This is a genomic window from Klebsiella sp. BIGb0132 (assembly GCF_024810075.1).
In the GTDB taxonomy this organism is placed as follows: Bacteria; Pseudomonadota; Gammaproteobacteria; order Enterobacterales; family Enterobacteriaceae; genus Klebsiella; species Klebsiella terrigena.
In genome coordinates, this window is record NZ_JANUDW010000013.1 from 1 (window position 1) to 102,671 (window position 102,671).

A 102,671-nucleotide genomic window follows, 5' to 3' on the forward strand; every position below is an offset into this window, starting at 1 on the left:
GGGGTTTTTTTGTTGTCTGCGGTTTAAGGAAAAGCGGCCGGACGCCGCCCGGATCGGGCGATTCGTGCCGCTATCTCTGCTTATTCAGGCGCGAAACGGCCCGCAGGACGCCCGCCATAAACTGCCAGGCATCAAATAAACAAAGAAAACTCATGCGAAGCATGGGGTTTTTTGTTGTCTGCGGTTTAAGGAAAACGGCCGGACGCCGCCCGGATCGGGCGCTGCGCGCCGCGATCCCTGACCCTTTAGCCGTTAAGCTGCCTCTCGTCACCCGCGTTGTTCTTCTAACCAGCGGACAATAAATGCCGCGATCTGCGCAAGATCATTTAAATCCAGCTGGGGCAAAGAAGTCGTCACCGGCGAATCGCTGGCCACCGCAATAACGTACTTATCAATAACAAGATCCTCAACACAATGGCCGCCGTTTTGCCGATAAAGCACGATCTTAGGCACAGGTTCATGCTTAAAACCCTCTACCAGCACAACGTCCAGCTTTGAGGCATCCATCCGGCTAACCAGCCACGGCAGGTCTACTTCTTCTTGATCCGGAGTTTCAGTCATCAGCGCCCAGCGCTGCGTACTGGCGACAATCGTCTGCGCGGCGCCTGCTTTGCGCAGCTCATAGCTGTCTTTCCCTGGCTTATCGACATCCATATCGTGATGGGTATGCTTTATCAAACCTGGGCGCAACCCCTCGGCGCACAATGCCGGGATCAGCTGCTTTAATAACGTTGTTTTACCGGTTCCGCTCCAGGCAGAAATTGCTAAAACAGGGATCATAACGGCTCCTGCATATCGTGAATATGCTGTAAGTCAGCAAGCGTATTCACATTAATAAACGCAGACTTTACGTCGCTAAAATCGACGCTATGTCCGCCTGCCTGGCGCATAAAGACCATCACCCGCCGTTCGCCGGCCGCCAGATAGGCCTCCAGCTGGGGTATTAGCCGACGATGTATCAGGGCGATAGCGGGGTGATCCCGCTCCCCATCGTGCGCCCAGACCACCGGTGAGGCCTGCTTCTGCTGCATCAAACGCGCAACCAGAAACGGCGGAATAAACGGCGTGTCACAGGGGCAAAATACAAACCAGGGGCACTCTATCTGCTGCATCACCGACAGCATACCGGCCAGCGGTCCGGGAAAATCGCTAAGGCTATCGGTATAGATTGGGTAACCCGTGGCTTGCCAACTTTGCAGATTACGGTTGGCGCTGATCGCCAGATTGGTCACCTGCGGTTGCAGCGCATCCGTAACATAGCGCCATAGCGGCTGCCCGTTTAGCAGCTGCAGTCCTTTATCCACTCCGCCCATCCGCGTGGCTTTTCCGCCGGCCAGCACGACGCCGGTTATTGCCTCGCCTTGCATAGAAATATCGCCTCTTTCATTGTGGGATTGACCCTGTTAACTTGTCCCTATCAAGAGTAAGGAGCATGAGCATGAAATGTAAACGCCTGAATGAAGTTATTGAACTCCTCCAGCCAGCCTGGCAAAAAGAGCCGGAACTGAATCTGATTCAATTCTTGCAGAAACTGGCGAAAGAGGCCGGTTATAAGGGGGAACTCGCCGATCTTTCTGACGATATTCTTATTTACCATCTGAAGATGCGTGACTCGACAAAAGAAGCCGTTATTCCGGGGATTAAGAAAGACTACGAAGAAGATTTCAAAACGGCGCTACTGCGCGCTCGCGGCGTGATTAAAGAGTAAAAGGTTGTAAGTGCGACCACAGAATGAGTTATGAGATGATATCCTGAACTATTCGTACGATTATCGGATGTCAGGATGCACGATAAGGCTTTCAATTTTCAGACGCTTCACCCGGATACCATCATCGATGGCCTGTTTGATCTGGGGATGCGGGTAGACTCAGGTCTCACCCCGCTTAATAGCTATGAAAACCGCGTTTACCAGTTTCAGGACGAAGATCGCCGCCGCTATGTGGTGAAGTTCTATCGTCCTGAGCGTTGGTCTGCCGAACAGATCCTCGAAGAACACCAGTTTACCTTCCAGCTAGAGCAGGATGAGGTGCCCGTCGCCGCGCCGCTGCTCTTCAACGATCGCTCGCTTCATCAACACCAGGGCTTCTTCTTTGCCGTTTTCCCAAGCCTGGGCGGGCGTCAGTTTGAAGCGGATAACCTTGATCAGATGGAATGGGTAGGGCGTTTTCTTGGTCGCCTGCATCAAACCGGGCGCAAGCAGCTCTTTGTTGCCCGACCAGAGATCGGCATTAAGGAATATTTACTCGAACCGCGCGCGGTATTTGAGCACTCAACGCTGATACCGGCCGGCCTGAAGAAGCGTTTTCTCGCTGCGGCGGATAAGCTGATCGAGGCGGTCACGGCGAAGTGGGACGGCGGCGCTAAGATCCTGCGCCTGCACGGTGACTGCCATGCCGGAAATATCCTCTGGCGCGATGGCCCGCTTTTTGTCGATCTGGATGATGCCCGCAACGGCCCCGCTATTCAGGATCTCTGGATGCTGCTGAACGGTGATAAAGCCGAACAGCGCATGCAGCTGGAGACGATCGTTGAAGCTTATGAAGAGTTCAGCCCGTTTAACACCGACGAAATTGCCCTCATCGAACCGTTACGCGCGATGCGCTTAGTCTACTACCTTGCGTGGTTGCTCCGACGCTGGGACGATCCTGCCTTCCCTATCAACTTCCCATGGCTTACCGGGGAAGACTACTGGCGCGGGCAGACCAAAACTTTTCTTGAGCAGGTGAAGGTTCTACAGGAACCCCCTCTTCAGTTAACGCCAATGTATTAATCTGATATTTCCAGGAGAGAGTTAAAAATGAAAAAAATTTGGCTGGCGCTGGCTGGTATGATTCTGGCTTTTAGTGCATCCGCTGCCCAGATAACCGACGGCAAGCAGTACATTACCCTCGAGAAGCCGGTTGCCGGCGAGCCGCAGGTGCTCGAATTCTTCTCGTTCTACTGCCCGCACTGCTATCAGTTTGAAGAAGTGCTGCACGTTTCTGACAACGTGAAGAAAAAGCTGCCGGAAGGCGTCAAAATGACGAAGTACCACGTTGAGTTCCTTGGCCCGCTGGGCAAAGATTTAACTCAGGCGTGGGCGGTGGCCATGGCGCTGGGCGTTGAAGATCGGATCACCGTGCCGATGTTTGAGGCGGTGCAGAAAACACAAACCGTGCAGACCGTTGCCGATATTCGTAAAGTCTTCGTTGATGCCGGCGTGAAGGGTGAAGATTACGATGCGGCCTGGAACAGCTTCGTGGTGAAATCTCTGGTTGCCCAGCAGGAAAAAGCCGCGGCTGACCTGCAGCTGCAGGGCGTACCGGCGATGTATGTTAATGGTAAGTATCAGCTGAACCCGCAGGGGATGGATACCAGCAATATGGACGCATTTGTCGCCCAGTATGCTGATACCGTTAAGCAGCTGGTTGAGAAGAAATAAAAAAATAACGCCGGTCACTGACCGGCGTTGTTGTTTTCGGGCTCAATAAAGTTACTTTTCCTGCCGTTGCAGCATTTCCGTCAGCCGGGCGTCTTTTTCTTGCCATAACTCGTTCAGCCAGCGCTGAAAGCGACGTTTAAAGTTCTTATCATTCACGTAATCACCGTACAGCTCTTCAGCGACGGGCATCAGATTAACGCGGACCACAATTCGCGTGAGGCGGCCGCTAAGCATGTCGTAAAAGGGGCGCCGGTTATTCTGCGGATAGCATAATGTCACGTCCAGCAGCTTATCGAACTGACTGCCCAGTACGTTCAGAGCCATCGCAACGCCTGCCGCCTTTGGTGGCAATAAGTTGCTATAAGGCGAACGAGTCTGGTGCTGTTTCTCCTCGGTGAAACGTGACCCTTCTACAAAGTTAACGATGGTCGTTGGATAAGCGCGGAATTTCTCGCAGGAACGACGGGTCGTTGCCACATCTTTGCCGCGGCGCTCCGGATGGCGAATGAGATAGCCTCGCGAGTAGCGGCGCATAAAGGGCATATCCAGCGCCCAGCAGGCAAGACCGATAAAAGGCACCCAGGCTAACTGCTGCTTGAGGAAGTATTTGTTCATCGGTATATGCTTGCGGAACAGTACGCAGAGCACCACGATATCTGCCCAGCTGTGATGGTTGCTAATAAGCAGATACCAGTTCTTTTTATTCAGCCCTTCAAGACCCTGCACGTCCCACTTCAGCTCCGGGTTGAGGTACAGCAGCAGCGCCAGCCCTTCGCACCAGCAGTACATCATGAAATTACAAAAATGAGAGATAGCGCGCCATACCGCAGGGATCGGCACCAGCAGTTTAATCACTCCGGCGATAATAATCGGTACGGAACAAATAATGGTGACCAGGATGGTAAGAGCGATACTAAGAGGAAGCGTTATCGCTGCGAGTAATCTCGACATAGTTATTTTATTCAGAAAGTTAGGCTGAGAAAGAGCGCGATTAAACAGCGCAAGAGCCTGATTTTATCAGAAAACGCAGCAAATGACGGGTCTAACGAGAATAGAAAAACAGGCGGATCTTATATCCACATGGAGCATTGAGTCATCGTGACGGCTTTAAATCAATAATCTATATATAACCACATGATAAATAAAAACTAATTATAATGACGCGCGCTTTTTTTCATACACGATGGTTACCGGCCTAAAACTATGCACAAACTTATCCACAGATAGCCGTACCGCAGGATCGACCGGATCGATGAATCTTTTCGGCGAAATGTGGGAAAAATTCAGGTTTTCATGCCTGTCTGTGGCATCCTTTATCCATAATCTGATAAACAGGCACGGAAATTATGGTTCAGATCCCTGAAAACCCTCTCATCCTCGTTGACGGCTCCTCTTACCTTTACCGGGCGTATCACGCATTCCCGCCGCTGACCAACAGCGCTGGCGAGCCGACCGGCGCAATGTATGGCGTGCTGAATATGCTGCGAAGCCTGATCCTGCAGTACCAGCCCACCCATGCCGTGGTGGTGTTTGATGCCAAAGGAAAAACTTTCCGTGACGAACTGTTTGAGCACTACAAATCCCACCGGCCGCCGATGCCCGACGATCTGCGCGCGCAGATTGAGCCGCTGCACACGATGGTGAAAGCCATGGGCCTGCCGCTGATGGCGGTACCGGGCGTGGAGGCTGACGATGTGATTGGCACCCTGGCGCGTGAGGCCGAAAAAGCGGGTCGCCCGGTATTGATCAGTACCGGCGATAAGGACATGGCCCAGCTGGTCACTCCGGGTATCACCCTAATTAACACCATGACCAATACGATCCTCGGCCCGGATGAAGTGGTGACGAAGTACGGCGTTCCGCCAGAGCTGATCATCGATTTCCTCGCCCTGATGGGCGACTCCTCGGATAACATTCCAGGCGTTCCGGGAGTCGGAGAGAAAACCGCTCAGGCCCTGCTACAGGGATTGGGTGGCCTTGATACGCTGTATGCCGAAGCGGAAAAAATCGCTGGCCTGAGCTTCCGTGGCGCCAAAACAATGGCGGCGAAGCTCGAGCAGAATAAAGAGGTGGCGTACCTCTCCTATCAGCTGGCGACCATTAAAACAGACGTGGAGCTGGATCTGAGCTGCGAAGAGCTGCTGGTTCTGGAACCGGCGGCGGACGATCTGCTGACGCTGTTCAAAAAGTATGAATTCAAGCGCTGGATTACCGACGTGGAGTCCGGCAAATGGATGCAGGCAAAAGGGAGCAAGCCTGCGGCAAAACCGGCGCAAGCGGCGGTGGCTGAAGAAGAGGTTGTTGAAGCTGCGGCAACGCTGTCTGCCGAAAACTACGTCACCATTCTTGATGAAGAGACGCTAACGGCGTGGATTGAGAAGCTCAAAAAAGCGCCGCTGTTTGCTTTCGATACGGAAACGGACAGCCTGGATAACATCTCGGCCAACATGGTCGGCCTGTCGTTCGCTATCGAACCCGGCGTTGCGGCCTATGTGCCTGTTGCGCATGATTATCTCGATGCGCCGGATCAGATCCCGCGCGATCGCGTGCTTGAGCTGCTCAAGCCGCTGCTGGAAGATAATAGCCTCCTCAAAGTTGGGCAAAACCTGAAGTACGACCGCGGGATTTTGGCGAACTATGGCATTGAGCTCCGCGGCATTGCCTTTGATACGATGCTGGAGTCCTACATCCTTGATAGCGTGGCGGGGCGTCATGACATGGACAGCCTCTCCGATCGCTGGCTTCAGCATAAAACCATCACCTTTGAAGAGATTGCCGGCAAAGGAAAGAATCAGCTTACGTTTAACCAGATTGCGTTGGAAGAAGCGGGCCGCTATGCGGCTGAAGATGCCGACGTTACTCTGCAGCTGCACCTGAAGATGTGGCCGAAGCTGCAGCAGCACGAAGGGCCGCTGCACGTGTTTAAAAACATCGAGATGCCGCTGGTACCGGTGCTATCGCGCGTTGAGCGCAACGGGGTTAAAATTGATCCGGCGGTGCTGCATGCCCATTCTCAGGAGATCGCTAAGCGCCTGGTTGAGCTGGAGCAGAAGGCCTATGAGATCGCCGGAGAAGAGTTCAATCTCTCCTCACCGAAGCAGCTGCAAACGATTCTGTTTGAAAAGCAGGGCATTAAACCGCTGAAGAAAACCCCGGGCGGCGCGCCATCGACTTCGGAAGAGGTGCTGGAAGAGCTGGCGCTGGACTATCCGCTGCCGAAGGTGATTCTTGAGTACCGTGGGCTAGCCAAGCTGAAGTCGACGTATACCGATAAGCTGCCGCTGATGATTAACCCCAAAACCGGCCGGGTCCATACCTCATACCATCAGGCCGTTACCGCGACCGGGCGACTCTCTTCAACGGACCCTAACCTGCAAAATATACCGGTGCGTAACGAGGAAGGGCGACGCATTCGTCAGGCGTTTATCGCGCCGCAGGATTATCTCATCGTCTCTGCCGACTACTCGCAGATTGAACTGCGCATCATGGCCCATTTATCTCGTGATAATGGCCTGCTGACCGCTTTTGCTGAAGGGAAAGATATCCACCGGGCGACGGCGGCGGAGGTCTTTAGCCTGCCGCTGGAAAGCGTCAGCAGCGAGCAGCGTCGTAGCGCTAAAGCGATCAACTTTGGTTTGATCTACGGCATGAGCGCATTCGGCCTCGCGCGCCAGCTCAATATCCCGCGCAGAGAAGCGCAAAAGTATATGGATCTCTACTTCGAGCGCTATCCGGGCGTGTTGGATTATATGGAGCGCACCCGCGCGCAGGCGAAAGAGCAGGGATATGTTGAAACCCTGGACGGTCGTCGGCTCTATCTCCCGGACATCAAATCCAGCAACGGCGCACGTCGTGCGGGCGCTGAGCGAGCGGCAATCAACGCGCCAATGCAGGGGACTGCGGCAGATATCATTAAGCGGGCAATGATTGCCGTTGATGAGTGGCTGCTGACCGAGAAGCCGCGGGTGCGGATGATTATGCAGGTGCACGATGAACTGGTCTTTGAAGTGCATAAAGATGACCTCGATAGCGTGGCGAAAAAGGTCCATGAATTAATGGAAAACAGCACCACGCTGGCGGTTCCGCTGCTGGTGGAAGTGGGTAGCGGAGAAAACTGGGATCAAGCGCACTAAGTATTTCGTGGAGAGAGCGTTTTTCTGTAAGTAAGCAACATAACTTATAGCGTTTTGTGACGATCATTCGAATTTGCTATGTAAAGAGTGAAAAAAAACTACAAAAAGTGCTTTCTCCCTAACTGAAAGAAGAGTAGAGTTAATGACGTAGGGTACAGAGGTAAGATGTTCTATCTTTCAGACCTTTTACTTCACGTAATCGGATTTGGCTGAATATTTTAGCCGCCCCGGTCATTTATGACCGGGGCGTTTTTTATTGCGCGAAAGAAAAGTTTTTAGCGACCGGAATGGTGACAGCTGGCCTGATTTTGTCGCCCGAATAAGGCGCTAAGCGCCGTTATCCGGGGAGTCTGGCGGAGATTACTCCCCGTCTTCGATCTCTTCCTGAGGAGGGATTTCGTTAAACCAGCTATCGAGCTTCTGCCGCAGCTTATCGACGCCTGATTTCTTCAGCGAAGAGAACGCCTCAACCTGCACATCGCCGTTAAAGGCGAGTACCGCCTCACGCACCATATTGAGCTGCGCTTTACGGGCCCCGCTGGCCAGCTTATCGGACTTAGTCAGCAGCACCAGCACCTGGATATCGCTTTCTACGGCCCATTCGATCATCTGCTGGTCGAGGTCTTTCAGCGGATGGCGAATATCCATCAAAATAACCAGTCCTTTCAGACACAGGCGTTTTTCAAGGTATTCACCCAGCGCCCGCTGCCATTTGATCTTCATCTCCTCGGGGACCTGAGCGTAGCCGTAGCCCGGTAAATCGACCAGGCGTTTACCGTCGGCAACTTCGAACAGGTTAATCAGCTGGGTACGTCCCGGCGTTTTTGAGGTTCGCGCCAGGCTTTTCTGATTCGTCAGCGTATTCAGGGCGCTGGATTTCCCGGCATTTGAGCGGCCGGCAAACGCCACTTCGATTCCTGTATCGGAAGGAAGATGGCGGATATCCGGTGCGCTGGTGACAAAATGCGTCTGTTGATAGTTCCAGTTGGTCAAGACTGTCGTCTCCGTTAAATAAGGCTATGGCGGGGATTATACCTGAACAACAGAAAAAGGCTGTTTTTACCGCACCCCGCAAATTAAGGCGGCTGTAGGTGAAAACCCTACGCTTTGTGAGACATTGACCATTCGTGGTATGGGAAATCCATGAACAAGCGTGGTGAGTTAATGGATAAAGTCATTATTTATCAATATATTATGCCTTGAAGAAAATTCTGAAAATTGCCTTTTTGCTCGCTACCTGGTTGTAGGATTCCTTTAACCCGGTAAAGTAGTGGTCAAGGCGAGGATGCCAACAGGAACAGGGCTCAGGATGAGCGGTCAGGGAGCGCCAGGAGGCGAAGACCAGGGATTGTCAGGATGACCAGCGTCTGGAGACGTTTTCAAAGGGAAAGGGATGTAACAAGGAACGTTATTAGCTAAGGGAAAGACAGGGTTTGTCGTTAGCTAACATGGAAAGTGGAAACCCTTTAAGGGTTGTTCGTGAGGAAAAAGGCGACAGAGTAATCTGTCGCCTTTTTTCTTTGCTTGCTTTCTGCTAGATTCCGCCTCAATTCTATACTGAAGAAAACGATCTGAAGATTACACACCATGAAAAAACCGACATCTGTATCCCGTGGTAAAACACAGCGTAAGACGCGTGAAGAAATGAATCAGGAATCCCGCGATCGCAAGCGTCAGAAGAAGCATCGCGGTCATACGGCAGGAAGTCGTGCCACCGGCGGCGAAGCCTCTTCGGCTGGCAAAAAAACAGGTCAGCAGCAAGATCCGCGTATTGGTAGCAAGAAACCGATTCCGCTGGGCGTGACCGAGAGCACCCCGGCTACTAAGCAGCACAAACCGAAGAGCGAGAAACCTATGCTTTCACCGCAGGCTGAGCTGGATTTGCTGGAAAACGATGAGCGCCTGGACGCGCTGCTGGAACGTCTGGAAGAGGGTGGTTCCCTGAATGCTGAAGAGCAGACCTGGGTTGATGCCAAGCTCGATCGCATTGATGAGCTTATGCAGCAGCTCGGCCTCTCCTACGACGATGACGAAGATGAGGAAGAAGAAGAGCGCAAGGAAGATATGATGCGCCTGCTGAAGGGTGGAAACTAACGTTTGCACTCAGTCGGATTCCCGGTCCTGCTTATAACCCTTCTGGTTATGTGTTATCTGCTGTGGTTATTCGCTAAACTACGACGGTTGTCGCGGCGTCAGAAATGGCTGCGCAACCGGCTCATTACCCGAAGTGCGGTTGGGCCGGGGCGGCGTACCCGCCGGCGGCACCATCGGAAGGAGTGAGCATGTCTGTGCAGTTAATCGACTGGGATCTGGCCCTGATCCAAAAATATAACTATTCCGGGCCGCGTTATACCTCGTACCCCACCGCGCTGGAGTTTTCTCCCGAATTTGGCGCCGCTGAGTTCGACGAGGCGGTGGCCCGCTATCCGCAGCGCCCGCTATCGCTGTACGTGCATATCCCGTTTTGCCATAAGCTCTGCTATTTCTGCGGCTGCAATAAAATTGTGACCCGCCAGCAGCATAAGGCCGACCAGTACCTGGACGTGCTCGAGCAGGAGATTATTCATCGGGCCCCGCTGTTTAGCGAACGCCAGGTCCACCAGCTGCACTGGGGCGGCGGAACGCCAACCTATCTGAATAAAGAACAAATCAGCCGGCTGATGAATTTGCTGCGCACCCACTTCAGTTTTATTGCCGATGCCGAGATTTCAATTGAAGTCGATCCGCGGGAAATTGAGCTGGACGTGCTTGACCACCTGCGCGCTGAGGGCTTCAATCGCCTGAGTATGGGCGTGCAGGACTTCAATAAAGAGGTGCAGCGTCTGGTTAACCGCGAGCAGGATGAAGACTTTATCTTTGCTCTGCTTAACCATGCGCGTGATATTGGGTTTACCTCTACCAATATCGATCTGATTTATGGCCTGCCAAAGCAAACGCCGGAAAGTTTTGCCTTTACGCTGCAGAAGGTGGCCGAACTCAACCCCGATCGCCTGAGCGTATTTAACTATGCGCATCTGCCCACGCTCTTTGCCGCGCAGCGTAAAATCAAAGATGCGGACCTGCCTACGGCGGAACAGAAGCTGGATATCCTGCAGGAGACGATTGGCTCACTCACCGATGCCGGCTACCAGTTTATCGGCATGGATCATTTTGCGCGCCCGGATGACGAGCTGGCGATTGCTCAGCGTGAAGGCGTGCTGCATCGCAACTTCCAGGGCTACACCACCCAGGGCGACACCGACCTGCTGGGGATGGGCGTTTCTGCGATCAGCATGATTGGCGACTGCTACGCGCAGAACCAGAAAGAACTGAAGCACTACTATCAGCAGGTTGATGAAACCGGGAACGCCCTGTGGCGCGGTATTGCGCTGACCCGCGATGACTGCATACGCCGGGACGTCATCAAATCGCTGATCTGTAATTTCCGTCTCGATTTTGCTGCCGTCACCGCCCAGTGGGATATCGATTGTCAGCACTATTTTGCCGAAGATTTGCAGCTGCTCGCACCGCTGGCGAAAGATGGGCTGGTGGACGTCGATGAAAAGGGGATTCAGGTCACGCCGAAAGGCCGCCTGCTGATCCGCAACGTCTGCATGTGTTTTGATACCTATCTGCGCCAGAAAGCGCGCATGCAGCAGTTCTCACGGGTTATTTAAGCAAAACCCCGGCGACGCAGGGTTACCGGGGCGATGAAGCGGCTGGCCGAGCGGCCAGCGCGAACAGCGTTATTCCATTCCCAACTCTTTCAGCTTGCGGGTAAGCGTGTTTCGTCCCCATCCCAGCAGGCGTGCAGCCTCCTGCTTGTGTCCCTGCGTATGGCGCAGGGCGGTGGTCAGCAGCGTCCGCTCCATTTCCGGCTGAGCCTCAGAGAGCAGGTTTTGATGACCGGATCGCAGGGCGCGATCGGCCCACTGTCCCAGCAGCGTCGCCCAGCTATCCGGCTGCATATGCGTGGGGCTGTCCGGTACCGAGGTTTCAAACAGCTCGCTGGGAAGATCCTGGGTCAGCACCTCCTGACCGGCGGCCATCACCGTCAGCCAGCGGCAGGTATTTTCGAGCTGACGCACGTTGCCGGGCCAGGCCAGGCGGGTGAGCGCCGTTTCCGTTTCCGGGTGCAGCAGCTTAGCTTCAACGCCCAGCTCGCGCGCCGCAACCTGCAGGAAGTGACGAGCCAGACGCGGGATATCCTCCCGACGCTCGCGCAGCGGCGGCAGATGGACGCGAATCACGTTCAGACGGTGGAACAGGTCCTCACGGAATTTACCCTCCTGGACGCGCTGCTCGAGGTTTTGGTGGGTCGCGGCAATGATCCTGACGTCCACCTTCACCGGCGCATAGCCGCCAACGCGATAGAACTGACCGTCGGCCAGCACGCGCAGCAGGCGCGTCTGCACGTCCAGCGGCATATCGCCAATTTCATCGAGAAACAGCGTGCCGCCATCGGCCTGCTCAAAGCGGCCCTGGCGCACGGTATTGGCGCCGGTAAACGCCCCTTTCTCGTGACCGAACAGCTCGGACTCGATCAGGTCTTTTGGGATTGCGGCCATATTCAGCGCGATAAACGGCGCCTTCGCCCGCGGGCTGTGGCGGTGTAGAGCGTGAGCGACCAGCTCTTTACCGGTACCGGATTCACCGTTGATCAGCACGCTAATAGAAGAGCGCGACAGGCGGCCGATAATGCGAAAAACATCCTGCATCGCCGGCGCTTCACCGATGATATCGGCCGTTGGGCTGTTTATCGGCGCATTTCGCGGCTGCTGCTGCTCCTGATAGTGGCTGATAGCGCGGTCAACCAGCGCCACGGCTTCATCAATATCAAAAGGTTTCGGCAGATAATCAAAGGCACCCTGCTGATAGGCGCTTACTGCCGCATCCAGATCCGAATGCGCGGTCATTATGATGACCGGAAGCATCGGATGGCGTTGCTTAATTTGTTTCAGCAGCGCGAGCCCATCCATCCCCGGCATCCGAATATCAGACAGCAGTACATCCGGGGTTTTGGTGGTGAGTGCATCAAGCACCTCGTTGCCGCTTTCAAACGTTGTACAACTCAAGCCTGCCCCGGTGAGCGCGCGTTCAAGCACCCAACGGATGGAGCTATCGTCATCAACGATCCAGGCTATCCCTCGTTGCATAAACACCTCTACTTCCGAATAGGCAGGAATACCGAGAATTCGGTATGCCCTGGCCAACTGGTAAATTCAATTTTGCCGGAGTGTCGATCGATAAGACTGCGGGCAATGGAAAGCCCCAGACCGGTACCGCCTTCGCGACCGCTGACCATAGGATAAAAAAGCGTATCCTGTAAATGGGACGGAATTCCCGGGCCGTTGTCTTCCACATCAATGCGTGCGGCGAGACGGTAGCGTACGCCATGCAGCGTCAGCTGGAAGGCGGTACGGGTGCGCAGAATAATTTCTCCGCCTTCTGGCCCCAGCGCCTGCAGCGCATTGCGTACGATATTCAGCAGGACCTGTTCAATTTGGTCCGGATCGTGCGCCAGCTCCGGCAGGCTAGGGTCGTAATCACGGATAAGCTTGACGTTGTCCGGCAGCTCCATCGACACCAGCTTCACCACCCGCTCAGCGACTTTATGGATGCTTTCGGTGACGTGCATTCCGGGGTGCTGCGGTCCCAGCAGGCGATCGACCAGGTTTCTCAAGCGGTCGGCCTGCTCAATAATGACGTTGGTGTATTCCATCAGCGCCGGATCGGGTAACGCCTTGCTCAGCAGCTGCGCCGCACCCCGCAGGCCGCCCAACGGATTTTTAATCTCGTGGGCCAGACCGCGGACTAAATCACGCGCCGCGATTTGCTGCGCGTGCTGCAGCTGCTCCTGGCTCAGACGCCGCTGGTTATCCATGGGGGCCATTTCCAGCAGGATTTGCCCTTCAGGCAGGCGCTGTGCGGTTAATGACAGGATATGCGAGCGGCCATCGATCACCAGGGTGACTTCGTTGTCGGTAAAGCCTTGGCCCGCCTGCAGGCTCTCCTGCATCAGACCGATATTCAGCGAAAAGTAGCTCAACAGCTCGGGGAGTGGCGTGCCGTACAGCTTGCGTGAACTTTGGGCCAGCAGCTGCTGCGCCGCCGGGTTCGCGTAGTGCACCGCCAGGTCGTCATCGACCAATAAGATGCTGTTGATTAAAGAGTTAAGGATCTGCCCAGCATCGGGCTGAGTGCCTGTTGCCATCTGACAGTCTCCTGAAAAGAGTGCACTATTTTAGTGCAGTATAGCTTTTTATAAGTAAAAAGCGCATAAGATCAGCATGTTGGTGGAGAAAAAAGCCCATCCTGAGATGGGCTGAAAGTTTCCACGGCAACAAAATATCCCTGGTATCCCACGCCACAACACGGAATACCGAGGATTTACAGCAAAATTAGACGCTGTAGTACAGCTCGAACTCAACCGGGTGCGGAGTCATGCGTACGCGGTCGTTTTCTTCAATACGCAGGGCGATGTAGGCATCGATAGCGTCGTTGGTGAATACGCCACCCGCGGTCAGGAACTCACGGTCAGCGTCCAGCGCGTTCAGTGCTTCTTCCAGAGAGCCAGCAACCTGTGGGATCTCTTTCGCTTCTTCCGGCGGCAGGTCATACAGGTTTTTGTCCATGGCTTCGCCCGGATGGATTTTGTTCTTGATACCGTCAAGACCAGCCATCAGCAGCGCAGCGAAGCACAGGTACGGGTTGGCAGCCGGGTCCGGGAAGCGCACTTCGATACGACGCGCTTTCGGAGAGGTGACCACCGGAATACGGATAGAGGCAGAACGGTTACGGGCAGAGTAAGCCAGCATAACCGGTGCTTCGTAACCCGGGACCAGACGCTTGTAGGAGTTGGTGGTCGGGTTAGCCAGGGCGTTAATCGCTTTAGCGTGTTTGATTACGCCGCCGATGTAGAACAGCGCTTGCTCTGACAGGCCAGCATATTTGTCACCAGAGAACAGGTTTACGCCGTTCTTGGACAGGGACATGTGGCAGTGCATGCCGGAACCGTTATCGCCAAACATTGGTTTTGGCATAAAGGTCGCGGTTTTACCAAAGCGGTGAGCAACGTTGTGCACAACGTATTTGTAGATCTGAATTTCGTCCGCTTTTTTGGTCATGGTGTTGAAGCGGGTAGCGATTTCGTTCTGACCAGCAGTGGCGACTTCGTGGTGGTGAGCTTCAACAACCAGGCCCATCTCTTCCATGATCATACACATGGTAGAGCGGATGTCCTGAGAGGAGTCAACCGGTGGAACCGGGAAGTAGCCGCCTTTCACGCCAGGACGGTGACCTTTGTTGCCACCTTCGTATTTGGTGGAGGAGTTCCATGCGCCTTCGATATCGTCGATAGCCACGTGGGAACCGGAGATAGAAGCACCAAAGCGGATGTCGTCAAACAGGAAGAACTCTGGCTCTGGCCCGAAGAGTACGGTATCTGCCAGGCCGGTAGAACGCAGGTACTCTTCAGCGCGTTTAGCGATGGAGCGCGGGTCACGGTCGTAGCCCTGCAGGGTGCCTGGTTCCAGGATATCGCAGCGAATGATCAGCGTCGGTTCTTCGAAGAACGGGTCGATCAGCGCGGTGGTCGCATCCGGCATCAGAACCATGTCAGATTCGTTAATACCTTTCCAGCCACCAATCGAGGAGCCATCAAACATTTTGCCTTCTTCGAAGAATTCGGCATTAACCTGATGAGAAGGAATTGTGACGTGCTGTTCTTTACCTTTGGTATCGGTGAAGCGCAAATCGACAAACTTCACTTCGTGCTCGTTCAGCATCGTCAAAACGTGTTCAGCGGACATACTTAAACTCTCCCGGATTGGTCATTGTCGTCGTGGTAACGAAAACTTTTTTACTACTTAAAGTGGCGTTGTTGCCTTAAAATAGATAAAGCGAAATCTGTGCCAACTTTTAAATGCTATGCAAAACGCTGTATCATGCGCACCATAGTGCAAAAGAACTGCACCATGATAGGAATAATGCACCAAAGTAGTGCTTCAGTGTGAGCATTGAGCACCATTTTGGTGCAGTTTTTGTTACGGTGCCCTTTTATCGCTCCGTGAAAGCGATCACAAAGAAACTCTGCAATACTTGTTTGCGGAGGATGTTTGTGATCCTGTTCAGTCCTTCGCTTATTACGTGTACAATAACGCGCTATTTCTAATGCCTGAGGCAAAGTTTGTGATCGAAAATCTGCGTAACATCGCCATCATCGCGCACGTTGACCATGGTAAAACTACCCTGGTCGACAAGCTGCTCCAGCAATCCGGTACGTTCGATGCACGTGCCGAAACACAAGAGCGTGTGATGGACTCCAACGATTTGGAGAAAGAGCGTGGGATTACCATCCTCGCGAAAAACACCGCAATCAAATGGAATGATTACCGTATCAACATCGTTGATACCCCAGGGCACGCCGACTTCGGAGGTGAAGTTGAGCGTGTTATGTCCATGGTTGATTCTGTGCTGCTGGTGGTTGATGCCTTTGACGGTCCGATGCCGCAAACGCGCTTCGTCACCAAGAAAGCCTTTGCCCACGGCCTGAAGCCGATCGTGGTCATCAACAAAGTTGACCGTCCGGGCGCACGCCCTGACTGGGTTGTCGATCAGGTCTTCGATCTGTTCGTTAACCTCGACGCAACTGATGAGCAGCTGGACTTCCCTATCGTTTACGCATCTGCGCTGAACGGTATCGCGGGTCTGGACCACGAAGATATGGCTGAAGACATGACTCCGCTGTATCAGACCATCATCGATCGCGTACCGGCTCCGGACGTTGATAGTGATGGCCCGCTGCAGATGCAGATCTCCCAGCTTGATTACAACAACTACGTTGGCGTAATCGGCATTGGTCGCATCAAGCGCGGTAAAGTGAAGCCGAACCAGCAGGTCACTCTGATTGATAGCGAAGGCAAAACCCGTAACGGTAAAGTCGGTAAAGTCCTGGGCCACCTCGGTCTGGAACGTATCGAGACTGACGTCGCGGAAGCTGGCGATATCATCGCAATCACCGGTCTGGGCGAGCTGAACATCTCCGACACCATCTGCGATCCGCAGAACGTCGAAGCGCTGCCGCCGCTGTCCGTTGATGAACCGACCGTTTCTATGTTCTTCTGCGTTAACACCTCTCCGTTCTGTGGTAAAGAAGGTAAGTACGTTACTTCTCGCCAGATCCTCGATCGCCTGAACAAAGAGCTGGTACACAACGTAGCGCTGCGCGTTGAAGAGACTCCGGATGCGGACGCATTCCGCGTTTCTGGCCGTGGCGAACTGCACCTGTCCGTTCTTATCGAGAACATGCGTCGTGAAGGTTTCGAAATGGCGGTTTCCCGTCCGAAAGTTATCTTCCGCGAAATCGATGGCCGCAAACAAGAGCCGTTCGAAAACGTCACGCTGGACGTTGAAGAGCAGCATCAGGGTTCCGTGATGCAGGCTCTGGGTGAGCGTAAAGGCGACCTGAAAAACATGAATCCAGATGGCAAGGGCCGCGTACGTCTCGACTACGTGATCCCAAGCCGTGGCCTGATTGGCTTCCGTTCTGAGTTCATGACCATGACCTCCGGTACCGGTCTGCTGTACTCCACCTTCAGCCACTACGATGATATTCGTGCGGGCGATGTTGGCCAGCGTCAGAACGGCGTACTGATCTCCAACGGTCAGGGTAAAGCAGTTGCGTTCGCACTGTTCAGCCTGCAGGACCGCGGCAAGCTGTTCCTGGGCCACGGTGCTGAAGTTTACGAAGGCCAGATCATCGGTATTCACAGTCGTTCTAACGACCTGACTGTAAACTGCCTGACCGGTAAGAAACTGACCAACATGCGTGCGTCAGGTACTGACGAAGCAACGGTTCTGGTTCCGCCGATCAAGATGTCTCTGGAGCAAGCTCTCGAGTTCATCGATGACGACGAACTGGTAGAAGTTACCCCTGCTTCCGTACGTATTCGTAAACGTCACCTGACCGAGAACGATCGTAAACGCGCTATGCGCGGTGCGAAAGAAGACTAATTCTCGCCGTCCGTTGATATCTAAACCCCGCCTTAATGGCGGGGTTTCTTTTTTGTCTCCAAAGCCCCCACCTCATAGTCAAACCTCGCCTTTCCCGCTACAGTTAATTTTCCACGGTGCAAAAGGAGAGGGCCATGCTCTATATCTTTGATTTAGGTAATGTGATTGTCGACATCGACTTCAACCGGGTACTCGGGACGTGGAGTGATTTAAGCCGCATTCCGCTGGCGACGCTGAAGCAGCACTTCACCATGGGTGAGGCGTTTCGCCAGCACGAGCGCGGTGAAATCAGCGATGAAGCCTTCGCTGAAGCGATGTGCCATGAGATGAATATGGCGCTGAGCTATGAGCAGTTTTCCCACGGCTGGCAGGCCGTGTTTGTGGCGCTGCGTCCGGAGGTCATCGCGATTATGCACAAGCTACGCGAACAGGGACACCGCGTCGTCGTGCTGTCGAATACCAACCGCCTGCACACCACTTTCTGGCCAGATGAATATCCGCAGGTGCGCGCCGCGGCCGACCGTATCTATCTTTCGCAGGAGATGGGGATGCGTAAGCCCGAGGAGCGGATCTACCAAAGCGTTCTGCAGCAGGAGGGATTTTCCGCTGCCGATACGGTCTTCTTTGACGATAATGCCGAGAATATTGCCGGCGCGAACCGGCTGGGAATAACCAGCATTTTGGTGACCGGAAAGGAGACTATCCCCGACTACTTTGCGCAATGATTATGTTAAAAACCGTTCATCAAAAAGCAAAGCATCGCTGCCGTCCGCTGCTGGCCTGGCTAAAGCTGCTGTGGCACCGGATTGATGAAGACAATATGACGACGCTGGCAGGGAATCTTGCCTACGTGTCGTTACTCGCGCTGGTGCCGCTGATTGCCGTGGTGTTCGCGCTTTTCTCCGCCTTTCCCATGTTTTCTGAAGTGAGCGGGCAGATACGCCACTTCATCTTTGCCAACTTTATCCCGGCGACGGGGGACGTCATTCAGCGCTATATCGAGCAGTTTGTCGCGAACTCCAGCCGAATGACGGCGGTAGGCGCCTGCGGGCTGATCGTGACGTCGCTGCTGCTGATGTATTCGATAGATAGCGCGCTGAATACCATCTGGCGCAGCCCGCGCGCCAGGCCAAAAATTTACTCTTTTGCGGTCTACTGGATGATCCTGACCCTCGGACCCTTACTGGCGGGGGCTAGCCTGGCGATCAGCTCATACCTGCTGTCGCTGCGCTGGGCCAGCGAGCTCAATAGCGTCATTGATGACGTGCTGCGCATCTTCCCGCTGATTCTATCGTGGGCGGCGTTTTGGCTGCTTTACAGCATTGTCCCGACGACGCAGGTGCGAAACCGCGACGCGCTGATTGGTTCGCTGGTGGCCGCGCTGCTGTTTGAGGCCGGTAAAAAAGCGTTTGCCCTGTATATCACCGCCTTTCCGTCGTACCAGCTGATTTATGGCGTTATAGCCGTGGTGCCCCTTTTGTTTGTTTGGGTGTACTGGACGTGGTGTATCGTCTTGCTTGGGGCTGAAATTACTGTCACTCTCGGGGAATACCGCAAACTAAAAAAAGAAGAAACAGAACAACCATGATTGCATTAATTCAACGCGTATCCCGTGCAAGCGTTACCGTGGAGGGCGAGGTGACGGGCGAAATCGGCCCGGGGCTTCTGGTGCTGCTAGGGGTCGAGAAAGATGACGATGAGCAGAAGGCGAACCGTCTCTGTGAACGCGTGCTCGGCTACCGCATCTTTAGCGATGCGGAAGGCAAAATGAATCTTAACGTCCAGCAGGCTGGCGGTAGCGTGCTGGTAGTTTCCCAGTTTACGCTGGCTGCGGATACCGAGCGCGGCATGCGCCCGGGCTTCTCAAAAGGCGCCGCGCCTGATGCCGCTGAGGCGCTGTACGACTATTTCGTCGCGCGCTGCCGCCAGCAGGAAATGCACACACAGACCGGGAGATTCGCTGCGGATATGCAGGTCTCGCTGGTCAATGATGGCCCTGTCACCTTCTGGTTACAGGTATGAGTCAGCTTCCGGGCCGGCTGCGGGTAACAAAAGAGAGTACAGCTATGTATCACCTTCGTGTACCGCAAACAGAAGAAGAGTTAGAGAGCTACTATCAGTTCCGCTGGGAGATGCTGCGTAAGCCGCTGCATCAGCCAAAAGGGTCGGAACGCGATGCCTGGGATGCCATGGCGCATCACCAGATGGTGGTCGATGAGGACGGCAATTTGGTCGCCGTAGGGCGGCTGTACGTGAACGCCGAAAATGAAGCCTCTATTCGCTTTATGGCGGTGCACCCTTCCGTACAGGATAAAGGGCTCGGGACCTTAATGGCGATGACCCTGGAGTCGGTGGCGCGTCAGGAAGGGGTGAAGCGCGTAACCTGCAGCGCCCGCGAGGACGCGGTGGATTTCTTCGCCAAGCTGGGGTTCGTTAACCAGGGTGAGATAACTACGCCAAGCACCACGCCTATCCGCCATTTCCTGATGATCAAGCCGATTGCCTCGCTGGACGACATTCTTCACCGCGGCGACTGGTGCGGACAGCTGCAGCAGGCCTGGTATCAGCACATTCCGCTCAGTGAAAAAATGGGCGTGCGTATTCAGCAGTACACCGGGAAAAAATTCATCACCACCATGCCGGAAGCCGGCAACCAGAATCCGCACCACACGCTGTTTGCCGGGAGCCTCTTTTCCCAGGCAACTCTCACCGGCTGGGGGCTTATTTGGCTGATGCTGCGCGAGCGGCACCTCGGCGGAACGATTATCCTCGCCGACGCGCATATCCGCTACAGCCAGCCGATCAGCGGTCGCCCGAGCGCGGTGGCGGACCTCGGCTCCTTAAGCGGCGATCTTGACCGCCTCGCTCGCGGCCGAAAGGCGCGGGTACAGCTGCAGGTTGAGCTGTTTGGCGATGAGAACCTGGGTGCCGTTTTTGAAGGCATTTATATCGTTCTGCCCGCGAAGCCGTTTGGCTCGTACGAAGAGGGCGGCAACGAAGAAGAGTAGCCCGCCTCTCCTGCCTTATGCGGCGCCTGGTGAACCGCTTCGCCAGGCGATATCCCGCATAGCGTCCCGCGCCGCCGGGCTTATCCCCGCAAGCTGAAAGAAGCCGTGAATAACCCCGAGATAGCGCTGAGCGCTGCACTCGACGTTCTGCTCGAGCAGCCGGCGATATAGCGCCTCACCTTCATCACGCAGCGGGTCGTACTCTGCGGTAATAATATGCACCGGCGGCAGGCCGCAGAAGTCTTCTCGCCACAGCGGGCTCGCCTCCGGGTGGGAAGCGTCGGTCGACGAGAGATAGATCTCGTAGCCGCTCAGCAGCGTATCCCGGGTGATGATGTAATCTTCGCCGTTGCTGACGTAGCTTGCCGAGCGGGCGGTGGCGTCCAGCATCGGGTAAATCAGGATAAGCCCGGCGGGCTGCCACTCTGCCGCGGCTTTCAGGCGCAGGGCGGTAACCAGGGCCAGATGGCCGCCGGCGCTGTCTCCGGCAAGCGTTATGCGTGAGGTATCGACCCCCAGCCGCCCGGCATGGCGGTGGATAATTTCGGCGCCGCGCTGCGCATCGTCATGTGCGGCAGGGAAGGTATGTTCGGGCGCCAGCCGGTACTGCACGGCGATGATCCGGCAGCGGCTCTCATACGCCAGCTGTCGAAGCTGCCGATCGTGGGTAGCAAAGCCGCCGCTGATAAAACAGCCGCCGTGATAGTAAATAACGGTGGGCAGCGCGCCCTCGGCATCAAGCGGCGATACCACGCGAAAGGTCATGCCTTCTAAGGCGATATCCTCGACCTGCACGCGGGTTTCAGGCGCGCCGGCCAGCACCACGCTTGCCACGTAGCCCGCTCTCCGGTCATCAATATTCTGCTCCCGCGAAGAGGGGCGGCCCGCCGCGATAAACTCATCCACCAGGTGGTTAATGCCTTTTTCCAGCGTCATCTCTCACTCCTTTTTTCTGTATGGATATACAGCTTTATAGCCTGGTTTATGGCGGATGAACACGGGATTATTCGGGACAGGTGCGGGGGAGGTAGTGTACAAAAGGGCGCGGATAACGTCGGTGAGGCTTCGGCCTGTGCGGCCTGATGGCTGGCCGGGCAACCTGCGTTACCCGGCCATCAACTACCTTTTATTCGCCTTCACCCGGGAACATAAACGGGTTGATCGAGCTGCGGGCAAAACCTTCCTGCTCCATATGGGCGTCCAGCACCAGCGAAGCCAGATCGTCAGCGACGGCTTCGACGTTGGGATCTTTTTCCTGATACATAATCTTCAGGTAGGTCCCACAGTCGCCGCAGCTTTCAGCCTTGATCGCCGCCTGCTCGTTGTCCAGCGACCAGTAGTTCAAATCGCGGCTCTGTTCGCAGTTGCTGCACTTCACGCGCACGACGTGCCATTCGGTTTCGCACAGATTGCAGTGCAGGTAGCGCAGCCCCTGAGTGGTACCGATTTGCACCATGCTGGAGACCGGCATCGAGCCGCAAACCGGGCAGTGCTGACGCTGTTCGCCGTACTCGGCGTGGGCTTTACCGGGGATCAGGCTCGCCATCTGCGCCCAGTAGAGCGACAGCGCGGCCCAGATAAACGGGGCCTTATCGCTGCTGACCAAAGCAAAGTCGGACGCGAAAAGCGCGTTCGCCATCAGCTCAAGCTCCTGTTCGGACGCTTTTTCCAGGTTTTCGATGACCGCCAGCGCCGGGCCGCTCATTTCCGGCTTCAGCTCGGCGATAAGCGAATGCAGCAGCTTGTGCCAGTGCTTATCGCGCGGCAGGACGTGAATATCCAGCGGCGGTTTGCCCTGGGCATTCGCCTCTTTGAGGCGGGCCGTCAAATCCATCTGCAGCGGATGGTCATACAGTACCACTTCCTGGGCGTGGGCGATCAGCGCGGCAAAGCGCAGATAGTCGCCCAGCGGGTTGCTCTCCGCCAGCTTGCGCAGGCGCTCGGCGCGGCGGTTATAAAGATTTTTTAGCCTGGGGAACAGTAGCGGCGGAATATATTCCGCCGTGCGTTTCTCGCTCGAACCCAGCTCATCTTGCGGGATTATGCGAATACTCATTCAGTCTTTTTTTCCTGTTTCTGGCGGACTTCGCGATACCAGCGTGGGTGATGTTTCTTCGCCCATGATTTGGTAACCCAACCTTCCACCATCGCGGTAATGGTGCCTTTCACCCACAGGGCGGCGTAGATATGCACCATGATAACCACAATTAACGCCACTGCGGCAAATGAATGCAGCATTAGCGCAAATCGGATCACCGGGATTGAGAACGCAGGCGCAAAATACGGACGCCAGATGATCACGCCGCTTATCAGCAGCAGAACCAGGAAAATAATCGCCGCCCAGAATACGCATTTCTGGCCGAAGTTATAGCGCCCGGTGTCACCTACCTCCTCGTTGACGACGATCTTACGAATATTCTTCGCCCAAAAGATATCATCCCGATTGATTAGGTTGTGATGCCAGTAGCGGAAAAACATGATGATGAACGAGGCAAACATGATAACCCCGACAAACGGGTGCAGAATTCGCGCCAGCTGCGGGGTGCCCATAATCTGCATCAGCCAGTTGAAGGAGGGGAAAAAGAACCCCAGCCCGCTGATGGCCGCCAGCATAAAGCAGAAGGCAGTCACCCAGTGGTTGATTCGCTCCGGCGCCGTGTAGCGCACGATGGTGTCACGTCTTTTCATTTGCGCACCTCGTCATTCTCTTCATGCAGGTTGTCTTCTTCCTCTTCCGCACGGTTCGGACCGACGCCGACGTAGTGGAAGATGCTGGCTGCGAAGGTCGCGGCAAAGCCCACCGCCGCGAGCGGTTTCCAGATGCCTTTCCAGAACTTCACGGTGGCGCTGATTTCCGGGTTTTCCGGCAGGCCGTGGTACAGATTCGGCTTGTCTGCATGATGCAGGACGTACATCACGTGCGTACCGCCGACGCCGGCCGGATCGTACAGGCCCGCGTTGTCATAACCGCGGGTTTTCAGCTCGGCAACGCGCTCGCCTGCCAGCACTTTCATATCCTCTTTGGAGCCAAAGTGAATAGCGCCGGTCGGGCAGGTTTTCACACAGGCCGGCTCCTGGCCGACGTTGACGCGATCGACGCACAGCGTGCACTTGTAGACGCGGTTGTCTTCCGGGTTGAGGCGCGGCACGTCGAACGGACAGCCGGCAATGCAGTAGCCGCAGCCGATGCACTGCTCGGACTGGAAATCAACGATACCGTTAGCATACTGAATGATAGCGCCTTCTGCCGGACACGCCTTCAGGCAGCCCGGATCGGCGCAGTGCATGCAGCCATCCTTACGGATCAGCCACTCCAGCTTGTCGTTTTGCTCCACTTCCGAGAAGCGCATCACCGTCCAGGATTTGGCGGTCAGATCCGCCGGGTTGTCGTACACCCCGACGTTGTGACCGACCTCATCACGGATATCGTTCCACTCTGAACAGGCCACCTGACAGGCTTTACAGCCGATGCAGGTGGTGACGTCGATAAGCTTCGCCACCTCCTGCTGGTGGTCCCGCGCCTGAGGCGCGGGGGTGAAACCGTTAGTCGCGGAACGACGAATAATGTCTTGCGATTGATAAGCCATAAGTCGTCTCCCTTACACCTTTTCCACGTTCACGAGGAAGGCTTTGAACTCCGGCGTCTGCGTATTCGCATCGCCGACGAACGGCGTTAGCGTGTTGGCGATAAAGCCCTTCTTCGCCACGCCTTCATAGCCCCAGTGGATCGGAATACCGATAGTATCGATATCCTTACCGTCCACCTTCAGCGTGCGAATTCGCTTGGTCACCACCGCCTTGGCCTTGATATAGCCGCGGTTGGAGGAGACTCTGACGGTATCGCCGTGGACAATACCGAGCTTATTCGCCAGCTTCTCGCCGATTTCAACAAACTGTTCCGGCTGCGCGATGGCGTTGAGCAACGCGTGCTTGGTCCAGTAGTGGAAGTGCTCGGTGAGACGATAGGTGGTGCCAACGTACGGGAACTTATCCGCTTTACCCATCTGCTCCAGGTCACCCTTAAAGACGCGGGCGGCCGGGTTGGAGACCACGTTGGGGTGCAGCGGGTTAGTGCCCAGTGGCGTTTCGAACGGTTCGTAGTGCTCAGGGAACGGTCCTTCCGCCATTTTGTCGATAGCAAACAGGCGGCCCATCCCTTCAGGCTGCATGATAAACGGCCCGACGTCGCTGCCCGGCGCGGCGGCGCTGTAGTCAGGAATATCCATGCCGCCCCATTTTGCGCCATCCCATTTGAGGATCTGGCGCTTCGGATCCCACGGTTTGCCCTGCGGGTCTGCGGAAGCACGGTTATACAGGATGCGGCGGTTAAGCGGCCACGCCCATGCCCAGCCCAGGGTATTGCCGAGGCCCGACGGGTCGGCGTTATCGCGTCTCGCCATCTGGTTGCCGTCCGGCGTCCAGCTGCCGGCGAAGATCCAGCAGCCGCTGGAGGTGGTACCGTCATCGCGCAGCTGCGCAAAGGAGCTGAGCTGCTGGCCTTTCTTGACGATAACCGCGCCGGTGGCCGGGTCGGTTATATCCGCCAGCGCCTTGCCGTTGCTCTCCATCGCCACCTCTTCCGAAGCCGGTTCATGCGGGGTGGAGTAGTCCCAGCTCATATTCAGCACCGGTTCCGGAACCGGACCCCCGTTTTCGGCGTACATCTTACGCAGGCGTAAGAAGATGCCGGCGAGGATCTCACCGTCGGTTGCCGCAATCCCCGGGGCGTCCGCGCCTTTCCAGTGCCACTGCAGCCAGCGTCCGGAGTTGACGATAGAGCCATTCTCTTCGGCGAAGCAGGTCGACGGCAGGCGGAAGACTTCGGTCTGGATTTTCGCCGGATCGACGTCGTTCGACTCGCCGTGGTTTTGCCAGAAGGTGGACGTTTCGGTGTTGAGCGGGTCGATAGTGACCAGGAACTTCAGCTTCGACAGCGAGGCGACGACCTTGTTTTTATTCGGGAACGAGGCCACAGGGTTAAAGCCCTGGCAAATATAGCCGTTCACTTTGCCCTGGTTCATCATCTCGAAGTACTGCAGAACGTCGTACCCTTTATCCCACTTCGGCAGCCAGTCAAAGCCCCAGCTGTTCTCCGCCGTTGCCTTATCGCCGTAGAAGGCCTTCATCATTGAGACGAAGAATTTCGGGTAGTTGCCCCAGTAGTTCACCTGATCCTTCAGCAGCGGTTTCGGCGTGCTGGCGGCCAGGTAAGTCTGGATATCGGCCTGTTTTTCGCTCGGCAGGTTCATGTAACCCGGCAGGCTGGTGGAGAGCAGCCCCAGGTCGGTCAGCCCCTGAATATTGGAGTGGCCGCGCAGCGCGTTCACGCCGCCGCCCGCCATCCCCATATTGCCGAGCAGCAGCTGGATCATCGCCATGGTGCGGATGTTCTGCGCGCCGATAGAGTGCTGCGTCCAGCCAAGGGCATAGAGGAACGACGCGGTTTTATCATGGGCGCTGGTTTCGGCGATGTATTCGCAAACTTTCAGGAAGTCGGCTTTTGGCGTCCCGCAGATATTTTCCACAACCTCCGGCGTATAGCGGGAGACGTGCTGTTTCAGCAGGTTCCAGACGCAGCGCGGATGCTGAAGGGAGGTATCGCGTTTGGCAAAGCCGTTTTCGTCCAGCTCGTAGTTCCAGCTGGTCTTATCGTAGCTGCGTTTTTCGGCGTCGTAGCCGCTAAACAGGCCGTCATCGAAGCTGTAATCCTCACGCACGATCAGGCTGGCGTTGGTATAGGCTTCGGTGTACTCGCGGTTGATTTTTTCGTTATTCAACAGGTACAGGATGACGCCTGACAGGAAGGTAATGTCAGTACCAGAGCGAATCGGGGTATAGAAGTCGGCTACCGACGCGGTGCGCGTAAAGCGCGGGTCGATAACAATGAGCTTCGCGCCATTGTGAATTTTGGCTTCCATCGCCCAGCGGAACCCTACCGGGTGCGCTTCAGCGGCGTTACCGCCCATGACCACAACGAGGTTGGCATTTTTAATGTCAACCCAGTGGTTCGTCATCGCACCGCGACCAAATGTTGGAGCAAGACTTGCTACCGTTGGTCCGTGTCAGACGCGCGCCTGGTTGTCGACCGCGAGCATACCGAGCGCGCGGGTGAATTTCTGCGTTAAATAGCCGGTTTCGTTGCTGGAGGCGGATGCGCACAGCATCCCGGTGGTCAGCCAGCGGTTAACGGTGGTGCCGGCGTCGTTTTTGGCGACAAAGTTGGCATCACGGTCTTCTTTCATCAGCTTCGCGATACGATCGAACGCATCGTCCCAGCTGATTTGCTGCCATTTATCGGAGCCAGGTGCGCGATATTCCGGGAATTTCAGTCGGCTTTCGGAGTGGATAAAGTCCACCAGGCCGGCCCCTTTCGGGCAGAGTGCACCACGGTTGACCGGATGATCCGGGTCACCTTCGATATGAAAGATGGATGCTTTGGCGTTTTTCGCACCGTCACCGAGGCTATACATTAACAGCCCACAGCCAACGGAACAGTACGTACAGGTGTTGCGGGTTTCACGGGTACGCAGCAGCTTATATTGCCGGGTCTCCGCGAGCGCAATAGCCGGGGCGAAGCCCAGCGTTGCTGCCGTTGTACCTGCCATACCGCCAGCGCAGATCTTAAAGAACTGCCTTCTGCTGACCTGCATGGTTCACTCCTTGTATCGACATTGTCACATGTAGTTATTTACTTTGCGGTAAGGGCCGCAAAGGTTCAGAATTAGGGGCAATCACCCTCTTTCTTGAGGGGGTATGTAAAGAATACCACATTGTGTGTATGCCTGTTCCAATACGGTTAAGACAAAGTGAATAAGAACCCTCTCGAACAAATCAAAAATGTGACTACTGTCACGGGTTACCGCCAGGTCGCGCTGTGGAAGCGCGATAATTTGCAACATCCTCAGCCGGACGAGTTAGCTGAAGAGGTGCCGGTCGCCCTGGTCTATAACGGCATCTCCCACGTCGTGATGATGGCCTCTCCGGGCGATCTGCAGCGGTTCGCCGTCGGTTTTTCGTTGTCCGAAGGGATTATCGAAAATCGCGCCGAGATCTACGGCATGGACGTGGTGCAGGAATGCAACGGCCTGGCCGTCAGAATTGAGCTCTCCAGCCGCCGGTTTATGGGGCTGAAAGAGCGCCGCCGCGCGCTGGCGGGACGCACCGGCTGTGGAGTATGCGGCGTGGAGCAGCTAAACGATATCGGCAGGCCGGTGCGCCCGCTGCCGTTTACGCAAACCTTCAACCTCGCGAACCTCGATCGCGCGCTGGAGCACCTTAACGACGTGCAGCCCATCGGCCGCATCACCGGGTGCACCCACGCGGCCGCCTGGGTTCGTCCGTCGGGCCAGCTGGCGGGCGGGCATGAAGACGTTGGCCGTCACGTCGCTCTCGACAAGCTGCTCGGGCGGCGCGTGGAGGAGGGAAACGACTGGCAGAACGGCGCGGCGCTGGTCTCCAGCCGGGCCAGCTACGAGATGGTGCAGAAGGCGGCCATGTGCGGCGTGGAAATCCTGTTTGCGGTCTCCGCCGCGACCGCGCTGGCGGTTGAGGTCGCGGAACGCTGCAACCTGACGCTGGTCGGTTTTTGCAAGCCGGGCAGAGCGACGATTTATACGCATCCCGAGCGTCTGGCAGCGGAGTGACGCCACCAGGCAGCCAAAATACTTCCTGAAAACGCCAGCTCCATCATCACGGCAACGGGCGAGCCGACCACCACATTGTTCAGTAGCCAACAAAGGCTGCCGCACAATGTGTAACCGCGTAATTTCTCGCTCTGTTTCTGAAACGACGCCAACGTCATCAGCAGGCTCCCGGCGAGCGGCAGGATATTCTCCAGACTTTGCCACAGACCGGCGCTACAAAGCAGCGACCCGAGCATAAACCCCCACATAGCCCGGCGGCTAAGCGTCACGATGGCCACCGCGTAGCGACATGCTGCGATGAGCATTAATCCCGCCGCGCCGGGTTGTTCCAGAAGATAAAAATGAAGCGCCAGCAGGGCGGTTGATCCTGCGAGCAGGGACAGCGTCGCGGCCCGGCGCTGAAAATGAAAGGCGGAAATATCGAGCAAAAAGCTCATACCGGCCAGGAGCTGAGAGAACATAAAGGCGTTCATCGCGTCTGCCATCTGCTGAGGAGTAGCGGGACATTAAGCGATGCAAACGCGTCATGCGTTAACCTTTGTTAAGACGCTGGCGAATGCGGGACAGGCTAACAGGAGTAATGCCGATGTAGCTGGCGAGATCGCGCTGAGTGAGCTGCGCCTCCCAGTCCGGAAAGTGGGTTTGCACGTACTGATAGCGCTGCTCTGGCGTATTGAGCAACAGCATTTGCTCTTTTTTCTCTTTGTAGATCAGCTGGCGGGTGAGCAGCTGTATCTTAATTTCCTGATTTTCGGGGGCATCAAGCGCGGCCAGGGGGATTTCGCTGGTTTCACCCGCGGAGATCGTTTGCAGGCCGTAATCTGCCGGCGTCCTGGTGAGCCAGTTCAGATAAAGGAAGCAATATTCGCCCGCAAAATAAAACTCTTTAACGCGCTCAGCGCCGCCGGGAGAGTGATAAACAGCGCGCACCACGCCGTGATGTAAAAAGTAAATATGGGTTTGAGGTTCGCCCTGACGAAGTAACCAGCTGCCGGCAGACCGCACTGTTTTCCGGCCGCCTGACGGTAATTTTCGATCGGCGTCAAACGTCATTTTTTTCCTCAAATAATTTGAATAAGAATAGCAAATCCTTCCGCTTTTCGTTACGGGATGTGAGGTCTATTATTTATCTCATCAAGGCGAAGCGCCTTACCCAAACAACTTACTGAAGGATTTATCTCATGAAAAACGTCAAAACTTTTGTCGCAGTTATCGCTCTGGCCGCTTCATTTGGTTCTTTCGCTGCTGAAAGCGTGACCGCCACCGCCGCAACCATGGACGGTGCTGAAGCGAAAATTGCCGCTCAGGCCCAGGCTGCTGGCGCATCATCTTATAAAATTACCGAAGCCTTTACCGGTAACCGCGTGCATATGACGGCGGAACTGAATAAATAAGCTTAAGAGCTACTGTTGAAAGAGCGCCTCAGGGCGCTTTTTTAGTTTATGCCCGCCAGCCGCAGCAGGGCGGTAACCACCGCCGCGGCGATAATCACCACGATCAGCGGCATCTTGCGCCAGGCGAGGAATACCGCGAAGCCCACCCCCAGCACCCGCGCCATACCGGCAAAATGTTCGCTTTCATAAAATGTGGTCGCCAGGGCGACGGAAAATAGCAGTACCGTCGCGGCGTCCGAGAGCAGCGCCTGAGAACGCTCGGAAAGCGCCAGGCGGCTACCGATCTTCGCGCCGCCGAGGCGCATCAGGTAGGTTCCTGCCGACAGGATAGCGATCCCGATGATAAACAGCGTGATGTTGCCCATTATTTTTTCCTCGCCAGCAGGCCGAACAGGGAGAACAGCGCCGGCAGGCCCGCAGGGGCAAAGGGGACTGCTGCGAGGGATAGCGCCGCACCGCTGCAGGCGCGGGCTAAGGTGGTGCGGTTTTTAAACGCGGGAATAACCAGCGCCAGCAGAATGGCGGGAAAGACGGCGTCGAGGCCGATGGTTTCCGGGGCCGGCAGGATCTTGCCGACCAGGGCTCCAAGCAGCGCGCCCAGCGGCCAGATGATAGCCACGCCGAGTCCGCACAGCCAGTAGGCGGCTTTACGCTGCTCCGGCGTTTTCTGCGACAGCCCGAAGACCACGCTTTCGTCATTCATAATATGGCAGCCCAGCAGGCTGGCGCCGCGCCTGCCGACCAGATCGCGAACCGTCACGCCGAACGGCACGTGGCGGGCGTTGACCAGTAATCCCGCGGCGGCGGCGGTCAGCGGGTTACCGCCGCTGGCGACGATGCCGATAAACATAAACTCCGAGGCGCCCGCCAGCACGCAAATCGACAGCACGAACGGCACCCACACCGGGAAGCCATAGGCTATCGCCAGCGAGCCGTAGGAGAGGCCGACGACGCCCACGGCCAGGCAGACTAAGACTATCGCTTTTATCGTGTCCCCTTTGAGACAGGAGAAGTGCTGCTTCATACTATTTAGCCATATCGAACGAATTTCCATTATAATGAACGCAACCCTTTCGACTTTCAAGTCGAACGAATCGTTCTATATAAAAAACGCGGAGCCGTGTATGACACAGCCAATTAGTCTGATTGCCCGGAGTCTGGTACGCGAGCGCTCGCGCACCGGGCTCTCGCTGGCGGAAGTCGCGCGCCGGGCCGGTATTGCCAAATCGACGCTATCGCAGCTGGAGTCAGGCAACGGCAACCCCAGCCTCGAGACGCTGTGGGCGCTTTGCGTCGCGCTCGATATTCCGTTTGCCCGGCTGCTGGAGCCGCAGGCGCAAAAAACGCAGGTGCTGCGTCGCGGGGAAGGGACGAAGGTGGTGGCTGAGCAGGCCCACTATCAGGCTATTCTGCTGGCGGCCTGCCCGCCCGGCGCCCGCCGCGATATCTATTTACTGCTGACCCAGCCGGGGGCTGATCGTATTTCTCACCCGCACCCGCCGGGATCGATAGAGCATATTATTGTCACCCAGGGCCGCGCGCGCGTGGGCCTGACCGAAGCGCCGGAAGAGCTGGGCGCCGGGGACTACATCTGTTACCCCGCCGATCGGGAACATCTCTTCCAGGCGCTGGAGCCGGATACCCAGGCGATTCTGGTGGCTGAGCAAAGCTAGCGTGTTATTGCGGGGATGACCGCGCCGCTCCCGCTGGACGTCCCGCCCGTATTGCGGGACACTAGCCGTTTCCTCCACCGCCGACTGGGATACGTATGTCGCTGAAAGCTATTGCTAAAGAACTTGGAATCTCGGTAACGACCGTCAGCCGCGCGCTGAACGGTTATGACGACGTGTCGCAGGAGACGCGCGCCCGCGTGGAGGCGGAAGCGCAGCGCCGTGGCTACCGGCCCAATACCTTCGCGCGACGCCTTAAAATGGGCAAAATTGACGCCGTGGGTCTGGTTTTTCCCATCAGCCCGGCCCCGCTGAATAACAACGTATTTCTCGACATGGTCGGCGAAATTAGCCACGAGCTGTCGCGCTATGAGATTGATTTACTGCTGATTGCCGACGATGAGCAGGCGGACAAGCACGGCTATATGCGAATGGTCCAGAGCCGGCGGGTCGATGCGCTGATTGTCGCTCATACCCTGGATGACGACCCCCGCCTGACGCAGCTGCTCTCCTCCGGCTTCCCTTTCCTCGCCCTTGGTCGCAGCCGGCTGCCGCAGCCCTATGCCTGGTTTGATTTTGATAATCAGGCCGGAACCTGGCGTGCGACCCGCCATTTGATTAGCCAGGGGCATCGGCGCATCGCGCTGCTGAGCGAAAATAACAATCAGGCGTTTATCACCCAGCGCCGCAACGGCTATCTGCAGGCGCTGCGCGAGGCCGGATTAGCGGATACCTGGCTGCGCAGCGTGCCGCCAACCCGCCGCGGCGGCTATCAGGCGACGATGGAGCTGCTGCGTTTGCCGGAACCACCCACGGCGATCGTGACCGACTGTAATACCCACGGCGACGGCGCGGCGATGGCGCTATCCCAGCTGGGGCGCCTGACCGGCGATAACCGCGTGTCGCTGGTGGTTTACGACGGTCTGCCGCAGGACAGCATCATTGAAACTCCGGTGGCGGCGGTGATCCAATCCACTCGCCAGGGCGTTGGCCGCCAGATCGCCGGCATGGTCCGTCGGCTGATTGCCGGCGACGATCTTTCCTCCCTGCAGGTGCTCTGGCAGCCCGAATTTTTCCCCGGCGACACCGCCTGATTCCCCTCCCGCTACGCTAATTTCTGCACTCGATCACGAATCCGAAACGTTTTGGTTGTTACCCGAAACGTTTCGGATCAACAGTAAGGCATTCCTTGCTGTGGAGATGTCTGATGTCTGATTCGATTGTACGCCTGCAAAGCGCAGGGGCCGATGTGGTAATCAAAACCCATCCGTTTGCCGAAATTATCTACTGGGGGCCGCATTTAAGCCATTTTTCGCCGCAGGATGCGGTCAGCCTGACGCGCCCGGTGGCTAACGGTCGCCTGGACGTCGATTCCCCCGTAACGCTGATGGCCGAGCTGGGCCACGGGCTGTTTGGCGCGCCTGGGATTGAAGGGCATCGCCAGGGGCTGGACGGCTCGCCGGTGTTCGCCACCGCCGAGGTCGTGCAGGACGGGCAAAGCCTAACCATTATCAGCGAGGACCCGCACGCCGGGCTGCGCCTGCGTAGCGAAATTGTGCTCGATAGCAGCGGCGTGCTCAGCGTTCGCCACGGTCTGACCAACCTGCGCGCGCAGCCCTGGCAGGTGGACCGGCTTGCGGTCACGCTGCCGGTTGCCGAACGCGCCCGCGAAGTGATGGCTTTTCACGGCCGCTGGATCCGCGAGTTTCAGCCGCATCGGCTGGTCCTCGATCACGACAGCTTCGTGCTGGAAAACCGCCGCGGGCGCACCTCCCACGAGCATTTCCCGGCGCTGATTACCGGCAGCACCGCCTTTAGCGAGATGCAGGGCGAAGTGTGGGGAGTGCACCTTGGCTGGAGCGGCAACCACCGCCTGCGCGCTGAGGTAAAAACCGATGGCCGCCGCTATCTGCAGGCGGAAGCGCTCTATTTACCGGGGGAGATGGCGCTGGCCGAAGGCGAAACCCTGTGGACGCCGTCGCTGTACGCCAGCTATTCGGCGCAGGGTCTGAACGGCATGAGCCAGCAGTTTCATCGCTACCTGCGCGAGCAGATCGTGCGCTTCCCGGATAACAAACCGCGCCCGGTGCATCTCAATACCTGGGAGGGGATCTATTTCAATCATGACCCGCAGTACATCATGCGCATGGCGGACGAGGCGGCGGAACTTGGCGTCGAGCGCTTCATCATTGACGACGGCTGGTTCAAAGGGCGCAACGACGACTGGGCGGCGCTCGGCGACTGGTATCTGGATGAGAAAAAGTACCCCAACGGGCTGACGCCGGTTATCGACCACGTGAAGTCGCTGGGCATGGAGTTCGGCATCTGGGTTGAGCCGGAAATGATCAACCCGGATTCGGACCTTTTCCGCGCCCACCCTGACTGGGTGCTGGCCCTGCCGGGCTATACGCCGCTGACCGGCCGCCATCAGTACGTCCTGAACCTCAATATTCCGCAGGCCTTTGACTATCTGCTGGAGCGGATGAGCTGGCTGCTGGGCGAGCACGCCGTGGATTATGTGAAGTGGGATATGAACCGCGAGCTGGTGCAGCCGGGCCATAACGGTAAAGCCGCCGCCGATGCGCAGACCCGCGAGTTTTATCGTCTGCTGGACGCGCTGGTTGCCCGCTTCCCGCATATTGAATTTGAATCCTGCTCCTCCGGCGGCGGACGCATCGATTATGAGGTGCTGAAGCGCAGCCATCGCTTCTGGGCTTCCGATAACAACGATGCCCTGGAGCGCAACACTATCCAGCGCGGCATGAGCTATTTCTTCCCGCCGGAGGTGATGGGCGCGCATATCGGCAACCGCCACTGCCACGCTACCTTCCGCCAGCACAGCATCGCCTTTCGCGGCCTGACCGCGCTGTTTGGTCATATGGGGCTGGAGCTGGATCCGGTGAGCGCCGACGAGCAGGAGCGCGCGGGCTACCGCAAGTATGCCGCCCTGCATAAGCAGTGGCGCGACGTCATTCATCACGGTGTGCAGTGGCGTATGGATATGCCGGACGCCACCACGCTGGCACACGGCGTGGTCAGCGAAGATAAGAGCCAGGCGATTTTCCTCGTCAGCCAGCTGGCGATGCCGGATTACACCCTGATGGCGCCGCTGCGCGTTGCGGGGCTGGAGGCGGGCGCCCGCTATCAGGTTACGCTGCTCGATCACCCGGATATTCAGATTACGGGAGAGGGCGGTCATACCATGCGCAAGCTGCCGGAATGGATGGTGACCCCGCAAACGGTGAGCGGCGAGTGGCTACAGCAGGCGGGGCTGGCGCTGCCAATCCTCGATCCGGAAAGCGCCATTTTGATTGGCCTGCAACGCGTGTAATGGTGACGGGCCGCCAGGCGGCCCTGACTGAGGAATATAAAATGAACCCGACTGCCTGTACCCACAAAAACAACCCTAACTTCTGGATTTTCGGCCTGTTCTTTTTTCTCTACTTTTTCATTATGGCCACCTGCTTTCCGTTCCTGCCGATCTGGCTGTCGGACGTTATTGGCCTGAATAAAACCGAGACCGGCATCGTTTTCTCCAGCCTTTCCCTGTTTGCGATCTGTTTCCAGCCCGTCCTGGGGGTGATTTCCGATAAGCTGGGGCTGAAAAAACACCTGATGTGGATCGTGACGATTTTGCTGGTGCTGATTGCGCCGTTCTTCCTCTATGTTTTTGCGCCGCTGCTGAAAACCAATATCTGGCTGGGGGCATTAAGCGGGGGCGCCTATATTGGTTTTGTGTTCTCCGCCGGCGCCGGCGCGATGGAAGCCTATATCGAACGCATCAGCCGCAACAGCGGGTTTGAGTACGGTAAAGCGCGTACCTTTGGCTGCCTTGGCTGGGCGCTGTGCGCGACGACCGCGGGGATGCTGTTTAGCGTCAATCCCGAGTGGGTATTCTGGATGGGATCGGCCGCCGCGCTGCTGCTGGTGGTGCTGGTGGCTATCGCGAAACCGCAGGCCAGCCAGGCCGCTCAGGTCATGGATTCTTTGGGCGCGAATCGCCCATCGGTGGATTTAAAAAGCGCCCTGCGGATGTTCCGCCAGCGCAAAATGTGGATGTTTATTCTGTATGTGGTCGGCGTGGCGTGCGTATACGACGTCTTCGATCAGCAGTTTGCCACCTTCTTTAAATCCTTCTTCGCTACGCCGGAATCGGGTACCCGCGCCTTTGGTTTTGCGACCACCGCCGGGGAGATTTGCAACGCTATCATTATGTTCAGCTCGCCGTGGATTATTAACCGCATCGGTGCGAAGAACACCCTGCTGATTGCCGGGATGGTGATGGCGGCGCGGATGATCGGCTCATCCTTCGCCACCACCGCGGCGGAGGTGGTGGCGCTGAAGATGCTCCACGCCCTGGAAGTGCCGTTCCTGCTGGTGGGGGCGTTTAAATATATTACCGGCGTATTTGACGTCCGGCTGTCGGCGACGATTTATCTGGTGGGCTTCCAGTTTTCCAAACAGGTAGCGGCGATTTTCCTCTCCGCATTTGCCGGCAATATGTATGACCGGATCGGTTTCCAGGAGACCTATATGATCCTCGGCGGTATTGCGCTCTCCGTCACCTTAATATCGGCCTTTACGCTTTCAGGGAAGTCCGCGCCCGGCAGCGTCAGTAATAAAGCAATGACCATTTGATCAATTAACAGAATAAATTCTCACAGGGATGTGCTGAATAAACGGGAGAACATATTGACTATGGATATTAAAAAAAGAATGAACAGCGGTGAATTATATACTGATGGCGGCTACGGGTTGCCGGAGGAGCGGCTAATGGCAAAGGTGCGGGCCTATGAATATAACCACTCGCACCCATTCGGTCAGGAGCTAAGAGAGGATATTATCCAGCGCATGTTTGCGAGCGTGGGTAAACAGTGCTGGATTGAGCCGCCGATTAATCTTGCTTACGGAACTCACACCACTATTGGCGATAACTTCTACGCAAACTTCAACCTGACGCTGGTGGATGACGCGGAGATTATTATCGGCAATAACGTGATGTTCGCACCGAACGTGACGATCTCTACCGCCGGTCATCCGGTGCATCCGGATCTGCGCCACACGCAGCAGCAGTTCTCTCTGCCGGTGATTATTGAGGATGGCGTCTGGCTGGGTTCCGGCGTGATTATTAATCCCGGCGTTACCATTGGCAAAAACTCGGTGATTGGCGCCGGCAGCGTGGTTAATCGCTCGATTCCACCGAACGTTGTTGCCGCCGGGGTGCCCTGCCGGGTATTAAGAGATATTACCGATGAGGATAAAAATAAACATCAGTTATATACCGGCCAATAAACATAGGTCACATATTAATTAGCACTCGTTTGCATATAAAAATAATGAAGATAGAAAGGTGGGTTATTCACTCACCTTACCTCCCCGTTACCTCCGGAAAATAAAAATGAATAAAAAGACGATAGCCTTAGCGATGAGTTTATGTTTGATGGCAAGTTCGGCAGTTGCTAAAAATAATTCTCTGACGCTTGAACAGCGTATGGAACAGCTGGAAGCGCGGCTGGCCGCGGCGGAAAGCCGGGCTACGGTGGCGGAAGGCCAGGTGCGGGAATTACAGGAGAAACAGCGCACCGCTATTGCGCTGGCACAACCGCCCGTTGCGGTAAAACGCGTCGCGGCGGTCGAGGAGAGCAAAAAGAATATTACCGCGCCGGAGCTTAAGCTCTCCGGCTATGGCGATCTGAAGATCTACGGTGACGTTGAGTTCAACATGGACGCGGAGAGCAAGCACGGCCTGCTGGCGATGACCAACGCCGATGTTGGCAGCGACCCGACCTACGATAACTGGGACTTAAACGGCCGTATTCTGCTGGGCTTTGACGGTATCCGCACCATGAGCAACGGCTATTTTGCCGGCTTCTCGATTCAACCGCTGGCCGATATGACCGGCTCAATGAACCTTGACGATGCCGCCTTCTTCTTCGGTCAGGAGAAGGACTGGAAGATAAAAGTTGGGCGCTTTGAAGCCTATGACATGTTCCCGCTGAACCAGGATACCTTCGTCGAGCATTCGGGTAATACCGCCAACGATCTCTACAGCGACGGCCACGGCTATATCTACATGATGAAAGAGGGACGCGGGCGATCCGACGCGGGCGGTAACTTCCTGCTCAGCAAGCAGCTGGATAACTGGTACTTCGAGCTGAATACGCTGCTGGAGGACGGCACCTCCCTGTATGACGGCGGTGACTACCACGGCCGCGACATGGAGCAGAAAAAGAACGTCGCCTACCTGCGCCCGGTTGTCTCGTGGGCGAAAGATGAACTCTCCGTCGCCGCGGCGATGGAGTCGAACGTGGTGAAAAACGCCTACGGCTATAGCAACGCGCGGGGAGAGTTTGTCGATCAGTCCGATCGTACCGGCTACGGCCTGACCATGACGTGGAATGGCCTGAAAACCAATCCGGCCGATGGGGTGGTGGTGAACGTGAACACCGCGTATATGGATGCCAACAATGAAAAAGACTTCACCGCCGGGGTTAACGCGCTATGGCAGCGCTTTGAGCTGGGCTATATCTACGCCCATAACAAAATCAACGACTATGACGGGGTGATCTGCGATAACGACTGCTGGATTAAGGATGAGGGGACCTACAATATTCATACCTTCCACGCCTCGTATCAAATTCCGAACGTGATGAATATGCAGAACTTTAATATCTATCTCGGGGCCTACTACTCCATTCTTGATAGCGATGTGCAGGCCAATAAGAGCGATGACGACGACCGCTACGGCGCGCGCGTGCGCTTTAAATACTTCTTCTGAAGACCGTAAAAGCGGCCCCGCTAAACCTGTTCCGGCGGGGCCGCCGGGGATTTAATCCAGATAGAATACCGGCTTCAGCTCGGCGCTAAGCGGGCTGTTATCGGCATTTGCCGGCATGACGTCGCGCATATGCCGCCACCAGCGCTGGCAGACCTCGGTTTCGGCGACCGCGTTCCAGCGGGCTTCAGATTCAATCTCCACCGTGGCGAACAGCAGGCTGCGCGCTTTATCGAGATAGATTGCGTAGCGGTGCGCGCCGTGCGCCTTCAGAACCGCCTCCAGCTCCGGCCAAATTGGCGAATGTCGACGCTCATACTCTTCGTGCGCGTCGGGATTCACCTGCATCACAAACGCCTTGCGGATCATAACGCCTCCAGATAGAGCTCGCGCACCTGGTCGCGGCTGGCGGTTCGCGGGTTGCACGGTGCGCACGGGTCGGCGAGGGCTTTGTCCAGCCAGCCTTCGATGTCGGCTTTGGTCACCCCAAGCTGGCTGAAGCCCTGCGGAATGCCGACGCGTTTGCTCAGGGCGCGAATCGCCTCGATTGCCGCCATGCTGGCAGCCTCATCGCTCATGCCGCGGGTCTCGACGCCCATCGCCTGCGCCACGCGGGCAAAGCGGGCAACGGCGTTCGGGCGGTTAAAGTTTTCGATGATCGGCAGCAGGATGGCGTTGCATACGCCGTGGGGCAGATTGTGGGTTGCGCCAGGCTGATGCGCCAGCGCATGGACCAGGCCGAGACCGGCGCTGTTGAACGCCATGCCCGCCAGATACTGACCAAACGCCATCTGCTCGCGCGCCTCAAGGTTGTGCCCGTCGTCGACGGCTTTCGGCAGCCACAGATTAATCAGCCGAATGGCCTCCAGGGCGTTGGCATCGGTGAGCGGGTGGGCGCCGACCGAGACGAAGGCTTCGATAGCGTGGGTCAGGGCGTCCATTCCGGTGGCCGCGGTGATCGAGGCCGGGATGTCCAGCATCACGCTGGCGTCATCGACGGCGATGTCCGGAATAATATTCGGATCGATGATCACCTCTTTTACCTGGCGCGCGGAATCGATGATGACCGCATTGCTGGTCATCTCCGCCGCCGTTCCGGCGGTGGTATTTATCGCCACCAGCGGGACGCCGGCGTTTTTCACCTTACCGACGCCGGAATAGGCGGTGGAAGGGGCCGGGTTGGCGGTGAGGATTTTAACCGCTTTCGCGGTATCGATGGGGCTGCCGCCGCCAAAGGCGATAATGTAATCGCACTGCGCATCGTGGAAGACGGTAATGCCTTTATGCACCAGCGCTTCGGTGGGGTTCGGGAACACCTCATCAAACAGGTGCCAGCACATCTGGTGCGCGTCGAGCGCGGCAAACAGGCTGTCCAGCAGGCCCAGCTTCACCAGCTGACCGTCGGTGACGATCAGCGCTTTTCCCCACTGTTTAGCGGCGACCAGATTGACCATATCGCCAATGGCGCCCGCGCCGTGCAGGCTGATTTTCGGCAATGCCAACATAAAGCTCATGATAACTCTCCTGTTAATGAAATCCCGTTCCCCCCACCGTCAGGCGAAGGGCTAATGTCTTCGCTGCAGCACCCGCCGGGCGATAATCGGCAGCGAAATCACCGCTATCAGCATGGCGCCGATGATTATCGACATCACGATGCCCGGTACGTTGAGCAGGCTCAGGCCAAAGGTCACCAGCCCCATCAGGAAGGCGGCAATAATCACCCCCACCATGCTGCCGGAGCCGCCGAGGATATTGACGCCGCCGAGCACCGCCATCGTCACGACCGCCAGCTCCCAGCCCACCGCCAGCGAGGGACGAGTGCTGCCGAGCCGTGACGTCAGCAGCACCGCGGCCAACCCCGCCATCAGCCCAACCAGGGCAAACAGGATCAGGTTATGGCGCTTAACGTTGATCCCGGAAAACCAGGCGCCGGTCGGATTATTGCCAATCGCGTAGGTGCGGCGGCCAAAGTTGGTTTTATGCAGCAGGAAGGTAAAAGCGGCCGCCAGCAGCAGGAACAGCGCAAACTCAAACGAGAGCGCCCCCCAGACGTAGCCCTGGCCGAACCAGGCGAAGCTGTCCGGATAGTGGTTTAGCGCCTTATCGCCCAGCAGGATGTAGGTCAGGCCGCGGTACAGGCTCATGGTGCCGATGGTGATAACGATCGACGACAGGTTCAGGCGCGTCACCAGGATGCCGTTAAACAGGCCGCACAGCAGGCCCACTCCCAGCCCGACGGCCACCAGCAGCGGCGTATCCATCCCCGCCGCCGCGCAAAAGCCCATCGCCGTGGAGCTCAGCGCCATGGTGGAGGCGACCGAGAGGTCAATCTCTCTGGCGATAATCAGCATCGCCATCGGCAGGACGATAATCGCCTTCTCGGTAAAGTTGAAGGTGGCGTCAGAGAGGTTCCAGATATTAAGGAAGTAGGGCGACGCCAGCGCGTTGGCGGCAAAAACGGCTAGGGTCACCGCCAGCAGGAAGCCTTCCCAGCACAGCAGACGGCGCAGCGGCGACGACGCCGTCGGGCGGCCGGTCATCTCGTCAGTGGTCATTATTTTGCTCATGGTTTCACCGTCTGTTTTTGCGAAGCCAGCACCGCGCTGCGCAGAATGAGCCGTCCTTGACGTTTGTTCCCACGCTCGTTAAGCACCACGGCGATGACAATAACTGCGCCGGAGATAGCCATCTGCCAGAAGGGGGAGATACCGATGACCGGCAGCGCGTTGTTGATAATCCCGAGGAATAGCGCGCCGCACAGGCAGCCGACTACGCGTCCGGTCCCGCCCATGGTGCTGATGCCGCCGATGACGCAGGCGGCCACGACCTGCAGCTCGAAGCCGTTGGCAACGTCAACGTAGGCGACGGCAAAGCGGGAGATCCACAGATAGCCGCAAAATCCCGCCAGCGCCCCGGAAAGGCAGAAGCTGATGAACTGCATTTTCCCGGCGTTGATGCCGGTGTAGTACGCCGCCGTGGCGTTGCCGCCTGCGGTGTATAGCGCCCGCCCGGTGCGGCTGTAGCGCAGGAAGTAGCCCACCAGCAGCAGGGCGGCGATGGCGCACCAGCTCAGCAGCGGTAGCCCCAGCAGCGAGGCGCGCGGCAGGGCGAGGAAGTCCGCGCTCATCTGATGCGAGTTAACCCAGCCGCCGTCGGAGAGCAGGAAAATAATGCCGCGATAGATGCTCATGGTGCCGAGGGTGACCACGATCGCCGGTATGCCGAGACGCCAGACCAGCAGGCCGTTAATCACCCCCATCAGCAGGCCGAGCAGGGTCGCCAGCATCAGCAGCGCCCACACCGGAATGTCCGGGTGGTGGGCGTTAAGCAGGGCGACGATCATCCCGGTCAGTGCCAGGTTGGCGGCCATCGACAGGTCGATCCCCTTGGTCAGCAGCACCATCATCTGGCCGAGAGCGAGGACGATCAGAATCGAGGTGTCGTTAAACATCTCGACCAGGTTTTCCGCCGCGATGAACGACGGTACCCGGCTGCCGATGCCCGCGACCATCAGGATAATGACCGCCGCCAGCAGCGCTTCGCGGTTTTTAAGCAGTTGTCGCCACATCACGCAGCCTCCCGGGCAGTGCCGCTGGCGGCGCTGACGATAGTTTCCGCCGTCGCTTCGCCGGCGCGATATTCGGCCACCATCAGCCCTTCGTGCATCACGATGATGCGGTCAGCCATTCCCATGACCTCCGGCAGCTCTGATGAGACCATAATGACCGCCAGCCCCTGGCCCACCAGCTCGGACATAAACTGATGCACCGCCGCTTTTGAACCGATATCGATGCCTTTCGTCGGTTCATCGAGAATGATCACCTGCGGATGGGTAGCCAGCCATTTGCCGATCACCACTTTCTGCTGGTTGCCGCCGGAGAGGGTTTCTACCGCCTGCTGCCAGCTAAAGGCCTTGACCTGCAGGCGCGAGGCATACTCATCGGCCAGCCGCCATTCGCGCGCGTCGTTCAGCACGCCGCGGGGGTTGAGCCTGGCGAGCTGGGGCAGGCTGATGTTCTGCGCGATCGGCAGGGCGACGATCGCCCCCTGCTTCTGCCGCTCTTCCGGCACGCAGACGATACCGGCCTGAATGGCGTCCGCCGGCTGGCGAAAGCGCACCGCTTTGCCATTCAGCACCATTTCGCCGGAGGAAGGGTGCGATACGCCGGACAGCGCCTGCATAAGCTCGGTGCGCCCGGCGCCGACCAGCCCGTAGAAGCCGAGGATCTCGCCTTTGCGCAGGCTGAAGTTGATATTGGCGAACTCGGTGGGGTGACAGAGGTTGCTGACCTCCAGCACCGTTTCTCCCGGGGTGCAGCTCACCTTCGGGTAGGTTTGGGTAATGGCCCGCCCGACCATCATCGACACCATCCGCTCTTCGGTGATCTCGTTGATGGCGCCGGAGCTCACGTATACGCCGTCGCGTAAAATGGTGTAGTAGTCCGCCAGCTCGAAGATTTCGTCAAACTTATGCGAGATAAACAGGATGGCCTTACCGTCCTGCTTCAGGCGCTCGACTATCTGATAAAACTCCAGAATTTCGTGCTGTGAGAGCGCGGCGGTCGGCTCGTCAAGGATAACCACCTGCGCCTCAAAGGAGAGCGCTCGGGCGATAGCCACCATGTGGCGCTGGGCGATGCTCAGCGTTTTTAGCGTCGCGCGCGGGTCGATCTGCACTTCCAGGCGGCGAAGAATATCCCAGGCTTTCTGGTGCATTGCCGGCCAGTCGAGCTTTTTCAGCAGGCCTTTATGCAGATACTGGCCGACAAAAATATTCTCCGTCACCGAGAGCTCGTCAAACAGCACCGTTTCCTGGTGAATGGCGGTGATCCCGACCCGGTGCGCCGACTCCGGATGAGGCAGCTGAATCGGGATCGCTTTATAAAGGATTTCGCCCTCTTCGGGCTGATAAATGCCGGTCATCACTTTGACCAGCGTGGATTTGCCGGCACCGTTTTCGCCAATTAAGGCGGTCACTTTGCCGGGCCAGAGATCGAGCTGTACGTTCTCAAGGGCACGCACACCGGGGAAAACCTTGGTGATGCCCTTAAGCGACAGCAGCGGGGTGGACGCCGTCATGATAAGTCTCCGGTTTTTCCCCCGTTTCCAGGCGAAACGGGGGCTGAGGATTAGAAAATTTTGGAAAACTTATCGATGTTGCCGGCATCGTAAACGAACGGCTCCGCCATCGCGCCGCTGCCGTCGGCATCCAGCTTCACCTTGCCGAGCCTGCCCATGCTGGCTTCGGTTTTGGTTGCCGTGCCTTTGACTAAATCGTCGGCCAGGTAGGTGGCGGCGTAGCCGAGGTCAATGGGGTTCCAGATAGCAAAGCTTTTGCTGGCGCCGGACTTAATCGCTCCGGCCATTTCAGACGGCAGCCCCAGCCCGGTGACGTACACCTTGCCAATCTTGCCCTGATCCTTCACCGCCTGGGCGGCGGCAACGATCCCCACCGACGAAGGCGAGACGATCGCTTTCAGATTGGGATACGACTTCAGCAGGCCGACCGCTTCGCGGTAGCTCTTGTCGGAGAGATCGTCCCCGTAGGCAACGGTGACCAGGTTGACGGAAGGGTACTTCGGCAGCACCTTCTTCATCTCTTCGATCCAGATGTTCTGGTTGGTTGAGGTGGGGGTCGCGCTGAGGATCGCCACGTCGCCTTTTTCGACGTTCAGCGCCTTCAGGGCGTCCGCGGCGAGCCTGACGTTGGTCTCGCCAATCAGTGCGTTATTGGAAGGATTCAGGTGGATCTGGCGGCCCGCTGGCGCAACGCCGGAATCCCAGGAGACCACTTTGATCCCGCGCTGCATCGCTTTTTTCAGCACCGGCACCACGGCGTCCGGATCGTTGGCGGAAATGGCGATCGCATCCACCCCCTGGGCGATCAGCCCGTTCAGCACTTCGATCTGCGCTTCGGCGGTGGTGGTGGTGGGGCCGGTATAGATCACTTTCACATCGCCTAACTCTTTCGCCGCTTCCTGCGCGCCGACGTTCGCTGCCTCGAAGAATCCATTCCCCAATGATTTTGCCACGAGGGCAATTTTAACTTCTGCTAAAGCGGAACCGGATAACGCCAGAGCGGCAACGGTGAGGATCAAGCTTGTCTTTATTTTCATTGCTTTTACTCCACATGATTGAGTTAGTTTCCCCTTATCTTTCATCCTGCCGATGCGTGGTCTGCCGCAGGGCGAAAGTGTTAGGGTAGGGTTTGCAGGTGACAGAGTTCGCCCCGTCTCGGTGAGCGGGGCGCGATGTTATTATTGATAAAGGTCTAACGCGGACTGCACGGGCTGCACATCAAAGCGCTTGCCGAGGGCAATCAGCTCTTCGCGGGTGATGGTCTGCTTCATGCCACCCATGGAGTAAACCTTCACCAGCACTTCAGCCGATTTCTCGGCGGTATCGATCAGGCCAAAGGTCTCATCCAGCGTCGGCCCGCTGCCGAAGACGCCGTGGAACGGCCACAGCACCAGCGAATGCTGACGCATTTCCAGCGCAGTGGCTCCGCCGATTTCGTCGGTACCCGGCACCATCCACGGCAGAATGCCGACGCCGTCCGGGAACACCACCAGGCATTCGGTGCTGCCTTCCCAGAGCTTGCGGGTGAAGAGATCGCTGTTGTTCTCCAGCACGTAGGTCAGGGCGATCAGGTTGGTGGCGTGGCAGTGCATGATCACGCGATCTTTGCCGCCGGTTAGCCTGATGCGTTCGCTGTGGGAGAGGAAGTGGGCCGGCAGTTCGGAGGTCGGCACCGCCTCGTTCTCCAGGCCCCACAGGATGTGATACCCCGCGCCGTCGCTGTCCACTTTGACCACGCCGAGGTTGGCGGCGGGATCGAGCTGCACGTTGCGGAAGAATTTACCGGAGCCGGTGACGATAAACGGCTGGTTGGCCAGCGTCGGCATCGGCTGGCTCAGGGCGATATAGCGCGGTTTGGCGTGGAAATCCGCCGCGAAAGGTTCGATATCGGCCTCGTCGAGGCGCAGCGTCAGGTTACCGCCGTTGCGCTCATCCCAGCCCTTCAGCCACGCGTCGGTGGTGGCCTTAATCATGCCCTGGACGAACCAGGAGTCGATAATCGTGTGCATAGTCTTGTGCTTCCTGTTGATTCGGCGCGGGGTTGACCCCGCGCCCTGAATAGGTTGTTTATCTGTCGGATGCCGGGCTACCCGCGCTGGCTGAGAACGGCCTTCTCGTAGCCGCGAACGCTATCCAGCCACTGGCTGCCCGCCGGGGTATCGTGACGCTGGCAGTACATCTCCCAGACGGCCTGCCACGGCAGGCATTTCTGCTCTTCCAGCAGCGCCAGGCGGGCGGTGTAATCGCCGTCGGCTTCCAGCTGGCGCAGCTGTTCCGTCGGCTCCAGCAGCGCGCGCAGCAGCGCTTTTTTCATGTTGCGGGTACCAATCACCCACGCCGCGATGCGGTTGATGGAGGCGTCGAAGAAATCGAGGCCGATGTGCACGCGGTCAAACAGGTTGTGGCGGATGATTTCGCTGGCGATAGCCTGGGTTTCGTCATCCAGCAGCACCACGTGATCGCTATCCCAGCGCACCGGGCGGCTGACGTGCAGCAGCAGGCGCGGAATGTAGAGCATGGCGGCGGAGATCTTGTCGGAGATGACCTCCGTGGGATGGAAGTGCCCGGCGTCCAGGCACAGCGCGGTCTGCCGGCTGGCGGCGTAGCCCATATAGAACTCGTTGGAGCCGACGGTGTAGCTTTCGGCGCCGATACCAAACAGCTTGCTCTCCACGGCATCGATGTGATGCGCCGGATCGAGCTTCTCGCTAATGACCTCATCCAGCGCGTTGAGCAGGCGCTGGCGCGGCGCCAGGCGGTCAACGGTGATGTCCTTCATGCCGTCCGGGATCCAGATATTCATCACCGACGGGGTGCCCAGCTGCTCGCCGAAATAGGCGGAAACCCGGCGGCTGGCCTTGCAGTGATCGATCCAGAACTGGCGGATTTCATCGTTAGCGTGCGAGAGGGTAAAACCGTCGGCGCTCAGCGGATGCGAGAAGCACGAGGGGTTAAAGTCGAGCCCCAGGCCGTTGCTTTTGGCCCACTCTACCCAGTTTTTAAAGTGCTCCGGTTTGATTTCGTTGCGCGCCACCGGGACATCAGACTCCAGATAGATAGCGTGCAGATTCAGCCGTTTCGGACCGGGGATCAGGCTCAGCGCCTGCTCGAGGTCGGCGCGCAGCTCGCCCGCGTTGCGGGCTTTACCCGGATAGTTGCCGGTGGCCTGAATCCCGCCGGTTAAGCTCCCCTCCGGGTTTTCAAAGCCCGCGACGTCATCGCCCTGCCAGCAGTGCATGGATACCGGGAGCCGGTCCAGCTGGCGCAGAGCCTCCTCGACATCCACGCCGGCGGCGGCGTAGCGCTGTTTAGCAATTTCCCAGGCTTGTTCAAGTTGAGTGGTCATGCGCAAAGCTCCTTGGTCTGTTGTTGCTGAAACTGCGCAACGAAGCGGGCAATTTCATGTTCAGGATTAGGGGTAAACGTGGTGAGCGCGTAGTTGTCGCGCACCACCTGACGGAAATCATCGACGTTGTTCAGCTCATCCAGCGTCATCAGCTGGATGCCGATATTGCCGAGGGTAGAGGCCTCGACGGGGCCGGCGATAACCGTTATGCCGCAGGCGTCCGCGCACAGCTGATTGAGCAGCGCGTTCTGACAGCCGCCGCCGACGATATGCAGCTGGCTGAAGGGCTGGCCGCGCAGCCGGGCAAGCTCGCCAAGCACGCGGGCGTACAGCAGGGCGAGGCTGTCAAAAATACAGCGCGCCAGCTCGGCGTCGCCGTCGGGCACCGGCTGTCCGGATTCACGGCAGGCAGCCTGAATCTCAGCGCTCATATTGGCCGGGTTGATAAAACGCTCATCGTTGCAGTCAATCACCGAGCGGCAGGCCGGGAGGTCGGCGGTCTGGGCAATCAGCGCCGGCAGGTCGCTGACGTTCTGCTCTTTCAGCACCCGCTGCAGCAGCCACAGGCCCATAATATTTTTCAGCACCCGATAGCGGCCTTCGGCGCCGCCTTCGTTGGTGATATTGGCCCGCAGCGCATCGTCGCCGGTGCAGGGGGTTTTGCTTTCAAAGCCCATTAACGACCAGGTGCCGGAGGAGAGATAGGCCGCATTTTTACCGGCCAGCGGAGAAGCGATCACCGCGCTGGCGGTATCGTGACTGGCGACGGCGACGACCGGGATCGCGTTGCCCTGCGGGCAAATCCAGTGGCCGATCACGTTGCCGGGATGAGTCGGGGTACCGAACCACTCGCGCGGCGCGCCGCTCCAGTTCAGCAGATCCTCATCCCAGCTATCGCTGTTGATATTGACCAGCTGGGTGGTGGTGGCGTTGGTGTATTCCCAGTTCATCCGACCGGTCAGACGGAAGCTGAAGTAGTCCGGGATCAGCAGCGCGTGCGCGGCCTGGCTCACCAGCTCCGGCTGCTGCTCAACCAGGGCGCGCAGCTGGTAAAGGGTGTTGAACGGCAGAAACTGAATGCCGCTGCGGCGATAGATATCCGCCCGGCCTATCTGCGCTTCGGCATGCTGCATCAGGCCGTGGGTGCGGTCGTCGCGATAGGAAACCGCGAGGCCGACGCGCTGGCCCTGACCGTCGAGCAGGACATAATCTACGCCCCAGGTATCAATGCCGATGCTGTCGATAAGGATGCCCTGAGCGCACACCAGCGCCAGCCCGCGGCGAATTTCGCCTTCCAGGCTATCGATATCCCAGCAGTCGTAGCCATCCACCTTGTGCAGGCTGTTGGTAAAACGGTGGATTTCACGCAGCGTCAGCGCACGCTGTCCGCTTTCATAGCTGGCGAGCATCACCCGCCCGCTGGAGGCGCCTAAATCAACGGCGACACAATGTCGAAAACTCATGGCAGAGATCCTTCTGAAAATCATTGCCAGCAGTCTAAAAAAGTCGCCGGTTGCGCACCTTCTTGCCACGGACAGGGAAATTTCTCCGCTGGCAAGAAAGCAAAGGTGACCGTGAGAGAGCTCACAATTTCATTCTGTCGCTATCGACGCGGGGGATGTGACGCTCTCCGCAGTTCCCGATCTTTCCGGCTGTTTCTTGAAAAAGCGGCAGGCTTTACGTCGTTTGCGGTTGAAAATTGAAGGCCGGATTGCCGGTCCTTAATTACTATTTGCGACACTGATTGATAACATTTCTCATTTCGAGGGAGCTGCTATGACCGTATTGCACAGTGTGGATTTCTTTAAGTCCGGTACTTCTGCTGTTGCCATTGAGCCACGCCTCCCTCAGTCGGCGTTTCCGGAGCATCACCACGATTTCCATGAAATTGTTATCGTCGAGCACGGGACGGGGATCCACGTTTTCAACGGCCAGCCCTATACCATCAGCGGCGGCTCGGTCTGTTTTATTCGCGATCACGATCGCCATCTTTATGAACATACCGATAACCTGTGCCTGACCAACGTGCTCTACCGCGCACCGGATGCCTTTCGCTTTCTGAGCGGCGTCAGCCAGCTGCTGCCGCAGGAGCAGGAAGGCAACTATCTCTCGCACTGGCGGGTTAATCAGGGGGCTTTGCAGCAGGTGCGGCAGATCGTCAGCCAGATGGAAAGCCTCGGCGGCGAGTCGGATGTGCATACCATTGCCAGCCGGGAAATTTTGTTTATGCAGCTGCTGGTGCTGCTGCGCAGAAGCAGCCTCGCGGAAGGGGCCGCCGATAGCGAGGCGCGGCTCAATCACCTGATGGCGTGGCTGGAAGATCACTTTGCCGAGGATGTCTGCTGGGAAGAGGTGGCGGGACAGTTTTCGCTGTCGCTGCGCACGCTGCATCGTCAGCTCAAGCAGCAGACCGGCCTGACGCCGCAGCGCTACCTGAACCGGGTGCGGTTGATGAAGGCGCGCCATCTGCTGCGCCACAGCGATGACAGCGTAACGGATATCGCCTATCACTGCGGATTCGGCGACAGTAACCACTTTTCGACGCTTTTTCGCCGCGAGTTTTCCTGGTCACCGCGTGATATCCGCCAGGGACGCGACGCCATTCTTCAGTAACGCGAGAGCAGTCAACGTTTTAGCGAGCAAAATCGCGAATAATGAAACGTTATTTGTGCCTGGAGTTGTCGCGGTGGCCGGTCAGTTGATTCTTCGCAAAGATGAGTTTTTTGCCTCGCCTTCTCAGGCGGTGGCGGTAGCGGATCGCTACCCGCAAAACGTCTTCGCCGAGCATACCCATGAGTTCTGCGAACTGGTGCTGGTATGGCGGGGAAACGGCCTGCACGTGCTTAACGATCGCCCGTGGCGCATTACCCGCGGCGATCTGTTCTATATCCGCGCGCAGGACAAGCACTCCTATGCGTCGGTGAACGATTTAGTCCTGCAAAACGTCATCTACTGCCCGGACCGGCTGCGGCTCAACTTTGACTGGGCGGCCCATATTCCCGGACTATTTGGTACGCCGTGGGTTCCGCACTGGCGAATCGGCAGCTCCGGTATGACCCAGGTGCGGCAGGTGATTACCCAGCTTGAACAGGAGAGCACCCGCAGCGACCCCCAGGCCAATCAGATGGCCGAGCTGCTGTTCGCCCAGCTGGCGCTCATTCTGCACCGACATCGCTACGCGACCGACAACCTGGCGGCGACCCAGAGCGAAGCCCTCCTCGATAAACTGCTGACCGAGCTGGCCGGTAGCCTGAACCGACCCTTTTTCCTCGATCGCTTTTGCGCGCGGGAAGCGTGCAGCGAGCGCGCCCTGCGCCAGCAGTTTCGCCAGCAGACGGGTATGACGATCAACCACTATTTACGTCAGCTGAGAATTTGCCACGCGCAGTACCTGCTGCAGCATACGGAGCGGCTGATTGGCGAAATCGCCATGCTGTGCGGATTTGAAGACAGTAACTACTTTTCGGTGGTCTTTAACCGTGAGATTGGCATGACGCCGGGGCAGTGGCGGCAACGCAGTCGTGTAGGAGTATAATTGATTAGATTTTCTAATATGGCATCTGAAATGTTTATTCTGCTATTAATAAAAAACAGAATAAATATTTAATGCTCTGTGCAATAAATCACAGTTATTGCCCTTTTTTTACTCTACACTCGCTGTACTATTTCATGGAGGCCTTATGTTAACCTCATTTATATCGCGAGTATTAAAAAGCATGACTTTAATTTTGCTCTCAATCGATAGCAAAATTAAAGTCATGCTTGCTGATTCATGCTGGTTTAATTCCGTCAACGACCTGGCTAAAAGTGATATTGCTCCCGTGCCTGGTGCCGAAAGCCAAATAACCCAAAAATGGTCCCAGCTTTGGGATTGCGCGGGTCAGGCGCTGTGTTCCGGCTTTAGTCGGCCTGGCCAGAAAAAAGGTCGTTCCCGCCGCTTGCTGCCGCAGGCTTTACTGTGCTCGCGTAAGCGCGATGAGCTGGTATTCAGCTTCCGTATTTCCAGCCTGCATCAGCTCGTGGTGTGCCGCCATGCCAGCGGTGCCGATAGCGACAGCGTCGTGAATAACCTGATTTACCTTCCTCAAAGCACAATGCGCGTTTTCGCCATTGTGCTTTTTTTATTGCCTGAATCGACCAGAAGGATGCGTTATGTACATTGTTTGTGTAGCCGCTTGCCCAACGGGCGTAGCCCATACCTATATGGCTGCAGAAGTGCTTGAAATGACGGGTAAAAGTCGCGGTCATGAAGTGAAGGTAGAGACGCAGGGTAGCCTTGGTGCGGAGAATGTCATTACCGATGATGACCTGGCGCGGGCGGACGCCGTGATTATCGCCGCCGATGTCGCTATTGAGGGTAAAGAGCGCTTTGACGGCATGATTAAACTGGAGTGCGCCGTTTCCGATCCGATTAAATTTGGCGATGCCGTGTTTGAAGCGGTAGAGCAGGAGGTCGCGAATGGCTAAGTTTCAGGGGGGAGGAAAGGCTTCGGCAGGCGCGGAAGTGAAAAATGCGATTATGACCGGCGTTTCCTGGATGCTGCCGTTTGTTATTGCCGGGGCGGTGTTGATGGGGATTGCCCGCATCGGTGCTTCTGCCTGGGGTATCGATAATATCTGGGACGCCAGCCATGAGCAGGCCGCCAGCATTGTGGTGCAGGCCCTGCATAAGTTCGATGGTTTTGGCGGTCTGGCGCTGTCTCTGATGCTGCCAGTGGTAGCGGGATACATTAGCTTTGCGCTGGCGAATAAGCCGGGACTGGCGCCGGGTATGGTTGGCGGGCTGCTGGCCAGCAATCTGGGAACCGGCTTCCTGGGGGCGCTGGCGGCGGGGTTTGTCGCGGGCTATATCGTGCGGGCGCTAAATCGCTACGTAAAATTACCCAAAGCGCTGGCGTCGGCCGGGCCGATTTTTATCCTGCCGGTTGGTGGGACGCTGCTGACCTGCATTATTATGGCCTTCGTGATCGGTGCGCCGCTGGCGGCACTGAATCACGGGATGGAGAGCTGGCTGCTGTCGATGTCCGGGACGAATAAGGTTCTGCTGGCGGCGGTGATTGGCGGGATGGTGGGGTTCGATCTCGGCGGGCCGGTCAACAAGGCGGCGGTCACTACGGCGATGGCGCTGCTGGCTTCCGGTATTTACGATCCCAACACCGCCGCGCAGGTTGCGATAATTGTGCCGCCGATAGGCCTTGGCGTGGCGACGTTAATCTGGTCATCGCGATTCCCTGAGTCGCTGCGTGAAGCGGGGAAAGCTTCGACGTTAATGGGACTGATCGGCGTTTCAGAAGGGGCGATACCCTTTGCGCTGGCTAATCCGCGTATCATCATTGTTAACGTTATTGGCTCCGCGGTTGGGGCGGCGATGGCGGTAGGGCTGGGCTCGGTAAACCACGCGCCGATCTCCGGATTCTATGGCTGGTTGGCCGTTGAGAGCTGGCCCGTTTACGTGCTGTCTATCGCCTGCGGCTCAGCGATTATCGCGGTCGGATCGCTACTTATTTTTCGCGGCATTGCAGAGAATACAGAGAAAGACCGCGTGAAAAAAAACTCACCGGCGCCCAAATTTAAAGCCAGTCGATAGATGCGCGCCGCGCGCATCTGAATTTTAATTGTCTCTATTCAGTGTGGATAAATATTTGCACGGGATACCCATGCCTGAAAAAAGGAATATACGTAATGAAAACCGTTCATTTAATTCAGCATACGCACTGGGATCGCGAATGGTATTTTACGGAGAATGATTCTCAGGTCCTGCTCTATTATTTTATGGCCGATCTGCTGGTTCGTCTGGAAGCGGATAAAACATTAGGTCCGTTTATGCTTGATGGGCAAACGGTAGTCCTCGAAGATTACTTTCAGCTGGCGCCGGAAAATCGCGAGCGGGTGCAGGCGCTGGTGGCGGCGGGGCGGTTGCTCATTGGCCCATGGTATACCCAGACGGATTTTCTGGTGGTCGGAGCGGAGTCCATCACCCGCAATTTACTGTTGGGTATGCTGGACTGTGAAAAAATGGGGCCGCGCATGGCCGTGGGCTATGTCCCGGACTCTTTCGGTCAGAGCGCGCAGCTGCCGATGTTCCTCAACCAGTTCGCCATTGAGCATGCCGTGATCTGGCGTGGATGGAGCGAATACGATAGCGCAAACAGCGAATTTTGCTGGCGTAGCCAGGACGGCAGCAGCGTCACAACGGCGGTGCTACCTCAGGGCTATGGCTGCGCGAAATGGTTACCCACCGAGCCGCAGCAGGCCTGGCCACTGCTGTCCGCGATCCTGGAAAAGCAGTGCCTCTTTAGCCGGAGCTCGCAGCTATTGCTGCCCAACGGTAACGATCAGTCGCCTTTTGAATATGGCGTACCCGCGATGCTGGAGTCGCTGAACGCGCAACAAACGCGCTATCGGTTTATCCGCAGTGATTTCAATCGCTATTTTACCGCGCTTGCGCAGTCTGACACGCCGCTGGACACCTTCGAAGGCGAGCTGCTCAGTCCGAAATATATGCGTATCCACCGCGGGATCTTCTCCACCCGAATGGATATCAAACAGGCGAATGCCCGGCTGGAGAACTTCCTCAGCCGCCAGCTTGAACCGCTGCTTAGCGTCGCCTGGCGTTTAGGGCTACCGTATCCGCAGCAGACGGTGGAGACCATCTGGCGCGAAATGATGAAATCTCACGCCCACGATAGCATCGGCGGCTGCAACTCTGACCGGGTTAACGCGATGGTCAAAGCCCGCCTGTTATCCGGTCAGGAGAAAGCAAATCAGCTCTATGAGCTGAATATGCAGATGCTGGCGAAGGGCATTAGCGCTCAGCAACAGGGCAAGAAGATCCTGATTTTTAATGCGTTACCCTATAAGCGTGATGGCCTGGTGGCGCTAACGCTATACCTTCCCGGCGAGGATTTTCGCATCGTGGATGGCGACGGGCAGCCCTGCCGCTGGCAAATCATGCGCGAAACCTCGCAGGATATGTCGGTGATTGTCCAGGAGCTGTCGAACGGCAGCGAAGCGGTTTTTTATCGTAAATGCGAGATTTTACTGGAGGCTTGCGCTTTGCCTGCCTGCGGCTATACGACGTATTATCTGCAAGAAGGGCTGGCATGCGGTTTTGCCGCTCCGGCATCGGCAAACGGCGTGCTGGAGAACCCCTGGCTGCGCCTGACGCTTGAGCAGGGGCGCGTTGTTCTGCTGGATAAACGCAGCGGCAAACGCTGGGCGGACTTAATTCAGCTAGTGGATGGCGGCGACGCGGGCGACACCTATAACTATTCACCGCCGGAACTTGACTGGCGAATAAGCACGGAAGGTGCGCTGGTGTCCGTTAACTGGCAGCAGGGTGCGCTGGCCGATACGCTGGAGTTGAGCTGGTCTATTGCCGCGCCGCTAACGCTGGAGGATCGCCAGCGTCGTCAGCGTAATGCGCGGCTCGATGTGAGCATGCTGATTACGCTGGAGCATCAGCGGCCTGCGCTTGATGTGCAGGTCCATGTTAACAATACCCTGCGCGATCATCGCCTGCAGGTTGAAATTCCCACCGACGTCGCGCAAAGCGTACATTTCGCCGATCAGCCTTTCGGCCTGATTCGCCGTGATAATCGGCCTTCGACGCTGGATGTCTGGCAACAGGAAAAGTGGAGCGAAGCGCCGACCGCCCTCTGGCCGATGCAGAGTCTGGTCATGATGCACGATGGTCAGCAAGGAATGAGCGTGGTGACGGAGGGATTACGCGAATATGAGATCCCCGAAGAGCGCCCTTCCGTATTGGCGATCACCCTGCTGCGCAGCGTGGGATGGCTGGGTAAAGCCGGTATGCCCTGGCGTCCGGGCCGGGCTTCCGGTATGGCCCTCCCCTCGCCGGATTCGCAAATGCCAGGGGAATTTACCGCGCGATTTGCACTGATTCCGCTGCACGATGGTGAAAGCCCGGCGTTCTGGCGAGAAGTGGAGACCTGGCATACGCCCGCTATCGGCTGGCTGGATTCCGGCTGGGCGCGATTCAAAACGAATCCCTCTGGTCTGAATTTCCCGGCGATGTACAGCCTGCTGAGCTGGGAAACGTCGCTGCATTTCAGCACCCTGAAAAAGGCGCAGTGCGAAGACGCACTCATTTTGCGCGGCTGGAACTCCGGTTCGCAGCCGGTTAGCAGCCCCGCGCCTGAAACGGTGGGCGAGCTGCGCGAGGTTACGCTTGCCGAGCAGTCTGGCGTCCTCCCGCGTACGCTGGTGCCTGCTTGCGCACCTGTAACCTGGCGCATTGCGCCGAATTCCAGAGGATAACGTTGTGTTGAAAATTCCTTTTATCTGCCCGCTGGAAAACGGGCTACATGCCCGGCCCGCCAGTGAACTGGAGCAACGCGTCAGCGCATTTGCTGCCCGGATTGAGCTGTGTAACTTGCGGAACCAACGACGGGCGGACGCGCGCAGCGTGCTGGCAATGATTGGCGCGGATGTGGTCTATCAGGACCCGTGCGAGCTGGTGGTTGATGGCCTGGACGAAGATGCGGCGTACCAGATGCTAAGCCGGTTTATTCATGATGAATTTGCCGGGTGCGATACGCCCGTTGTGGCGGTTGCCGATCGCCCCGAGCAGCCTTTGCCGGTGTTTCTTGCGCAGACGACATCGCCGTTTGTGTGCGGTAGCGGCGTCAGCTCGGGTCTGGCTCAGGGCGAAGCGCTGCTGCTGGGGACGGTTGATTTACATGCATTGGCGCAGCGGCAAGAGCCTGAAGAACCCGCAGCTCAGCATGAGGCCATGCAACATGCGCTGGCTCAGGTTCGCCTGCAGTTGCGCCAGGAGCATCATGATGCGCAAGGGGACGCGGCAGCGGTATTGCTGGCACATATCAAGCTGCTTGATGACGCACTGCTGGAAAGCGCATTACTTGCGCCGCGCCAGCAGAGAAACGCGGTAGCGGCGCTGGCTCAGGCGTTGGATGAACTCTGCGCTCCGCTGCGTGAAAGCCGAAGCGCCTATTTACGCCAGCGGGTGCTGGACCTCCAGGACCTCGGGCTGCGCCTTGCGGCGCATCTGACAGCGCAACCGCTCATCACGCTTGCGCCTCTACAGCAGGATACGATTGTAATAAGCCCGACGCCGATGACGCCCGGCCAGCTTCTGGCGCTGCGGGGCCCCAGGCTGAAGGGGATTATTATGGGTGATGGCGGCGAAACATCGCATACGGTGATTCTGGCGCGTTCGTTTGGGATCCCGCTTCTCAGCGTGTCGATGGCGGATTCAGGGCAGATCCCCGGCGGTGAAGCGCTGCTGCTTGATGCTCGTCATGGCGTGGCGATCCTCTCGCCTGATGGGCAGGCGCAGCGCTGGTATCAACTGGAAACGGAAAAATATCAGCGTATTGCTAACCGCCTGCAGCCGTTTATCGGCCAGCCTGGAGTCATGCAGGATGGCGAGCGCGTAGCGCTACTGGCGAATATTGCGCTGGCGGTGGAAGCCGAGGCGGCGTTTGCTGCCGGAGCGCAGGGGATTGGGCTATTCCGCACGGAAATGCTGTTCTGCGAGCGCAGCTCACCACCTGATGAAGAAGAGCAGTATCAGGCCTATCGTCAGGTACTGGAACAGGCGCAGGGCCGCAAAGTGGTGATCCGTACACTGGATATTGGCGGTGATAAGCCCTGCGACTACCTGAATTTACCTGAGGAAGAGAACCCGTTCCTCGGCTGGCGCGGGGTGCGCCTTTATCCCGCGTTGATGGCGCTTTTTTCCACCCAGATGCGGGCGCTATTACGCGCCAGCGCCGCCGGGCCGCTGCATATTATGGCTCCGATGGTCGCGACGCTGGAGGAGGTTAAGTGGTTGCATACGCAGTTTCAGCAGACTCAGGCTGAACTGACGGCGCAGGGCGTGGCGACCGGAACCTGGTCATTGGGCATTATGGCTGAAGTCCCCTCGGTGCTTTATATACTGGATAAAGCTGCCGCCTGGATTGATTTTATCTCTATTGGCAGCAACGACCTGGCGCAGTACTTTCTGGCCTGCGATCGGGGTAATGCCAGCGTGCGCCATCTTTATAACTACTTCGATCCGGCATTTTTGCAGCTGCTGCAAGAGATGACGGCGCGGGCGCATCGCGCTGGCCTGGAGATTAGCCTGTGCGGCGAAATGGGCGGCGATCTGCAGGCGCTGCCGCTGCTGCTGGGAGCCGGGCTGCGCCATATCAGTATGTCCGCCAGCCGTATCGGTAGCGCGAAAGCGCAGCTGGCTACGCTTTCCGTCGCTGAATGCCAGCAGATGCTGCAACAGGCGGTGGCGGGCGAGAGCGCACAAGAGGTAGTGGCTCTTCTGAAGAAACAGTCGATAACCGCTTATCCGGTGTTCGATCCCCGGCTGATCTTGCTCGATCTGGCCGTTGATACTAAGGCTGAGGTGATTAAGCGCCTGACCGATAACCTTGAAATTGAGCAGCGCGTCCGCTGCGGAGCGGAAGTGGAAGCGGCAATCTGGCAGCGCGAGGCCATCTTTTCTACCGCGCTGGGCTTTGCTATTGCGCTCCCCCACTGTAAATCGCCCGCCGTTACCAGCAGCAGCGTGTCGGTTATGCGTCTCGCCTCGCCGCTGGCCTGGAATGAGGAAGTTTCCGTATCGCTGGTGATCATGCTGACGGTGAGCGAACAGGAAAAAGACGATCACATGAAGATATTCTCGCGGCTGGCAAGAAAATTAATGCATGCCGATTTTCGCCAGCAATTACTGGAGGGTAATAACCCGCAGGCGGTTGCTGAATTACTGCAACGGCAGATTGCGTTGTAAGTATTTTGGCCGTTACTGAACGCTAGTTTATTTATGTACTGATTTTTATCTGCCTCAGGGCAGCGGCATCGTGCTGCCCGTATTTATTAATGATTTCGTTTGTAACCAAAAGGAGGGTTATTTTTTAGTTGGTTTTCTTATTTTAATAAATAAATAAATAAATAAAATGGACAATTATTATGAAAAAACAATACCTCGGTGGACTATTTTTGGTCGCCAGCTTTTCCTCGCATGCAACCTATATTGATTACCGGCATGAGTGGCTGGGCGATCAGCATCGACAAGAAGATCGGATCAAAATGGGACATTCTTTAAATAACGGTATTTACTTTAGCGTCGAGGGTAAGTGGGAGAGTAAACAGGGCGGCTTTTGGGATAATCTCTCCTCAAAAGGCAACGAATTTGAACTTGGTTACAAATATAAACTACTGGACAACCTCTCCATCACTCCCTCCTTCGCGCTGGATTCAGGAGAGCGTGACACGGCGTACAAGTTTAGCGTGAAGAGCGTCTATAACTGGACCGACGCATTCTCTAGCGGAGCCAGGCTGCGCTACGCTGTTCGTGATTATGAACGAGAGTATGACCCGGATAGAGCCAGCCAGCACTACTGGCAGGCAAACTTCTATCTTGGCTACCGGATTTATGATGTCTCTTTTGATTATGACTTTGAATATAAATTCGATACCGACTACCCGGCGTTACGCGGTAAAGAAAAAGATTATGTGCATAATGTGACGGTGGCCTGGAGAGGAAACAAAACCTGGGTGCCGTATGTCGAATTAGGGTATGTTTCATATGATGATGGTTCTTATGTAAAAGATGGCAAAACTTATCGTGATGCCTGGGAGGTGCGTTATCGCGTAGGTATTACCTATAACTTCTAATTTTTCTTTGATAAAAATAAGGAGATGCAATGAGAATAATTTCCATTGCCGGAATAGCGGCATTTTTCCTCTGTAGCCATGCCGTTGCGGCTACAGAAAATTATCAATATCGTGTCGCATTTATGCCGGATATCCATTTTCATGATGTCTACGGTGAATTTCAGGACGGCGCATTTAGCGGCCTGAAAAATAGTAAGAGCGGGCAGAATGCGATGATTCGCACCATGTATGCGCAGCTGACCTCGACGCGCTTATTCAATGAAAACTACTTTGCCCTGCGCGCGGCGCTGGATGATGCCGGGAAAAAGGGGATCAAGCTGATCGCGCTTCCCGGTGATTTTAGCGACGACGGCCAGTCCGTGCATATTCGTGGATTAGTGGCCTTATTGAAGGAGTATGAGCAAAAATACGCCATGCGATTCTTTGCGACGCCGGGCAATCATGATCCTAACCGGCCCTTTGATTTACCCGATGGGGAGGAGGATTTCTTAGGGCAGGGAGGAAAAACGCAGCGTATTTTTAGTTTTGGCGCCAAAGAGTGTACGGGTTATCACGGGAAAACCGCGCTTATCCCAACAGGCGCGGAACTGCCAACCATCTGCAGCGAGGAGATGGTGAGCCGCGGGTATGAGTACATCATGGACATGATGGCCCCGTTTGGTATCGACCCGCAGCCGGAAGATATTTACTGGGAAACGCCTTACTCATCCTATGAGCAGCAGGATTACACGTTTGCCAAAGCAAAGCAGGCCAGCGATTTCCGTCAGCGGCAGTATGAGATTTGCGCCCAGGGAACCGGAGGCGCATATCGGCAGCCGGACTATGGCCCCTGTTTTACCGTTGCTGACAGCAGCTATCTTGTTGAGCCGATCCCTGGACTATGGCTGCTGGCCGTTGATGCGAATGTCTACGTGCCGCGTGAGGATGCGGATAAGGCGAATCCACAGTCCGCTAAAAACTTCGCGGGCTCAGGCGATGCTGGCTACAACAAAATGCTCACTCATAAGCAGCAGGTGGTGGCGTGGATGACGTCCGTTGCCAGGCGAGCGAAGGAGCAGAACAAGACGCTGATCACCTTTAGCCACTTCCCGATGGTGGAGTTCGATAACGGCGCTGCCAGCGATCTGGAGTCCATCTTTGGCGAAGGTAAATTTCAGCTGAAGCGGGCCCCGAAGGAGGATACCAGCCATGCGTTAGCGAAAACGGGTATTGGCGTACACGTCGGCGGACATATGCACTTTAACGATACCGGCGTGCGTAAATATCCTGACGGCAGCCTGCTCTTTAACATTCAGGCGCCTTCCATGGCGGCCTACGTTCCGGCGTATAAAATCCTCAATTTCGCTAACCGTAGCGAAATCGATGTTCAGACCGTTATCCTGGACAGCGTGCCGCGCTTTAATGAGCTTTTTGAACATTATCAGCAAGAGTGGGAGCATCTGAAAGCAACGGGCTCTGCGCATTTATGGAACAAAGCGGTGCTGGGCGCGAAGGATTACTATGACTTTACTAACTGGCACATCACCGAGCTTACCCGGCTGCGCTTTATTCCCGAAGAGTGGCCGTGTGAAATTCGGCAGATGCTTTTCAGCCTGAACGGCGCGGAAATGCTAACGCTGAGCCAGTTGAGCAGTCATACCTCCTGGCAGGATGTTCTGACCGTACCGATGAGCGGCGATCGTGCCGTGTGTGCTAAAGGAGACGAGCCTCCTGTCAGGGCTATCGGACAAATTTACCTGCAAAAAAATGCCGCAGCATGGCAGCTTGCGCAGCAAAAAGCGCAAGCCCTGGCCCGGGATGCTGGCATGACGATGGAGCGGTTTGCATCCTGGAACGGCTTTGATTTAGCGGTGGATTTTTATCGCCTGCGCAATGCCGATGAGCTGGCGCTGCGTGATATTCCCGCGCAACGCTTACGTGAATATCAGCTGTTGACCCACACGTTGGCGCAGTCCTTACCTGATGAGGCTTCAGCGGTGATGCCGGATAGCGATTTCGAGTCCATTTTCCGCCTGCGTTTTGGCAGTATTTTTAGCGTTATCGATAAATATCTGCGCGGCAACCCTTCACGAAATTTCCACCTGAATAGCGAAACCGGGGAGATCTCCGCGCGTTAAAAGCTTGCCCCTGCCGATGCGGCAGGGGCGAGAATTAGTTCGCCATTCCCAGGCCGACAATATTGGCGGCAATAATGATCACCACGCAGCCGAGGCTGAGTACGCCCACCGGACGCCGTCCGGCGTTGTTCCACTCCTTCAGCACCAGCCCCACCAGCCCACCGCACAGAACGTAGAAGCTCATATGCAGCATCCAGCTCATATAGTCGTACTGTGCCGGAATGCTGGCGTGGCCCCATGCGTAGAAGAAGAACTGCAGGTACCACATCAGGCCGCCGAGCGCGGAAAGCAGGATATTGGCGATGATGAGCGGTTTTGCCCGCGAGAAGTCCGCTTTTATCGACAGGTTTTTCACTTTTGCCAGCCGAATAAAGCAGAATCCGAGGTTCACCAGCGCGCCGCCGCCCATGATCACCACGTAGCTAGGCAGGGCGGTGTACAGCGGGTCAACCCCCAGCGCCGCGGCGGCTTCGTGCATCGGTTTGGCGGCGTTCATTGCAAACGACATCCCCGCCGAGAAAATGCCGCACATGACCGCCAGGACCAGACCTTTTTTGAGGTTGAAGTCTGCGGCCTTAATGCCCATTTTGCGCTCTTTCAACTGCCCCGCTCGGGTGACAATGGCGACGCCAATCACCGCGACCAGCACGCCGAGCAGCGTCATCTGACCGCCTTTGGTATTGATTAAAACCTCGAACTGACCGTTGAGAATCGGGGTCATGAGCGTACCGACGATCAGGGTAATGCCGATGGCGATACCGATCCCCATCGACATGCCGAGATAGCGCATGGTCAGGCCGTAGTTGATATTGCCGATACCCCACATCGCGCCGAACAGGAAGACCGGCAGCAGAGTCGAGGCGCTAAAGGAGTTGTAATAGGCCCAAAAATCAGGCAACAGCAGGGCGCTGATAGTCCAGGGCAGGATCAGCCACGAGACAATCCCGCCGATAGACCACATGGTTTCCCATGACCACTGCTTAACTTGTTTGAACGGAGCATAGAAACAGGCTGCACTGGCCGCACCTATCAAATGCCAAAAAATACCCATCGTAATCGCGTGATTCATTGATTTTATCCTCATCTATTTTTTATCGGATAAATCTTCTTCCGACCCGATGAGTGTAAAAATCGGTCAGTTTTATCGCCTTCAGGCTGTTGCCACGTGTGGGTAAACCCTGGCAACCAACGGCTTAATTACTTGTTCCAGCTCACAAAATCGCGGGTATCACACTCTGTTATAACCTTATTAAAAATACGGCATTGATAAGCGTTTTCAATATCATTTAATTAACTATAATGAACCAACTGCTTACGCGGCCTTAACACTTTCAGCCGCTCGACAATAATGGAGATGATTATGAGTTTTACACTGCCAGCCCTGCCGTACGCTTATGACGCCCTGGAACCGCACTTCGACAAGCAGACTATGGAAATCCACCATACTAAGCACCACCAGGCTTACGTTAACAACGCCAACGCTGCGCTGGAAAGCCTGCCGGAATTCGCCGATCTGTCTGTTGAAGAGCTGATTACTAAACTGGATCAGCTGCCGGCTGACAAAAAAGGTCCTCTGCGTAACAACGCGGGCGGCCACGCTAACCATAGCCTGTTCTGGAAAGGCCTGAAAACCGGTACCACCCTGCAGGGCGACCTGAAAGCGGCTATCGAGCGCGATTTCGGCTCCGTTGATAACTTCAAAGCTGAGTTTGAAAAAGCTGCAGCCACCCGTTTCGGCTCCGGCTGGGCGTGGCTGGTACTGAAAGGCGACAAGCTGGCCGTGGTTTCTACCGCGAACCAGGACTCCCCGCTGATGGGTGAAGCTATCTCCGGCGCTTCCGGTTTCCCGATCCTGGGCCTGGACGTGTGGGAACACGCTTACTACCTGAAATTCCAGAACCGCCGCCCGGACTACATCAAAGAGTTCTGGAACGTGGTTAACTGGGACGAAGCAGCAGCGCGTTTTGCCGCCAAAAAATAAGGTTGCATTGTGCTGAATGAGAAGCGAGTCTGATGACTCGCTTTTTTTATACCTGTAGCAGGGGGCAGCAGATGCACTATCCGGTGAACGTCTTTGTGGGCAAGATAAGGGATTACGAAGGAAGCCGTCCGAGCGCCATCGGGAAAATCCAGGTCGACGGTGAGTTAACCCTCGGCGATCTGGGGCTGGAAGGCGATGAGCAGGCGGAAAAGAAAATTCACGGCGGCCCGGATCGCGCGCTCTGCCAGTACCCGCGCGAGCACTATGCCGACTGGATCCGCGAATTCCCCCAGCAGGCCGACCTTTTCTGCGCGCCGGCCTTTGGCGAAAACCTTTCTGCTGAAGGAATGACCGAGAAAAACGTCTATATCGGGGATATCTTTCGCTGGGGCGAGGCGCTGATTCAGGTAACGCAGCCGCGATCGCCGTGTTTTAAGCTCAACTTTCATTTTGCCATCAGCGATATGGCCCAGCGCATGCAGAATAGCGGTAAAACCGGCTGGCTGTATCGGGTGGTGGCGGGGGGCGTGGTCTCCTGCGACGCGCCGCTGGAGCTGGTCTCCAGGGTGAGCGATATCAGCGTACATGAGGCCGGCGCGATTGCCTGGCTTATGCCGTTTGATGACGAGCAGTATCATCGCCTGCTCAGTGCCGCAGGGCTGTCGGTAAGCTGGAGCCGTACCATGCAGAAGCGGCGTTTAAGCGGCAAGATCGAAGATAATTCCCGCCGATTGTCGGGGAAATAAGGCTTCCCCGGCTTCGTGCGCAGACCGGGGTACGCCGCGTCAGGTGCGCTTATACAGCGGCAGCCAGATGGTCAGCCGCAGGCCGCCCAGCGGGCTGTCGTCGGCTTTCACCCAACCGCGATGCTGCTGAATAGCGGCTTCGACAATCGCCAGTCCCAGACCGGTACCGCCTGACTCGCGATCGCGCGCTTCGTCGGTGCGGTAGAACGGGCGGAAAATCTGCTCGCGATCCTCAGGGCTGACGCCCGGACCGTCATCATCGACGTTAACCGTGATGCCGTCTTTATCCACCGAGAAGCTCACCGAAATTCGGGTATGCGAGTAGCGCAGCGCGTTGCGTACGATATTCTCCAGCGCGCTTTCCAGCGCGTTGGGGTTGCCGTACAGCGGCCACGGACCCGGCGGATACTCCACGGTGAACGATTTTCCTACCTGCTCGGCCTCGAAGGCGGCGTTATCGAGCACCTCGCCCCACAGCTGGTTGGCTTTTACCGTCTCGCTGACCAGCGCGTTGTTGGCCTGATTGCGCGACATCACCAGCAGATCGTTGATCATGCTGTCCAGCCGATGCGCCTCCATCTCAATACGCTCCAGCTCTTTGCTCTCGCCGCTGCGGCGGCGCAGCAGGGCGGTGCCCAGCTGCAGTCGCGTAAGCGGCGTGCGCAGCTCGTGGGAGATATCGGAGAGCAGACGCTGCTGGCTGGTCATCATCCGCTCCAGGGCGGTGACCATCTGGTTAAAGCTGGTCCCGGCGGCCAAAAACTCCTGCGGGCCGGCTTCCAGTTCCGGATGCTGGCGCAGGTTCCCCTGGGCGACCTCGTCGGCGGCATTTTTCAGCTTACGCGCCGGTTTTGCCAGACTCCACGCCAGCCATAGCAGCAGCGGAGCGCTGACCAACATGGTGACGATAAGCAGCAGCAGCGGACGGTCAAACAGCAGGTTGATGAAATCGGATTGTGACGTGCTGGCGGGGCGGATCAGATAGAGCTGATAATTATCCTCACCATCCCTGACGGAAAACGGGCCGACCATTTCCAGACGACCGTAGCGTTTTTTCTGCGGATGATCGGCATTATCGGCCTGGCCGATAAAGTTGCGAATAATCTGCATTTCGTTGCGTTCTGCGCCGATAACGCGCCCTTCGCTGGTGACCAGCAGCAGGCGCTGTCCCGGCGGAGCCCATTTATCTATCGCCCGAAACAGACGACGCCACCACATCAGATCGTTGGGTGGATCGGTCGCCAGCTCGGCCTCAACGTGCTGCTCAATCATGATGCCCTGGCGTTGCTCGCTTTCCAGAAGTTCGGTCATCTGGCGCGAATCCAGCTTGGGCAGCATCAGAACCAGCATCAACACCAGCGCCAGCGTGAGCCAGAAAATAGCGAAGATGCGTGCGGTTAAACTTCCAATCATGAAGCTGAAACCATCAGATAGCCGCGCCCGCGCAGGGTTTTAAACCACGGGTGGCCGTCTTTACGCTCCGGCAGCTTACGCCGCAGGTTAGAAATATGCATATCGATGGCGCGGTCGAACGGCGTCAGGCGTTTTCCCAATACTTCCTGACTCAGATGTTCACGAGAGACCACCTGGCCAAGATGCTGCGCCAGCAGGTACAGCAGGGTGAACTCCGTTCCGGTAAGCTCCAGAGTTTGACCATCAAAGTTGGCTTCCTGACGGCCCGGGTTGAGGCTCAATGCGTCAACCTCCAGCGTCGGTGAGCCGGCTTCGGTGGTTTGCTGCTGCTCGCTCCAGTGGGAGCGGCGCAGAATCGCGCGTATGCGCGCCACCAGCTCACGATCGTTAAACGGCTTAGGTAGATAATCATCCGCGCCCAGTTCAAGGCCGAGAACGCGATCCAGCTCGCTACCGCGGGCAGTTAGCATGATAACGGGAGTCTGGTGTGTCTGACGCAACTCTTTAAGCGTATCGATACCGTTTTTCTTCGGCATCATCACATCAAGTAAAAGTAAATCGATGCTGTCGTCCAGGAGAGCCAGCGCCTGTTCCCCATCATGGGCTACGAGCACGTTAAAGCCTTCCATATCGAGCAGCTCTTTTAACAGGGAGGTGAGCTCCCGGTCATCATCAACTAACAGGATTTTGTTCATTGTTTAAATACCTCCGAGGCAGAAATTACGTCATCAAGGCTCGCTAATCCATGACTTTACGTTGTTTTACACCCCCTGACGCATGTTTGCAGCCCGAATCGTAAACTGTCTCTCGTTGAATCGCGACACAAACGTTTTGGGAGTATGTGATGCGCAATGTTATTGCTGCCGTCATGGCCTCAACGCTGGCGCTAAGTGCTAATAGCCAGGCCGCTGAAGTCGTTACCAGCGTTAACTGGCTCCCCGGAGAAGAAGGGGCGCAGCGCAGCATCCAGGGCCACATGTTTGATGGCATAAGTTTAACCGAACAGCAACGACAGCAGTTACGAGATCTTATGCAACGGGCACGCCACGATAGGTTACCCGTTAATGTTAGCGAAATGGAGACAATGCATAGCCTTGTCACCGCAGAAAAATTTGATGAAAACGCTGTGCGCGCTCAGGCCGATAAGATGGCGCAGGAACAGGTTGACCGCCAGATCGAAATGGCGAAGGTTCGCAACCAGATGTACCACCTGTTAACGCCAGAGCAGCAAGCGGTTTTAAATGCTAAGCACCAGCAGCGAATGGATCAGTTGCGTGAGGTTGTAAGGATGCAGAAAGGCTCAGCGAAGATGCTTTCAAGTAGTAGCAATACCGTGCAACCCCAGTAACAAACCCTGTTTTCCTTGCCATAGACACCATCCCTGTCTTCCCCCACATGATGTGGGGGTTTTTTTTGCCTGTCATTCAGCTAAACGACCTCCCGCTTGTCATCCGTCGTCGCAATAGATCGGGTTATACTAAGCGCACAGCGGGTGAAGGAGCGTTTATGAATCAATCTTATGGGCGGCTGGTGAGTCGTGCGGCCATTGCGGCGACGGTGATGGCTTCCGCGTTACTTTTGATTAAAATTTTTGCGTGGTGGTATACCGGTTCTGTGAGTATTCTGGCTGCGCTGGTGGACTCGCTGGTGGATATTGCCGCCTCGTTAACCAATCTCCTGGTGGTGCGCTATTCGCTGCAACCTGCCGATGAAGAGCATACCTTTGGCCACGGCAAGGCCGAGTCGCTGGCGGCGCTGGCGCAAAGTATGTTTATCTCCGGGTCGGCGCTGTTCCTGTTTTTGACAGGTATTCAGCACCTGGCCCGCCCGGAACCGATGCAGGCGGCGGGCGTCGGGATGATTGTGACCCTGATTGCGCTGCTCAGTACGCTGGTGCTGGTGACCTTCCAGCGCTGGGTGGTGAGAAAAACGCAGAGTCAGGCGGTGCGAGCAGATATGCTTCATTATCAGTCTGATGTTATGATGAACGGCGCTATTCTGGTGGCGCTGGGCCTCTCCTGGTACGGCTGGCATCGTGCCGATGCGCTATTTGCGTTGGGGATAGGCGTCTATATTCTGTATAGCGCGCTGCGCATGGCCTATGAGGCCGTCCAGTCGCTGTTAGACCGCGCGCTGCCTGATGAGGAACGTCAGGACATTATCAATATCGTGACCGCATGGCCTGGCGTCAGCGGGGCACACGATCTACGGACGCGGCAGTCAGGGCCGACTCGCTTTATTCAAATACATTTGGAAATGGAAGATAACCTGCCATTGGTTCAGGCACACGTCATTGCCGACCAGGTGGAGCAGGCGATTCTGCACCGTTTTCCGGGTTCTGATGTCATTATCCATCAGGACCCCTGTTCTGTGGTGCCGCTGGCGCGGCAGGGCGTTTTTTAAGCTTTGAGTTATAGTCTGTAAACTCGATGTAAAAATGTGGGGCAGGCCGGCATTATTTGTATAAATTACCGCCGTTTGGTCTGACCTGAATCAATTCAGCCAGAAGCGTTTGATATACTATTGCAATTATCGTCGTGCACTCCTGATAAGGGAGCGCTTCAGGCAACAGGATTATTTTTTGCTTCCTAAGTTCAGAGGTAGTCATGATTAAGAAAATCGGTGTGTTGACAAGTGGCGGTGATGCGCCGGGCATGAACGCGGCAATTCGCGGCGTTGTGCGCGCGGCATTAACGGAAGGTCTGGAAATTTTTGGAATCTATGATGGTTACCTCGGGTTGTATGAAGATCGTATGATCCAGCTCGACCGCTATAGCGTTTCCGACATGATCAACCGTGGCGGCACCTTCCTGGGTTCAGCACGTTTCCCGGAATTCCGCGAAGAGCACGTTCGCGCCGTGGCCCTTGAGAACATGAAAAAGCGCGGTCTGGATGCGCTGGTTGTTATCGGCGGTGATGGTTCGTACATGGGGGCGATGCGCCTGACCGAAATGGGCTTCCCGTGCATCGGTCTGCCGGGCACCATCGACAACGACATTAAAGGCACCGACTACACCATCGGTTTCTTCACCGCGCTGAGCACCGTTGTTGAAGCGATTGACCGTCTGCGTGATACCTCTTCCTCACACCAGCGTATTTCCGTCGTTGAAGTGATGGGCCGCTATTGTGGCGATCTGACGCTGGCGGCGGCTATTTCCGGCGGCTGTGAATTCGTCATGGTGCCTGAGGTTGATTACAGCCGCGACGATTTGGTCGCTGAAATAAAAGCGGGTATCGCCAAAGGTAAGAAACACGCGATTGTGGCCATCACAGAGCACATGTGCGACGTCCACGAGCTGGCTGACTACATTGAGAAAGAGACCGGTCGTGAAACGCGTGCAACCGTTCTGGGTCACATTCAGCGCGGCGGCTCCCCGGTTCCTTATGACCGTATCCTGGCATCCCGCATGGGCGCCTACGCGATTGACCTGCTGCTGCAGGGCTTCGGCGGCCGCTGTGTGGGTATTCAGAACGAGAAGCTGGTTCATCATGACATTATCGACGCTATCGAAAACATGAAGCGTCCGTTCAAAAATGACTGGCTGGATTGCGCGAAGAAACTGTACTAAGTTTCGGCGTAAAACAAAAAGGCCTTCTCAGAGAGAAGGCCTTTTTTATTGGGCGGGCTATTCGATATCCAGCGCATCCTCGGAGAGGATGATGCCGGTATTATCGGCGTACAGATGATCGCCGGAGAAGAAGGTCACGCCGCCGAAGTTGACGCGGACGTCGCTTTCGCCGATGCCTTCACCTGCGGCACCTACGGGAATGGCTGCCAGCGCCTGGATGCCGATATCCAGCTCTTCCAGATCGTCTACCTGACGCACCGCGCCGTAAACCACCAGTCCTTCCCACTCATTCTGCACCGCCAGACGCGCCAGGTCCGCGTCAATCAGCGCCCGTCGGACGGAACCGCCGCCATCGATCAGCAGAATATGACCACGGCCGTTCTGTTCGAGCATATCGTATAGCAACCCGTTATCCTCGAAACATTTCACCGTGATGATTTGTCCACCAAACGACGACCGCCCTCCAAAGTTGGAGAACAGCGGTTCCACTACGTTGACATCCTCCTGGTAGATGTCACAAAGCTCGGAAGTATCGTATTTCATAGGCTTAACGTTCAGTTGCTGCGAGAGTTTTTAGTATATCTCGCGAAACCCATTGTTGGCAAAATCATCAATTGTTAATTGATATTTGTCAGTTAACCCAGCAGCTTGCTGCAAATAATCCCGATGACAAACAGCAGGTTGGTTAACAGAGCCGCTTTTACCGTTCGTTCCAGCATTGGGCGCATCGCCACCGGTTCGCGCTCGCGCATGACAAACTGCACCTGCTTCACCAGCAGCGGCGTAGCGAGGATAAACAGCCAGCCCCACGGATTGTGCAGAGAAAGCAGATTAAATAGCGCCAGGCACAGCGGAGCGCCGATTAACAGGCAGGCGTGGTAGCGGCGGGCGTTGATCGGACCAAGGCGCACGGCCAGGGTGTTTTTACCGTTCTCCCGGTCGCTATCGATATCGCGCAGGTTATTGATATTGAGCACCGCCGCCGCGAGCAGGCCGCAGGCCGTTGCGGGCAGGAAGACGCTGGCGGCAATCGTGTGGGCCTGGAGGTACCAGCTTCCCGCCACGCTCAGCCAGCCAAAGAAGACCAGCACCGAAATATCGCCAAGGCCGATATAGCCATAAGGGCGGGTGCCGACGGTATAGGTGATTGCCGCGACGATGGCGAGGCTGCCCAGAACCATAAAGCCAATAAAATCGGCCATGGTTTGCCAGGCGGAAAACAGCAGAGCCAGTCCGGAAAGACAAATCAGCACCACGGTGAGGATGAGCGCACGCTTCATCTGCGCCTGGCTGATCGCTCCTTTTTGCATACCGCGCAGCGGGCCTATGCGATCGGGCTTGTCGCTGCCCTTTACCGCATCGCCGTAATCGTTCGCCAGATTAGATAAAATTTGCAGCAGACCGGCGGTAATCAGTGCCAGCAGAGCCACCCAGGGATCGAAATGACCCTGGTGCCAGGCAAGCGTGGTGCCGACAACGATGGCGGCAAAGGCCAGAGGCAGCGTTTTTGGGCGCAGGCTTTCCAGCCAGGCCTGGGTGCGGTTTATCGGTTGTTCAGTCATAGGTTCCGGCCAATAAAAATGGGGCTATACCCGTCATCCTTCGAACTGCCTCTTTGTTGGCTTCGCCCGCTCACCCCGGTCACTTACTTGAGTAAGCTCCCGGAGATTCTCAGGCTAGCCGCCTTGACGCAGCTTGAATGATTTAGGGTATCTATAGCCCCATCTATAGTGATGAAAATATATTGAACCGGATTATAGGATAAAACGACTCAGATCTTCATCTGCCACCAGAACATCGAGATGTTTACCGACATATTCAGCATCAATAGTGATGCTCTGGCCGTTCATTTCGCTGGCATCGTAGGAGATATCTTCGATCAGACGCTCCAGGACGGTATGCAGACGGCGCGCGCCGATGTTTTCGGTGGTTTCGTTGACCTGCCATGCGGCCTGAGCGATACGCTTGATGCCGTCTTGCGTAAACTCAATGCTCACGCCTTCGGTGGCCATCAGCGCCTTATACTGTACGGTAATCGAGGCGTTCGGCTCGGTCAGGATGCGCTCGAAATCTTCGGTGGTCAGCGCTTTCAGCTCGACGCGAATCGGCAGACGACCCTGCAGTTCAGGGATCAGGTCTGACGGACTGGCCACCTGGAATGCGCCGGAGGCGATAAACAGGATATGGTCAGTTTTCACCATGCCGTGCTTGGTTGAGACGGTACAGCCTTCAACCAGCGGCAGCAGATCGCGCTGGACGCCTTCACGAGATACGTCCGGGCCGGAGCTATTGCCACCGCGCTTACAGATTTTGTCGATCTCGTCGATAAATACGATACCGTGCTGCTCGACCGCGTCGATAGCGTCCTGCTTCAGCTCTTCCGGGTTAACCAGTTTGGCCGCTTCTTCTTCAATCAGCAGCTTCATCGCGTCTTTGATTTTCAGCTTGCGCGGCTTCTGCTTCTGCCCGCCCAGGTTCTGGAACATGGACTGCAGCTGGCTGGTCATCTCTTCCATGCCTGGAGGGGACATGATCTCTACGCCCATTGGCGCAGCGGCAAGGTCAATCTCGATTTCTTTATCGTCGAGCTGGCCTTCGCGCAGTTTTTTGCGAAATGCCTGACGCGCCGCGGACGGCTCCTGAGTTTGCTCAGCCTGGCCCCAGTTATTTTTCGCCGGTGGGATCAGCACGTCAAGAATACGCTCTTCCGCCAGCTCTTCCGCACGGTAGCGGTTTTTATCGATGGACTGCATGCGGACCATTTTGATCGCCGCATCGGTCAGATCGCGGATGATGGAATCCACTTCCTTACCGACATAGCCCACTTCGGTGAATTTGGTTGCTTCCACTTTGATGAACGGCGCGTTGGCCAGTTTTGCCAGGCGACGCGCGATTTCGGTTTTACCGACGCCGGTTGGGCCGATCATCAGAATGTTTTTCGGCGTAACTTCATGGCGCAGCTCTTCGCTAAGCTGCATGCGGCGCCAGCGGTTACGCAGGGCGATAGCGACAGAACGCTTAGCGGCGTCCTGACCAATAATATGTTTGTCCAGTTCGCTGACAATTTCGCGTGGGGTCATTTCAGACATGGGAGATCCTTACGCTTTAGAGGCTAATTCTTCGATGGTGTGGAAATGGTTGGTATAAATGCAGATATCGCCTGCAATATTCAACGCCTTCTCTGCGATGTCGCGAGCGCCCAAATCGGTATTTTCCAGCAGAGCGCGAGCAGCGGCCTGGGCGTAGGGACCACCGGAGCCGATAGCAATTAAATCATTTTCTGGCTGCACCACGTCACCGTTACCGGTGATGATCAGGGACGAGTTCTCATCCGCAACCGCCAGCAGCGCTTCCAGCTTGCGCAGCATGCGATCGGTACGCCAGTCCTTCGCCAGCTCAACGGCGGCTTTGACCAGATGGCCCTGGTGCATTTCCAGTTTACGTTCAAACAGTTCAAACAGCGTAAAGGCGTCTGCGGTGCCGCCGGCGAAGCCCGCAATCACTTTGTCATTGTAGAGACGGCGGACTTTTTTCACGTTGCCTTTCATTACGGTGTTGCCCAGCGTGGCCTGGCCATCACCGGCAATAACCACATGGCCGTTACGGCGAACACTAACTATTGTTGTCACGAGCAGACCCCTTGGTTACAAAAGCGGAATAGGGGCCCCGCGCTTTACGCGGGGCGGAATGCAATTATAGATGGGGGGGATTTTGAGGGTTTCAACCCCTGGCGGCGAGACGAATGCAGTTTGCATGCCCGGCCATTTTCAGGCGACCGATCATGTCGTTGGCATTTTCTTTGCCTTTCAGCGGCCCAATGACCACGCGATTCCAGCCGTTGTTGGTGGTGATGTGCGAGGCAAAGCCTTCAAAGGCCAGCTGCGCACGGACGGTTTCTGCCTGTTCAGCCCCTTTAAAGGAGCCGCACTGGATCATCCAGCTGCGATCGTCTTTCTTCTCGGCTGCGGCTTTTGGCGCCTCTTCAACTCGTGCAACCGGCGCGGCCGCCTGTGTTTTAGGTGCCGCTGCGGTATGCGCTGGCGTCTGCAGCAGATCCTGATACGGCTGCGTCGCTGCCGCCGTTTGTTTCGGCTGCTGTACCGGCTTCGGCTGCTGTACCGGCTGTTCTGCCACCCGCTGCTGTACGCGCGGCTGCTGCACCGGCGCCTGCTGCTGGGTTTGCGCCCACTGCTGCTGTACCTGCTGCTGAGCCAGACGCTGACGCTGCAGCGTCTGCTGACGCTGCGCCGGGGTCTGTTCGTTCCACGGCACCTCGGTCAGCTGAGTAGGCTGCTGGCGCATATCGGCCTGCATCTGAGCCAGCAGCTGGCGCTGCTCGTTGGTCAGCTGTTCAGGCTTCATCACTTCGCCGCCGGCCGTTGGTTCAGTTGGTGCACGTACGCCAGGCTGACGGCTTTCCAGCTCTTTAATATAGCGCCAGCGCTCTTCCGGTTTCGGCGGTAGGCCGTTACCTGCCGCCTGGCGGTTTTGCAGCGCTTCAGCTTCTTCTTTTTTGTGGTGCGTGATGAAGTACAGTCCACCGATAAAGGCCACCAGCACGGCCGCCGCGATTGCCACCATGGTAGGTGAAATAGCAGAAAGGCCGCTTTGCTTGTTCCTTGAGCTTCGGGTGTTGCTCTTTTTGCGCCGCGAAGAAGCCGGTTGGCTGCGGCGTACATAATCTCGTTGTGCCACTATCGTTTCGCTGTCTTATTCATTCGTCAGCCCGCCATGTTACTTAAGCGGCGGGCCTTTGACCAGAAGAGCAGGCCCGAAAGCCTGATGGTTATGCTCTGATTTTTCGCGTACTGCCACGAACGATCAGCTCGCAGTCAAGCAGTCGCGAGCCGCTGCTGACGCTGTGACCGTGCAGCTGGTCCAGCAATAGCAGCATCGCTTCGCGGCCGATATCAAAGCGCGGTTGCGCAACGGTCGTCAATGGCGGATCGCAAAATTCAGACAAAGAGATGTTATCGAAACCAATAATAGACAAATCGTCAGGAATTTTCAGGCCACGGCGTTTTGCCAGCGACAGAGCCCCCAGCGCCATAATATCGCTGTGGCAGAACACCGCCGTTGGCGGCACGGGCAGCGATAAAAGCTGTTCGAGGGCGTTAGAGCCGGCTTCATAGGTAAAATTACCGCGGGCAATATACTGCGGCTCGACGGTTATCCCGCTGCGGCGCAGCGCCTGGACGTAACCCTGCAGACGGTAGTGGCACAGCGGCATCTCTTCCGGACCGGCGATACAGCCTATACGCTTGTGCCCCAGCTCGTGCAGGTAGTTGACGGCGTTGAACGCGGCGGTGAGGTTGTCGATATGCACCGTGGGCAGCTCGAGCTCTGGCGCAAACTCGTTTGCCATTACCATCGGCGGCAGATTGCGCTGCTCCTCTACGCCGGCATCGAACGGCAGGCGGGAGCCGAGCAGCAGCATACCGTCGATCTGCTTGGTAATAATCAGGTCGATAAAGGTTTTTTCCTGACGGTTTTGATGGGCGCAGTCGCCGATCAGCACCAGGTAACCCTGTTCCGCCGCGGTGATTTCGATACCGCGGATGATTTCACTGAAAAAGGGATCGCAAATATCCGGCACAATCACCAGAATCGTGCGCGATTCGTTGCGTTTCATATTTCGCCCGAGCGACTGCGGCAAATAGCCGACTTCCAGCGCCGCCTGCTCCACCCGATTACGGGTAGTTTGTGAAACCTTATCGGGATTCATTAGCGCTCGGGATACGGTTGCCGTTGAAACGTTAGCCTTCAGGGCGACGTCTTTCATCGTGGCGGCAACCACCTGTTTTTTGGGCTTCACCTGTTTTCTCCTCGCTGACTGGCGCAGACACATCCCTTGTGATCTGACATCAACAACATTTTTAGCAGATAGTCGCTGCAGAGAGTTACAGAATTTTCATGAAAAACGTGATGAGCATTGAATTTTTTCGATCCGCCTCGCAAGAGAAGGCTTAACCTTCAATAGGATCGACGTCCAGCATCCACTTCACCTTGCGCGCTTCCGGCAGCGTATTGATCAGGGCCAGCGTACCGCTGACGATGTGTTGCAGGCGAGTGCGCGACGGGTGCTGCAGCAGGATCTGCCAGCGCCAGCGGCCTCCGCGCTTTGGCGCCAGCGCCGGAACCGGGCCAAGCACCCACAGCTTCTCGTCGGCCAGCGGGCTGGCCTGCAACAGGTTACGCAGCTGCTGTAGAAACAGCGGGGCCTGCTGGTTGTTATGATCTTCCGCACGAATCAGCACGTGGCTGGTCCACGGCGGCAGCTGCATCGCCTGGCGTTCGGCGAGCGCCTGGTCCGCGAAGGCGTCATAGCCTTTATACAACAGCGTTTGCAGCAGCGGATGCTCAGGATGGTGGGTCTGGAGGATAACCTCGCCCTGTTTCCCGGCGCGGCCCGCGCGGCCGGATACCTGAGTGTAGAGCTGGGCGAAGCGCTCCGCCGAGCGGAAATCGGCGGAAAACAGCGCCCCGTCGACGTCGAGCAGAGAGACCAGGGTGACGTCCGGAAAGTGGTGACCTTTTGCCAGCATCTGGGTGCCAATCAGAATACGCGCCCCGCCGCGATGAATATCGGAGAGATGCTGTTCAAGCGCCCCTTTACGGCTGGTCGTATCGCGGTCAACGCGGGATAGTGGCACTTCGGGAAACAGCGGCGCCAGCGCCTGCTCCAGCTGCTCCGTGCCGAGCCCTACCGGCACCAGATGCGTCGAGCCGCAGGAAGGGCACTGACGCGGTATAGGCCGCTGGCTGTCGCAGTGGTGGCAGCGCAGATGATGCTGCGCCTGGTGCAGGGTGTAATAGCTGTCGCAGCGCGGGCATTCGGCAATCCAGCCGCAGTCATGGCACAGCAACGCCGGGGCGAAGCCGCGACGGTTTAAAAACAGGATGACCTGATTATCGGCCTGCAGGTGCTGACGCATCCGGGCAATAAGCGCCGGAGAGAGCCCCGCCTGCAGCTGCTGGCCTTTTAAATCCAGCACGTGCTGCTGGGCAGGACGGGCGTTACCCGCGCGCCTGGTTAGCTTGAGCTGGCGATATTTTCCCTGGCGAACGTTGTGTAACGTCTCCAGCGCCGGGGTTGCCGAGCCGAGAATAATCGGGATTTGCTCGCTATGGGCGCGCCACACCGCGAGGTCGCGGGCGTGATAGCGCCAGCCTTCCTGCTGCTTATAGGAGCTGTCGTGCTCTTCATCAATCACGATCACCCCGAGGTCTTTAAACGGGGTAAAGAGCGAAGAGCGGGTGCCGATAACTATCGCCGCCTCGCCGTTTTTGGCTTTCAGCCACGCCGAGAGGCGCTCGCTATCGTTAAGTCCGGAGTGCAGGACCTCAACGGGAGCGTTAAAGCGCTCGCGAAAGCGGGCGATGGTTTGCGGCGTCAGGCCGATTTCCGGCACCATTACCAGCGCCTGGCGACCCTGCGCCAGCACGTTTTCCAGCACGCTCAGATAAACTTCGGTTTTCCCCGAGCCGGTGATCCCCGCCAGCAGCCAGGTGGAAAAGCGGTCAGCGGCGCTGTGGATCGCGCCGACGGCGGTGGCCTGCTCGGTATTCAGGCGCAGCCGCTCTCCGGGGACGGTGAAGCTCGTCCGCCAGTCGGTGATGGCCGGCGCTTCGTTTGCCAGCTCGCAGAGCCCTTTCCCGCGCAGCGCCTGCAGCGCCGCATCGCTGAACTCCAGCTCCGCCACCTGATGACGCCAGATTTTTCCCTGACGCAGCGCGGCCAGCGCCTGCTGCTGCTTCGGTGAACGCTTGAGGCCGTTGATGTCTACCGCCTGGCCCTGCTCGGTGGCGAACCAGTACCACAGCGGCGTCGCGCTGGCCGGCTTTCCCTGGCGCAGGGCGATGGGGAGGGCGTGAAACAGCACGTCGCCAATCGGATGATGATAGTAGTCGGCCGCCCACAGCAGCAGCCGCCAGATAGAGGAAGAAAAGACCGGCTCGGCGTCCAGCGCTTCTGCAACCGGCTTGAGCCCGTCCAGCGGCAGCTCGCTGCGTTCGCTAATCGCGGTGACAATGCCGATGCGCTCCTGTTTACCGAACGGCACGCGCACGCGACAGCCCGCTTTGACCGTGATGCCCTCAGGGAGCAAATAGTCAAAGGTACGGGGCAGCGGAACGGGCAGGGCTACGTGGGCGACGGGCATGTCATCTTCCTGACTTGAAATCTGGCCGGTTAGTATACACATTGTGATAAGGGCTCGCGGATCAGTTTGCATCCGTCGGTCAAATTCTGTATGATTCGCCGCCTTTGGTGTGCTTCGTGCAGCATCAAAGCGTATACTATTACCCATGAGTTCCGCACGGCGGAAAGTCTACGGGAAATTATTAACATCGCGTGGTGTCTGGCGTTAGGGCTGGAAGAGCGACGCGGCCTTAACTGAGGTTCTCCCATGAAAAAAGATATTCACCCGAAATACGAAGAAGTTACTGCTAACTGCTCTTGCGGTAACGTCATGAAAATCCGCTCTACCGTAGGTCACGACCTGAACCTCGACGTGTGCGGTAAATGCCACCCGTTCTACACTGGCAAACAGCGTGATGTTGCTACCGGTGGCCGTGTTGACCGCTTCAACAAGCGCTTCAGCGTACCGGGCAGCAGCAAGTAAGTTGCCGGAAGAAGAAGCCGCCTCAGGGCGGCTTTTTTGTTTCTCTCGCCGTCAAACGCGGAGAAATAAAAAAGGGCAGAAGCTTTCTTCTGCCCTTTTTTATTGGCTTAGTATTCCCACGTATCCGGGTCGATGCCCATCTCACGCATAATCTGTTTCGCCGCTTCCGGAATTTCATCACTGCGTTCTTTACGCAGGTCTTCATCGTTAGGCAACGGTTGACCGGTAAATGCATGCAGGAACGCTTCACACAGCAGCTCGCTGTTGGTGGCGTGACGCAGGTTGTTGACCTGACGACGCGTGCGTTCATCTGTGAGGATCTTTAACACCTTCAGAGGAATGGAAACCGTAATTTTTTTTACTTGCTCACTCTTCTTACCGTGCTCAGCGTATGGGCTGATATATTCGCCGCTCCATTCAGCCATGAGATACCTTTAATCCTCTAGTCATTAGTTAAGGGCCTGAATCTTGAGTCCGGGCCATAATCGCGCGTAGTTTACCGCATGAGTCGTCTTTCTGACATGAGATAAGCCGATACGGATGTGCGCTAATGCATATAATTTTAACGGCTATTTCCTGTTTGCTCAATCTATACGCAAAGAAGTTTAGATGTCCAGATGTATTGACGTCTATTGTGACAATGATTACTCTGGAGTCTGACATTTCACCGATTCAGCCCAGGAACTGCCCAACATGACGCGTAAACAGGCCACCATCGCAGTGCGTAGCGGTTTAAATGACGACGAACAGTACGGCTGCGTTGTCCCGCCGATCCACCTTTCCAGCACCTATAACTTCACCGGCTTTAACGAACCTCGTGCCCATGACTATTCCCGTCGCGGTAACCCAACGCGTGACGTGGTACAGCGCGCTCTGGCGGAGCTGGAAGGCGGTGCGGGCGCGGTTCTGACCAATACCGGCATGTCGGCTATTCTGCTGGTGACCACCGTTTATCTGAAGCCGGGCGATCTGCTGGTGGCGCCGCATGACTGCTACGGCGGCAGCTATCGTCTGTTTGATAGCCTGGCGAAACGCGGCTGCTACCGCGTGCTGTTTGTCGATCAAAACGATGAGCAGGCGCTGAGCGCCGCGCTGGCGGAAAAACCGAAGCTGGTATTGGTTGAAAGCCCAAGTAATCCATTGCTGAGAGTGGTGGATATTGCGAAAATCTGCACGCTGGCGCGTGAAGCGGGGGCGGTAAGCGTGGTGGATAACACCTTCCTGAGCCCGGCACTGCAAAATCCGCTGGCGCTGGGAGCCGATCTGGTGTTGCATTCGTGCACCAAATACCTGAACGGCCACTCAGACGTTGTCGCCGGCGTGGTGATTGCCAAAGATCCGCAGACTGTCACCGAACTGGCATGGTGGGCGAATAATATTGGCGTCACCGGCGGGGCCTTCGATAGCTACCTGCTGCTGCGCGGTCTGCGTACGCTTTCCCCGCGTATGGAGGTGGCCCAGCGCAACGCGCAGGCGATCGTCGACTATCTGAAAACCCAGCCGCTGGTGAAAAAACTGTATCATCCATCTCTGCCGGAAAATCAGGGGCATGAGATTGCTGCGCGTCAGCAAAAAGGTTTTGGTGCGATGCTAAGCTTCGAGCTGGATGGCGATGAGCAGACGCTGCGTCGTTTCCTGAGCGGATTATCGCTATTTACGCTGGCGGAGTCGCTGGGAGGCGTAGAAAGTCTGATTTCTCACGCTGCGACGATGACCCACGCAGGCATGGCGCCTGAAGCGCGCGCGGCTGCGGGGATCTCAGAAACGCTTCTGCGTATTTCGACCGGTATTGAAGATGGTGAAGATTTAATTGCCGACCTGGAAAATGGCTTCCGGGCAGCAAACGAGGAATAAACATGAGTGTGATTGCGCAGGCAGGGGCGAAGGGTCGTCAGCTGCACAAATTTGGTGGGAGTAGTTTAGCGGATGCGAAATGTTACCTGCGCGTCGCGGGGATCATGACGGAATACTCGCAGGCAGGCGACATGATGGTTGTCTCCGCCGCTGGCAGCACCACCAACCAGCTGATTAGCTGGCTGAAGCTCAGCCAGACCGATCGCCTCTCTGCGCATCAGGTACAGCAGTCGCTGCGTCGTTATCACATGGAGCTGATCTCCGGCCTGCTGTCGGCAGACGCTGCCGACACGCTTATCACGACCTTTGTTCACGACCTTGAACGACTGGCGGGTCTGCTGGATAGCGGCGTCACCGACGCGGTATACGCTGAAGTGGTTGGCCACGGCGAAGTCTGGTCCGCGCGCCTGATGGCCGCGGTCCTCAATCAGCTGGGGCTGGAGGCCGCGTGGCTTGATGCGCGCAGCTTCCTGCGCGCCGAGCGTTCGGCGCAGCCGCAGGTGGATGAAGGTTTATCCTACCCGCTGCTGCAGCAGCTTATGGCGCAGCATCCGAACAAACGTCTGGTGGTGACCGGTTTTATCTCGCGTAACAACGCCGGAGAAACCGTGCTGCTGGGGCGTAACGGTTCCGACTACTCCGCCACCCAAATCGGTGCTCTGGCCGGCGCGTCCCGCGTCACTATCTGGAGCGACGTTGCCGGCGTCTACAGCGCCGACCCGCGTAAAGTGAAGGATGCCTGCCTGCTGCCGCTGCTGCGCCTGGATGAAGCCAGCGAGCTGGCTCGCCTGGCGGCGCCGGTGCTGCACGCTCGTACGCTCCAGCCGGTCTCCGGCAGCGATATCGACCTGCAGCTGCGCTGTAGCTACACCCCTGAGCAGGGTTCGACGCGTATTGAACGCGTTCTGGCCTCCGGGACCGGGGCGCGGATCGTCACCAGCCATGACGACGTGTGCCTGATTGAGTTCCAGGTGCCCGCGGGCCAGGATTTCAAGCTGGCGCACAAGGAACTGGATCTTATCTTTAAACGCGCGCAGCTGCGCCCGCTGGCCGTTGGCGTGCATGCCGACCGCAAGCTGCTGCAGTTTTGCTATACCGCCGAAGTGGCGGACAGCGCGCTGCGGTTGCTCGACGAAGCCGGTTTGCCTGGCGAGCTGCGTTTACGCCAGAAGCTGGCGCTGGTGGCGATGGTTGGCGCAGGCGTTACCCGCAATCCGCTGCACTGCCACCGCTTCTGGCAGCAGCTGAAAGGGCAGCCGGTTGAGTTTACATGGCAGTCTGAAGAGGGGATTAGCCTGGTTGCCGTGCTGCGCGCGGGCCCAACCGAGAGCCTGATTCAGGGCCTGCACCAGTCGCTGTTCCGCGCGGAAAAGCGTATTGGCCTGGTGCTGTTTGGCAAAGGCAACATCGGTTCCCGCTGGCTGGAGCTGTTTGCTCGCGAGCAAACCACGCTTTCCGCCCGCACCGGCTTTGAGTTTGTTCTCGCCGGGGTGGTGGATAGCCGCCGCAGCCTGCTGAATTACGAAGGGCTGGACGCCAGCCGCGCGCTGGCCTTCTTCCATGATGAAGCCGTTGAGCAGGATGAAGAATCGCTGTTCCTGTGGATGCGCGCCCACCCGTACGACGATTTAGTGGTGCTGGACGTGACCGCCAGCGCACAGCTGGCGGATCAGTATCTTGATTTTGCCAGCCACGGTTTCCACGTGATCAGCGCCAATAAGCTGGCCGGGGCCAGCAGCAGCGATAAATATCGTCAGATCCACGACGCGTTTGAGAAAACGGGGCGTCATTGGCTCTACAACGCCACCGTTGGCGCCGGGCTGCCGGTAAACCACACGGTGCGCGATCTGATCGATAGCGGCGATACCATTCTGGCGCTGAGCGGTATTTTCTCCGGGACGCTCTCCTGGCTGTTCCTGCAGTTTGACGGGACGGTGCCGTTTACCGACCTGGTCGATCAGGCATGGCAGCAGGGGCTAACTGAACCGGATCCGCGCGTTGACCTTTCGGGCAAAGACGTGATGCGCAAGCTGGTGATCCTCGCGCGTGAGGCGGGCTATGATATCGAGCCTGACCAGGTGCGCGTGGAATCGCTGGTGCCGGCGCACTGCGAAGAAGGGTCCGTCGATCACTTCTTTGAGAATGGTGAAGAGCTGAACGAGCAGATGCTGCAGCGCCTTGAGGCCGCCCGTGAAATGGGGCTGGTGCTGCGCTATGTCGCGCGTTTTGACGCCAACGGCAAGGCGCGCGTCGGCGTTGAAGCCGTGCGCCAGGAGCATCCGCTGGCGGCGCTGCTGCCGTGCGATAACGTGTTCGCTATCGACAGCCGCTGGTATCGTGATAATCCGCTGGTGATCCGCGGCCCGGGTGCCGGGCGCGATGTGACCGCCGGCGCGATTCAATCGGATATTAATCGCCTGGCGCAGCTGCTGTAATCTCCCTGTCAGAGAGGCCGGACGGACGCCCGGTCTCTTTTGCCGCTAGCGCCCGGCGAACACCTCTTTGGCGGCGAACAGCCCGTTGAGGGCGGCCGGGAATCCGGCATACACCGCCATCTGCATGATCACTTCAACGATCTCTTCCTGCGTCAGGCCGACGTGCAGCCCGGCTGCGATGTGCACCTTGAGCTGCGGGGCCGCGTTGCCTGAAGCGGTCAGGGCGGCAATAGTGGCGATTTCACGACTGCGTAAATCGAGCCCGGGTCTGGCGTAAATATCGCCAAAAGGGAACTCAACCAGATAGCGGGCAAAATCAGGGGCGATGTCGCTCAGGCTGTTAACGACGGCTTCGCCGCCCTTGCCGTCAACGCGCTGCAGCATCTCCAGGCCGGTAGTAAAACGTGATGAAGTCACGATCTTTCCTCATAGTGATAGGGTGTGATGAGGAGATTAAGAAAGTTTGCCGGACTTGAGTAATACCCTTTTCGTGATACCTTTTCGGTATGACAAATTCACGCCTCTCTTCTCTGGATCTTCGTCTGCTGCGCTATTTTGCCGTGGTGGCGGAGGAGAACAATATTAGCCGGGCCGCGCAGCGCCTGTTTATCTCGCAGCCGCCGCTTAGCCGCCATATCCGTCACCTGGAAGAGCAACTGGGAACCGCGCTATTCGTGCGCCATACCCGGGGCCTGATCCTCACGGAGGAGGGCCAGCGGGTGCTGGATATCATTCGCCCCCTGCTGGCGCTACAGGAGCAAACCTTAACCGCGCTGGGCCAGCTCGCCGATAGCGGGCAGCCGCCGCTGCGGATTGGGCTGACGACCGCCTTTGAGCAGGGCGTGTTTACCGCTGCCGAAGCCGCGCTGAGGGAGAGTGGCCGCCCTTTGCAGATGAGCCGTCACGGCTCGCCATCCCTCGCGCAGCAGGTGCGCAAGGGCAGGCTGGACGCGGCGCTGGTGGCGCTCCCCCTCGATGCCAGCGGGCTGGTTCTGTCTCCCTTGCCCTATCGGGAGCCGCTGATCGCCGCGCTGCCGGCGTCATGGCCGGAATCCAGCGTCGCCGGGCTGGCCCTAAAGGCCTTTAACTATCGGCCGCTGTTTTGGTTTAAACGCGAGCGCAACCCGGCATTTTTTGACTACACCCGGCGGATGTTTGAACGGGCGGGGTATACGCCTGCCTACGTGGAAGAGCCCGCGGAGCATGACGTTCTGCTGGCCCGCATCGCGCGCGGGGAAGGGATGATTTTGCTGCCGGCATCCTTTGCGGCTATCCAGCGTCAGGGGGTGGTCTTTTATCCGCTGGATGAGGCCAGCCTGCATTTTCCGCTGACGCTGGGTGTGGTCACGCTGCCGCAGAATGACGCTTTGCGCGCGTGGCTGCTCCCCTTGCTTGAAGAATCATTAGCTTAGCGCCGACCCCTGCGGCGTTTAGCATAAACGACGTGAATCATTTTCATCTTCCCTGAATATTCCTCACTCTTTACGCTGATTTTTCTATTGACGCCCGGGCTCTTTTCCGTCATTTTTACATCTGGACGTCTAAACGTATAGAAGTTCGCAACACAACAAACAATAAAATGCGATTGATGAGGTAAGGTATGAGCTTTTTTCACGCCAATCAGCGGGAAGCCCTGAATCAGAGCCTGGCAGAAGTGCAGGGCCAGATTAATGTGTCCTTTGAATTCTTTCCGCCGCGGACCAGTGAAATGGAGCAAACCCTGTGGAAATCCATCGATCGCTTAAGCAGCCTGAAGCCAAAATTTGTTTCGGTGACCTACGGCGCTAACTCCGGTGAACGCGACCGTACCCACAGCATCATCAAAGGTATAAAAGAGCGTACCGGGCTTGAGGCGGCACCGCACCTGACCTGTATCGACGCCAGCCGCGACGAGCTGCGTACGATTGCCCAGGATTACTGGAACAACGGGATCCGCCATATCGTCGCCCTGCGCGGCGACCTGCCGCCGGGCAGCGGTAAGCCGGATATGTATGCCGCGGACCTGGTTATGCTGCTGAAAGAAGTGGGCGATTTTGATATCTCCGTTGCGGCTTACCCGGAAGTGCACCCGGAAGCGAAAAGCGCCCAGGCGGATCTGCTGAACCTGAAGCGTAAGGTCGATGCCGGCGCTAACCGGGCGATCACCCAGTTCTTCTTTGATGTTGAAAGCTACCTGCGCTTTCGCGATCGCTGCGTCTCCGCGGGGATTGATGTCGAAATTATCCCGGGCATCCTGCCGGTATCCAACTTCAAGCAGGCGAAGAAATTTGCCGATATGACCAACGTGCGCATTCCAACGTGGATGTCGAAAATGTTTGAAGGTCTGGATAATGATGCGGAAACTCGCCAGCTGGTGGGGGCGAACATCGCCATGGACATGGTCAAAATTTTAAGCCGCGAAGGGGTGAAGGATTTCCACTTTTACACCTTAAACCGCGCGGAGATGAGCTACGCGATTTGCCACACCCTGGGCGTGCGCCCGGCGGTGTAAAAAAATGGCCCTCTTCGAGGGCCATTTTTATTTATTCCCACTCCTCCAGAAAACGTTGACCGTACTGGTCGGCGACCAGCAGCGCGGCGTAAACCTGATCCGCCGTGGCTCCGCCAGGCATGTTATGGATAGTTTCTCCTTCCGCGCAGGCGGCTTCGGCAACGATGCGCATTTTACCCGGAATATCCTCTTTGATGTTCAGCTGGGCCAGGGTGAGCGGCAGGCCCACGCTGTGACACAGCGCGGCGGCGGTTTCAATCTCTTCTACCGGCGCGTTTTCCAGCACCAGCTGCGTCAGCGTGCCGAAGGCGACCTTTTCACCGTGATAGTAATGATGGGCGTCCGGCAGGGCGGTCAGGCCGTTGTGGATGGCATGTGCGGCTGCCAGGCCGCCGCTTTCAAAGCCGACGCCGCTGAGGTAGGTGTTGGCCTCGATCACTTTTTCCAGCGCCGGCGTGACAACATGCTGCTCCGCCGCCAGCATCGCCTTTTCTCCCTCTTCGATCAGCGTGTGGTAGCACAGTTCAGCCAGCGCCAGCGCCGCCTGGGTGCATTTTCCGCCGGCCATGGTGGTGGCGCCGCTGCGTGAACAGGCGCGGGCTTCAAACCAGGTGGCCAGCGCATCGCCGATACCGGCCGCCAGCAGGCGCGCCGGTGCGCCGGCAACAATCTGGGTATCAACAATGACCATGTTGGGGTTGCGCGGCAGCATCAGATAGCTGTCGAACTCGCCCTCGTCGGTATAGATAACCGAGAGCGCGCTGCAGGGGGCATCGGTGGAGGCGATGGTGGGGACAATCACCACCGGTAGATTCATAAAATGTGCTAATGCTTTTGCGGTATCCAGCGTTTTTCCACCGCCGATACCCAGTACGGCATTGCAGCGGGCTGAGCCGGCGATATCGCGCAAGCGATTGATTTCATTATGCGAGCATTCGCCACCGAACGGGGCGATTTCGGCGACCAGGCCGGCTTCGGTCAGGCTTTGACGCAGCTTTTCTTCGGCAAAGCCCAGCACAAACTTGTCGCCAACGATAAGCCAGCGCTCGGCCAGCGGTTTGAGGTAGCCGCCGAGGCGGGTGAGAGCATTTGCACCCTGAATGTATTTGCCTGGCGATTGAATAATGCGATCCATTTCTATTCCTCCTGGATGATCGCGATACCGCCCGCGGGCGGTTCGCCGATCGGGTTACAGGTTCAGATTTCCAAAAGCGCTATTCCAGTCTTGCTCAAACTTCTCTATTGCTGACTCTACCGCGGGCGTGCCGAGCATTTGTTGCGCTACGTCTAAAGGAAGGGTGATAGCTTCACATCCGGCCAGCAGGCAGTCCAGCGCCTGACGCGGAGTTTTAAAGCTGGCCGCCAGCACCTTGCTGCCCGGTGCGTGCAGCTCCAGCAGGGTTTGCAGCTCCTGTACCATGCGGATGCCGTCTCCGCCCTGGGCGTCAACGCGGTTGACGTAAGGCGCGACGTATTTTGCCCCGGCCAGCGCTGCCAGCAGACCCTGAGAGGCGCTGTAGACCGCGGTACCGAGCGTGGTGATGCCCTCTTTTTTCAGCAGCTTTATCGCGGCGAGGCCTTCGGCGGTAACCGGGATTTTTACCACAATGCCGGGTATGGCGTTACTCAGGCGTTTTGCCTCTTCAACCATGCCCTGCGCGTCACGGCTCATGGTCTGGGCAAAGAGGATCCCATCCGGGCCAACGGCTTTTTGCAGGCGGGGCAGAACGTCCCAAACCGGCGTTTTTCCTGCGGCGATGATGCTCGGATTGGTGGTTACCCCGGCCAGTGGGTAGATGCGTGCCAGGCGTTCAACTTCTGCTACGTTCGCGGTGTCCAGATAGAGTTCCATAACCTTTCCTCAATGCGTAATTCAGTGACGTTGAGATAAGGATACGGCCTGGGCCCGGCGGGTCGCCAGATGACAAATTTGCCAAAAACTGGATAAATGTACGCATTGCGGGTAACGGTGATTTAGATCACGTTTATTCGCCGCTGCCTGGCATATCGGGAGAGAATCGGGGCGTGGTTGCTATAACGAACTTACAAAAATCTAGTTCTCCGTCGGCGGATGCTTTTCCGTCAGCTGGCTATGATACTGGCGACGATATTCTGACGGCGAGCGTTCGGTATTTTTACGAAACAGGCGGCAGAAGTAGTTACTGTCGGCAAAGCCGCAGGCGCGGGCGACATCCTTAACCTTCATATCGTGGCCTTTTAGCAGCATTCGGGCCTGCTCGAGACGCACGTGGTTCAGGTATTCGTTAAAGCCCATCGGTCCGCATTTCTGAAACAGATGAGAGAGATAGTTGGGGGAGAGATAGAACGCCTCGGCGACCGACTCGCGGGTTAAGGGTTCGGCGAAGCGGGCATCGATATATTTTCGGATGGCTTCAAACAGCGCCTGGCTGCGGGAAGCGGTTTGCACCTGGCTGCCGAGGAGATCGGCGCAGTGGCTGAGCAGGCCGATCGCGATGTAGCGTGCGGTTTGCTGCTCCTGCGGCTGCATCTGCATTTCATTGAGCGCCTGCAGCAGAAAGGAGCCCACGCGAGGACCGCGGCGCGGCGTCTGCACTCTCTCTTCAATATGCAGCGTCTCGCCGTCCCAGCGCTGAAGGGTGAACTCCAGCTGCTGCTTACCAAACTGAATGCTCAACGCGGTGCAGGGCGCCTGCCACTGCGCAAGATCCCAGCCGCCTGCGGGGATATACAGCACATCATAGCGGCAAAGCAGCGCCGGCTCGGCCTTGATGCCGGGATCGCCGCGCTGGCCTTCGAGGATAACGTCGAGGCGCGGAAAATCGACCTGCACCGCCAGCCCCGAGGCCGGGCGATGCTCGGTGGTAAAGCGAACCTGCCTGATTGCCGTCGGGCCGTTAATTAAAGCATCGATGTGCTGACTGAGATGGCCGTCCATTCCTGCTCCTTAAAAAGCCCACGTTTTTATCATACCCGACATCGCGGGAAGGGCCAAAGTCGGGCGAATCTGCGCGCATCAGATGTTGCACAACATAAATGTTATGTTATATCGTAACGATCGATTGCAAAAGTTAACTCAGGAGAGAGTGATGACCAGAAAGATACCCGTATTTGCGCTTGGCGTTGGCATGCTGCTGGCCGGTAGCCAGGCTTTTGCTCACGGGAACCACAGCCACGGTCCGGCATTGACCGAGGCGGAAGTTAAGGCGAGCGAAGGTATTTTTGCCGATAAAGACGTTAAGGATCGCCCGTTAAGCGACTGGGATGGTATCTGGCAATCGGTGAATCCGTATCTGCTCAAGGGGGACCTGGATCCGGTGCTGGAGCAGAAGGCCAAAAAAGCGGGGGCGAAAAGCGTCGCCGAGTATCGGGAATATTATAAGAAGGGGTACGCCACCGACGTTGACCAAATTGGGATTGAAGACAACGTGATGGAGTTCCACGTCGGGAAAGAGGTTAACGCCTGTCGGTACGCCTATTCCGGCTATAAGATCCTGCAATATGCTTCCGGCAAGAAGGGCGTGCGCTATTTATTTGAGTGCCAGCAGGCAGACTCGAAAGCACCGAAATTCGTCCAGTTTAGCGATCACACAATTGGCCCGAGAAAATCGCAGCACTTCCATATTTTTATGGGCAATGATTCACAGGAGTCGCTGCTGAAAGAGATGGATAACTGGCCGACGTACTACCCCTACGCGCTGCATAAAGAGCAGATTGTCGACGAGATGCTGCACCATTAATAAAAATCCCCGGATAGCGCGCGTACGGCACTATCCGGGGATTTATGCTGACGAAGGGCGGAGGTTAGCCGGTGTTACGCATACCCGCAGCCACGCCGGCGATGGTGACCATCAGCGCCTGCTCAACGCGCGGGTCCGGATCCTGGCCCTGCTCTTCCGCCAGACGCGAACGGTGCAGCAGCTCTGCCTGCAGGACGTTCAGCGGGTCGGTATAGATATTACGCAGCTGTATAGACTCGGCAATCCACGGCAGGTCAGCCATCAGATGAGAATCGTTGGCGATATCGAGTACCACGTTAATACCTGAAGAGAGCAGCTCGCGCAGCTCGCTGCCGAGGCCCCACAGCTCCGGTTTCACCAGGCGCTGATCGTAATATTCCGCCAGCCACAGGTCGGCCTTCGAGAACACCATTTCCAGCATCCCAAGACGGGTTGAGAAGAACGGCCAGTCGCGACACATGGTTTCCAGCTCGCTCTGTTTGCCATCTTCCACGACTTTCTGCAGCGCGGCGCCGGCGCCCAGCCAGGCCGGCAGCATCAGGCGGTTCTGCGTCCAGGCGAAGATCCATGGGATCGCGCGCAGAGACTCTACCCCGCCGGTAGCGCGGCGTTTCGCCGGGCGTGAGCCGAGCGGCAGTTTGCCCAGTTCCTGCTCCGGGGTAGCGGAGCGGAAGTAAGGTACGAAGTCTTTATTTTCACGCACGTAGCCGCGGTACATTTCACAAGAAATGTCGGACAGCTCGGCCATGATATTGCGCCACTCCGGTTTGGGTTCCGGCGGCGGCAGCAGGTTCGCTTCCAGAATCGCGCTGGTATACAGCGACAGGCTGCTGATGGTGACTTCCGGCAGACCGAACTTGAAGCGGATCATCTCGCCCTGCTCGGTGACGCGCAGGCCGCCTTTCAGGCTGCCTGGAGGCTGGGAAAGCAGCGCCGCGTGCGCCGGGGCGCCGCCGCGACCGATAGAGCCGCCGCGACCGTGGAACAGCGTCAGCTCAATCCCGGCTTTTTCGCAGGTTTTGATCAGCGCGTCCTGAGCCTGGTACTGCGCCCAGGAAGCGGCCATGACGCCCGCATCCTTCGCCGAGTCAGAGTAGCCGATCATGACCATCTGTTTGCCCTGAATAAAGCCGCGATACCAGTCGATATTCAGCAGCTGGGTCATCACGTCGTTGGCGTTATTCAGGTCGTCCAGGGTTTCAAACAGCGGAGCAACCGGCAGCGCGAAGCCAATACCGGCCTCTTTGAGCAGCAGGTGTACGGCCAGCACGTCAGACGGCGTCTTCGCCATGGAGATTACGTAAGCGGCAATGGATCCGTGCGGCGCTTCGGCGATCACTTTGCAGGTATCGAGAACTTCGCGGGTTTCATTGCTTGGCTCCCACTGACGCGGCAGCAGCGGACGCTTGGAGTTCAGCTCGCGGATCAGGAACGCCTGCTTGTCGGCTTCTGACCAGCTTTCATAATCGCCGATGCCGAGATAGCGGGTCATTTCGCCCAGCGCTTCGGTATGGCGGGTACTTTCCTGACGAATATCGATGCGAACCAGCGGCACGCCGAATGACTTCACGCGGCGCAGGGTATCGAGCAGCTCGCCGTTGGCGATAATGCCCATGCCGCAGGCCTGCAGGGATTTATAGCAGGCGTAAAGCGGCTCCCACAGCTGTTCGTTCTGGGTAATCAGGCCCGCAGGTTTCGGCAGCTTCTGCCCTTTCAGGCGCGCTTCCAGCCACGACTGCGTATCCATCAGCTGGGTGCGCAGCTTTTTCATCAGATAGCGGTACGGCTCCTGTGCCCCTTCGGCGCCGGCCATTTCGCGCAGCTCGTCGGTACACTCGACCATCGACAGCTCGGAAATCAGCAGCTGGATATCTTTGAGGAACAGATCGGTGGCTTTCCAGCGGCTGAGCAGCAGCACGTGGCGGGTGATATCGGAGGTCACATTTGGGTTACCGTCACGGTCACCGCCCATCCAGGAGGTGAAGCGCACCGGGACGAAATCAACCGGCAGCTGATAGCCGAGGTTTTCTTCCAGCTGTTCGTTCAGCTCGCGCAGGTAGTTCGGCACGCCTTCCCACAGGCTGTTTTCGACGACCGCAAAGCCCCATTTCGCCTCATCAACCGGCGTCGGGCGATATTTGCGGATTTCATCGGTATGCCATGACTGGGCGATCAGCTGGCGCAGGCGGCGCATCAGCTGGTGGTGCTCGTAGTCAGCGATCTCTTTGTTATCGAGCTGCTTCAGGCAGTTATTCACTTCCACCATTTTGTGGATCAGCGTGCGGCGGGTGATTTCGGTCGGGTGGGCGGTTAATACCAGCTCCAGCGACAGGGACTCCACCGCTTTTTTAATGGTGTCTTCGTTGAGATGGGATTGGCCTTTGAGCTTTCTCAGGGTACGGGCAATCACTTCCGGATTGCTGGCCGCTTCGCCGTTTGGCGAAATGCTGTGGTACTGCTCAGCGGTATTGGCCAGGTTCAGAAACTGGCTGAAGGCGCGCGCTACCGGCAGCAGCTCGTCGTTGGACAAGTTTTGCAGCGTGGTGAGCAGTTCCTGGCGATTGGCTTCATTGCCCGCGCGAGAAGACTTGGACAATTTACGGATAGTTTCGACACGTTCAAGAATGTTCTCTCCCAGTGCATCCTTGATGGTATCGCCCAGCACTTTACCGAGCATACTGACATTACTACGCAAAGCGGAATATTGTTCGTTCATGTTACCCCAGACACCCCATCTCATTTTATTTTGTTATATCCGCGACTCGGCAACGATGAGTCGCGGATAAGCAGCCGTCTTTTATAAAGCCACGTAAAAACCCCCACGTCAATTGTTGCGAAATCGCTTCAGCAAACGAATAAATGGCGGCAATTTGCGAAATTTAACTCAGAGGTCGCTTGATAAGCATTGCTTATGGGAATGTGACAATTGTCACTGTCCCGCCCCTGGATACAGGGCGGGAAAAGCGCGATTTTAGTGCCAGCAGAAATGATGCACGACCTGGGTTATCAGCTCGCGAGTCGGCTTAATAAACCGGGTTTCCAGATATTCATCCGGCTGGTGGGCCTGGTTGATTGAGCCAGGACCGAGAACCAGCGTCGGGCAGATAGTCTGGATAAACGGCGCTTCGGTACAGTAGTTGACGACCTCGGTTTGTGCGCCGAGCAGTTTTTCAACCACCTGTACGAGCTGATGATCCGGCGGGCACTCGTAGCCGGGGATTGGCGGATGGAGCTCGCTCACGGTTAAACGACCCGGCCAGCGTTCGCTGACCGGCGCCAGCGCTTCATCCAGCAGCCCGTTGAGATCGTTGAGCGTCATGCCCGGCAGCGGACGAATATCCATATGCAGCTCGCAGCAGGCGCAGATGCGGTTAGATGCGTCGCCGCCGTGAATCGATCCGAGGTTGAGCGTCGGGTAGGGTACGGTGAAGGCGGCAAAGTGGTAGCGCTCCTTCAGCACATCGCGCAGCTGCATGATGCGGCCAATGGCGTCGTGCATAAGCTCAATGGCGTTAACCCCGCGCGCCGGATCGCTGGAGTGACCCGACTGGCCCTGGACGCGAACGGCGGTGGAGATATGGCCCTTGTGCGCTCGCACCGGCTGCAGGGACGTTGGTTCACCGATAATCGCGCAGTCCGGGCGCAGCCGGGTGGTTTCGGCAAAGTAGCGGGCCCCGGCCATGCTGGTCTCTTCATCGGCGGTGGCCAGAATATAGAGCGGCTTTTTGAGTTTACTGACGTCAACATCGCGCAGGGCGTCAAGAATAAAGGCGAAGAAGCCCTTCATGTCGGCGGTGCCGAGACCGTAAAGCTTGTTGTCGTGCTCGGTAAGGACGAACGGATCGCGGGTCCAGCGGCCATCATCGAACGGCACGGTATCGGTATGCCCGGCGAGCAGCAGGCCGCCGGCGCCCTGGCCGGTGCTGGCCAGCATGTTAAATTTATTGCGCGTATCCGGCACCGGCTGAACTTCGACATTGAAGCCAATTTCGCGAAACCAGCCTGCCAGCAAATTGATTAAAGTCTCATTGCTCTGATCCAGCGACTCTTCGGTTGCGCTGATGGAAGGTGTGGCGATCAATGCGCGGTAAATCTCGATGAACGGCGGTAAATTGTTTTTCATTGTTGACACACCTCGGGTCATGATAGTATCAATATTCATGCAGTATTTGTGAATAAAAATACATTATCGTTGAGCGTAAGAAAACCCATCGAATGTAAGGAAATACTCTTACGGCTCAACAGGGTGAGGAAGATAACGGTCTTCCCAGGCAAACAGATGTAAGAAGGTGAAGAGCCCCAATGTTGAATACGCTGATAGTGGGTGCCAGCGGCTATGCCGGCGCAGAGCTAGTGACCTATGTAAATCGCCATCCTCATATGACCATAACCGCTTTGACGGTCTCCTCGCAAAGTAATGATGCGGGGAAATTAATTTCCGATTTACATCCGCAGCTGAAAGGCATTGTCGATCTGCCGCTGCAGCCAATGTCAGATATCAGCGAATTTAGCGACGGGGTGGATGTCGTTTTCCTCGCGACCGCTCATGAAGTGAGCCACGACCTGGCGCCGCAGTTTCTTGCCGCCGGCTGCGTGGTGTTCGATCTCTCCGGCGCGTTCCGCGTGAACGACGGCGCCTTTTACGAGAAATACTACGGTTTTACCCATCAGCATCCGGCGCTGCTTGAGCAGGCGGTATATGGCCTGGCCGAGTGGAGCGTCGAGCGGCTGAAAGAGGCCAGTTTAGTCGCCGTTCCTGGCTGCTACCCGACCGCGGCCCAGCTGTCGTTAAAACCGCTGATCGATGCCGGGCTGCTGGATCTGACTCAGTGGCCGGTGATCAACGCGACCAGCGGCGTGAGCGGAGCGGGCCGTAAGGCGGCGATCGGCAACAGCTTCTGTGAAGTGAGCCTGCAGCCGTACGGCGTCTTCACCCATCGTCATCACCCGGAAATCTCTACTCACCTTGGTGCTGAGGTTATTTTTACCCCGCATCTGGGCAACTTTAAGCGCGGCATTCTGGAAACCATCACCTGTCGCCTGAAGCCGGGCGTGAGCAAAGAGCAGGTGGCCGCCGTTTTCCAGCAGGCTTACGCCGATAAACCACTGGTACGTTTATACGATAAAGCGCTGCCGGCATTGAAAAACGTCGTGGGTCTGCCATTCTGTGATATCGGTTTTGCGGTCCAGGATCAGCATATCATCGTGGTCGCGGCGGAAGATAACCTGCTTAAAGGCGCAGCGGCGCAGGCAGTACAGTGCGCGAATATTCGTTTCGGCTTCGCTGAGACGCAGTCTCTTATTTAAGGTGTGATGATGAACCCATTAATTATCAAACTCGGCGGCGTGTTGCTGGATAGCGAAGAAGCGCTGGAGCGCCTGTTTACCGCGCTGGTGAACTACCGTGAAACGCATCAGCGTCCGCTGATTATCGTGCACGGCGGCGGCTGCGTGGTCGATGAGCTGATGAAGCAGCTTAACCTGCCGGTAAGCAAGAAAAATGGGCTGCGGGTAACGCCGGCGGATCAAATCGACATTATTACCGGCGCGCTGGCGGGTACCGCCAATAAAACGCTGCTGGCGTGGGCGAAAAAGCACGGCATTGCCAGCGTTGGCCTGTTCCTCGGCGATGGTGATAGCGTTAAGGTGACCCAGCTTGCCGAAGATCTGGGGCACGTTGGCCTGGCCCAGCCGGGCTCGCCGGCGCTGATTAATACCCTGCTGGCGGGCGGCTACCTGCCGGTGGTGAGCTCTATCGGCGTGACTGATGAAGGGCAGCTGATGAACGTCAACGCCGACCAGGCCGCGACCGCACTGGCGGCAACGCTCGGCGCCGATCTGATCCTGCTTTCCGACGTCAGCGGTATCCTGGATGGCAAAGGTCAGCGCATCGCGGAGATGACCGCGGAGAAGGCGGAGCAGCTGATTGAACAGGGTATTATTACCGATGGCATGATCGTAAAAGTGAACGCCGCGCTGGATGCAGCACGCGCGCTGGGTCGCCCGGTGGATATTGCCTCCTGGCGCCACGCGGAGCAGCTGCCGGCGCTGTTTAACGGCACGCCGATCGGCACGCGTATTCTGGCCTGATTGAAAACATTTGCAGACGGGGAGCGCAGGGCTTCCCGGCAGAAATAAACAAATTTGAAGGAATCACATTATGGCACTTTGGGGCGGGCGTTTTACTCAGGCAGCAGATCAGCGGTTCAAACAGTTCAACGACTCTTTGCGCTTCGACTATCGCCTGGCGGAGCAGGATATCATTGGCTCTGTTGCCTGGTCCAAAGCGCTGGTGACGGTTGGCGTGTTGAGCGCCAGCGAACAGCTGGAGCTGGAAGAGGCGCTGGGCATCCTGCTGGAAGAGGTGCGGGCTAACCCGCAGCAAATCCTTGAAAGCGATGCTGAAGATATTCACAGCTGGGTGGAAGGCAAGCTGATCGACAAAGTCGGCCAACTGGGTAAAAAGCTGCATACCGGCCGTAGCCGTAACGATCAGGTGGCGACGGACCTCAAGCTGTGGTGCAAGGACACTATCGCCGAGCTGCTCTCTGCGAATCGCCAGCTGCAGGGCGCGCTGGTTGAAACGGCGCAGAGCAATCAGGATGCCGTGATGCCGGGCTACACCCACCTGCAGCGCGCGCAGCCGGTGACCTTTGCCCACTGGTGCCTGGCCTATGTAGAGATGCTGGCGCGCGATGAAAGCCGTCTGCAGGACGCCCTGAAGCGCCTCGACGTCAGCCCGCTGGGCAGCGGTGCGCTGGCGGGGACCGCCTATGAAATCGATCGCGAGCAGCTGGCCGGCTGGCTGGGCTTCGCCTCGGCGACCCGCAATAGCCTCGATAGCGTCTCCGACCGCGATCACGTGCTGGAGCTGCTCTCCGGCGCCTCGATTGGGATGGTGCACCTGTCGCGTTTTGCTGAAGACCTGATTTTCTTTAATACCGGCGAAGCGGGCTTTATTGAGCTCTCCGATCGCGTGACCTCCGGCTCATCCCTGATGCCGCAGAAGAAAAACCCGGACGCGCTGGAGCTGATCCGCGGCAAGTGCGGCCGCGTTCAGGGCGCGCTGACCGGGATGATGATGACGCTGAAAGGCCTGCCGTTGGCCTACAACAAGGATATGCAAGAAGATAAAGAAGGGCTGTTTGACGCGCTCGACACCTGGCTTGACTGCCTGCATATGGCCGCGCTGGTGCTGGACGGCATTCAGGTGAAGCGTCCGCGTTGCGAAGAAGCGGCGCAGCAGGGTTACGCCAATGCGACCGAGCTGGCGGATTACCTGGTGGCGAAAGGCGTACCTTTCCGTGAAGCGCACCATATTGTCGGCGAAGCGGTAGTCGAGGCGATTGCGCAAGGTAAGCCGCTGGAAGCGCTGGCGCTGGCCGACCTGCAGAAATTTAGCAGCGTGATTGCCGATGATGTCTACCCGATTCTGTCGCTGCAGTCCTGCCTGGATAAGCGCGCGGCCAAAGGCGGCGTTTCGCCGAAGCAGGTTGCGCAGGCGATCGCCGATGCGCAGCAGCGCCTGGCGTAAACCGGTAGCCCGCTGGCCCTGAGCGGTGTCTCAGGCAACGAAAATGAGAAGCTCGAGCGATGCTCGGGCTTTTTTATGCAAAAAAAAAGCGGACACGAGGTCCGCAAAAGTTCACGTTGGCTTTAGTTGTTCGGTTAGGGAAAGCGCTGAGGCTATACGGTGATTTTCTGATACCGGCCTCGTTTCTGGGTTTATTATTGAACAGAAAACTTGATAGGGATAATCGTTCGTTGCTATGCTATCTATCGCCATGAACTATCATGGCGACGGAGGATGAATAATGAATATTCGCGATCTTGAATACCTGGTTGCGCTAGCCGAGCACCGCCACTTCCGGCGCGCGGCGGACTCTTGCCACGTCAGCCAACCTACGCTTAGCGGGCAAATCCGCAAGCTGGAGGATGAGCTTGGGGTCATGCTGCTGGAGCGTACCAGCCGTAAAGTGCTGTTTACCCAGGCGGGACTGCTGCTGGTGGATCAGGCGCGTACGGTGTTGCGCGAAGTAAAAGTGCTCAAGGAAATGGCAAGCCAACAGGGCGAGACGATGTCCGGGCCGCTGCATATAGGCCTGATCCCGACGATTGGCCCGTATCTGCTGCCGCAGATTATCCCAATGCTGCACCAGACTTTTCCCAAGCTGGAAATGTATCTGCATGAAGCCCAAACCCATCAGCTGCTGGCCCAGTTGGATAGCGGCAAGCTTGACTGCGCTATCCTGGCACTGGTTAAAGAGAGCGAAGCCTTTATTGAGGTGCCGCTGTTTGATGAGCCGATGATGCTGGCTATCTATGAAGATCACCCGTGGGCCAACCGCGACCGCGTGCCGATGTCCGATTTAGCCGGGGAAAAGCTGCTGATGCTGGAAGATGGCCACTGCCTGCGCGATCAGGCGATGGGCTTCTGTTTTGAGGCCGGCGCCGATGAAGATACCCATTTCCGCGCCACCAGTCTTGAAACGCTGCGCAACATGGTTGCTGCCGGGAGCGGGATTACCCTGCTGCCTGCGCTTGCGGTGCCGCAGGAGAGAAGACGCGATGGCGTGGTGTACATTCCGTGCATTAAGCCCGAGCCGCGACGCACCATTGGGCTGGTTTATCGCCCCGGTTCGCCGCTGCGCAGCCGCTATGAACATCTGGCGGAGGCCATCCGTAGCACCATGGATGGCCACTTCGACGAAGCGTTAAAACAGGCGGTTTAAGCCATTTAACGCGGCTACCCGATAGGCTTCCGCCATCGTCGGGTAGTTAAAGGTGGTGTTGACGAAGTACTCAATGGTGTTACCGCCACCTTTCTGCTCCATAATCGCCTGGCCGATGTGAATAATCTCGGCCGCGCGCTCGCCAAAGCAATGAATACCCAGGATCTCTTTGGTTTCCCTGTGGAACAGGATTTTCAGGGTTCCCACGCTCATGCCGACGATCTGCGCGCGCGCCAGATGCTTGAACTGCGCGCGGCCCACTTCATAAGGGACCTTCATGGCGGTCAGCTGCTGTTCGGTTTTACCCACCGAGCTGATTTCCGGAATGGTATAGATACCGGTCGGAATATCTTCAATCAGATGGGCCGAAGCCTCGCCTTTAATCAGCGCCTGCGCGGCGATGCGCCCCTGATCGTAAGCGGCCGAAGCCAGGCTCGGATAGCCAATGACGTCGCCAACGGCATAGATATGCGGCAGCGCGGTCTGGTACATGCTGTTGACCTTCAGCTGGCCGCGGCTGTCGGTCTGCAGACCGATATTTTCCAGCGCCAGGGAGTCGGTATTGCCGGTACGACCGTTGGCATACAGCAGGCAGTCCGCCTTCAGCTTTTTGCCCGATTTCAGATGCATGATTACGCCATCATCCACGGCTTCAATCTTCTCGTACTCTTCGTTGTGACGAATCACCACGCCGCTGTTCCAGAAGTGATAGGAGAGGGAGTCGGACATCTCCTGATCGAGGAACGCCAGCAGCCGATCGCGGGTGTTGATCAGATCCACCTTCACTTCCATACCGCGGAAGATTGACGCGTATTCGCAGCCGATGACCCCTGCGCCGTAGATGATCACATGGCGCGGCTCGTGCTGAAGGCTGAGGATGGAGTCGCTGTCGTACACGCGCGGGTGGGAAAAATCTACATCTGCCGGGTGATACGGGCGGGAGCCGCAGGCGATAACGAATTTTTCTGCGGTGACCGTTTCAACGGTGCCGTCGTGACACTCCAGGGCCAGCGTATGTTCATCAACGAAGTGCGCGTTGCCCTGCAGGATTTCGCAGTGGTTGCGCTCATAGAATCCCTGACGCATATGGGTCTGCTGGTTAATGACGCTGTCGGCATGGTTAAGAATGTCGGCGAAGGAGGAGCGAAGAAGGCGGGAGTGGTCGCTGTAGAGAGGGTTTTGGTTGAACTCGATAATACGGCTGACGGCGTGGCGGAGCGCTTTCGACGGGATGGTTCCCCAGTGGGTACAGCCACCGCCGACGTTATGGTAGCGTTCAATAACGGCAACGCGTGCTCCCTGCTTAACCAGTCCCATCGCAGCGCCTTCGCCGCCGGGGCCGGAACCAATTACTATTGCATCATAATCCCAAGAGTGCGACATGGCATTACTCACCTGTTTTATACAGAAAATAAACACGATGATAACATTCGCCGCAGTTTAACCCAATTATCGTTGTGCTTTTTTGCGGCATAAAAGCATGATCGGCTCGTAAACAATCTTTCACAAACCAGTGTAAACCGATTAGTTTTATCTCTGGTATAGTGCCAGCAGGGCTATTGGAAGGATTCATACAACGTGATGGGCGTAAGAGCGCTACAAAAAGAGAAAACCCGGCGTTCGCTGGTAGAAGCGGCATTTAGCCAACTTAGCGCCGAACGGAGTTTCGCCAGCTTAAGCCTGCGTGAAGTTGCGCGCGAGGCGGGGATCGCACCGACCTCCTTTTATCGTCATTTTCGCGATGTCGATGAGCTCGGTCTGACCATGGTCGATGAGAGCGGGCTGATGCTGCGTCAGCTGATGCGCCAGGCGCGCCAGCGTATTGCCAAAGGCGGCAGCGTGATTCGCACCTCGGTCTCCACCTTTATGGAGTTTATCGGCAATAACCCGAACGCTTTTCGCCTGCTGCTGCGCGAACGCTCCGGTACATCTGCGGCGTTTCGTGCCGCCGTGGCGCGCGAGATCCAGCATTTCATCGCGGAACTTGCCGACTATTTAGAAATCGAAAACCACATGCCGCGCGCCTTTACTGAAGCGCAGGCTGAAGCGATGGTCACCATCGTATTTAGCGCCGGCGCTGAGGCGCTGGACGTCGGGCCTGAACAGCGCCGACAGCTGGAAGAACGGCTGGTGCTGCAGCTGAGAATGATCTCGAAAGGCGCGTATTACTGGTATCGCCGTGAACAAGAAAAAATATCAAATCATTCCGAATAACGTGAAGGACGAGCAATGAAACACTCAGTTCAAGATAAAGGTACGCTGCTGCTGGCGCTGATCGCTGGCCTGTCGATTAACGGAACCTTCGCCGCGCTGTTCAGCTCGATTGTTCCCTTTTCCATTTTCCCGGCACTGTCTCTGCTGCTGACGGTCTACTGTCTGCACCAGCGCTATCAGAACCGGAGTATGCCCGTGGGGCTGCCGGGCCTGGCTGCTGCCTGTTTCATTCTTGGGGTTCTGCTATATAGCACCGTGGTGCGCGCGGAATATCCGGACATCGGCTCTAACTTCTTCCCGGCCGTGCTGTCGGTCATTACGGTATTCTGGATAGGCTACCGGATGCGTAATCGGAAGGATGCGGCGGCAGAGTAACCGCTTTATGTCAGAACCCGGCAGGCATCGCGGCGCCGGGTTCTGTGAACATCGCCTACCTGCGGGTTAATAAGACGCCGCATTCCATATGATGGGTGTACGGGAACTGATCGAACAGCGCCAGACGCGTAATATCGTGGCTCTGGCTGAGGGTTTCCAGGTTCTGACACAGCGTCTCCGGGTTGCAGGAGATGTACAGAATTCGCGGGTACGCCTGCACCATTTTCTCGGTTTCGCTATCCAGCCCGCTGCGCGGCGGATCGACAAAAATCGTCTCACAGCGGTAGCTTTGCAGATCGATACCCTGCAGGCGGTTAAACTCCCGCACGCCGTTCATTGCCTGAGTAAACTCCTCTGCCGCCATACGGATAATCTGCACGTTATCGATATGGTTGGCCGCAATGTTGTACTGCGCCGCGGCGACGGAAGGTTTAGCGATTTCCGTGGCCAGCACGCGATCGAAATTACGCGCCAGCGCCAGGGAGAAGTTGCCGTTGCCGCAGTATAGCTCCAGCAGATCTCCGGTTGCCCCCTGCGTACTCTCCAGCGCCCACTCCAGCATCTGAATATTCATCGCCGCATTTGGCTGGGTGAAGCTGTTCTCTACCTGACGGTAGATCATCTCCCGGCCGGCTACCGGCAGACGTTCATCGATGTAGTCCCGATCGAGCTCGATTTTCGTTTTGGTTGCCCGGCCAATCAGGTGCACGTTGAGATTTTGCGCGCGCAGCGCGTCGCGCAATGCTTCCGCCTGCTGACGCCACTCGTCACCGAGTTTTTTGTGATACAGCAGCGTTACCACGGCCTGGTTGCTCATGGTCGTCAGGTAGTCGACCTGGAACAGTTTATGGCGAAGAATCGGGTTATCGCGCACGCCGTCGAGGATGGCGACCATCAGCTGATTGATAAGCTCGCTGGCCGCCGGGAAGCTATCGACGCGAATTCGCGATTTGGTCTGCTGGTCAAACATGATGTGGTAGAGATCGTCCCCATCGTGCCACAGGCGGAACTCTGCGCGCATGCGATAGTGGCTGACCGGCGAACGAAATACCTCCGGAACCGGTGCGGCAAAAGGTGCCATCATTTTTTGCAAACGAATGACTTTCTCTGCCAGCTGCGCTTCATATTGTTCGGTTGGAAGGTGTTCGGGGGTCATGATGCATCCTGAATAAAATAAGTACGCGGGGATTGTAGGGAAAGCATCAGGGAAGTCCAGCCCGGATGAGGGATCAAATATAATTATAGAAGTCTGGACTTCTATATGTTTCTGATTATAGCATTGTGTAACCGGTCCTGTGAGTTAAAAGGGAACCCAGTGTAAATCTGGGGCTGACGCGCAGCGGTAAGGAAGGTGGGATGAACGCAATTTGCAGACACTGCCGCTATCTGGTGGGAAGTCCTCATCCATAAAACGCCCCGAGCCCGAAGACCTGCCGGTATACGTCGCATTTGGTTTCTATCATCGCGTGCTACTGATGAAACCCGCGGCATCCTTTATATGTTACGGATGCTTTTACAATGATTAAAAAAGCTTCGCTGATGACGGCTCTCTCCGTCACGGCATTTTCCGGCTGGGCGCAAGACAGCAATTCAGACACGTTAGTAGTGACAGCAAATCGTTTTCAACAGCCGGTCAGTACGGTCCTTGCGCCGACCGATGTGGTAACGCGTGAAGATATCGATCGCTGGCAATCAAAGGATTTAAATGACGTCATGCGTCGTCTGCCGGGCGTTGACGTCGCGCAGAACGGAGGAATGGGGCAGACGTCTTCCCTGTTTATTCGCGGTACTGAGGCTAAGCAGGTGCTGGTGCTGGTCGATGGTATCCCCATGTCCCGCCCGGGTATTACGAATAACCCCGACCTGAACCAAATCCCGCTGTCGCTGGTACAGCGCGTGGAATACATCCGCGGCCCGCGTTCGGCTATTTATGGTTCCGGCGCAATGGGGGGCGTGATTAACGTCATTACCCATTCCGATAAAGAACAATCTAAGATCACCGCCGGCGTCGGTTCTGAAGGCTATCAGCAATATGATGGCACCCTGCGTCACCGCTTTGGCGATACGGTTGCCACGGTGGCCGGCTCTTATGAGGGTAATAAAGGCTTTAACGTCCAGCCCGGCTCAAGCTGGGACCACGACCAGGATCGCGACGGCTTCCGCAGCAAAGCGTTCTGGGGCAGCCTGGAGCATAAATTTAACGATAGCTTTGATGGCTTCTTCCGCGGTCGTAGCTACACCAACAACTCTGACTACGATTTGGGAAGCCCGCCGTACACCCCAGCCTACAGCGCAGATGAAGAGCAGCTCTATAATCAGAGCTGGGACGCGGGACTGAAGTACAGCTCCGGGATCTACTCATCGCAGCTCGTTGCCAGCTATCAGAAGGTCAAAGACTACAACTACAGCAGCATCTATGGCCGTTATAATGATGGCACCACGCTCGATCGAATGACCCAGCGTAATCTGCAGTGGGGTAACAACCTTATTGTCGGTCATGGTTCAGTGAGCGCTGGCGTGGACTGGCAGCAGCAGCGTTTGACCTCCTCGGATACGGTACTATCGGACACCTACAAGCGTGATAACACCGGCCTGTATCTGACCGGGCAGCAGCAGTTTGGTGATGTGACCCTTGAAGCCTCCGGCCGTGAAGATCACGACGAACAGTTTGGCTGGCACGGAACATGGCAGACCACTGCCGGCTGGGAGTTTGTCGAAAACTATCGCGTGACCCTGGGCTACGGTACTGGCTTCCTCGCTCCTTCGCTGGGACAGCAGTTTGGTTCTACCCGCTTCGGAATCAGCTCAAATCCAAACCTGAAGCCTGAAGAGTCGCAGCAGTGGGAAGCCGGGCTTGAAGGGCTCACCGGGCCGCTGGACTGGCGCCTCTCGGCGTATCACTACAAGATTACTAACCTGATTACCTACTATTCAGACCCTGTCACCTTCGAAGGCGAATATGACAATATCAACGCCGCGACGATCAAGGGCGTTGAATGGACGGGAAGCGTGGATACCGGTATTTTCAGCCATCGCGTTACGTTGCAATACGTCGACCCGCGTAATGATGATAACGGTGAGGTCCTTGCCCGACGCTCCAAGCGACAGGCGAAGTATCAGGTGGACTGGACGATGTTTAACGTCGATATGGATGTGTCGTGGCAGTATTACGGTAAGCGCTACGATAACAACACCTCTCAGTACAACAATACGCAGCGGATTTTGCCAAGCTACAGCACGCTTGATGTTTCTGCCGCGTATCCGATCACCGATCGCCTGACAGTTCGTGGTAAAATAGCCAACCTGTTCGATAAAGATTACGAGACAGCTTATGGCTACCAAACTGCAGGACGAGAATACTACTTGTCTGGCAGCTACACCTTCTGATCCACGCCCCACCGTGCTGGTATTTGATTCCGGTGTCGGTGGGTTGTCGGTTTATAATGAGATTCGGCAGCTGCTGCCGAATCTGCATTACATCTACGCTTTCGATAACGTGGCTTTTCCTTACGGGGAGAAGAGCGAAGAGTTCATCGTTGAGCGCGTGCTCGAAATTGTCACCGCGGTTCAACGGCGTTATCCGCTGGCACTGGCCGTCATTGCCTGCAACACCGCAAGTACCGTTTCTCTTCCTGCCCTTCGTGACCGCTTTGCTTTCCCCGTAGTGGGCGTGGTTCCGGCGATTAAGCCTGCGGCCCGTTTGACGGCGAACGGCGTCGTTGGCCTGCTGGCGACACGCGGTACGGTCAAACGGCCCTATACGCGCGAGCTGATCAGCCGCTTTGCAAATGAATGCAAGATAGAGATGCTTGGCTCCGCAGAGCTGGTTGAGCTGGCGGAAGCGAAGCTGCACGGTGAGCCGGTTCCGCTGGAGGAGCTACGACGCATTCTTCGTCCGTGGCTGAGAATGGCCGAACCACCTGATACGGTTGTGCTGGGCTGCACCCATTTCCCTCTATTACAGGAAGAGCTGCAGCAGGTGATGCCGGAAGGGACGAGAATGATTGATTCCGGTGCCGCCATCGCCCGTCGCACCGTCTGGCTGCTGGAACATGAGGCGCCGGATGCGAAATCCAGCGATCCAAACCTGGCATACTGCATGGCGCTGACGGCGGAAACTGAACAGCTTTTACCCGTTTTACAGCGCTACGGCTTTGAAACGCTGGAAAAACTGCCAGTTTAGGCGCGTTTTGGTGAAAAAAGAGGCGGTTGAAAAGTTTTTTGCAAACAGGGCTTGTCAACGTCGGAGAACTCCCTATAATGCGCCTCCACTGACACGGA

92 protein-coding genes and 1 riboswitch are annotated in these 102,671 nt (G+C 57.0%); of the genes, 48 read left to right on the forward strand and 44 right to left on the reverse strand.

Features of this window, described 5'->3' with window-relative positions:
- Positions 1 to 267: 267 nt before the first annotated feature.
- Together mobB and mobA are read right to left on the reverse strand one after the other, a co-directional pair.
- Complete coding sequence (gene mobB, locus M2416_RS24015; RefSeq protein ID WP_259227273.1) at positions 268 to 780, reverse strand: molybdopterin-guanine dinucleotide biosynthesis protein MobB; 513 nt, start codon at positions 778 to 780, stop codon at positions 268 to 270.
- Positions 777 to 1,367, reverse strand: coding sequence for a molybdenum cofactor guanylyltransferase MobA (gene mobA, locus M2416_RS24020; RefSeq protein WP_259227274.1), 591 nt, complete (start codon positions 1,365 to 1,367; stop codon positions 777 to 779). Before mobA ends, mobB begins: the two co-directional genes overlap by 4 nt.
- A 71-nt stretch (positions 1,368 to 1,438) precedes the next feature.
- On the opposite strand from mobA, the gene M2416_RS24025 reads away from it, so the two are divergent.
- The 3 genes from M2416_RS24025 (at position 1,439) to dsbA (ending at position 3,421) form a co-directional block, all read left to right on the forward strand.
- Positions 1,439 to 1,708, forward strand: coding sequence for a YihD family protein (locus M2416_RS24025; RefSeq protein ID WP_045853708.1), 270 nt, complete (start codon positions 1,439 to 1,441; stop codon positions 1,706 to 1,708).
- A gap of 75 nt (positions 1,709 to 1,783) precedes the next feature.
- Entirely contained in the window at positions 1,784 to 2,770 is a 987-nt protein-coding gene (locus tag M2416_RS24030; protein WP_041143378.1) for a serine/threonine protein kinase, read from the forward strand.
- A gap of 27 nt (positions 2,771 to 2,797) precedes the next feature.
- Positions 2,798 to 3,421: a thiol:disulfide interchange protein DsbA gene (dsbA, locus tag M2416_RS24035; protein ID WP_041143379.1), complete on the forward strand. Its 624-nt coding sequence runs from the start codon at positions 2,798 to 2,800 to the stop codon at positions 3,419 to 3,421.
- A gap of 51 nt (positions 3,422 to 3,472) precedes the next feature.
- Here the strand turns inward: dsbA and M2416_RS24040 are convergent, their stop codons facing one another.
- The gene (locus M2416_RS24040; protein WP_076947933.1) at positions 3,473 to 4,372 is read right to left on the reverse strand and encodes an acyltransferase; all 900 of its coding nucleotides are present in this window, start codon (positions 4,370 to 4,372) and stop codon (positions 3,473 to 3,475) included.
- A 395-nt stretch (positions 4,373 to 4,767) separates the two neighbouring features.
- On the opposite strand from M2416_RS24040, the gene polA reads away from it, so the two are divergent.
- Entirely contained in the window at positions 4,768 to 7,554 is a 2,787-nt protein-coding gene (gene polA / locus M2416_RS24045; protein WP_076947934.1) for a DNA polymerase I, read from the forward strand.
- Positions 7,555 to 7,719: 165 nt separating this feature from the next.
- Positions 7,720 to 7,767 (forward strand): small protein SpfP, encoded by a 48-nt coding sequence (gene spfP, locus M2416_RS27065; protein ID WP_071892919.1) that lies wholly within the window; start codon positions 7,720 to 7,722, stop codon positions 7,765 to 7,767.
- A 147-nt stretch (positions 7,768 to 7,914) separates the two neighbouring features.
- On the opposite strand, the gene yihA is transcribed toward spfP, so the two are convergent.
- Positions 7,915 to 8,547: a ribosome biogenesis GTP-binding protein YihA/YsxC gene (gene yihA / locus M2416_RS24050; RefSeq protein ID WP_041143382.1), complete on the reverse strand. Its 633-nt coding sequence runs from the start codon at positions 8,545 to 8,547 to the stop codon at positions 7,915 to 7,917.
- 594 nt (positions 8,548 to 9,141) lie between these two features.
- On the opposite strand from yihA, the gene yihI reads away from it, so the two are divergent.
- On the forward strand, positions 9,142 to 9,648 hold the full coding sequence (gene yihI, locus M2416_RS24055; protein ID WP_041143383.1) for a Der GTPase-activating protein YihI: 507 nt from the start codon (positions 9,142 to 9,144) through the stop codon (positions 9,646 to 9,648).
- Positions 9,649 to 9,836: 188 nt separating this feature from the next.
- The gene (gene hemN / locus M2416_RS24060; RefSeq protein WP_259227281.1) at positions 9,837 to 11,210 is read left to right on the forward strand and encodes an oxygen-independent coproporphyrinogen III oxidase; all 1,374 of its coding nucleotides are present in this window, start codon (positions 9,837 to 9,839) and stop codon (positions 11,208 to 11,210) included.
- A gap of 69 nt (positions 11,211 to 11,279) precedes the next feature.
- Here the strand turns inward: hemN and glnG are convergent, their stop codons facing one another.
- The 3 genes from glnG to glnA form a co-directional block, all read right to left on the reverse strand.
- Positions 11,280 to 12,689: a nitrogen regulation protein NR(I) gene (glnG, locus tag M2416_RS24065; protein WP_041143385.1), complete on the reverse strand. Its 1,410-nt coding sequence runs from the start codon at positions 12,687 to 12,689 to the stop codon at positions 11,280 to 11,282.
- 8 nt (positions 12,690 to 12,697) lie between these two features.
- On the reverse strand, positions 12,698 to 13,747 hold the full coding sequence (glnL, locus tag M2416_RS24070; RefSeq protein ID WP_041143386.1) for a nitrogen regulation protein NR(II): 1,050 nt from the start codon (positions 13,745 to 13,747) through the stop codon (positions 12,698 to 12,700).
- Positions 13,748 to 13,934: 187 nt separating this feature from the next.
- Entirely contained in the window at positions 13,935 to 15,344 is a 1,410-nt protein-coding gene (glnA, locus tag M2416_RS24075; RefSeq protein WP_041143387.1) for a glutamate--ammonia ligase, read from the reverse strand.
- A gap of 379 nt (positions 15,345 to 15,723) precedes the next feature.
- Here glnA and typA point away from each other — a divergent pair, with 379 nt between their 5' ends.
- From typA to fabY, 5 genes are all read left to right on the forward strand, one after another.
- Positions 15,724 to 17,547, forward strand: coding sequence for a ribosome-dependent GTPase TypA (gene typA, locus M2416_RS24080; protein ID WP_076947936.1), 1,824 nt, complete (start codon positions 15,724 to 15,726; stop codon positions 17,545 to 17,547).
- A 134-nt stretch (positions 17,548 to 17,681) separates the two neighbouring features.
- Positions 17,682 to 18,272, forward strand: a complete 591-nt coding sequence (gene yihX, locus M2416_RS24085) for a glucose-1-phosphatase (protein WP_041143389.1) — start codon at positions 17,682 to 17,684, stop codon at positions 18,270 to 18,272.
- Positions 18,273 to 18,274: 2 nt separating this feature from the next.
- Complete coding sequence (locus M2416_RS24090) at positions 18,275 to 19,135, forward strand: virulence factor BrkB family protein (protein ID WP_132514422.1); 861 nt, start codon at positions 18,275 to 18,277, stop codon at positions 19,133 to 19,135.
- The gene (gene dtd / locus M2416_RS24095) at positions 19,132 to 19,569 is read left to right on the forward strand and encodes a D-aminoacyl-tRNA deacylase (protein ID WP_045853698.1); all 438 of its coding nucleotides are present in this window, start codon (positions 19,132 to 19,134) and stop codon (positions 19,567 to 19,569) included. Before M2416_RS24090 ends, dtd begins: the two co-directional genes overlap by 4 nt.
- Before the next feature lie 44 nt (positions 19,570 to 19,613).
- Positions 19,614 to 20,555 carry a fatty acid biosynthesis protein FabY gene (gene fabY, locus M2416_RS24100; protein WP_076947937.1) on the forward strand — a complete coding sequence of 314 codons (942 nt, stop codon included), beginning with the start codon at positions 19,614 to 19,616 and terminating at the stop codon, positions 20,553 to 20,555.
- A 15-nt stretch (positions 20,556 to 20,570) separates the two neighbouring features.
- Here fabY and M2416_RS24105 read toward each other — a convergent pair whose 3' ends face one another.
- From M2416_RS24105 to fdnG, 5 genes are all read right to left on the reverse strand, one after another.
- The gene (locus M2416_RS24105; RefSeq protein ID WP_259227291.1) at positions 20,571 to 21,491 is read right to left on the reverse strand and encodes an alpha/beta hydrolase; all 921 of its coding nucleotides are present in this window, start codon (positions 21,489 to 21,491) and stop codon (positions 20,571 to 20,573) included.
- Between the two features lie 190 nt (positions 21,492 to 21,681).
- Positions 21,682 to 22,611 carry a formate dehydrogenase accessory protein FdhE gene (gene fdhE, locus M2416_RS24110; protein ID WP_041143393.1) on the reverse strand — a complete coding sequence of 310 codons (930 nt, stop codon included), beginning with the start codon at positions 22,609 to 22,611 and terminating at the stop codon, positions 21,682 to 21,684.
- The gene (gene fdoI, locus M2416_RS24115) at positions 22,608 to 23,243 is read right to left on the reverse strand and encodes a formate dehydrogenase cytochrome b556 subunit (protein ID WP_041143394.1); all 636 of its coding nucleotides are present in this window, start codon (positions 23,241 to 23,243) and stop codon (positions 22,608 to 22,610) included. Before fdoI ends, fdhE begins: the two co-directional genes overlap by 4 nt.
- Positions 23,240 to 24,142: a formate dehydrogenase subunit beta gene (fdxH, locus tag M2416_RS24120; RefSeq protein WP_076947939.1), complete on the reverse strand. Its 903-nt coding sequence runs from the start codon at positions 24,140 to 24,142 to the stop codon at positions 23,240 to 23,242. The genes fdoI and fdxH overlap by 4 nt, the downstream gene beginning before the upstream one ends.
- A gap of 12 nt (positions 24,143 to 24,154) precedes the next feature.
- A complete protein-coding gene (gene fdnG / locus M2416_RS24125) occupies positions 24,155 to 27,205 on the reverse strand; it encodes a formate dehydrogenase-N subunit alpha (RefSeq protein WP_259227296.1) in 3,051 nt (1,016 codons plus the stop codon).
- Between the two features lie 156 nt (positions 27,206 to 27,361).
- Here fdnG and fdhD point away from each other — a divergent pair, with 156 nt between their 5' ends.
- Positions 27,362 to 28,198, forward strand: coding sequence for a formate dehydrogenase accessory sulfurtransferase FdhD (gene fdhD / locus M2416_RS24130; protein ID WP_259227297.1), 837 nt, complete (start codon positions 27,362 to 27,364; stop codon positions 28,196 to 28,198).
- Here the strand turns inward: fdhD and M2416_RS24135 are convergent.
- Both M2416_RS24135 and M2416_RS24140 read right to left on the reverse strand, forming a co-directional pair.
- Positions 28,165 to 28,671 (reverse strand): YgjV family protein, encoded by a 507-nt coding sequence (locus M2416_RS24135; protein WP_076947976.1) that lies wholly within the window; start codon positions 28,669 to 28,671, stop codon positions 28,165 to 28,167. The genes fdhD and M2416_RS24135 overlap by 34 nt on opposite strands.
- A 58-nt stretch (positions 28,672 to 28,729) precedes the next feature.
- Complete coding sequence (locus M2416_RS24140; protein WP_254846126.1) at positions 28,730 to 29,203, reverse strand: Crp/Fnr family transcriptional regulator; 474 nt, start codon at positions 29,201 to 29,203, stop codon at positions 28,730 to 28,732.
- A 176-nt stretch (positions 29,204 to 29,379) separates the two neighbouring features.
- On the opposite strand from M2416_RS24140, the gene M2416_RS24145 reads away from it, so the two are divergent.
- Positions 29,380 to 29,592: a YdgH/BhsA/McbA-like domain containing protein gene (locus M2416_RS24145; protein ID WP_041143399.1), complete on the forward strand. Its 213-nt coding sequence runs from the start codon at positions 29,380 to 29,382 to the stop codon at positions 29,590 to 29,592.
- Between the two features lie 41 nt (positions 29,593 to 29,633).
- On the opposite strand, the gene M2416_RS24150 is transcribed toward M2416_RS24145, so the two are convergent.
- Positions 29,634 to 29,957, reverse strand: coding sequence for an AzlD domain-containing protein (locus M2416_RS24150; RefSeq protein ID WP_045853686.1), 324 nt, complete (start codon positions 29,955 to 29,957; stop codon positions 29,634 to 29,636).
- Positions 29,957 to 30,616, reverse strand: coding sequence for an AzlC family ABC transporter permease (locus M2416_RS24155; RefSeq protein ID WP_259227302.1), 660 nt, complete (start codon positions 30,614 to 30,616; stop codon positions 29,957 to 29,959). The genes M2416_RS24150 and M2416_RS24155 overlap by 1 nt, the downstream gene beginning before the upstream one ends.
- Before the next feature lie 100 nt (positions 30,617 to 30,716).
- Here M2416_RS24155 and M2416_RS24160 point away from each other — a divergent pair, with 100 nt between their 5' ends.
- The 6 genes from M2416_RS24160 (at position 30,717) to M2416_RS24185 (ending at position 38,040) form a co-directional block, all read left to right on the forward strand.
- The gene (locus M2416_RS24160) at positions 30,717 to 31,265 is read left to right on the forward strand and encodes a helix-turn-helix domain-containing protein (protein WP_045853684.1); all 549 of its coding nucleotides are present in this window, start codon (positions 30,717 to 30,719) and stop codon (positions 31,263 to 31,265) included.
- 95 nt (positions 31,266 to 31,360) lie between these two features.
- Positions 31,361 to 32,356: a substrate-binding domain-containing protein gene (locus M2416_RS24165; RefSeq protein WP_045853683.1), complete on the forward strand. Its 996-nt coding sequence runs from the start codon at positions 31,361 to 31,363 to the stop codon at positions 32,354 to 32,356.
- A 113-nt stretch (positions 32,357 to 32,469) separates the two neighbouring features.
- Complete coding sequence (locus M2416_RS24170) at positions 32,470 to 34,593, forward strand: alpha-galactosidase (protein ID WP_259227305.1); 2,124 nt, start codon at positions 32,470 to 32,472, stop codon at positions 34,591 to 34,593.
- Positions 34,594 to 34,634: 41 nt separating this feature from the next.
- Positions 34,635 to 35,900, forward strand: a complete 1,266-nt coding sequence (locus M2416_RS24175) for an MFS transporter (protein WP_076947977.1) — start codon at positions 34,635 to 34,637, stop codon at positions 35,898 to 35,900.
- A gap of 60 nt (positions 35,901 to 35,960) precedes the next feature.
- Positions 35,961 to 36,554, forward strand: a complete 594-nt coding sequence (locus tag M2416_RS24180) for a DapH/DapD/GlmU-related protein (protein ID WP_045853681.1) — start codon at positions 35,961 to 35,963, stop codon at positions 36,552 to 36,554.
- Positions 36,555 to 36,660: 106 nt separating this feature from the next.
- Entirely contained in the window at positions 36,661 to 38,040 is a 1,380-nt protein-coding gene (locus tag M2416_RS24185; protein WP_259227310.1) for a carbohydrate porin, read from the forward strand.
- Positions 38,041 to 38,091: 51 nt separating this feature from the next.
- Here the strand turns inward: M2416_RS24185 and rhaM are convergent, their stop codons facing one another.
- The 9 genes from rhaM to rhaB form a co-directional block, all read right to left on the reverse strand.
- A complete protein-coding gene (rhaM, locus tag M2416_RS24190; protein ID WP_045853679.1) occupies positions 38,092 to 38,406 on the reverse strand; it encodes an L-rhamnose mutarotase in 315 nt (104 codons plus the stop codon).
- Positions 38,403 to 39,551, reverse strand: a complete 1,149-nt coding sequence (fucO, locus tag M2416_RS24195; RefSeq protein ID WP_259227313.1) for a lactaldehyde reductase — start codon at positions 39,549 to 39,551, stop codon at positions 38,403 to 38,405. Before fucO ends, rhaM begins: the two co-directional genes overlap by 4 nt.
- A 51-nt stretch (positions 39,552 to 39,602) precedes the next feature.
- Positions 39,603 to 40,604: an ABC transporter permease gene (locus M2416_RS24200; protein ID WP_076947947.1), complete on the reverse strand. Its 1,002-nt coding sequence runs from the start codon at positions 40,602 to 40,604 to the stop codon at positions 39,603 to 39,605.
- Complete coding sequence (locus tag M2416_RS24205) at positions 40,601 to 41,605, reverse strand: ABC transporter permease (RefSeq protein ID WP_076947948.1); 1,005 nt, start codon at positions 41,603 to 41,605, stop codon at positions 40,601 to 40,603. Before M2416_RS24205 ends, M2416_RS24200 begins: the two co-directional genes overlap by 4 nt.
- Positions 41,605 to 43,116 (reverse strand): sugar ABC transporter ATP-binding protein, encoded by a 1,512-nt coding sequence (locus tag M2416_RS24210; protein WP_259227315.1) that lies wholly within the window; start codon positions 43,114 to 43,116, stop codon positions 41,605 to 41,607. The genes M2416_RS24205 and M2416_RS24210 overlap by 1 nt, the downstream gene beginning before the upstream one ends.
- A 50-nt stretch (positions 43,117 to 43,166) precedes the next feature.
- Positions 43,167 to 44,153: a rhamnose ABC transporter substrate-binding protein gene (gene rhaS / locus M2416_RS24215; RefSeq protein ID WP_041143419.1), complete on the reverse strand. Its 987-nt coding sequence runs from the start codon at positions 44,151 to 44,153 to the stop codon at positions 43,167 to 43,169.
- Between the two features lie 141 nt (positions 44,154 to 44,294).
- The gene (gene rhaD / locus M2416_RS24220; RefSeq protein ID WP_076947950.1) at positions 44,295 to 45,125 is read right to left on the reverse strand and encodes a rhamnulose-1-phosphate aldolase; all 831 of its coding nucleotides are present in this window, start codon (positions 45,123 to 45,125) and stop codon (positions 44,295 to 44,297) included.
- Between the two features lie 77 nt (positions 45,126 to 45,202).
- Positions 45,203 to 46,462 (reverse strand): L-rhamnose isomerase, encoded by a 1,260-nt coding sequence (gene rhaA, locus M2416_RS24225; protein WP_076947951.1) that lies wholly within the window; start codon positions 46,460 to 46,462, stop codon positions 45,203 to 45,205.
- A complete protein-coding gene (gene rhaB / locus M2416_RS24230) occupies positions 46,459 to 47,925 on the reverse strand; it encodes a rhamnulokinase (RefSeq protein ID WP_259227320.1) in 1,467 nt (488 codons plus the stop codon). Before rhaB ends, rhaA begins: the two co-directional genes overlap by 4 nt.
- 313 nt (positions 47,926 to 48,238) lie before the next feature.
- On the opposite strand from rhaB, the gene rhaS (M2416_RS24235) reads away from it, so the two are divergent.
- The 9 genes from rhaS (M2416_RS24235) (at position 48,239) to M2416_RS24275 (ending at position 60,237) form a co-directional block, all read left to right on the forward strand.
- A complete protein-coding gene (gene rhaS / locus M2416_RS24235) occupies positions 48,239 to 49,075 on the forward strand; it encodes an HTH-type transcriptional activator RhaS (RefSeq protein ID WP_076947954.1) in 837 nt (278 codons plus the stop codon).
- Between the two features lie 73 nt (positions 49,076 to 49,148).
- Entirely contained in the window at positions 49,149 to 49,997 is an 849-nt protein-coding gene (rhaR, locus tag M2416_RS24240; protein ID WP_259227322.1) for an HTH-type transcriptional activator RhaR, read from the forward strand.
- 145 nt (positions 49,998 to 50,142) lie between these two features.
- The gene (locus tag M2416_RS24245) at positions 50,143 to 50,685 is read left to right on the forward strand and encodes a hypothetical protein (RefSeq protein ID WP_259227324.1); all 543 of its coding nucleotides are present in this window, start codon (positions 50,143 to 50,145) and stop codon (positions 50,683 to 50,685) included.
- Positions 50,615 to 50,929, forward strand: a complete 315-nt coding sequence (locus M2416_RS24250; RefSeq protein ID WP_259227327.1) for a PTS fructose transporter subunit IIB — start codon at positions 50,615 to 50,617, stop codon at positions 50,927 to 50,929. The genes M2416_RS24245 and M2416_RS24250 overlap by 71 nt, the downstream gene beginning before the upstream one ends.
- Positions 50,922 to 52,049, forward strand: a complete 1,128-nt coding sequence (locus tag M2416_RS24255) for a PTS fructose transporter subunit IIC (protein ID WP_259227328.1) — start codon at positions 50,922 to 50,924, stop codon at positions 52,047 to 52,049. Before M2416_RS24250 ends, M2416_RS24255 begins: the two co-directional genes overlap by 8 nt.
- Positions 52,050 to 52,144: 95 nt before the next feature.
- Positions 52,145 to 54,742 (forward strand): glycoside hydrolase family 38 N-terminal domain-containing protein, encoded by a 2,598-nt coding sequence (locus M2416_RS24260; RefSeq protein WP_259227329.1) that lies wholly within the window; start codon positions 52,145 to 52,147, stop codon positions 54,740 to 54,742.
- A 4-nt stretch (positions 54,743 to 54,746) separates the two neighbouring features.
- On the forward strand, positions 54,747 to 57,233 hold the full coding sequence (ptsP, locus tag M2416_RS24265) for a phosphoenolpyruvate--protein phosphotransferase (protein WP_259227330.1): 2,487 nt from the start codon (positions 54,747 to 54,749) through the stop codon (positions 57,231 to 57,233).
- Positions 57,234 to 57,412: 179 nt separating this feature from the next.
- Positions 57,413 to 58,120 (forward strand): oligogalacturonate-specific porin KdgM family protein, encoded by a 708-nt coding sequence (locus tag M2416_RS24270; RefSeq protein ID WP_259227332.1) that lies wholly within the window; start codon positions 57,413 to 57,415, stop codon positions 58,118 to 58,120.
- A 29-nt stretch (positions 58,121 to 58,149) separates the two neighbouring features.
- Positions 58,150 to 60,237: a metallophosphoesterase family protein gene (locus tag M2416_RS24275; RefSeq protein WP_259227334.1), complete on the forward strand. Its 2,088-nt coding sequence runs from the start codon at positions 58,150 to 58,152 to the stop codon at positions 60,235 to 60,237.
- Between the two features lie 34 nt (positions 60,238 to 60,271).
- Here M2416_RS24275 and rhaT read toward each other — a convergent pair whose 3' ends face one another.
- Positions 60,272 to 61,306: an L-rhamnose/proton symporter RhaT gene (gene rhaT, locus M2416_RS24280; protein ID WP_076947955.1), complete on the reverse strand. Its 1,035-nt coding sequence runs from the start codon at positions 61,304 to 61,306 to the stop codon at positions 60,272 to 60,274.
- Between the two features lie 291 nt (positions 61,307 to 61,597).
- On the opposite strand from rhaT, the gene sodA reads away from it, so the two are divergent.
- Together sodA and yiiM are read left to right on the forward strand one after the other, a co-directional pair.
- A complete protein-coding gene (gene sodA, locus M2416_RS24285; RefSeq protein ID WP_041143426.1) occupies positions 61,598 to 62,218 on the forward strand; it encodes a superoxide dismutase [Mn] in 621 nt (206 codons plus the stop codon).
- A 71-nt stretch (positions 62,219 to 62,289) separates the two neighbouring features.
- Positions 62,290 to 62,964 carry a 6-hydroxyaminopurine reductase gene (gene yiiM / locus M2416_RS24290; protein ID WP_259227374.1) on the forward strand — a complete coding sequence of 225 codons (675 nt, stop codon included), beginning with the start codon at positions 62,290 to 62,292 and terminating at the stop codon, positions 62,962 to 62,964.
- Positions 62,965 to 63,003: 39 nt separating this feature from the next.
- On the opposite strand, the gene cpxA is transcribed toward yiiM, so the two are convergent.
- Complete coding sequence (cpxA, locus tag M2416_RS24295) at positions 63,004 to 64,377, reverse strand: envelope stress sensor histidine kinase CpxA (protein ID WP_041143428.1); 1,374 nt, start codon at positions 64,375 to 64,377, stop codon at positions 63,004 to 63,006.
- Positions 64,374 to 65,072, reverse strand: a complete 699-nt coding sequence (gene cpxR, locus M2416_RS24300; RefSeq protein ID WP_004203671.1) for an envelope stress response regulator transcription factor CpxR — start codon at positions 65,070 to 65,072, stop codon at positions 64,374 to 64,376. The genes cpxA and cpxR overlap by 4 nt, the downstream gene beginning before the upstream one ends.
- Before the next feature lie 149 nt (positions 65,073 to 65,221).
- Here cpxR and cpxP point away from each other — a divergent pair, with 149 nt between their 5' ends.
- The 3 genes from cpxP to pfkA all read left to right on the forward strand — a co-directional run bounded on the left by cpxP (position 65,222) and on the right by pfkA (position 67,946).
- On the forward strand, positions 65,222 to 65,725 hold the full coding sequence (gene cpxP / locus M2416_RS24305; protein WP_041143429.1) for a cell-envelope stress modulator CpxP: 504 nt from the start codon (positions 65,222 to 65,224) through the stop codon (positions 65,723 to 65,725).
- 158 nt (positions 65,726 to 65,883) lie between these two features.
- Positions 65,884 to 66,780, forward strand: a complete 897-nt coding sequence (gene fieF / locus M2416_RS24310) for a CDF family cation-efflux transporter FieF (protein WP_041143430.1) — start codon at positions 65,884 to 65,886, stop codon at positions 66,778 to 66,780.
- 203 nt (positions 66,781 to 66,983) lie between these two features.
- Positions 66,984 to 67,946 carry a 6-phosphofructokinase gene (pfkA, locus tag M2416_RS24315; RefSeq protein WP_041143431.1) on the forward strand — a complete coding sequence of 321 codons (963 nt, stop codon included), beginning with the start codon at positions 66,984 to 66,986 and terminating at the stop codon, positions 67,944 to 67,946.
- A 57-nt stretch (positions 67,947 to 68,003) separates the two neighbouring features.
- Here pfkA and rraA read toward each other — a convergent pair whose 3' ends face one another.
- From rraA to priA, 7 genes are all read right to left on the reverse strand, one after another.
- Positions 68,004 to 68,489 carry a ribonuclease E activity regulator RraA gene (gene rraA, locus M2416_RS24320; protein ID WP_041143432.1) on the reverse strand — a complete coding sequence of 162 codons (486 nt, stop codon included), beginning with the start codon at positions 68,487 to 68,489 and terminating at the stop codon, positions 68,004 to 68,006.
- A gap of 92 nt (positions 68,490 to 68,581) precedes the next feature.
- Complete coding sequence (gene menA / locus M2416_RS24325; protein ID WP_076947957.1) at positions 68,582 to 69,508, reverse strand: 1,4-dihydroxy-2-naphthoate polyprenyltransferase; 927 nt, start codon at positions 69,506 to 69,508, stop codon at positions 68,582 to 68,584.
- A 192-nt stretch (positions 69,509 to 69,700) separates the two neighbouring features.
- A complete protein-coding gene (hslU, locus tag M2416_RS24330) occupies positions 69,701 to 71,035 on the reverse strand; it encodes an HslU--HslV peptidase ATPase subunit (protein ID WP_041143434.1) in 1,335 nt (444 codons plus the stop codon).
- A gap of 9 nt (positions 71,036 to 71,044) precedes the next feature.
- The gene (gene hslV, locus M2416_RS24335; RefSeq protein WP_041143435.1) at positions 71,045 to 71,575 is read right to left on the reverse strand and encodes an ATP-dependent protease subunit HslV; all 531 of its coding nucleotides are present in this window, start codon (positions 71,573 to 71,575) and stop codon (positions 71,045 to 71,047) included.
- A gap of 91 nt (positions 71,576 to 71,666) precedes the next feature.
- Entirely contained in the window at positions 71,667 to 72,641 is a 975-nt protein-coding gene (gene ftsN / locus M2416_RS24340; RefSeq protein WP_259227341.1) for a cell division protein FtsN, read from the reverse strand.
- 91 nt (positions 72,642 to 72,732) lie between these two features.
- Complete coding sequence (gene cytR, locus M2416_RS24345; protein ID WP_041143437.1) at positions 72,733 to 73,761, reverse strand: DNA-binding transcriptional regulator CytR; 1,029 nt, start codon at positions 73,759 to 73,761, stop codon at positions 72,733 to 72,735.
- A 151-nt stretch (positions 73,762 to 73,912) separates the two neighbouring features.
- On the reverse strand, positions 73,913 to 76,108 hold the full coding sequence (gene priA / locus M2416_RS24350) for a primosomal protein N' (RefSeq protein WP_259227343.1): 2,196 nt from the start codon (positions 76,106 to 76,108) through the stop codon (positions 73,913 to 73,915).
- A gap of 246 nt (positions 76,109 to 76,354) precedes the next feature.
- On the opposite strand from priA, the gene rpmE reads away from it, so the two are divergent.
- The gene (gene rpmE, locus M2416_RS24355) at positions 76,355 to 76,570 is read left to right on the forward strand and encodes a 50S ribosomal protein L31 (protein ID WP_041143439.1); all 216 of its coding nucleotides are present in this window, start codon (positions 76,355 to 76,357) and stop codon (positions 76,568 to 76,570) included.
- Positions 76,571 to 76,677: 107 nt separating this feature from the next.
- On the opposite strand, the gene metJ is transcribed toward rpmE, so the two are convergent.
- A complete protein-coding gene (gene metJ / locus M2416_RS24360) occupies positions 76,678 to 76,995 on the reverse strand; it encodes a met regulon transcriptional regulator MetJ (protein ID WP_004869405.1) in 318 nt (105 codons plus the stop codon).
- A gap of 268 nt (positions 76,996 to 77,263) precedes the next feature.
- Between metJ and metB the strand changes: the two genes are divergently transcribed.
- Complete coding sequence (gene metB / locus M2416_RS24365) at positions 77,264 to 78,424, forward strand: cystathionine gamma-synthase (protein ID WP_041143440.1); 1,161 nt, start codon at positions 77,264 to 77,266, stop codon at positions 78,422 to 78,424.
- 2 nt (positions 78,425 to 78,426) lie between these two features.
- Positions 78,427 to 80,859 (forward strand): bifunctional aspartate kinase/homoserine dehydrogenase II, encoded by a 2,433-nt coding sequence (locus M2416_RS24370; RefSeq protein WP_259227352.1) that lies wholly within the window; start codon positions 78,427 to 78,429, stop codon positions 80,857 to 80,859.
- Between the two features lie 45 nt (positions 80,860 to 80,904).
- On the opposite strand, the gene M2416_RS24375 is transcribed toward M2416_RS24370, so the two are convergent.
- On the reverse strand, positions 80,905 to 81,243 hold the full coding sequence (locus M2416_RS24375) for a carboxymuconolactone decarboxylase family protein (RefSeq protein WP_374761805.1): 339 nt from the start codon (positions 81,241 to 81,243) through the stop codon (positions 80,905 to 80,907).
- A 122-nt stretch (positions 81,244 to 81,365) separates the two neighbouring features.
- Between M2416_RS24375 and M2416_RS24380 the strand changes: the two genes are divergently transcribed.
- A complete protein-coding gene (locus tag M2416_RS24380) occupies positions 81,366 to 82,271 on the forward strand; it encodes a LysR family transcriptional regulator (RefSeq protein WP_076947962.1) in 906 nt (301 codons plus the stop codon).
- A gap of 188 nt (positions 82,272 to 82,459) precedes the next feature.
- Positions 82,460 to 83,350 (forward strand): methylenetetrahydrofolate reductase, encoded by an 891-nt coding sequence (gene metF / locus M2416_RS24385; RefSeq protein WP_259227354.1) that lies wholly within the window; start codon positions 82,460 to 82,462, stop codon positions 83,348 to 83,350.
- Positions 83,351 to 83,381: 31 nt separating this feature from the next.
- Here the strand turns inward: metF and gldA are convergent, their stop codons facing one another.
- The 3 genes from gldA to M2416_RS24400 all read right to left on the reverse strand — a co-directional run bounded on the left by gldA (position 83,382) and on the right by M2416_RS24400 (position 86,267).
- Positions 83,382 to 84,485, reverse strand: a complete 1,104-nt coding sequence (gene gldA / locus M2416_RS24390) for a bifunctional L-1,2-propanediol dehydrogenase/glycerol dehydrogenase (RefSeq protein WP_259227356.1) — start codon at positions 84,483 to 84,485, stop codon at positions 83,382 to 83,384.
- Between the two features lie 54 nt (positions 84,486 to 84,539).
- Entirely contained in the window at positions 84,540 to 85,202 is a 663-nt protein-coding gene (fsa, locus tag M2416_RS24395; RefSeq protein WP_041143446.1) for a fructose-6-phosphate aldolase, read from the reverse strand.
- Between the two features lie 201 nt (positions 85,203 to 85,403).
- Positions 85,404 to 86,267, reverse strand: coding sequence for a helix-turn-helix transcriptional regulator (locus tag M2416_RS24400; protein WP_259227358.1), 864 nt, complete (start codon positions 86,265 to 86,267; stop codon positions 85,404 to 85,406).
- A 151-nt stretch (positions 86,268 to 86,418) separates the two neighbouring features.
- Between M2416_RS24400 and zinT the strand changes: the two genes are divergently transcribed.
- Positions 86,419 to 87,069: a metal-binding protein ZinT gene (zinT, locus tag M2416_RS24405; protein WP_041143448.1), complete on the forward strand. Its 651-nt coding sequence runs from the start codon at positions 86,419 to 86,421 to the stop codon at positions 87,067 to 87,069.
- 64 nt (positions 87,070 to 87,133) lie between these two features.
- On the opposite strand, the gene ppc is transcribed toward zinT, so the two are convergent.
- Complete coding sequence (gene ppc / locus M2416_RS24410; RefSeq protein WP_041143449.1) at positions 87,134 to 89,785, reverse strand: phosphoenolpyruvate carboxylase; 2,652 nt, start codon at positions 89,783 to 89,785, stop codon at positions 87,134 to 87,136.
- Positions 89,786 to 90,040: 255 nt separating this feature from the next.
- Positions 90,041 to 91,192, reverse strand: a complete 1,152-nt coding sequence (gene argE, locus M2416_RS24415) for an acetylornithine deacetylase (protein ID WP_076947967.1) — start codon at positions 91,190 to 91,192, stop codon at positions 90,041 to 90,043.
- A 179-nt stretch (positions 91,193 to 91,371) separates the two neighbouring features.
- Between argE and argC the strand changes: the two genes are divergently transcribed.
- The 4 genes from argC (at position 91,372) to oxyR (ending at position 95,801) form a co-directional block, all read left to right on the forward strand.
- Positions 91,372 to 92,376: an N-acetyl-gamma-glutamyl-phosphate reductase gene (gene argC, locus M2416_RS24420; protein ID WP_041143451.1), complete on the forward strand. Its 1,005-nt coding sequence runs from the start codon at positions 91,372 to 91,374 to the stop codon at positions 92,374 to 92,376.
- Positions 92,377 to 92,382: 6 nt separating this feature from the next.
- Positions 92,383 to 93,159, forward strand: coding sequence for an acetylglutamate kinase (argB, locus tag M2416_RS24425; protein ID WP_139339482.1), 777 nt, complete (start codon positions 92,383 to 92,385; stop codon positions 93,157 to 93,159).
- Positions 93,160 to 93,229: 70 nt separating this feature from the next.
- On the forward strand, positions 93,230 to 94,603 hold the full coding sequence (argH, locus tag M2416_RS24430; RefSeq protein WP_076947969.1) for an argininosuccinate lyase: 1,374 nt from the start codon (positions 93,230 to 93,232) through the stop codon (positions 94,601 to 94,603).
- A gap of 280 nt (positions 94,604 to 94,883) precedes the next feature.
- Complete coding sequence (oxyR, locus tag M2416_RS24435; protein WP_041143454.1) at positions 94,884 to 95,801, forward strand: DNA-binding transcriptional regulator OxyR; 918 nt, start codon at positions 94,884 to 94,886, stop codon at positions 95,799 to 95,801.
- Here oxyR and sthA read toward each other — a convergent pair.
- On the reverse strand, positions 95,784 to 97,184 hold the full coding sequence (gene sthA, locus M2416_RS24440) for a Si-specific NAD(P)(+) transhydrogenase (RefSeq protein WP_076947970.1): 1,401 nt from the start codon (positions 97,182 to 97,184) through the stop codon (positions 95,784 to 95,786). The genes oxyR and sthA overlap by 18 nt on opposite strands.
- 195 nt (positions 97,185 to 97,379) lie before the next feature.
- Between sthA and fabR the strand changes: the two genes are divergently transcribed.
- Both fabR and M2416_RS24450 read left to right on the forward strand, forming a co-directional pair.
- Positions 97,380 to 98,015, forward strand: a complete 636-nt coding sequence (fabR, locus tag M2416_RS24445) for an HTH-type transcriptional repressor FabR (RefSeq protein WP_259227365.1) — start codon at positions 97,380 to 97,382, stop codon at positions 98,013 to 98,015.
- 15 nt (positions 98,016 to 98,030) lie between these two features.
- Positions 98,031 to 98,390 (forward strand): YijD family membrane protein, encoded by a 360-nt coding sequence (locus tag M2416_RS24450; RefSeq protein ID WP_259227368.1) that lies wholly within the window; start codon positions 98,031 to 98,033, stop codon positions 98,388 to 98,390.
- A 55-nt stretch (positions 98,391 to 98,445) separates the two neighbouring features.
- On the opposite strand, the gene trmA is transcribed toward M2416_RS24450, so the two are convergent.
- A complete protein-coding gene (trmA, locus tag M2416_RS24455; protein WP_259227369.1) occupies positions 98,446 to 99,546 on the reverse strand; it encodes a tRNA (uridine(54)-C5)-methyltransferase TrmA in 1,101 nt (366 codons plus the stop codon).
- A gap of 115 nt (positions 99,547 to 99,661) precedes the next feature.
- Positions 99,662 to 99,841, forward strand: a riboswitch (cobalamin riboswitch).
- 67 nt (positions 99,842 to 99,908) lie between these two features.
- On the opposite strand from trmA, the gene btuB reads away from it, so the two are divergent.
- Together btuB and murI are read left to right on the forward strand one after the other, a co-directional pair.
- The gene (gene btuB, locus M2416_RS24460; RefSeq protein ID WP_259227372.1) at positions 99,909 to 101,777 is read left to right on the forward strand and encodes a TonB-dependent vitamin B12 receptor BtuB; all 1,869 of its coding nucleotides are present in this window, start codon (positions 99,909 to 99,911) and stop codon (positions 101,775 to 101,777) included.
- Entirely contained in the window at positions 101,722 to 102,573 is an 852-nt protein-coding gene (gene murI, locus M2416_RS24465) for a glutamate racemase (RefSeq protein ID WP_045853640.1), read from the forward strand. The genes btuB and murI overlap by 56 nt, the downstream gene beginning before the upstream one ends.
- Positions 102,574 to 102,671 lie beyond the last annotated feature (98 nt).

Bases quoted from the DNA above. Each gene is read 5' to 3' on its own strand.
- fucO (WP_259227313.1), bottom strand. From the start codon at position 39,551: ATGAGCTTTATGTTGGCATTGCCGAAAATCAGCCTGCACGGCGCGGGC.
- M2416_RS24210 (WP_259227315.1), bottom strand. From the start codon at position 43,116: ATGACGGCGTCCACCCCGCTGCTGTCGCTTAAGGGCATCACCAAGGTT.
- argE (WP_076947967.1), bottom strand. From the start codon at position 91,192: ATGAAAAACAATTTACCGCCGTTCATCGAGATTTACCGCGCATTGATC.
- rhaA (WP_076947951.1), bottom strand. From the start codon at position 46,462: ATGACCACTCAACTTGAACAAGCCTGGGAAATTGCTAAACAGCGCTAC.
- rhaM (WP_045853679.1), bottom strand. From the start codon at position 38,406: ATGATCCGCAAGGCGTTTGTGATGCAGGTGAATCCCGACGCGCACGAA.
- M2416_RS24090 (WP_132514422.1), top strand. From the start codon at position 18,275: ATGTTAAAAACCGTTCATCAAAAAGCAAAGCATCGCTGCCGTCCGCTG.
- yiiM (WP_259227374.1), top strand. From the start codon at position 62,290: ATGCACTATCCGGTGAACGTCTTTGTGGGCAAGATAAGGGATTACGAA.
- yihI (WP_041143383.1), top strand. From the start codon at position 9,142: ATGAAAAAACCGACATCTGTATCCCGTGGTAAAACACAGCGTAAGACG.
- M2416_RS24205 (WP_076947948.1), bottom strand. From the start codon at position 41,605: ATGTGGCGACAACTGCTTAAAAACCGCGAAGCGCTGCTGGCGGCGGTC.
- M2416_RS24040 (WP_076947933.1), bottom strand. From the start codon at position 4,372: ATGTCGAGATTACTCGCAGCGATAACGCTTCCTCTTAGTATCGCTCTT.
- M2416_RS24260 (WP_259227329.1), top strand. From the start codon at position 52,145: ATGAAAACCGTTCATTTAATTCAGCATACGCACTGGGATCGCGAATGG.
- fsa (WP_041143446.1), bottom strand. From the start codon at position 85,202: ATGGAACTCTATCTGGACACCGCGAACGTAGCAGAAGTTGAACGCCTG.
- btuB (WP_259227372.1), top strand. From the start codon at position 99,909: ATGATTAAAAAAGCTTCGCTGATGACGGCTCTCTCCGTCACGGCATTT.
- M2416_RS24025 (WP_045853708.1), top strand. From the start codon at position 1,439: ATGAAATGTAAACGCCTGAATGAAGTTATTGAACTCCTCCAGCCAGCC.
- ppc (WP_041143449.1), bottom strand. From the start codon at position 89,785: ATGAACGAACAATATTCCGCTTTGCGTAGTAATGTCAGTATGCTCGGT.
- M2416_RS24150 (WP_045853686.1), bottom strand. From the start codon at position 29,957: ATGGGCAACATCACGCTGTTTATCATCGGGATCGCTATCCTGTCGGCA.
- M2416_RS24155 (WP_259227302.1), bottom strand. From the start codon at position 30,616: ATGAAGCAGCACTTCTCCTGTCTCAAAGGGGACACGATAAAAGCGATA.
- M2416_RS24375 (WP_374761805.1), bottom strand. From the start codon at position 81,243: ATGCTGCAGCGCGTTGACGGCAAGGGCGGCGAAGCCGTCGTTAACAGC.
- polA (WP_076947934.1), top strand. From the start codon at position 4,768: ATGGTTCAGATCCCTGAAAACCCTCTCATCCTCGTTGACGGCTCCTCT.
- zinT (WP_041143448.1), top strand. From the start codon at position 86,419: ATGACCAGAAAGATACCCGTATTTGCGCTTGGCGTTGGCATGCTGCTG.
- sodA (WP_041143426.1), top strand. From the start codon at position 61,598: ATGAGTTTTACACTGCCAGCCCTGCCGTACGCTTATGACGCCCTGGAA.
- M2416_RS24200 (WP_076947947.1), bottom strand. From the start codon at position 40,604: ATGAGCAAAATAATGACCACTGACGAGATGACCGGCCGCCCGACGGCG.
- fabY (WP_076947937.1), top strand. From the start codon at position 19,614: ATGTATCACCTTCGTGTACCGCAAACAGAAGAAGAGTTAGAGAGCTAC.
- cpxA (WP_041143428.1), bottom strand. From the start codon at position 64,377: ATGATTGGAAGTTTAACCGCACGCATCTTCGCTATTTTCTGGCTCACG.
- M2416_RS24275 (WP_259227334.1), top strand. From the start codon at position 58,150: ATGAGAATAATTTCCATTGCCGGAATAGCGGCATTTTTCCTCTGTAGC.
- hemN (WP_259227281.1), top strand. From the start codon at position 9,837: ATGTCTGTGCAGTTAATCGACTGGGATCTGGCCCTGATCCAAAAATAT.
- metJ (WP_004869405.1), bottom strand. From the start codon at position 76,995: ATGGCTGAATGGAGCGGCGAATATATCAGCCCATACGCTGAGCACGGT.
- M2416_RS24030 (WP_041143378.1), top strand. From the start codon at position 1,784: ATGCACGATAAGGCTTTCAATTTTCAGACGCTTCACCCGGATACCATC.
- hslU (WP_041143434.1), bottom strand. From the start codon at position 71,035: ATGTCTGAAATGACCCCACGCGAAATTGTCAGCGAACTGGACAAACAT.
- M2416_RS24160 (WP_045853684.1), top strand. From the start codon at position 30,717: ATGACACAGCCAATTAGTCTGATTGCCCGGAGTCTGGTACGCGAGCGC.
- M2416_RS24370 (WP_259227352.1), top strand. From the start codon at position 78,427: ATGAGTGTGATTGCGCAGGCAGGGGCGAAGGGTCGTCAGCTGCACAAA.
- fdoI (WP_041143394.1), bottom strand. From the start codon at position 23,243: ATGAAAAGACGTGACACCATCGTGCGCTACACGGCGCCGGAGCGAATC.
- dsbA (WP_041143379.1), top strand. From the start codon at position 2,798: ATGAAAAAAATTTGGCTGGCGCTGGCTGGTATGATTCTGGCTTTTAGT.
- yihX (WP_041143389.1), top strand. From the start codon at position 17,682: ATGCTCTATATCTTTGATTTAGGTAATGTGATTGTCGACATCGACTTC.
- rhaD (WP_076947950.1), bottom strand. From the start codon at position 45,125: ATGCACACGATTATCGACTCCTGGTTCGTCCAGGGCATGATTAAGGCC.
- glnA (WP_041143387.1), bottom strand. From the start codon at position 15,344: ATGTCCGCTGAACACGTTTTGACGATGCTGAACGAGCACGAAGTGAAG.
- dtd (WP_045853698.1), top strand. From the start codon at position 19,132: ATGATTGCATTAATTCAACGCGTATCCCGTGCAAGCGTTACCGTGGAG.
- argH (WP_076947969.1), top strand. From the start codon at position 93,230: ATGGCACTTTGGGGCGGGCGTTTTACTCAGGCAGCAGATCAGCGGTTC.
- M2416_RS24250 (WP_259227327.1), top strand. From the start codon at position 50,615: ATGTACATTGTTTGTGTAGCCGCTTGCCCAACGGGCGTAGCCCATACC.
- M2416_RS24270 (WP_259227332.1), top strand. From the start codon at position 57,413: ATGAAAAAACAATACCTCGGTGGACTATTTTTGGTCGCCAGCTTTTCC.
- M2416_RS24145 (WP_041143399.1), top strand. From the start codon at position 29,380: ATGAAAAACGTCAAAACTTTTGTCGCAGTTATCGCTCTGGCCGCTTCA.
- rpmE (WP_041143439.1), top strand. From the start codon at position 76,355: ATGAAAAAAGATATTCACCCGAAATACGAAGAAGTTACTGCTAACTGC.
- M2416_RS24180 (WP_045853681.1), top strand. From the start codon at position 35,961: ATGGATATTAAAAAAAGAATGAACAGCGGTGAATTATATACTGATGGC.
- rraA (WP_041143432.1), bottom strand. From the start codon at position 68,489: ATGAAATACGATACTTCCGAGCTTTGTGACATCTACCAGGAGGATGTC.
- M2416_RS24170 (WP_259227305.1), top strand. From the start codon at position 32,470: ATGTCTGATTCGATTGTACGCCTGCAAAGCGCAGGGGCCGATGTGGTA.
- M2416_RS24185 (WP_259227310.1), top strand. From the start codon at position 36,661: ATGAATAAAAAGACGATAGCCTTAGCGATGAGTTTATGTTTGATGGCA.
- rhaT (WP_076947955.1), bottom strand. From the start codon at position 61,306: ATGAATCACGCGATTACGATGGGTATTTTTTGGCATTTGATAGGTGCG.
- glnG (WP_041143385.1), bottom strand. From the start codon at position 12,689: ATGCAACGAGGGATAGCCTGGATCGTTGATGACGATAGCTCCATCCGT.
- trmA (WP_259227369.1), bottom strand. From the start codon at position 99,546: ATGACCCCCGAACACCTTCCAACCGAACAATATGAAGCGCAGCTGGCA.
- sthA (WP_076947970.1), bottom strand. From the start codon at position 97,184: ATGTCGCACTCTTGGGATTATGATGCAATAGTAATTGGTTCCGGCCCC.
- M2416_RS24175 (WP_076947977.1), top strand. From the start codon at position 34,635: ATGAACCCGACTGCCTGTACCCACAAAAACAACCCTAACTTCTGGATT.
- M2416_RS24255 (WP_259227328.1), top strand. From the start codon at position 50,922: ATGGCTAAGTTTCAGGGGGGAGGAAAGGCTTCGGCAGGCGCGGAAGTG.
- fdhE (WP_041143393.1), bottom strand. From the start codon at position 22,611: ATGAGTATTCGCATAATCCCGCAAGATGAGCTGGGTTCGAGCGAGAAA.
- glnL (WP_041143386.1), bottom strand. From the start codon at position 13,747: ATGGCAACAGGCACTCAGCCCGATGCTGGGCAGATCCTTAACTCTTTA.
- M2416_RS24380 (WP_076947962.1), top strand. From the start codon at position 81,366: ATGACAAATTCACGCCTCTCTTCTCTGGATCTTCGTCTGCTGCGCTAT.
- M2416_RS24450 (WP_259227368.1), top strand. From the start codon at position 98,031: ATGAAACACTCAGTTCAAGATAAAGGTACGCTGCTGCTGGCGCTGATC.
- argB (WP_139339482.1), top strand. From the start codon at position 92,383: ATGATGAACCCATTAATTATCAAACTCGGCGGCGTGTTGCTGGATAGC.
- mobB (WP_259227273.1), bottom strand. From the start codon at position 780: ATGATCCCTGTTTTAGCAATTTCTGCCTGGAGCGGAACCGGTAAAACA.
- rhaS (WP_041143419.1), bottom strand. From the start codon at position 44,153: ATGAAAATAAAGACAAGCTTGATCCTCACCGTTGCCGCTCTGGCGTTA.
- metF (WP_259227354.1), top strand. From the start codon at position 82,460: ATGAGCTTTTTTCACGCCAATCAGCGGGAAGCCCTGAATCAGAGCCTG.
- oxyR (WP_041143454.1), top strand. From the start codon at position 94,884: ATGAATATTCGCGATCTTGAATACCTGGTTGCGCTAGCCGAGCACCGC.
- M2416_RS24245 (WP_259227324.1), top strand. From the start codon at position 50,143: ATGTTAACCTCATTTATATCGCGAGTATTAAAAAGCATGACTTTAATT.
- rhaB (WP_259227320.1), bottom strand. From the start codon at position 47,925: ATGAGTTTTCGACATTGTGTCGCCGTTGATTTAGGCGCCTCCAGCGGG.
- cpxP (WP_041143429.1), top strand. From the start codon at position 65,222: ATGCGCAATGTTATTGCTGCCGTCATGGCCTCAACGCTGGCGCTAAGT.
- pfkA (WP_041143431.1), top strand. From the start codon at position 66,984: ATGATTAAGAAAATCGGTGTGTTGACAAGTGGCGGTGATGCGCCGGGC.
- argC (WP_041143451.1), top strand. From the start codon at position 91,372: ATGTTGAATACGCTGATAGTGGGTGCCAGCGGCTATGCCGGCGCAGAG.
- M2416_RS24165 (WP_045853683.1), top strand. From the start codon at position 31,361: ATGTCGCTGAAAGCTATTGCTAAAGAACTTGGAATCTCGGTAACGACC.
- M2416_RS24135 (WP_076947976.1), bottom strand. From the start codon at position 28,671: ATGAACGCCTTTATGTTCTCTCAGCTCCTGGCCGGTATGAGCTTTTTG.
- M2416_RS24105 (WP_259227291.1), bottom strand. From the start codon at position 21,491: ATGACGCTGGAAAAAGGCATTAACCACCTGGTGGATGAGTTTATCGCG.
- M2416_RS24400 (WP_259227358.1), bottom strand. From the start codon at position 86,267: ATGGACGGCCATCTCAGTCAGCACATCGATGCTTTAATTAACGGCCCG.
- priA (WP_259227343.1), bottom strand. From the start codon at position 76,108: ATGCCCGTCGCCCACGTAGCCCTGCCCGTTCCGCTGCCCCGTACCTTT.
- rhaS (WP_076947954.1), top strand. From the start codon at position 48,239: ATGACCGTATTGCACAGTGTGGATTTCTTTAAGTCCGGTACTTCTGCT.
- fdxH (WP_076947939.1), bottom strand. From the start codon at position 24,142: ATGGCTTATCAATCGCAAGACATTATTCGTCGTTCCGCGACTAACGGT.
- cpxR (WP_004203671.1), bottom strand. From the start codon at position 65,072: ATGAACAAAATCCTGTTAGTTGATGATGACCGGGAGCTCACCTCCCTG.
- gldA (WP_259227356.1), bottom strand. From the start codon at position 84,485: ATGGATCGCATTATTCAATCGCCAGGCAAATACATTCAGGGTGCAAAT.
- metB (WP_041143440.1), top strand. From the start codon at position 77,264: ATGACGCGTAAACAGGCCACCATCGCAGTGCGTAGCGGTTTAAATGAC.
- mobA (WP_259227274.1), bottom strand. From the start codon at position 1,367: ATGCAAGGCGAGGCAATAACCGGCGTCGTGCTGGCCGGCGGAAAAGCC.
- murI (WP_045853640.1), top strand. From the start codon at position 101,722: ATGGCTACCAAACTGCAGGACGAGAATACTACTTGTCTGGCAGCTACA.
- menA (WP_076947957.1), bottom strand. From the start codon at position 69,508: ATGACTGAACAACCGATAAACCGCACCCAGGCCTGGCTGGAAAGCCTG.
- fieF (WP_041143430.1), top strand. From the start codon at position 65,884: ATGAATCAATCTTATGGGCGGCTGGTGAGTCGTGCGGCCATTGCGGCG.